This is a genomic window from Spirosoma gilvum, assembly GCF_054776815.1.
In genome coordinates this window covers 691,456-806,798 of sequence record NZ_BAAHBH010000002.1, presented here as the reverse complement: position 1 = coordinate 806,798, position 115,343 = coordinate 691,456, and the positions used below count along the sequence as shown (strand labels likewise).

Genomic DNA, 115,343 nt, shown 5'->3' with positions numbered 1-115,343 from the left:
ATCAGTTGGATCGGATAAGCGGTTGCCTGACCGAGTGCCGTATAGCCCAACACCAGTTTATCGAGCGGTATCTTGTTCTCGCTCATCGGCACAACTCGCTTCACGGTCGGCTGTAGAAACATGTGATCGGCCATCATCTGCTGATTAATCACATACAGCACACCACCATAGCCCAGTACTAAAACCAGCGCGATGTATCGTTGCCATACTTTACGGGGGCGAATAAGCAATTGATAAGCCGGATAAGCCAGTAGTAACAAGCCAAGCACTCGTAACCAGCCTATGTGCTGATGCAGCCAGTACCCCATCTCTACACGGCCCAGCGATGTTTCGCCCTCGGCCAAACCTAACTGACTACCCGGAAACGGCATGATGAAATAAACGCTGGCCGCTTCGAGTAGAATTAATAGTAGCAAGCTGGCTATGAACCAGATAAAATATTTCATGATTAAATTACGCTAGAGTCGAAAACCGATCGAAAGCATGGCATTCCGTCCATCCGACGACCATACGCCCGGCCCCGGATAAAACGTTGGTCGTTTGGTAAAATATTGTCGATTAGTCACGTTGTTTAAACTGCCCCGCAGGGTTAACTGATGACCAATACGCCAGGTAGCGTTCAGATCGAGTAACCCATACGCTGGCACGGGACCTTTGGCACCGTTGGCCGATGGTATTGGGGTATTGAGCGCATCCGAATAGGTCATGCCCACATAACTGTATTGAGCGGTAAAGCTGGCCGTACGATACCGAAGCGTCAGGCCATTGCGTGTCGTTATCCTCGGAGCTGATTCGACCCGGTTGCCATTGACACTCACATTGTCGGCACCCGTCGAAACACGGGCATTGATATAACGGGCATCCAGAAGCGCTGTTGACGTAAACCCACTGACAGTTAACCGATTAAATCGAGCCAATTGCCCTTCCAGCAATACTTCGGCTCCCTGGCTCCGGCTATCGCCAATAGTGGTTCGAAACGTATAAGCTGTTCCATTGTTGTCGGTCAATGCCAGCATACCGAGTCGATTCCGGTAGAGCAGATCGAAGAGCGTCAGATTCAAATGGGCGTTGCTCCAGCTAACTTCTATACCAATTTCAGCATTATAACCGGTAGCGTCTTTCAGATTTTTATCGACCCGTTCATACACCGAAGCCGGGATTATATCTTTGAAAACAACAGGGCGGTATGCCTGCGACCAACCGCCATAAAGCCTTGTATGATTATTCAGCCAATATTCACCACTGATTCCCAGCAAGGCAAACCGATGCGCAATGGTATTTGGCACATCGCCCGGATTGTAATAGCTAATGGTACCACTTATGTCGGTCTGTCCATCCTCTATCCGAATCCCCGGCGACAGAGTCAGACGTGAATTGAGCCGAAACTGACCTTCCACAAAATAGGCCATATTACGGGTCCGATGCCATAAATCACGACCAAAAGGAGCCGTCAGGGTCAGATCAAAATCCGATGCTGTTGTGCCTTTTCCCAGTTGACGCCGGTGCAAGTCGTTATGCATCAGTTGAACACCACCAACCGCCGTAGCCTGAATTCCTCCTACCTGAAACTGATGCAGTAACCGGGCTTCGCTGGTGTAGCTATTGAAGTTGTCAATATCAACCTGGCGTTGCCGGTACTGGCCAGTCGCCGGATCGGGCAGATCCGTAACGGTGGCAAATGCATCGATCTGTACACTATTTCGATCACCCAACACAGCCGACGTTACCCATTGCAGACGGGTCTGGCGGCTAATCTGCCAGTCGGCCCGAACCGAAGGCACCCAAATATCAGGATTGAAATAATTTCGGGTTCGCGTTGCCTGTCGGGGATCAGCCCGAAACATGGAATCGGTCAACGGGCCTGGAATATTGTAGAGATAGCGGGAGTGCCCCAGTTCAGCGGTTAATCGAAGGCGCGAACTGGCCTGAAACTGCAACCGGGCAAATTGTGCCTGTGCATTCGACTGGCTGCTTTGACGGTATCCATCCGAATGTCGCCAGTAGGCATAGGCATAATATGTTAGCCGCCCCACACGGCCACCAATGGCATTATACGTACTACGCGTACCGAACGAACCAGCCGAATTGATCGACTCAAAGCCAAATCGCCGGGTTGTATCCCCCTGCTTGGTCACGTAGTTGAGCATACCACCAAACTGTGCGCCATATTGAAGCGAAGCGGTTCCCCGCACTAGCTCAATCCGTTCGATGCTCTCCGTCGGGGGCGAATAATGGCTGGCCGGATACCCATACATATCGGAGTTCGTCATGATGCCATTCTGCCGCAGGTTCATCTCCCACGATCGGTGCGGATCAAGGCCACGCGTAGCCACATTGGTTTGATTGCCGGTACCATCCATATCATAGACGAATAATCCCGGTACTTTAGCCATTAACTGACGCGGGTTCTTCTGCGCAATGTCGGCATCAATTTCCAAGAGTCGAATCACTTCGCTACGCCGGCCCGCCATCAGGTACGTTCCATGCACATCGGGCAGTGGTTGTACCGTTCCCGACCGATGGCCGAGTACCCGAACGGTATCGAGTGTATGACTCCGAAGGGAATCCACTCCTGATTGTCCTAAGGCAACTGAAGCGGAAACATAATTAAATAGGCTAGCTGTACCAAGAATGATAACTAGCCATTTATGCATATTGTCAAGTTGTTTCACGAATGAGCAGTTAAGAGGGTTCAGACAGGCTATACTCAATGGCATGGATACAATCTGTTAACCCTTAAGACGTTTTAGACTTTACTTATACGTAGTCTATATCTACAATATATCTTTCACCAACAAGTCGTATTGCGATTTCGCATGCATCTGATAGATGATCAGATCGGTACGCGGATTCCGAACGTAACTAACTACTATCCAGCCACATTAACTCGTTTGCTCCACTGCTGTTACCGAAGCCGATTCGCCAGGTGGCATATAGGCATCTTGTGAAGCATACCCATCCGCAGCAATCCGGGAAGCCCGGTAGCGATACAGATCAGGCTTGTTGGGCGCTTCAGTTGCCAGTCCATCCACATAGCGATTGAACATGCAGAAAGCCGCAGCAATTAGCACCGTATCATGAATATCCAGATCGGTAGCTCCTTCAGCGCGGGCTGCCGCAATAAGTTCGGGCGTTACAGCCTTTCCACTCTGCTGCACAGCACCTGCTACGGCCAGTAAGGCTTTCAGCTTAGGACTGATAGCCGCCTGATCAGGATTGCATTTAACCGATTGAACCAAACTCCAGTCGTCGTCGCCGAGGTGATAACTCGCTACCGCGCCGTGGATGGTCTGACAAAAAAAGCAATCGTTCAGCGACGAGACATAAGTGGCAATCAGCTCGCGTTCGCCCTCGCTAAGGCCAGAATCCGGGCGACTGGCATTATCGCGCAACAGGACATTGACCAATGCATTGAGTGGATCGGCCGTTTGGGGGCTAAACGCCATTGGGCCTCGAATGCCGGGTAACCCTTCGGGCAATTGAATATGTGGCATAATTTTACGGGTTTGTGATGCTAGTTTGGGTTTTACTTTTGCCAGTTTAACTGGTTTACTTTCCGGCCGATGGCATAGCCCATGCGCAAGCCTTCTTCACAATCCATACGGTAATGAACGCCCAGCAAAACCCGTGAATAGGCATTTTCCTGAGCCATCTCGTAGAAGTTGTTAAAGCTTCGGGGCGCACCAAGGAATTCCGTTCGTCCTTCGTGGCAGTGATCGGTCATTGCGTAGGATGCCCCGTAAATATTCGTTAATACCTCAGCCGCTACCGCCCCAAAGCACGAATGGCCGGATGGATAAGCTGGAAAGGGGGGCGTAATCCCTTCCATAATCGTAATAGGATTGTTTAAACGAGGACGCCAGGTAGGGTCGATTGTACGCCGGATATAGGTGATTGGGCGCTCAATGTTATATATGTATTTTGAGTTCCAGCAGGCAATACCCACATCACTTAGTCCCATTCCTACTTTGGCGTATGTATAAACAGCCTTATCCAGCGGTGCTTTTTCCTGACGGACCACCTGCTGAGCAATCGCCAGCCAACGACCGGCGGGTTCAAATGTCAGCTTGTAGATATCATCACTCCAGAATTCACCGATCCATTGCTCATCTTTTGTTAGCGGAGTGGTTGCCGTATAAATTTCCAGCCCCTGCGCGAACAGCGTCGATTTGATATTGGTACTATAGTCGAGCGGTGGTTTAGCAATTTTATCGGTTTCGCTGGCCACAAAGGTTCGTACCTTGCCCCAGTAGGGCAACAGCGCCCGGCTGAAGTCAGGAGCGGTGGGCTGCCATTTACCGACGCCCGTTGGTGGTATATAATCGGTAGGCTGATTGCGCAGGTAAGCCTCATCGCCTGCAACATCCGTTTTTGCATAGGCTAGAACGGCAGCTGCTACATTCTGTCCAAAGCGTTTAGACCGCTCCAGTTCATCTGTTGCCCCAGCGGTTACAGCCAGCTTTTTATATAAACTTTCGATTCTGGCTTTATCGGTAGCGTCAATCTGCGGAAAGAAGCCTTTCATCATGAGATAGTAGGTTTCGTTTACGGCCGCATCCCAGCTATACGATTTTCCAGCTTCAATCTTTGGAACCGTTAAGCCTTTTAGCTGAGGAGCTATCGACTGATACGTTGCGGAGCCCGGCACAACCGTTTCATAGGCGGCTAACCCTATATAGCCTAATGTCCTGGCTGCAACAGGAGGTCGATAGCCCGGTGCATAGCGATCAATCTCTAAAAACAAATCCATCCATTGCAATGCGACTGATGCGTCGGTCGATGATGCTGTTCCGACCGGATCAACGCTGTCTTTCCCAACCTGGCAGGCTGCTACAAACCATAAAAAACCAATGACCAGTGCATAGTGAATACTGCGCTTTACTTTGAAGGTGATGGTACGCTCTTTCTTTAAATTTTTGGTGAACTCCATAGCTGTATTGTCGTGTAGTGAAATCACTTATCCTTTATTACACTATGGGTTAGTTAGTATATGTCAATCAACTAGTTGCACTCAGTGGATTACAGGATTTTCGCTTTTAAGAATTCGCTTACGTGCAAACTCAGGCAGGTACGAAAACATGTTGCAATGCATCGATATGGCCTATTCATCGGTAGTTCTCAGTGTAAATAGTGCCCCAGCCGCAAAACAACCGGGGACTACGACCAACCTAAAATGAATGTTTCTGAGGCTGACGATGTCGTCAGCCTTTATGTTGTCTTGGGTACCTGATAACCAAGTGTTCCCATGCGCTCGCCCATCGCTTCGTAGGCTACTGGATCAGTTGGGGTCAATGTTGCAAGCCCATCGACATAGCGATTATACATGCAGAAGGAAGCAGCGATCAGTACGGTATCGTGAATGTCGCCATCGGTGGCACCCTCTGCACGAGCGCCTTCTACCAGCTCTTTCGACACCGTGCGGGCATCAGACCGAACATGATCGGCAATGGCCAACAGGGCCTTCAGTTTCGCCGAAATGGATGCCTGGGCTGGATCAGATAGCACGTCATCAACCAGGTCACGCTGATCACCATAGAGATAGCGGGACGCAGCGGCATGGCTGTTCATACAAAAGGCCGTCTGGTTTTGCTTCGATACAAACGCAGCGATCAACTCGCGTTCGGCACTGGTCAGGTCACTATCTGGTGAGCCGGATCGCAACAGCGCCTGCGCCAGCTCATAAAGAGGTTGCCCCGTCTCGGGCCGGTAAACAGCCAGACTTCGAATACCAGGAAGTCCGTCAGGAAGTGTAATATGTGGCATAGGTATAAAGAGTAAAAGAGTGAAAGAGCGAATGAGTGAATGAGTGCTTGCATCAGCTTTTAGCCACTCATTCACTCATTCGCTCTTTCACTCTTTAGATAAACTGCAAGTAAGGCAATCAGGAAAGCAGCCGAAAAAATGACCAATGCATTACCGATTCCTCCTAAAACTGTCGTCAGTGCTCCGACAAACAACACCGATGTAGCCGTAAACAAACGACCGATATTAAAACAGAAACCGGTAGCCGTAGCCCGGATCGACGCATCAAACAGGGTTGGCACATAACTCGATAAGGAACCCTGGCTAATTCCCAGAAACAGCGACAGTAGGGCTACTTCACTATAGATAATTGGCGAAAACGATCTGTTGGTAAGAAACAGAATCCCACAGGCCAGAATACAGCCTACAAACGTGAAGATCAGGGTGTAGCGAGGGCCAATCTGACGGACAAGAAATCCTGACGCAATACCGCCTAAAATCCCCCCTACGCCTAGGAGCATCATCAGGATACCTCGTTCGGTTTGGCCGCTCTTCCCCGCAGGCAGTAGCGATTGTACCCAGGTAGGCAACCAGGAGAAGATACCCCAGAGACCAATCAACACAGCGCCGAAAATGAGCGCACCGCTGATCACATTCGGTTTATTATCGGGGCTAAACAAATTAGGTTTTTGGCTTTTAGAGTTGTTTTTCCCCTGCTGCCAACTAGCTGATTCAGATAATGACAAGCCGATCAGGATAGCGACCAGAAGCGGAATCAGACCCACATTGAACGCCATTCGCCAGTTATCGAAACCACTCGCCAAACCACCCGTTGCGACAATACCTACCGGAAACGCAGTAGCCAACACACCCAGTACAACAGGGCGCGATGGCCCTGACCATACTTCGGACAGATAGACTGTCGATACCAGTAAAATACCGCCAACGCCAGCACCCGTCAACACCCGTAGGCCGATCAGTACATACACATCCGGTACAACAGCCGTGGCCAGCATCGCTCCACCGCATAAGCCGGTCGCCAGGACCAGAGCCCGCACCCGACCGATCCGATCGGCCAAAGGTCCAAACAGAAACCCACCGATCATCCAGCCATACAGAAACGCAGCACTGACCCAGGCACCCATATTGGCGATTTCAGCCGCCGACGCTTTTTCACCCAGCAATTTCGGAATAGCAATGGGCAAATACGTGGCCATCAGCGTACTGGCCGTTCCCCCAAACAGGTAGGCAACCATACAGAGTCCAAAACTCCCCCAGGGCAATGCCAAACGCGGCTCCTTGTCGATTGAAAGTGTGTTAGTTTCCATGAGCGTTGATTGATTAGTTAGGGTTACCGATAATTCTGGTCGAACGTAAGCGACACGTAGTACAAGCCCCCTACTGCCGGTGAACCATACGCCTGCACGATGTACTGGTTGGTCAGATTCGACGCACCAATTTTCAGCATGGTTTTATAGGTCGGCAGTTTCAACGTCACCTGCGCATCGATCAGGTTATAGGCCTGAATTCGACCCGGACGCAGTTCATTGAACGAACCCACCCAGTCGAAGGCTTCCTGCCAATGCCAGGCTACGTTAAAGCCTAGATTTTTGGCGATGTTCCGGTGACCGATGGTCACGTTTGTTTTGAATCGGGGGGTGTTAAAAGCCGGTATATTGTTCGGATCGGCGTTTTGCAGGTTGAAAGCCGACCAGGTACCATTGCCTGTTAAGTTATAGCCGCTAACAGTAGCATAGTTTACGCCCAGTGTAGCACCTTGCGCCGTAACCCGGTCGGGAGCATTGGTGTATAGCTGGAAAGCCTGATACGTCGAGTTCAGAATATCCTGCGCAGCCGCCGGGTTGATAGTTCCATCGCTTCCCAGTACCGGGCTATTGGGCCGAATTACCACCGTGTTCAGAATAAAATTGCGATAGGCGCCAAAATAGTAGTTAGCGTCGAAGGAGAGTCGGCTCGTAAGCAGCGCCCGATAGCCAACCTCAAAGCTTTGCACCCGTTCAGGAGCGATGTAGGGCACATTGGATTTGACCAGCTTGTCTTTATTATTCATCACTGCCTGCTGAGGCCCTACCTTGTTTACATCGGCCAAAAAGCCATTGACAAATCCACCAATGCTAGTCGAGTTGAATGAGTTTTCGTACACGTTCATACCCGCGCTATTGCTCGGTGCTCCGCCTAAAATGGTAATGGGTCCTACATTAAGCTTGATGAACTGATCGCTGGGGGTTGGGTTGCGATAACCTGATTGAAACGATGCCCGGAAATGATGCCGGTCGTTGGGCGAAAACACGGCCGAGGCCCGAGGAGTAAAATAACCAGCGAAGTTCTGATTCTTATCGTACCGACCCGATACCGTCAGCTTCAGTTTATTGGCCAACAACGATTTGCTTAACTGGGCAAAGGTGCCAAATTCGTTGTATTTGATCCGTCCGCCTTTATCGTCAAATAGCGTCCCGTTCGTAAATAAGCTGTATTCCCGAAAGTTACCGCCAACCAGCAACTCAGTTCCTGTAAGCCCTGCCGACGCCAGCGCCGATGTGAAATTGTACTGCGCATCGGCATGGTACATATTTGTCTGGCTCAAAATACCAGCTCCAGCCAATCCCTGTACGCCAATCAATCGCGATTTCTGCTGTTCATATTCGGCGGTGCCGGGCAGCAAACGTCCCTGATCGGCAAATTGCCGGGCGGTCGTATTGTCGTTGGCTGTTACACCCTGTATTTTCCCCTGATAGGCTGCTGTATACCGGTCGAACCAGGTTTGATCAGCTACGTTGGGAGCCACCACATTCCCATTTAGGTCGCGTACCCAGGTCCGGTCAATTTGTTGTCCCAGCGAACGGGTGTTATACGAATCATGTGAGTCTTCCTGATTGGTATAGCCGCGTACGAAAAAGTTAGCACCACGCAGTTCGATCCGATGCTGAAGCAACGAAAAGCCGTCCACAGCGAACCGGTTGCTACCTGTATAATTGCTGGTGCCTTTGGCGTAATTGTAGGAATAAATAGCCTCTAGCTTGGGGGTAATCCGGTAGTGTACAGCCCCGTTCAGTTTCAGGCTATAGACATTATAATCGGTCAGGTCTTTTTCCAGATAACCCGTCCGCGACACTTTACCGATGCCCGTAATGGTTCGGTTAATTTCGTCGCCATATACATTCAGCCCGTTGTAAGCTGGGTTGCTGGGACCACGCTTTTCAGGCGAAGTCGTTGCATCGACATCGGTATAGTCGGTAGCAAACCAGTCCAACCCTTTCATGTACGAAGCCACTAGTTTGACAGCCAGTTTATTGCCAAAAACCTTGGCATACCGTACGCCATAATCCTGATACAGAGCCGCTCCCGTGTTGGCGTCACCCAGGTGATTAACGCCCATCTTAACCTCGGCGCTCAATCCCTGATACCGAAATGGATCTTTACTGGTCATCAGCAAAGCACCGTTGAAAGCCGCTGGACCGTACAAAGCCGAAGCCGCACCGGGTACCAACTCGGCACTTTCGGCATCCAGGTCGCTCAGACCGAATAAGTTACCCATCGAGAAGCCAAAACCGGCGGGCTGATTGTCGATACCATCGATCAGTTGCAGGAATCGACTGTTTCCGGTGCTGGCAAACCCACGCGTATTGATCTGTCGATACGTCAATCCACTGGTTACCATGTCGACCCCTTTGAGGTTGTTCAATCCTTCATAAAACGTAGCCGATGGCGTTTCACGAATGGCCCGAGCATCCATTTTCTCGACCGTTACGGGCGCCCGCAACAGGCTTTCTTCCACCCGCGAGGCAGCCACGACCACATCCTGCAAGGCATTTATGGCTTGCCGAAGCGTAACCGCTACCGGCTGAGCGTCGTTGGATACGACCACCGACTGGGCCTCGTGCCCAACCATCGAAATGAGTAAGGTCAACGGCCCTCGCTGGTTTGTCGTTAACGAGAAGTTACCTTCACTAGTGACCACAGCGCCCGTCAGTTGGCCTTTTATAACCACGCTGGCCCCTGCTAATGCTTGGCCTGATTCGGCGTCCCGCACCGTACCCCGCACCTGACGCGACTGCGCCAGTGCGGATACCGATATGGCTAAGGCCATCACCAGAATTGGTATAAGTTTCTTTATCGTCATTTGAATGGAATCGAATAGGTACATAAAGAGCCTGTCCGGCCAAAAACGCGTGGTTTTCAGTCGGCGAAACGCACTTCATGAAATGAGAAAATTGATTTTCCAGGCTGTCAGGCCAATACAGCCTGACGGTAATCAACTAGTGTGTTTGAATAGGGTAACCACCTGGCGGACGCACATACCCCCTACCCGTAATTCGCTCACCCAGCGTTTGATAAAAAGCCGGGTCGGAGGGAGCAATGGTCGCCAAACCATCAACATACTTATTATACAGGCAGAACAGAGCCGCAATCAGGACAGTATCATGAATTTCGCGGTCGGTGGCACCTGCTTCACGGGCGCGAGAAACAGCCTCGGTCGTTACGGCACTTCCACTTTGCTGGGTAAGGGCTGCAATCTGAAGTAAGGCTTTCATTTTCTCGCTTATTGGAGCTGTTTCAACGTTCTGCTTCACAGCGCGGGCCGTTTCATCGTCACCCAATAGAATATCAGCCGCTTTTGTATGAGCCGCTTCGCAGAAGGCCGTACAATTGCGCGACGATACCAGGGCCGCAATCAGCTCACGCTCACCGGTCGATAAGGTAGACTCTCCCCGCAGCAGAATCTGCGTGAGTTCCCGAATCGGCATAGCGGTATCCAGACGATATTCAAGCAGGCCGGTAATACCGGGTAACTGCTCAGGAAGTGGGATGTGTGGCATATATCAATGAGTGATTGAGTGAAAGAGCGGACCGCCGAAGTGGAGCGAAGTTCTTGCGCCAGCTATTCGCTCTTTCGCTCATTCACTCTTTAATTATAGTCCCGATCCGTCTGCTTTCCCACGATTCACCGCGTACGTGCCGATATTCTTACCGCATTCGAGTCCTACTGTGCAATCGAACCGGTAGTGAATCAGTCCATAAATCCGGGAGTTTGACGCTTCCTGTGCCTGAGCCCAGAACTCATCGGCCCGATCTGGAAAGATGCTACCCAATACCGTAGCCGCAGCCGCCGAGAACGTCGAGTGGCCTGAGGTATACGACGGGAAGTTTGGCAGACCAACGGATGTTTTTACTCCGAACTGCTGCGGACGGGGGTAGTAGTAATAGAACTTCGTATCCCAGCAGCAGATACCGGCATCCATCAGCGATGTACCGACCAAAGCCAATGTACGTGCCATACGCACCTCACTATACTTTGCTTCGCTGGCCGCATTGGCGGCAGTACGTAGCCAGTGGCCCGGAGGAGTGTAGGTCCCGGCTCCATCGGCCCAGTAGTTGGCAATACGGGCCTGTTCGCGCGTCTGACTTTTATTTATAGCTTTTAGTTCATCAAGTGCTTTGGTAAACTCCGCACTATTCAGCGCTGGCGGTGGTCCCGGACGAAGCTTCACTTTGGTAGCCGCATCGAAATTCCAGGTTGATACTGCACCATAGTTTGGCAGCATAGGCGGACGAATCGGGCTTTCCTGACTTAGCCACACTTCACTCAGTCCCTGCGCTTTAGCTACTTCGATCATACCAGCGGTGAGTGCCTGGTTGTTGGATGCACTCATCCCATCGGTTTTGGCACGAGCCATCACTTTGGCAGCCACCTGATTACCCAGATCAGCACCCGCCGTCAGATCGCTCTGCACGTTCATACCCGCCCACAATCGGCTGTTCTGATGTTCGGCCAGTTTAGCATCCAGAAAAGGAACTTCACCGGGGAACATTGCTTTCAGCACCACGTACGATGCTGCCGCAACAACCGCATCTTCCGACGGATAGGTAGGAATGGTCGATGTTGGCAACGCCACCCGAACGGTAGCATCCACTTTCGAAGGTGCCGACCGCTTAAACTGGTATTTGTAGTTCCAGGCAGCTACCAGCGCATCATACTGGGCCACACTCAGGTACGCCAGTGCCCGAGCGGCATAGGGTGGATTGGCAAACGGGAACTTCGGATCAGCCAGGGGGTTGGCAGCATCGGGTACAGGATATTTTCCATCCGCCGTTGACGCCGGTGGAACATTATACCGGGCGGCCAGTTCGCGGGCAATTTCGTTCCAGCGGTACACGGCTCCGGTTCCCCAATACACGACTGCTTCCTGCTGCTCCTGAGTCAGGCTGGCCGATTTCGATTTCAAATCGGTAAGCTCGGCTTGGTACTCCGCCGACGAGGTAGCTTTAGGAGCCGCTACCGTAACATCGGTAGGAGCCGTCAGCACATAGGTTTTCCAACTACCCGCTTTTTCATCAACGTTGGCTGGGGTATAGCCTACGCGTTGAGGTTCGGATATGCTTTTGTCGCAGGAAACAATCGAAACAGACAGTCCCGCAACCAGGCTACCGAAAAAGAGAAGTTTATATGCGTTTTTCATTATGTGTTACGGCTTGACTTATTTGTTGAAATTGATTTGGTACAACAGACCGACCATGTAGCTGGTGCTCTGACCTACATTCATTCCATCGACTACATAGCCGACGCGGGCATTCACACCGATGTTGCGCGGCTGCACTTTGCCGTACCAGCCCACCGTGGTAGCCTGCATGTTGTTGGTTGGGAACGGCATATCATTTCGGCGGATGTTGTCGCCACTCAGGCAGGAACTGCGTTCGGCCCACACTTCTGTTTGCCAACCTTTCCGCTGAACGCCCAACCGAACGGCCACATCGTAGGTGTTGGGCACCAGTACCTGATCGGTATTGTAGACCCGGTCGTCGGCCTGATAGGAGTTCTGGTCGATGGTGATGTTGCTCCGCCAGCCGTAGCTTCCATGCCCCGTCAGATAGATGCCTGTTCTGGGTTCTCTGTAACTAGCCAGCAACCGGCCGGTAAACGTACGGCACTGCAACCCAATTGACATCGGCAAGAAACTAGGCACGTAATTTCCAACAGGAATCGATCCACCGACAATCGCATTGAGCGAAAAACCTCCGGCTTTCACCACCTTCATTTTCAACCACGCCGACAAATCCTGAATACCATGCTGGCCCATCAGATTACCGGCGCTGGTGCTCGTCCAGACATACGGCAGGCTCAGGATCACATTGACCCGGTTGCTGATGCCGTAGGCTGGCATAACCATCACACTTTGCGTGGTATGTGTACCGATGTTAAAGTTTTCCCGTTTGAGGGTATTCTCCCAATATTGACTCCAGGAGCTATAGCCATACATGCCCGCTACGCAGAGTTGTTTTTTACCCATATAAATGGCATCGTTCGGCATCTGTGCTTTTGCCGCAGACGAGACCAGCAGCCCCGCCAAAGCAAGACTTTTTAGCATTGTATTCATGTTGTACAATTACGTTCTGTAATAAGTAGAAATAGTTAGTGAGGGACAGAAGCGGATCGCCGACCTCTTCAAAAGCGCTTAGCAGAAAGCTTAAAACCAGCGAGATACGTTTATCGATACCAGGTAATCGGCAAAAGCGGCATCACCCTGGCGTACACCCAGTGGATCTAACCGATCGGAGTAGCTCTTGATCCGGTTCCGATAAACAGCCCAGGGCATCGTAGCGGCTACAGTCGTTTTGTTCCGCATGTAGGAAAGACCGGGTTCAACTGATACGATATAACCCGGACGACGGAAACCTGAACTGCCGCCAAAAGCATCGATAGCCGGTACACCTTCGACACGGCCACCCAGCATAACTGCCAGACCCGGAATCGCCTTAATCGACTGACTTAACCCAATACGAGCCGCAAACTGGTCAGCTACGGAGAACTTGCCTGTTACTAAATCGATTGTGGTTGCGGTTGGGTTCCGAACTGTGCTGTTCGTTTCGCGGGGATTGAACAGATAGAATCCGTTAGCATAGGCCGTCAATGTGCTGTTCAGCGATGCATATCCCTGTAATTCAACGCTCACACCTACCCCACCATCACCCAGTTGGATCGACTGATCGACCGGCTGATTGATTGTGTAGTCAATTCCTTCCTTCGTAAGCTTGTGAAAATTATCGGTTACTCCATAGTCGCCCGTTGGTAGTTTCACGCCCAGCCCAGCAGCAATATTTGCCTTCGGTAGTTTTGCCGGATTGACGAGCCAGTAGCTACCCGAGATCCGCAGATCGCCAATGCCCTGCGAGCCGGTATGAAACCGTTTCTGCTCAGGGTTTTGAGCAATCGAATTGCCATAATGTTCGTACAGGGAGGAGCGGTCATTGTATTGAATTGGCAGATTAACCGAGAACGATAGTCGCTGATTGACCATATAGGTGATACCCAAGTCTATGGCGTGCGATACGTTGATGACGTTAGTACCCTGCTCAACGCGTTGCGTCTGTTCAGCGTCGCCTACAAAATGTTTGTATGAACGGAAATAGCGATAGCCTGCCGACACCTGCCAGTGGCCGTTGCGCTGTTTGAAATAATCGGCCGAACCCGCCGGAGCTGCGCAACTCATGTGCCGAACGGCTACACAGCCCTGCGCTTTTGTTGTACTGTTCGAAAATAGTATATAGGCTACCGCCAGAACGATAGTAGAAATAGGTTTCATGCCTGAAAAATTGTCTGAATGGAAATTGATTTAATCAATTAGGAATGCATACGATAGCGCGAAACGCTGGCACGGGCTGGCCTAAAAACCAACCTAAGCCACGAACGAGCCTACTGTATAGTCCGTAAAGAAGCCATCGTGTAGTGACAGAATCAGCTATAAACCAACCGGTCCGTTGCCAATGCGCAGCGCATCAAACAGCGTGTGTATCCTTTGTGAGGGCCACAAACGAGCCAGCAAGACCGAAATGCAGGAATAGAAGGACGTTACAAGCCCGACGATCTCAAGGACATCATACTGATTGTTCTACAACAGCAGAAACATGAAACCTTAGACTTGAAACAGCCTAACAACCCTGTGTACACGATTGGCAATTTCCCTCAGATTTCGGGCGGGGGCGAATGAACAGGTAGGGCGCGGGCAGCAAAAACGAACAGATGTTCGGGGATGCGAATCGATTCGCGCCATTGAGGAGCAAGAAAATTAAAAACAGCTCGCGGACTTGGCGAGTATTCTTTCAGCAGAAATTTCAGCAGTTGGTTGGCCTTCCGATTCGATTCGGTAGTGCCGGTTACGTGTTCATTCAGAAAGGAGAGTAAATCACTTTTCCAAAACGACCGACTTTCGGTTTCCAGGGCGGCAATATGTAGTTGATCACCCTGTATTTCGAGACTAACCACCGAATAGTAGTGGCCCCGGTAACTAAACCCGTCAGACGTGGTTCGCGTAAGAGCACTGGCATCAAGCTTGTCTTTCAGCGGAATTTCAAACTCAACGATGCTATCGACCGAACGATAGACCGACAGCCGCTCCGACAAATCATGCTCTGCCTGCCACCAGCTCCCCACGAACACGAGCACGTAGGCTAGTGTGTGGTACACCAGAAGGGCAAAGAGACCGATGGAGACAACTTTCTTCAATTACGTTCAGTAAATTTTTCCCAAAAATAATACTAAATCTCGAACAAAACTTATGCCATTACACAGTAAATATTTTTTAATCTACTTTTTTTAGGGGGTATATAGCCATACGCCCAGTTCTGACAGGTCGAAACTAGCTGCCCAGGTAGCCTGTATCAGGTGCAAATAACGATGATCCTGCTGCGGGTTTCGAATCAGATTCTGAAACATATAACCCAGTTCGATCTTACCAAATTTTCGGGTATTATAGCCTAATCCACCGTACATCCAGTTTTCGCCAAAGAACGCGTTTTTCGAGCTGATCGGACTATTTACCGCTCCAGTCAGGCAAAGGAAAGCCTCGTTTGACGCGGATGCATAAAACCCAGTCTTCTTAACCTTCGGGTCATACAGGGGTAAATTGGCGCCTATCTGATACCGAAATAAAGTTGCGTACGACCACTGGTTGTTCCTCATATTCAGCGGGTAACGCTCTTCATAGCGCAATCGGTGCGACAATTTTAGCCGCCCTAATGCCGGTACATCGTGCGTAGCCACTGCCTGCGCCCACAAGCGGTTTTCATTGACATGCAGGCCAAACAGGTTATGTTTCACATAGGCATAGCCTACGCCAAGCTGTACATTGGGCAGGAGTTTATAATTGATACTCGGCTGTATATAATACTGTAAAGCCGTGGCTGGATACTCTTTTTCGGCAATTGTCTGATGAAAGGCATCGATCGTTGCCGACACATACATGTTGTATTGAAATTTCTTACCAACATTGCCCGACTGTGAGATAGCCGGAAAGAAACCATAGAAGGTCCAATCCTGTGCCAAACAAAGGCAACTGTTTAGGAGTAAATAAAGAAGTACACCTATTCGCATCAAGTTACGGGGTTGAGCATCCGGTAACCTGCTGTACCAAAATGTATGCCAATTTGTTAATGGTATTCAGAACAAAGTTTATGGGGAGCAAATTTGGTGACCTGATATAGTCTTTTGTCACAATCAACCCTAACCTGTAAATCGCGAACAGAATACTGTATATCAATTACCGTTTTAACCTTAAAAACTATTACCGACCTTTATTGTCGGTACTACCAATTCGTCTGATTAAGCCATTATGAAATTTTTCAGTCTCGCGTTTTTAATCAGCCTGTTCGGCGCAGGTGTCTGGTATGTTCGTAATCGGATACCCGAACCAGTAGTGGGTGTTCAATTGGTTGGGAATCTACCTCAGCAAACAGCTTTGTCGCCTACCCCCCGTTCCCGATTCACCCCCAGCACGCGCAAGGGTTTTTATAGTCTGGATGTCGTCAGCGACTTTACGATCCCATCGACCAAGTCTATTACCTTTTGTGGAGCCGGGCGAAATCTGCATGTCAAACAAGACCCGACGAAAATCTTCCGACGAGGTTTTACGGCCGTTGAACGGAGCCGCATGATTCCCAATGTTGAAATATGGGGGGGCGATTCATACCCAACCGCCGGCTGGAAAAGTACGTTACAGATCAGTCAGCGTGCTAATATCCTCTATAGGGGCTATTTCAGGGACTCCTTCGGACTGGGCTGGTCAGACGACAATGGAAAAGCCGACCAGACCCTTTACCGAGTGGCTGCTCCGCGTGCGAATGGGCCCGTCAATCGCCAAACGATTTTTCAATCGGCCATGGAACTAAGCGGCAACTGCGTTGGCTTCGGCGACTGCCCACCAACGGGCTGGAAAAGTACGTATGGGCTGATTTTCCTGGATATTGAGAACAACTACGGGATCAAAAACTTACAGGAGCAGGTAAACTTATATACGTATCTGACAAAGACGATTAAAGAAAACGCTAGTTCGCAGACCCTGGTCGGTTCTATTGATCCGGTGGCCCACAATAGTTACGGGTACTCCCGTACGGCCGATTACCAGGCAGGTGTCGATGAGTTTCTGACGATGCCCGTACGCCATACGGCTTCCAGTCGTCAGCGTGGCCTACCCGACAATCTGATTGGCAAAACCTATTCGGACTATGCCGATTTTCTGATGCCCGGAACCTACTATTTGTATCCTGAGCTGGACTATTCGGCCCAACACAATAGCGATGGCGACCGACATTGGCTGGCAGCCTTGCTGGGTGAACAGGAGGTAAATATGAAGTTATCGCCCAAAAAACGGATTGCCTGGCACTGGCTGTTCAACACCCAGAACGCCGAATTTCCGGGTAGCGCCAAAGCCGAACACCCGACCCCTCCTGCCGTTTCTGAAGGTATGGGTATTTTTTATTGGTTTACAGGCGCTTATGGCGTTTTATTATGGGATGATCATACCGACCTGATTCCCGATCAGCCCTCCCCGACCGATCCGGCGCTCACGGGTCTGGGTAACGACCGCAACTACGCCTGCTACGAGCATTATGTACATGGTCTCTGGCGATTATTCAAACATCATGGCGACCTGTTCAACGGACGCGAAACCTATCTGAACGAAGCCACCGAATGCTCGTACGATGGTGGTCGAACCTGGTATAAATACAACGCCAATCAACTCAAAACCCGTAGTTTACCTTTTGTGCGGGCAATCACCAATGGAAACCAGATCCTCATAGCAGCCACAAAAGCTTACGCCCGACCCGATCAGACCAGTCAGGTGATGGTACGCTACGTTGATAACGGCTATCGATTCTACACTACACTTACGCTGAAAGGGGATGAAATTTATCTGGGCCGGGCCACCATGCCACGTGGATAATGAGCTTTCGGATATGCAATCAAAATCTGTAATTTTGTGTTAGTCCCGTACGCATGATCTACGACAATCACAATCGCCCCATTACGTACCTTCGACTGGCCGTAACCGACCGCTGTAACCTGCGGTGCTTTTACTGTATGCCCGAAGAAGGAATTAAGTATTTGCCCAAACATCAGGTACTTACCTATGAAGAAATGGAACGAGTGGTGCGTATACTGGCCCGGTTAGGCGTTCAGAAGGTACGGATTACGGGTGGCGAACCGTTTGTCCGGGCGGGTCTGATGCCGTTTCTGCATCAACTGGCCGCTATCGACGGATTAACCGATTTGTCACTTACGACCAATGGTGTGCTGACCGCTCCGCACGTTGCCGATCTGGCAGCGCTTGGCATCCGATCGGTAAATTTAAGCCTGGATACTCTTGACCGGGAGCGCTTCCGAAAAATTACCCGACGCGATGAACTCCCTGCTGTTCTGAAAACGCTTGACGCTCTCCTTGAAGCGGGCATCCAGACGAAGATCAATGCGGTAGTTATGGAAGGGCAGAATATAGAGGACCTGGTTCCACTGACCGAGCTTACCCGGCAACTACCCGTCGATGTTCGGTTTATTGAAGAGATGCCGTTCAATGGGGAGGGAAGTCATTATCCGGTTCTGCACTGGACCCACCAACGGATCGTCAGCGAAATCCGGTCGCACTTCCCCGACATCCAAAAACTACCCGACCCGCCGTTTTCTACGTCGGCTAATTACCAGATTCCGGGTCATCAGGGGACTATTGGGGTCATTGCTGCCTTTAGTCGAACCTTTTGTGGCACCTGCAACCGAATCCGCCTGACGGCACAGGGTACGCTGAAAACCTGCCTTTACGACAACGGTGTTCTGGATATTCGGGCGTTGCTCCGAAATGGTGCCTCCGACGAAGAACTGACAGCGGCTTTTTTACAAGCCTTCGCTCACCGGCCCCGCAACGGCTTTGAAGCCGAAAACCAACGAGCTACCGTCACCGAGTCGATGGCGACCATTGGCGGGTAATTATCCCAGAAAGGTATAATTCTCAAAAAAGAAATCGTTAATAGGCTGATTGAAAGGTGTGTAAAAGCAATCTTTAGTCATTCCAAGCCAATCTACGATTCTCCCATGCCAAACCTGACTTCAAGGATAAGCTGGCTTTTGCTGAGTCTGTTTTTCAGTAGTCTATCGATCTCAAACGCTCAGCTTACCAGTCGAATTGATTGTTATTTTCCAGCAGCCTGGGAAGGCAAAGAGACGAAACTGATTAGTCGGTCAATCGATCAACCTATTCAAGTTGATACAGCTTTTATCATTAACCGACGTGTAACATTTACGGTCAATAGCACCGACCTGTGTTCAGCCTATATCTGGATAGAAGGCAATCCAAAAGATATTCATTTTCTGATCGACTCTCCACAGATCAATATCGCATTCGACCCGCAATCTAGTATTCCTATTCTCATTTCGGGTTCGCCTAGTAGCGAATTATGGCGCCAGCAACGTGACTTGCTACATCAGCAAAGCGAATCAAATACCGAGCTAATGCCCTCTTTTCCAATTTCAGCTACTTCGGAGGATTCATTAATGCGGTACATTGAACTTGCCGATTCGTTACACCAGGCTTATAGCAAAAGTATAGCCGCTATGATACAGGACAACCCAGTTTTGCCCTCTAGCTGGTATTTATTCGCCACCCATTACACAGGTTTTCCTTTTGCAACCACAAAGCGCCTATTTAACCAGTTGGCTATCTTCAGCGCCTACCCTTCTTATCAGAAAATTGCGGTTAACCTATTGACCAAAGAACCCGGAAAACTTGCTACTGATTTTACATTACCAACCTTGTCAGGTGAGTCAATCACATTGTCCACTATAAATTCCAAGCTTACCCTGATTGATTTTTCGGACGCTCTTATGCTCTCTCGCAAACCTAGACATAAAGCCCTGCGAAAAATCTATCAAACCTTTCATCCGCTTGGTCTGGAAATACTAACAGTGGCACGTGCTTTTGATCAAAAATCAGCAAAAGAGGCTTTCCAAACAGAAAAGATACCCTGGCCGGTTGCGCTGTCTGTCATTGGCCAATCTAAGGTAACAGATTACTATAACGTTGATCGGACGCCTGACAACGTATTACTCGATCAGCAGAAACGGATCATAGCCCGTGATCTCTCCGTTGATGAGCTGGCCTTTATCCTGAACGGGCAATTGAAGAAGTAGCGATCTCGCTTATTTTCGTTCTTTAAAACCGAATTGCAGCCGGGATTCCTTCCAGAAATTTATTGGTGAACAGGCTATCGACATCCATTCGTTGAATAATATCACCTTTAGCATCGGTGAGCATGCGGTTGCGGATCATCCAGTTGACGAACGAAAGCCAGATGGTTCGGTGCATAAAACCCCAATGGCCTTCGCCGTCCAGATAATACCCTGACACCATCTGCTGGCTTTGCTCCACAAAATTTCGGTTGTTCAAGGTGGGGTGATTGGCCGTTTTCATCAGAATACGGGCGGCTTCGTCGGGATTTTTCACGGCATACCGGAAACCAGCGGCCGTAGCTTCCAGGAAACGATGAAGCGCATCTGAATTCTGCTCGGCCCAGTCCTGATGGGCAGTCAGTACAGGATTGTAGCCATATGGAATTTCATACTCATCGAACAGAAACTGGTTCAAGTCGATGCCATCGATATCCGCTTTTACCCCTTCCCAGGTCAGCCAGCACCAGGCTGCATCGACCTCACGGGTTACCAGCCCACGCCATATATTTGCCCAGGGCGATTTGTGCGCCACAAACTGACCACGACCATCGTCGTTCTGAATCAGTTGCCGGATAATATCTTCTTCATACCTGGCCCCATACGATGCATACACTTTGCCATCCAGTTCGCGAGGGTGTTCAATACCGCTTTCTTTCAAGGTTACAATGGCACTTACGTCCCGCGCCAGCAGGGTAGCTACGGCAATAAGAGGCACACCATTCGTCTGATAACTGATTACACTTTCGGAAGGTGTAATGGCCAAATCCGCGTCGTTTTGGGCAACTCGTCGGGCCGGGGCCGTCTGGTAATTTTCCTGATCGGGTGAGATAAAGATTACATCAAGACCGGCTTGTTGGTAAGCTCCTTTGGCACAGGCTATGTAAAAGCCTGTATGGTTAGTATTTGGCGTCCGATCGAGGGCTAACCGAATTTTCGTATTCATACGGCGCGGTAATGTTACGGCTATCTTAACTAGGCAACTGATGTAAGGTTTTCAGAAAACACAGGATTACGCAGTTGCGAGGGTCAAAAGTACGACATTAGACTGAATTGAAGAGATTTTAGTAAAGCTGGAATTGTATTCTGGACTATGACGTAAACAACGATTCGTTTTCCAATGCTTTTTCGTAGTTCGCTTTGTCGAACCGATACAGATAAGGGGCTTTATGCGCTCCGCCCGTTTTGCGCTCATCCAGCCGCTCCAGAATACCATAACCGAGCATGCGCTTCTGAAAGTTTCGCCGATCCATAGCCTGTCCCAGAATGGTTTCGTACAACTGCTGCAAATCGGGCATGGTAAACTTATCGGGCAGTAAATTATAGCCGATGGGCTGGTAGCTTAGTTGCCGACGGAGTGTTTTCAGGGCCAATGCAATCATGTCGTTGTGGTCGAACAGAAGCGCCGGAACCTGATGAATATGCCACCATCGACATTCGTCAGTAAAGAAATCGGGGGTAGGAATTACATTGGCAAATTCGACCAACGCATAATAGCCTACCGAAATATCACGGATAACTACTTCTTTAGCAACCTCTTCGGGCAGGCCCAGTTTGGTCAGTGTTTCGCTCTGGTTGAAGTGCTTGTAGCGCTGTATATCGCCAAACGTGTGAAACTGTTGCAAAAATATCTCGCTTAGTCCGGTTCGTTCGCGCAAACTTCGGTGGGCGGCCGTATCCATGTTTTCGTCCTTACGGATACGGCCGCCGGGCAAGCACCATTCATTGGTGTTCTTCCAGCGTAGCAACAGCACTTTGAGCTGTCCGTCATGAAAGCCAAAGATGACACAGTCGATAGAAACCGATGGCAGATGGTTAGTCTTGATGTCAGCAATAAGCCGCTGTAGTTCCTTTTTGTATTCCATGAAGAAAATCTACCAATAAATATAGTGTGTACTAGATACACATTGAGCAAAAATACGTATCATTGTCTTAAAAATAGAACTTTCGCGATGATACGTTATTTCGGCTTTTGCTATCGTATTGAACGGTCGTTCTTTTCCGCATTTGCGCTTCTGTTTTCATTGATTTGATTTTACCTGTATCGATCATGTCTCAAACTCGTCGTCAATTCCTGAATCAACTTGGCCTGGCAGCCGCCGGAGTGGGTCTGTCGTCGGTTTTACCAACCCGAACCTTTGCCGATATGGCCCCTACAAAATTCAATTTCGAGCTTTCGCTGGCCGAGTTCTCGTTCTTCCCCGAAATCATGTCGGGCAAAATGACTAACCTCGATTTTCCGGCCCGAACTAAAAAAGACTATGGGATCAATGTGCTGGAATATGTGTCGATGTTTTTCAACAACAAACATACGGATCAGGCGTATTTGAAAGATCTCAAGCAGCGCTGCGATGATCTGGGCATGAAAAATAACCTGATTATGGTGGACGGAGCGAACATTGCCGATCTGGATGCGGCCAAACGTCAGAAAGCTGTCGAAGATCACTATGCCTGGGTCGATGCCGCTAAGTTTTTGGGGTGTACGGCCATTCGGGTAAATCTGGGCGATTCATCCAAAGCCATCACGGGTACGGCCGACGACCCCGCCGATGAAGCAGCCAAATCGGCGGCTGACGGCTACCACAAATTGCTCGAATATGCCGCCAAACAGAACATGAATGTCATCGTAGAAAACCACTTCGGCAACTCCACCGATATTGACTGGCTGGTGGGTGTTCTGAAAGCAGTCAATATGCCCAACGCCGGTCTACTGCCCGATTTTGGTAACTTCTGTCGGCAACGCAGCAAGCCCGAAACCAACGACATTAAGGGCATTATGGCTACTAAATGCCTACAGGAATACGACCGCTACGAAGGGGTGAAGAAGATGATGCCCTACGCCAAAGGAATCAGTGCCAAAACGCATAAGTTCGACGCCAACGGCAACGAAACCGAAACTGACTTCCGGCGTATGTTCAAGATCATTAAAGATGCCGGGTTCAAAGGTTACGTAGGCATTGAATACGAAGGGGGCCTGATGAACATGTACAACCCAACGGCGGGTTATCTGCCCACTACCGACGGCATCAAAGCCACCAAATTGTTACTCGAACGCGTTCGAACAGAACTGGCGTAGGCAACAATAAGTAATGAACAATGGGTAATGAATAATGAATAATGGCTTTCCAAGCAGAGTCCTATTCATTGTTCATTACCCATTGTTCATTAAGTAAGCCAAGCCTTTTATGAAAACCCTTCTCGTATCGCTCCTGGCCTTTCTGCCTGCCATTCCGCCCGCAAGTCCTCCTCCCAAAACCAGTAAGTCAGCCGCCGTAACCCTGACAAAAACGGCACTCCAGAACAAAATAAAAGGAGGCTGGGCCGGGCAAGTCATTGGCTGCACGTTTGGCGGTCCTACTGAATTCCGGTTTACAGGGACGATGATCAACGACTATCAGCCCATCCCCTGGTACGACGGCTACATTAAGAAAACCATGACCGAAAATCCGGGCCTGTACGATGACCTGTATATGGACCTGACGTTTGTAGATGTGTTCGAGAAGAAGGGGATCGATGCTCCCGTTGCCGAACATGCCAATGCCTACGCCCATGCCGATTACATGCTCTGGCACGCCAATCAGGCTGGACGGTACAACATTCTCAATGGTATGAAAGCTCCAGAATCAGGCCATTGGCTAAACAATCCGCATGCCGACGACATTGATTTCCAGATCGAAGCCGACTTTTCAGGGCTAATGGCACCGGGTATGCCGAACACCGCTGTGAAGATTGGGGATCCGATTGGCCATATTATGAATTACGGCGATGGCTGGTACGGTGGCGCGTATGTAGGCGCAATGTATGCGCTGGCCTTCACCTCCAGCGATGTGAATTATGTGGTGAAGGAAGCGTTAAAAGTTATTCCCGCCCAAAGTACTTTTTACCAATGCATTGCCGACGTCATCAAATGGCATGAGCAATTTCCCAACGACTGGAAACGCAACTGGTTCGAAATTCAGCGAAAATGGTCGGATGAAGTAGGCTGCCCGGATGGCGTGTTTCGGTCGTTCGACATCGACGCCAAAATCAACTCCGCTTACATTGTGTTGGGGTTGCTGTATGGCAAAGGCGATTTCACCAAAACGATGGAAATCAGCACCCGCGCCGGTCAGGATTCGGACTGTAACCCCGCTTCGGCAGGTGGTATTCTGGGCACCATGCTTGGATATGATAACATTCCGGCCTACTGGAAACAGGGATTGAAAGAAGCCGAAGATATCGACTTTAAGTACACAACCATGTCGCTCAACGATGTGTATGCTATGAGTCTGAAGCATGCCCTGCAAGTTATCGAGCGAAATGGCGGTAAGGTAACTGGCGATCAGGTGACCATTGCCCCCCAAATTCCTAAAGCGGTACGGCTGGAGCAATCGTTTCCGGGCCACCATCCCGTACTGGCACGCGGCATCAACAAAGACATCACTAATGAATACAGCTTCGACTTTGAGGGAATTGGTTTCGCTCTTCGGGGAGAAGCTAAGCCAAAAGCCAAAAGTACCTGGGAATCAACCAGTCCGTTCGTATTCAATACTGAGTTGTACATCGACGATCAGAAAGTAGAAACGGCGAAGTTACCAACCGATTTCACCCATCGCCGACACGAATTATTCTGGAAATACCAGCTCCCGAAAGGTAAGCATACCGTACGGATCAAGGTGCTAAATCCCGATTCTGAGCATACGATTCGTATGGGCGAATTGCTCGTATATAGCGACAAATCGAATAAATAGTTATTTTGTTTCGGGTTGGCCGATCACGGTAGCTTTCGCGTCAGCCAACCTGAAACACAACTCTCTTTTATGCCTGCTTATCGGCTTTGTTTTCTTTTACTGATTACCCTACCGGTTTTTGCACAAAAGCCCGTTCCTCCCGGTTTACACCCCGATCCGGCCGGTGCTTTGCAGACCTATCAGGAGAATCTGGTACGGCTTCGGCAGGAACACACCAACCATCATAAACTGCCTGATCTGAAGTTCTTTCTGTTTGGCATGGGCGACCGGCTAAAGCTCATTTATCGCAAAGGCAGGCTGCTCAATGCACTAACGGGCAACATTGAAGAGCAATGGCGGGTGAAGGAGGAAATCATTGTACCATCCGACTATCTTGTTCAGCTAACGCTACAGGATGGACAGCTCATTCAGATTCGGGAAGACGAAACGGGGGTGTGGATACTTCAGTCGGGTAAACGTCCTCGATTAATTCCCGGCACACGGAACCCTGTAAATCTACCCCGGTTTGCTGCTCATCCGTACGGCCCCGTGTTGCGGGTACTGCATCATGAGGTGCTGATCAATGTGGTCAACGGGCGACCTGTGCCGAATTTTCTGGTTTATCTCAAGCCCTGGTATCGGGATGCAACGATGATGGCGATGGTATTACGGGCAACCGATAATCTACACTTGATCCGCGACTGGATTATGGCCATTCGCGACCCGTTTGACCGGAATAACCAACGTGAAGTGGATAATCTGGGTGAGGTTCTGTTTCTGGTGTCGCTGGTATCCGACAAAAATCACCCAGTGGTACCGGTCGTTCTGGACTCGGTCAGGCGGTTTCAGCGAGGGGGCGGCATTGCAGGCAAAACCGACAACGTCGAGCATCCGGTTTACCAGACCAAGTGGCTTAAATACGGTCTGAAGTCGCTTAGCCTTCCCGATCCATACGTTATTCCGAATCAGTACGACAGCTATTCATCTGTTTTCTGGCTTGACTACAAACAGGAGTATGTATCAGCCAAATCTGCTGATGTAAAGCAACCCGACGACAATTTCGCGACCAATCCGTTTTTTGGCTGGGCCGAAGACCATTTTTACGATCAGACGCCCAACTCAACAAAGCATGGTATGGTAGGCACGATCGATTATCCGCTCAGTTGGCAACAGCGCGACATCGATGCGCATTATCCGGGCGAAACCGTGCTTGACCGCGAATTGGTCAAGCAGAAGCTGGCCTTCCCGCATGCCTGGCACGCAGCCGAAATGTTTCTGCTGCTAACGCGGTAACGCGGTGATGCGGACAGGATGTCCGCATCACCGCGTTACATTATCGTCCACCAAACCGCAATCCAGCTTTGATACTGTAGTACGAATTGCTACCCGTTAAGGTAAGGCCGGTTGAGGTATTTCGTACACTAGTGTCTCCAATAAAATCATAGGCTGCTTCCAGATGGGCAATCCCAAATTTAACGCCCAATCGGGCTATGCCCCCCAAATTGATGGTGGTTGGCAGTGGATACGTAGCGATGGTCGAACCAATGGTATAAGTAGGGTCACTGGCCTGAACATAGTACAGGCCAACACCCGTACCGATATAGGGCTTTAACGAACTCGTTACATTGAATGTATAATTGGCGGTAGCCACCAGCGACAGAGTAAATTTGGCCAACGCCGATTTATAATAGGTTTTATCGATATACTCAGGACGCAGAATAAATGCCTGTTCGATCCGGGCTCCCAAATCCAGGTTTTTGGCGACCTCATACTGTGGCTCAAGGCTGTACACAAACCCGGCTTTACCAAGCGACTTATTCCCCGACAGATCAACAGGCGATGCATATCCTACCGAAGCAACTACTTTGAAAGGATTCGGGGCTTTGGATGGCAGCAGCGCTGTCGCAGTTTGAGCATGGGAAGTATAGGCAATCAGAAGCAAACCAAGTACGAAAAGCTTACGCATAATAAATTGATTTAATAAAAGTCGAACAGGCTAAAACGTTTGCAGGCCAGCCTTTCAGCTAGTCAATTCCTGCTGGGCTGGCATTCATTGCAAATCTATACAACCAAAATCGCCTTTGCGTTGCAACTCGACATTAAAAAACTCTAATCTGACTGCTACGGCTATTCATCCAGGAAAATAATACCCGTTCGGGTGATCCAGGCATGGGTTGTCGATTCATACTGATCGATCTGATCGCCACCGTTATTTAGACGTGGGTCCTTTTCAGCTTTCATCCAATTCTCCAGACGGCCCTGCAAGTCTTTTTTTACACTGGCCAGGTTGGCATCGGCCGCCCGGTTGTTGAGGTTATACGGATCGTCTTTCAGTACATACAATTCTTCGGCGGGCCGTTTGGCAAAGCCTAAGGCAAACAGCGATTTTACGGCGGCATCGTTCCGGTGATCCATCATGTACACTTTGGTAGGTCCACCATCTACGTCGCCAAAAATGGAGGGAGTATTCGGGATGGTTTCGTCACCAGCAGGCATTCGGTCGGGTCGAAAATTTCGAATATACAGGTAATCAGCGGTTCGGATGGCCCGCATCGGGTAGCCTGCTCCATAGTCCATTTCGGCGCGGCACAAGCAATGCCGTTCACGTTCCAGAAATACTTCCGATCGGTGCGTAGTGGTTTTTCCGGTCAAAACAGGCACGAGACTAAGGCCGTCAACTTCAGGACGTTCCTTTACGCCAACCCAATCCAGAAAGGTTGGCATCAGGTCGATCAGATTCACGAAGGAATCATTCTGTTTGGGCTGCTTTTCATTCTCCGAAAAACGGCTAATCATCAAGGGGACACGCGTTCCATAGTCGTACAGATTTGCTTTGGCGTGTGGAAAGGGCATACCGTTGTCCGATGCGACCACAATGATGGTATTGTTCAGCTTACCGGCCGTTTCCAGTTTGGTAAGCAAATCACCAATTTCCCGGTCGAGTCGCTCCACTTCCGACAGATAGTCGGCCACATCGCCCCTAATCTCCGGCACATCGGGCAGGAACTTCGGCAAATGGATTTTCTGAGGATCGATACCTGCTTTTTTACCACTTCCCAAATCGAACGAACGGTGTGGATCGTTGGTCCCAAACCAGAAAAAGAACGGCTGATCACTAGCTAACTGATCGAGAAATGGGCCAAAGCCTAACTTGGCCGAATCACCCGCCGGATTCTGCTTGTAGCCCATTTTTCGGAAGTCACCCGGCGCCCATCCTTTCCGGTCAAAGGCAACGGCATAGCCTTCTTTTTTCAGAAGTTGCACATAGGTTGGAACGCTATAGTCGAGCCGACCACATAGATTGACTCCTTCACCCAGATTATGCGGGTAGCGCCCGGTCAGCATGGCCGCCCGTGATGGCGTACAGGACGGTGAGGCACAGTAGGCATTGGTGAAGACGGTTCCGTGCTGAGCTAGTTTGTCGAGGTTTGGCGTTTTGATGGTATGATCACCATAAATACTGGCATACGGATAGCTCCAGTCGTCGGCCAGAATAAACAGAATATTCGGGCGAGTCTGTTTGTCTTCTTTACAGGCCGATAGACTCAAGGCCATGATGGCCAGACAACCGATCAGGTAATGGAACGTTTTCATAGAGAACGGGGAATTTCCCGAAAAATAACCGAAAACACGCTCCACTAAAAGTAAAATCTAATTTCCTCCTTCGTTAACTAATAGAACACGGATCTTTATGATGGTTATGATTTATTAAGATCTGTGTTAATCATAATCATCATAAAGATCCGTGTTCTATTACTTCTCAACTTCAAACGCCAGCAGCACATTTCCGGGCATTTCGCCGAACTGTCCATAGCCCGAATTAACAAACAGCATCCCATCGGCTACTACCGGTGCTGCACCATCCAGCGACCCTCCTTTGCCCTCAATACCATTGACAGTCTGGTAGCTTTTCGCGGTATCATAATCCCACAGAATTTTACCATCAGTGGTTGAATACGCCCGGATATGGCCGTCCAATGCCCCCGCAAACACAACGCCCGGAATTACCGTTGGGGCAGCTGAATTGGCTTCAAGGCAACCCTTTTTATCTCCACAGGATGGCGCGGCTGCTTTCCAGATAACAGTACCTTTTTCAACATCGAGCGCAAACAATCCGGGTGCGGGTTTTACTAATGAATCAACTTTAGGGTGAATGCCATATTTATTATCGGCATTGGCGGCATAGACCAGCTTACCATCGGTTGCCATACCCCAGTGGATACCACCCAGCGCCCCTCCCCGACCGATACGCGTTTGCCAAACAACTTTACCCGTTTCGGGCGATAGACCGTAAACGAAACCAGCTTTTTGCCCAACAACCAGTAAATCACTGCCCGACGGTTGTTTGACCAGAATGGGAGCCATCCCAAAATCAAAATCGGGGCCAATCTTTTCAGGGCAGTTTGGATTTCCCGGACAAGCCAGATTCCAGGTATCACCCTGTGTAGCCTGAAATGTCCAGATCAATTTCCCAGTTTTCAGGTTCAGCGCCTGAATGGCATCGCTGGTCGTTGTGGCTGGTGCCGTGTAATTTTCGCCCGTTCCGAAATACAGCAATCCTCGCTTGGCATCAACGGTCGGGCTACACCAGACAATAGCGCCCGAAGGGCCATAAAAAGGCGCTCCGTTTTTCTTCTTGCCAACCTCCTTCGCCTGTTCGGTAATGACCCGATGCCGCCAGGCGATCTTCCCCGAACGGGCATCCATTGCGACGATTTCGCCCGACGACGAGCAGCAGGGATAGGTAGGATCCAATACAGAAGCCACTTCAATGGATGTAATCGGTACATAAACCATGTTGTCGTACACCGCCACTGAGCCCGTATTGCCCGACTGAGGATGTTCTCCCGCTTTGCTTTCCCAAATTAGCTTGCCAGTCCGCACATCGAGCGCATATACGTTGGTGTTGTTATCGCAGAAAAAAGCCTGTATAGCCTTTCCACTTTGTACCACCGAAACGGCACCCCGAACGGCACTCTTTGCCAGAAAACGCCAGCCAATTTTACCAGTTTGTTTATTCAGGCAGTACACCTCACCGAACTGACTGCCCATCACCAACCAATCGCCTACAATGGCAGGCTTAGAACGTACCTGATTCGCTTCGGGGAAGGCAAAGGCCCATTTGAGCTTTAGATTACCAACACGTTCGGCCGTTAGTCCCGCCTGTTCGGCTGACCGGTAGCCAGTTCCTTCCAGATTTCCACCCCAGCCCGAATGATGGACCAGCCCTTTCGCGTTGGCAGGAATTGAAAATGAACTATAGGCTTCCTGCGGAATTGTGGTTTCCTTAATGGTCTTACCCGTCAGCCAATGCGCTACGGCTTTACGTTGCTCTTCGGTCAGGTCTTTGGCCTGTACACGCATTTTACCCGTTTCCAGTGCGGCCAGTATAGCTCGTGGAGGCATTTGCGCCAGCACCAGATACCCCGGTGCCCCTACGCCTGCATCGGCTTTATGACAGTTATTACAGGTAGCCATATACACCTTTTGCCCTTCAGCAAGTACAGCAGCAAGCGGTTTCTGGCTGTAAACTGGCGAAACACAAAAAAGAAGCGATACTTGGGCCACTAAATACAGTAGCCGCCCAGCCTGCCGGGAAGTTTTCATCGGTTAAGATCAGTTTAGTCAGGAAATCAGGCTGTATTATTTACAAATAAAAACAGACGACCAGCCTAATACGATCAAAATTAGGAAGTTGCTTTCAAGACCGATGAATTTTATGATGAACAGCCGCTCGGTAAGTGTGAAAGGGGGATTATATCGGATAAATACCATGTAACCGCAATGAGATTCACTATGATTACTTAGCCGAAATGATCAGGGCCAGCCCTAGCACATAGCATAACCCCATCAGCACCAGGTAACGGTTTGAAGTTGACGGAGCGCCCCGGAATTCATGCCAGATAAATACACCCCAGAGTACGGCAATAATGGTAGCCCCCTGCCCTAGCCCATAGCTAATGGCATATCCGGCCGCTCCTGAAGCTAGTAGGCTCGATGCCATACCCAGGCACCACACCATACCCCCCAGAATACCAATCTGATGGTTCCGTCGACTCACATCACTGTACAATATTTCCCCATCCGCGGGTTTACTGGCAAACCGGCGTAGCACAGGTAGAAAAATTGGTGTACTGACGACAACCCCAATGGCAAACAGGACCAAAGCCGTGTACGGTGTGAGTAAGCCCGGTGCCGGATTCGTAAAATCGGCCGTCATAGATTTTACGACAAAATAGAAGAAGAAACTCATCAGGAATCCACCAGCCAACGAGCTAATCAGCCCCTGGGTACTGACCGATGTATCTGTACCACCTTTCGATCGGTAGGCCATCGCGCTAAACACAACAGCCAGAAATATGGCAAATACTCCACTGGATAGTAGTCCGACATTCCCTACCGGCGACTGGATGTAGTTGACGACTACGCCCAGAATAAGCGCCAGGCCAATACCAACGGGCATAGCGACCGACAGTCCTGCCAGCTCAATACCAACCACAATCAGAATATTAGCAATGTTGAACACAAACCCACCGATGAGCGCATAGATCAGATTTTGGGTATCGCCCTGCTTTATGTCTGTCATGAACGACCGCCCGGCCTCTCCGAAACTGCCAAACGTAAAGGCCAGTAGCAAACTTAGCAGTAAAATGCCATAGGTGTAGTCGCGATAGAAGATGGTGGTGGGTACGGACTGTGTAGTTAGTTTTTGCGTATTGGCCCACGAACCCCAGCAAAGCATTGTTACAAAACAGACAATAACAGCTAATGGGTAATGAGTAATGATAAACATCGAGCGAAGGCTGTTTAGGTAAGGAATGGTGAAGCAAGCTACAAAAGATACCTTTCAGATCAAAACGTTCACTCCAAGGAAAATAATTGTAACTCGTAAGGTGGCGGTTCGTCATTCTCTACCTTTGCAGGTATGAATTATATCTATCTGGTTCTTGCTTTTATCGTTGGTCTGGCCATTACGGTTCAGGCAGGTGTTAATGCGAACTTACGGCAGGCAATGGCCAACCCAATTCTGGCGGCTGTCATTTCATTTGGCTCAGGACTTATTGCGCTGGTGCTGATGTTTGTGTCTACAGGGGGTACCGTCCCTCCGCTCGACACCATTCGGCAGGTTAGCTGGTGGAAATGGACGGGGGGCGTTATGGGAGCCATCTACATGATTACGGTCATCGTCAGCGTCCAAAAAATTGGCACTGCCAATATGGTTAGCTTAAGCGTGGCTGGTCAATTAACAGCCGCCCTCATTCTGGACCATTATGGACTCATGGGTTTCGCTCATCATCCAGCCAATGTCTGGCGATTATTTGGTATACTCCTGATTGTTGCCGGCGTATTGTTGGTCGTAAAAAACTAAGTGTGGCGTTTACAGTTCGTAGTTTGTTGTTCAAGATAACTAACAACCATAAAACTTCAGACTTCAAACTATGGTCAACTACCGATTCTACCCGTCGTTGCTAAATGTATTTTCCCGTTATGTACGGGGAGGTAATCTTTCAGCGCAGGAATTGATCGATGCCATCAATCGGGTACCTACACCCACCACAGCCGCTCAGGAACGGGGTATTTCGTTTGAAGAAGCTGTAGTAAAAGGAACGGACGAAGATCGATTTGACCCGGAGCTTCTCAAAAAAGTTCGTAAACTCCTCCCCCGCCCAATTGTCGACACACAGGTTTACTGCCAGTGGCAGGTCGATGATGTGCTATTTTATGGGTATGTCGACCTGATTGGGAAGTTCAAAGCGGTAGACCTGAAAACAACAGCCTCCTATCAGCCAGGCCGTTACGTGCACAACCATCAGAACTTATACCTCCACGCGCTCAAGGGCAAAGGCATTAAACTGATGGAATATGTGATTGCGGCTTTTGAACCCGATGGTCGGGCAGAGGTGCATGTAGAAAGCTATGCACTGACCCATCCGATTGATAAGCAGTTGGAAGAAATTCAATTGTTCAAAGCATTTCTGGAAGAACACCGCCCCTTAATTACCGATCCAAAGATTTTCGTAGCGCCCGGCGAAGACCCTGGCGCCCGAAGACGGCTTTCGTAATTCCTGTGTTTTTCATAAACGTTTCATGCCACTGCCTCAATAACAACTTCCCTCAGCCGCTGATTCGTCGTAACTTGCGGGCATGCTTCAGCGTACGCTTCATCTGTATCAACGTGCCTATCAGGGATTATCACCATCGGTCTGGCTGCTGGCCACCGTGATGCTGATTAACCGCTGTGGTACCATGGTGTTGCCTTTCATGACCCTTTACCTGACGCAGCACCTTCACTATACAGTCACTGAAGCGGGTATCATTATGGCCGTGTTCGGAGCGGGCGCTTTCATCGGCACCTTCCTCGGCGGGCGGCTGACCGATCGGTTTGGGTTTTATTACCTCCAACTGTTCAGCCTGATGTTTGGTGGTTTTGCGCTGATCGGTCTCCAGTTTGTCACTAATTTCTATCTGCTTTGCGGATGCATCTTTACATTCACTTTATTCGGCGATTCATTCCGGCCCGCCAATCAGGCTGCCATAGCGCATTACTCCGACCCAGACAATCGGACGCGTGCGTTTTCGCTGAATCGGTTGGCAATCAATCTTGGATGGGCCGTTGGGGGTGCTTTGGGGGGCTGGTTGGCCAGTATCAACTACAGCCTGTTGTTTTGGGTGGATGGCCTCACCTGTTTACTGGCCAGCATCGTACTTTGGATCTATTTACCTGTTCCCAGCAGCACTCAGGAGCATCGATCAACTAGTAGTTCCGGCACCTTACCAACAACAATTACGCCCCAAAGTCCTTACCGGGATAGACTCTTTATCGGATTTGTAGTCTTCGCAGCGGTGTACCTGATGGTGTTCATGCAATTGTTTACGATTGTACCTCTGTTTTTTAAAGAGCGTCTGGGGATAACTGTGCAATTGATTGGCAGATTGATGGCTTTAAACGGGGTTATCATTGTGCTGTTCGAAATGGCTTTAGTGTACAGTCTGGAGCAGCGAAAACACCCAAAAACCACACTGATTGTTACGGGCAGTATCCTAACCGCTCTGGCCTATCTTTCGCTGGCCTTGCCAACAGGTGCCTTTCTATCGGGCCTACACGTTGCCTTGATCTTCATCCTGTTTGCCACACTAGGCGAAATGCTGTCGATTCCGTTCTTACAATCGTTCACTGTAGAACGGTCTAATCCGGCAACTCGTGGACAATACCTGGCTTTATATGGCATGGGAGCCTCATTTGCCCAAACTACGGCCCCAATCTTTGGCTCCTTTATGGTGGCTCAGGCTGGGTTTTCGGTACACTGGCCAGTAGCCGCCAGTATAATACTGGTATCGACCTGCGGGTTTTTATGGCTGGGAAACGAGTTAAAGCACACAGAAAATCAGCAACTTTTGATCGAACAAAGCTCTGACTAACCTTTTCTGCCCTTGAATCTATTATTCGTTTGCAGTCGAAATCAATGGCGAAGTCCAACCGCTGAGCAGATTTACAAAAACTATCCCGATTACTCGGTTAGGTCAGCTGGAATAGCCGCTTCAGCAAGAACAAAGGTATCAGCAAAGCTGATCGATTGGGCTGATCTGGTTTTTGCGATGGAGAAACATCATAAGCAACGATTACAGGAGAAATTCCCCACTGAAACAGCGAACAAACCCATCATTGTACTCGATATTCCCGACGATTATCAGTTTATGGACCCCGAACTCGTTGCGATGCTCAAAAGTACTATCGCACCGTATCTGAACGACGTTGATAAATAAAGGCAATTGCCCTCCCAACTTTCTTTACGACCTTTGCAATTGAGTGATTGAGTAATTGAGTGATTGAGTGAAAATAGCATGCGTCAGCTATTCACTCAATCACTCAATTACTCAACCGCTCAATCACTTTTTCTCTTTCGCTCTTTAAGCTTTGAAACTCTGGCAAAAAGAAGGCGTTTCTACCGCCGAACAAATCGAACGCTTCACCGTCGGGCGTGACCGGGAAATGGACCTTTACCTGGCTCCTTTCGATGTATTGGGTAATCTCGCTCACGCGCAGATGCTCGAAACCATTAACCTGCTTACTAACGAGGAGCAAACCCAGCTACAGACTGAATTAAAGGCTATTTATGGTCAAATCGAAGCCGGTCAATTTGTGATTGAAGAGGGCATTGAGGATGTCCATTCGCAGGTGGAACTGATGCTGACTCGGGCTCTGGGCGATACAGGCAAAAAGATCCATTCGGGCCGCTCCCGCAACGATCAGGTGCTGGTCGACCTGAAACTCTTCACCCGTGATCGACTCTGGCAGGTAGCCGAAGCCGTCCAACGCGTATTCGACCGGCTCATCAGCCGCTCCGAACAACATAAAGCTGATCTGCTACCGGGTTATACGCACCTGCAAATAGCCATGCCGTCGTCGTTCGGTCTTTGGTTTGGTGCCTATGCCGAAGCCCTCGCCGACGATATGCTGACGCTGCAAACTGCCTATCGACTCGCCAACCGGAACCCGCTGGGTTCAGGGGCCGGTTATGGGTCATCGTTTCCGCTCAATCGGACGCTTACCACCGAGTTACTGGGCTTCGAAGGGATGCACGTCAATGTGGTGTATGCACAAATGAGCCGGGGCAAAACCGAACAAACAGCCCTTACAGCTCTGGCTACCATAGCGGCTACTATCTCGCGCATGGCGATGGATATTTGCCTGTATAACAGCCAGAATTTTGGGTTCCTGGTTCTACCCGACGCCCTTACGACGGGTTCGAGCATTATGCCGCACAAGAAAAACCCGGATGTGGCTGAATTGCTGCGCGCCAAAACGAACCGACTAAAGGCGCTACCCATGGAAATCACACTGGTAATGAGCAACTTACCCTCGGGCTATCATCGCGACATGCAGTTGCTGAAAGAGATTCTGATGCCCGCTTTCGATGAAATTCTGGATTGCCTCGACATCACCGATTTCATGCTCGAACACCTACAGGTGAAACCCAATTTGCTGGACGATCCGAAATACGATCTGCTGTTCAGCGTGGAGCGGGTGAATGAACTGGTGCTACAGGGTGTACCCTTCCGCGAAGCCTATCGAACCGTTGGAAAAGAAATTGCCGACCATACTTATGTGCCGCCCCGCACGCTCCAGCATACACACGAAGGCAGCATCGGCAACCTTGGCAATGATTTGATTGTTAACCAGATGAAGCAGGCCATGAATGGCTTTGGCGCCAACAAAGTACAGGAAGCCGTCACGCGGTTACTTTCCTAAAAAGCGTTATCTTGCTATAGATAAATAAAACGAAAGATGCTGGCAACTCAGGAATCCACACCCACTTCGGCCATTCCATCGTCTCTGGTGTACGAGGTATTGAATGGTAGGCCCTTGTACTACCGGGGTTATAAAGAGGTACTGGCAAAAAACCTTAACCCCGAGAGCGTTATGGGCAGCAGTGCCTTACAATCCATTTTAGTATCACTGATTCATTCGTATATCATGCTCAATCGTGACAAAAAGAAATACATTCCAGTCACGAACGAAGCAGGTGTACATTTGGCCCTCACCGATAATCTGTCCTGTGATGTAGCGATCTTTGAAAAAGGCACCTTTGAGATAACGACAAAGTATTTTGATGTTGCCCCTAAAATTGTGATTGAAGTTGATGTTAAAATCGATTTGACCGAATTCGATGGCATTGAATTCAATTATGTTGCCGAAAAAAACCAGCGTTTATTCGATTTTGGCGTCGAACGGGTCTTGTGGGTTTTGAGCAAACATCGCCGGGTTATGATCGCCCAGCCCAATCAGGACTGGATTTTTACAGACTGGGGAAATGATATAACCGTAATGGATGGCTGTATCCTGAATGTCAAAAAATTACTGGACGAGGAAGAGATTGTTTATTAGTTAATTGGTTGGCTAGTTGAATAGTATTCAATGACCAACTACTCAACCACCCAACCAATTAACTAATAAACCAACCACTACTCTACTCGATACGCCACGAGGCTGTTTTTGTAGAAGGTCGGCACAATCAGCAGTTTTTTCTTCGACACGTAGTCAATATCGGCCGAGTTGATCTTATTGCTGCGGGTATCCAGCAATTGCTCTTTGGTACCGTCGGCGTCTACGTGGAAGATCTGGCCGTTCCAGTCCGAGACAAAAAAGGCCCCTTTCCCTTCTGGTACAATCCCATCGGTAGCAGCCATTCCATCAGCTAGTTTCGTAATCGTCTTCGTTTCGACATCTACAGTCTGCAATGCACCAATTTTCGTGCTGCCGATCATCAGTTTATTCTTGCCGACGGCCAGTAAGCCATTAGGTTTATTCAGTTGTTCTCCCTCCATCCAAACCTCCAGTTTATCATCTTTCAGACGGTAAATCTTGTCATTTCGGTTGTCGGAAACGTACACAGTCCCGTCACGGGCTACGGTTACGTCGTTCAGGAAGGCTTCTTTTCCAGCCCCATCCCATGTTTTTTCGGCCTGCCCATTTTCGGTGTTGATACAAACCAGCCGATACATATCCGTCACATAGAGCCGCTTTTTATAGATTCCCATGCCTTTCGGCGCATTCAGTCCGGAGGTCCAATGCAGATTTTCAATCTTGCCATCGAGCGATACTTTTGAAATGAACCCACTGCCATCCAGGCCATCAGGTTTGCCATCAATATTGCTAACATAGATCGTACTCTTACCATCGTAGAGCACTGATTCTGGAATACGTAAGGTCGTATCCGTTTCCCATACTTTCACCAGTTTCATTGGTTTAGGAGCAGCCGATGGGGGCGACAACGCCAGCAAAAGTCCACTACCGATAAAGGCACCGAGCATCGTAAGAGTCTGTTTCATAGATCAATGGAGATTCAGGATTAAAAAAGGCTAAAAAAATTTTGTTGTAAGATATTGGGCTAACAATTACTCTACAAAGCATATGTACAATATATAATATGATTTTTCTAACGAGTTACTCACGCAGGCTCTATACGCATAAAACAATCTAAAAATCAAGCCTGTTTATCATCACGCACACTCAAAACACAGGTCAATGGAAAACAACCGACCCCTCGCTTCGCAGGTGCAGACACCAGTTGGGCAACTCAAGGACAGCATTCGTGACATGATCCGGCTGCAACGTGATTACCACCTCTCGGATGAACTCTTCTGGGAAATTTTCAACACGCGTGTACTGCTCAACGAGCAGATAGACGTCAATGCCTTTCTCCGCGATCTGAATACCCCGGTCGCTCAAAATTAACTTCATTCACGATTGAAATTTCCCGAAACGAGCTATTCGAGCCGTGTTAATTCGGCTTGTAGATCGTTTCGGGAAATTGTTTGGTCCCCGCTTAACTCAATCGAACGGAAAACAGCTCCTTCGATCGGGCATATACATAGGCAACCACAATCAGAGTTACAACACCTCCAAGAGCTACCGACGGTACAGTACCTAACAAGCGAGCCAGCAGTCCCGATTCGAAAGCACCTATTTCGTTCGATGAACTAACAAAGATGCCGTTTACCGCAGCAACTCGTCCGCGCATATGATCGGGTGGGAAAATCTGCAGAATTGTTTGCCGAATTACCACACTTACACTATCGAAAGCACCGGTCAAGGCCAACATAATCAGCGACAAGTAAAAATCTGTGGAAAAGGCAAACACAATGGTAGCCACACCGAAACCCAAAACGGCCAGCAGCATATTCCGCCAGGCATTTTGCGTAGGCGGAAAACGAGTCATAAACGCCATCGTGAGTAGGGCACCAACCGATGGCGCTGCCCGCAGAAAACCAAGCCCTTCGGCACCTACATGCAGAATATCTTCGGCAAAAACAGGCAAAATAGCCACTACTCCACCAAACAAAACTGAAAACAGGTCGAGCGAGATAGCGTACAGAACAATCTGGGTTTTAAAAACAAACCGAAAACCTTCTTTCAGACTCTCCCGAAGTCCCAGCATCGGTTCGTTGCTTACCGGAACCGGCTTCCGTTTGATTAGCGAAAGCAGCAGAAAACAGAAAACAAATAAGACAATAATAACAATCAGGGTATTATCGAAGCCGAACCAGTTGTAGAAAAAACCTGCCAGCCCAGGCCCCACAATGGCGCCAGCCTGCCAGAACGAACTATACCAGGTGGCTGAGTTCGCGTACAGCTCACGTGGAACCAGAAAAGGCTTTAGCGAGGAACTAGCTGGCGAATAAAAGCCTTTGGCAGTTCCGATCAGCATCAGGACGCCGTAGATAGTGGATAATCGCGCTGTTGTTGACAGTTTAGCAACAACGGATGGTTGGAAAACCAGATACAGAATAACTGAGCCAAGAATAATAACCAGCAGGCTCCACTGTAATATCCTTTTTTTATCGCGCCGATCGGCCAGGTGCCCGCCAAAAAGTGACAAAATAATAAACGGTATCGCTTCGGCCAATCCGACCAGCCCCAGCATGAGCGGGTCGTGGGTAATCTTATACAGTTCGTACCCTAAAATCACTTCCTGAATCAGCAGCGTTACCGTGATCAGAAAACTGTTCATCACGAAGTAGCGAAATTCGACAATTCGGAGCGAGGCAAATGTGTCGTTGGGAGGTTGTTGCACCATACTTTGGATGGCGAATCGTATGTTTGTCGCCTGATCTTTAGTCTGTCAACCTAAAATAGTAGAATCTGTGTTCCGAACACGCGTAAAAATTTGTTGCATCAGTAGTCTGGACGAAGCCCGGCTAGCCATCCGACTTGGTGCCGACGCTCTAGGCCTGGTCGGTAAAATGCCAAGCGGGCCGGGAGTAGTACTGGATGAACTGGCAGCCGAAATCGTCCGGGCCGTTCCTCCGCCGGTAGCCACGTTCATGCTGACGAGCGAAACGGCTGTCGATGACATTTTAGCTCATCAGCAACGGGTTGGGGCCAACACCATCCAACTTGTCGATGCCGTCTCGGCCGATACGTATTCTCAACTCCATACAGTGCTACCTTCAGTCAAGGTAGTACAGGTAATCCACGTAATCGACGAGCGAAATCTGAACGAAGCTTTAGAAGCGGTTGAAAACGGAGCCGACGCCCTGCTACTCGATTCAGGCAACCCCAATTTGGCGATTAAGGAATTAGGGGGAACAGGCCGGGTACATAACTGGGTGGTAAGTCGCCAGATTGTCGAGTAATCACGCGTACCTGTTTTTCTGGCCGGTGGGCTCCATGCTGACAATGTCCGGCAAGCGATCGAAAATGTTCAGCCGTTTGGCCTTGACATTTGTAGCGGTGTTCGAACGAACGGACGACTGGATGAACGTAAGCTTGAGAGCTTTTTGCATGGGGCATGGGGGTAAGAGCATCGGGTGTATTTCACTCATCGCCCAATGCCCTTACCCCCATGCAAAAAGGCCTACACCAATTGGCGTGGGCCTTTCCTTTTGAATTACAGTACAATCACTTATTTGTACAGCTTGCTACCGGCCTTCAGTTAGGCAATAGCAATCTCCTTTACCTGCTTCTCTTCCTTCACCTCAATTTTGGGCAATTCAACTGTCAGAATACCATCGGTATAAGCGGCCTTAATGGCATCGGCATTTACCGTTTTAGGCAGTCGGAAACTCCTTTCAAAGGAGGTAAACCCAAACTCCTGACGAGTGAACTTACCTGTATTTTCTTCGCTCTTCACTTCCGACTGATAGCCAATCGTCAGTTTGTTCGCTTCTACATTTATTTTCAAATCCTCTTTTTTCAGACCGGGAGCGGCCAGCTCAAGGACAAATTCGGTTTCAGTTTCTTTCACATTAACAGCCGGTACATTAGGGGTTGTGTTATGGAACCGGTTAATGACAGGGCGGCTGTAGAAAGGGTTAACGAACGCAGGGAAATTGTTATATCGAACTAAGGTTGCCATTTGCTTATTTGGTTTAATTGGGTTGTTCATGATCAAACACATACACCCTATGTCAAACGTCGTACCAAAGCGTTTCAAACAATTTTTCACAGACATTTTGTCCGAAAATCATTAAGCCGAGGCAATATTACTGACAAAATGGCGGAAATAAAGTTGGATATCCTACTTTATTTCCGCCATTTTGTATATATCTACCACGACTATAAAGCTAAGTAGCTGTCTGCATGGACCATTGCCTTACTTTTAATCCGGCTCAAACTTGGCTAAGCCATAGCAAACGACTAATTTTATAGTCCTGTTAGAGAACCGACTCACCTAAAACTTCTTATCTTTTGTTTATGAAGCGACATTTACTGCCGCTGGTCACCTTCTCCTTTTTCGCCAGCCTAACCTTTTCCGCCACAGCCCAACAAACCGCTGTTGACTATTTCGAGAGTGGTATTACCAAAAGCAAAGCCAACGATTTTACTGGGGCTCTACAGGCATTTAGTATGGCCATCACCATGAATCCCGAAAACGCGGCCAGTTATTACAATCGGGGTGTGGCCAAAGCCAATTTAAAAGATCACCGTGGGGCTATTCTGGACTACGACCGAGCCATCGAACTCAACGGGAAAGATGCTATGGCCTACCTTAGCCGGGGAGTGAGCAAAAGCAGGCAGGATGACCACCGGGGTGCATTGCTGGATTTTAGCCGTTCTATTGAATTAAACCCCGACGATCCACAGGCTTATTACAACCGAGGATTGAGCCGCAGCCGAATCGAACAATACCGGGGTGCCCTGACTGATTTTAGCAAAACCATTGAACTTGATCCCGGTAACGCACAGGCCTATTATATACGAGGCATTACGAAGCAGAAACTGGAAGATTTTGCCGGTAGCCTTCCCGATTTCACGAAAGTAATTGACCTAACGCCCAAACGAGCACAAGCGTATGCAGGCAGGGGAATCTCAAAAACGGAGTTGAATGACTTCACCGGCGCCGTAACCGACCTGAACAAAGCCATCGAACTAAGCCCGGAAGATGGTGAATCCTATTTCTATCGGGGTTACGCGAAAGGAAAACTCGAAGATTATAAAAGTGCGTTGCCCGATTACGATAAGGCCATTGCGCTCAAAGCTGATAACTACCGCGCCTACTACGGACGTGGTTTCTGCAAAAGCAAACTGGGTGACCAGAAAGGGGCCGTTCTGGACTTCAACCAGGCTATTGAAATGAATAACGCCAACGCTACGGATGCTAAACTGGTCTATAGTGGCCGTATCAACCGCGCTACGCTGGATAAACTCCGTGACGTTGTTCAGGAACGGAATAAAATCAATGAGCTGGGAACCGAACGGGCTGAGGCCTATTTCAGCCGGGGGATCAGCAAGAACAAACAGGGTGATCAGAAATCAGCGATCATCGACCTAAATAAAGCTATTGAACTTAGCCCAACCTATGCCGAAGCCTATTTCAGCCGGGGCCTGATTAAGTCGGCGCAGGGCGACCAGCGGGCCGCGATTATGGACTGCAACAGCGCTATTAAGCTCAATCCTCGATACGCGGAAGTGTATTACATCCGGGGTATTATCAAACACAGCCTGGGTGATGAAAACGGCGGTTGTCTGGACCTTTCTAAAGCGGGTGAATTAGGCTATAACCCATCTTATAAAGTTATCAGCGACTATTGTAATTAGAAAAAAGGAAGGAGGGGAGAAAGGGATTGCGATTGCATTCCTTTTCTCCCCTCCTTCCTATCTATTTAAGCCGGTCCTGGATTAACGTTACAAGTTGATCAAATCGCTGGTTCATTTCCTGTCGCAAACTACCAATTTCATGATTCATATCCTGCCGTAGGCTACCAATTTCATAGTCGATTTTCAGGTTAACCTGATCAAATTTCTGGTTGACCTGATCAAACTTTTGGTCAACTGCCATAAATCCCTCCCGCATTTCCTGCCGAAGCTCATCGATTTGCTGTTGTTGCTTATCAAATTGCTGCCCCATTTGAACAGTCAAATTGGCAAGTCCCTTTGCTGTTGTATCCGCCTTTTGATCGGCGCGGGTGGCAATTTCCAGAATCTGCCCTTGCCCTTCAATCAGTCGGTCAATTTTTTGAAGCGATTCGGCCATTAATGGCTCAAGTTGGTCAAGTCGTTGGTTAGGTGTCATGGCGTAAATATAGAAATTTACCTAATCATCTTAATAGATGTAGTAAATAAATAATCACAAAAGGTACACAAGCCAAGTGCAGATTTAGATCTGCATTTACCTATTTATTCAAACCGCAAATGCTTCACTGAGTCGCCAGATGATTCGAGTTCGAGCAGCGCGTCGATTCCAATTTCCAGGTGGACATTCACAAATTGACTTGTTACGCGTTTGTCACTCTCTTCGGTTTTGACCCCTTCGGGAACCAGCGGATTGTCGGAAACCAGCAATAAAGCTCCATGTGGTATGGAATTGACAAAGCCAACGGTAAAGATGGTTGCTGTTTCCATATCAATAGCCATCGTCCGGATTTCGCGCAGGTAGTCTTTGAATTGCTCGTCGTGCTCCCATATGCGTCGATTTGTGGTATAAACAGTACCTGTCCAGTAGTCCAGCTCGTATTTCTTGATGGTCGACGAAACAGCACGTTGCAACCGGAACGAAGGCAGGGCTGGAATCTCAGGTCGCATATAGTCGTTGCTGGTACCATCACCACGAATAGCCGCTATGGGTAAAATCAGGTCACCGATCTGCGTTTTTTTCAACCCGCCACATTTTCCCAGAAACAGCACGGCTTTGGGATCGACTGCCGAAAGCAAATCCATGACCGTGGCCGCCATTGCACTGCCCATGCCAAAATTGATGATGGTAATGTTGTTGGCAGTAGCGGTCTGCATGGCCCGACCAATACCGAAAATTTCTACGTCAAACTTTTTGGCAAACAGCTCAACATAATTAATAAAATTAGTCAGCAAAATATATTCACCGAACTGTTCAATGGGTGTACCCGTGTAGCGTGGTAGCCAGTTCTGAACGATTTCTTCTTTTGTTTTCATTGATAAAGGGCGAATGAGTGAGTGAGTGAGTGAGCGAAAGGACGAGAAAAGATTCACTCTTTCACTCATTCACTCTTCCGCTCTTTCGTAACTTCGTGGTATGGTCCCATTGAACCTGCCAACCTTTGATTGCAAAACTAAGCAAGTCGAAGGAAAACCCTATATTTTTGACTTGATCCGCCGGAAGTATGTGCGGCTGTCGCCCGAAGAGTGGGTTCGTCAGCATGTTATTAACCTGCTACTGACCCACTATGCTTACCCGAAAGCCCTTATTCGTACGGAAGGGGGGCTGACCCTCAATCAAACGCTGAAGCGAACCGATATTGTTGTGTTTGACCGGGAAGGAAGCCCCTTTTTACTAGTTGAGTGCAAAGCCCCTCATATTGCACTAACACAAATCGTTTTCGACCAGATTGCCCGATATAATCATGTGCATAAGGCACCGTATCTGGTTATTTCAAATGGATTGACCCACTATTGCTGCTCCGTAAATCACACAACTGCCGAGATTGCCTTCATGGACGATTTTCCGGCGTTTCTGTAGATTTTTGGCACTCCTAACTAGAAAAAATCCCCGTTACCAGATCGGTAACGGGGATTTTTCATAATCCACTATCACTACAATTACTGTTGTTTCACCAGTTCGCCGGTAGCCCGGATAGCGATTTCATCGCTAACCACAGCCGTAGGGGCCGCGCCTAGTGAGAAATCAGCCCGTTTTACTTCGCCAGTTACTTTAAAACCAGCCTTGGTTTGCTTGTTTTGTGGGTTCGTAACCGGTCCGTTGATAACAGCATCGAGCGTTACAGGCTTGGTTACGCCGTGCATGGTCAGATCACCAACCAGTTTGTATTTGTTAGCCGATACTTTGCTAATCGACTTACTTTTGAACGACAGCGTTGGATATTTAGCCGCATCGAAGAAATCAGGGCTTTTCAGGTGTGTATCCCGACGATCCTGGTTTGTGTTGACGCTGTTCACATCGGCCGTCAGGTCGATTTGAGCGTCCGAAAAATCATCTTTCGATGAAGCCATTTTAACATCGAAGTTTGTGAACTTACCGTCTACTTCGGCCAACATCATGTGCGTTACGGTGAAACCCAGATTCGAGTGAGCTTTGTCAAGACCCCAGTTTTGAGCAAATGCGCTCGCTGAAGACAATAAAAGAGCAGCAAAAAAAGTTGCCTTTTTCATTGGTTGTAAATTGTTAATTGGAAATTGATAAAAAGTAAAGTAAACAAGGAAATTAGTTAGCCCCGAAGTTTGTCCAGCAATTGGCTTAGCTGAACAGCCTCATCTTCAGTCAGTTTACACCGCTGTTTCTGATCCCAATCAGCCTGACTAATGTCCAGTTGATTAAGTAGTTCAAGCCCTTTATCGGTAATGACGACATCAACCGCCCGTCGGTCACTTGGGCATTCAGTACGTAAGACAAGTTTCTTAGCGACTAGTTTATCAACCAGCCGGGAAGCGTTCGACATTTTATCCAGCATGCGCTCGGTAATGTCGCTCACTTTTACTGGAGAAGGATACTGACCACGTAAGATCCGCAACACATTGTATTGCTGCAAGGTCAGGCCAGACGGCTTCAGCAATTTTGTCTGCGTCGCTGAAATCCAGTTGCTTGTGTATATAAGATTCACCATCACCCGATGATAGGGGGTTTTGAATGGTGTTGTTTGCTTGATGTCGGTTTCGATAGACATGTCACAAAGATAAAGTATTTGTATTTAATGTAACAACATTAAATACAAATAAATTCATTATTGATAAGGGATGATTTGAGGAGCCGACAAGTCAAAGTCCCGGAATCGCAGGGTTGGTACTCCTTCAAATACCTGGCGGAAGGGAATGGTATTGTTTGGAATGTTTGGATAATAGGCCAGCCGGACCTGAAAACTATTGAATGTAAGGTTTTCATTTCGGAGTCGAAAACCAATGCCATAGCCTTGATAAAGCGGTCCGCTCAGCAATGGACGATCTGGAAAACTGACTAACCCAAGGTTGACAAACGCGATGAATGCCACGCGGAATCCAATTAGGTTGAGCTTGGAAAACAGAATATTTTCGTAGTTGATAAACCACCGTTTTGTACCAATAAGCGCATCACTATTGACACCAATACCGTCCGTATTAATCCCGCTGCCTGTACTACTTAGTGAAATGTATTCATTATCGAATCGACCAATACCGGTCGTGTACCGTGTATTGAAGAAATGGCGCATATTTCCCCAGCGACTTTTTACCAGCGGGCTGAAATAGTTGGATTCGAGCGAAAAAACACCCTGTTCAATGGTGCGTGATCGAACAAAACCACCCAGACTGACTAACCCATACACATAGCCCATCGACCGCACATAGTTGCCCTGCGAAAAGTTGAGTCCCATGTACGTTCGATGCCCAAGTTCGGCATTATCGATTCCGGTAATCAACGCGATCGACTCTCCAGTGGGGACGTCTTCTGTACGACCAAATCCATAGATCAACACATCCCGAACATACTTACGACGGGAGTAACCAACACTAAATAAGGTAGTCCGGCTGTCCTGATAAATCTGGTTGGTATCGGCCGTTACGGTAGGCCGTCGGCTGTACGAATAATCGGTATTCCGTAAAGCAACAATCAGCCGAGAACGGCCTTTTTTCTCAATATCCCTGTCATTTTCCCGATAAAATAACCGGAACGACCGCCCAATCCAGATATCGGTATAGTTGTAGGAAAGGGGTACGTAAAGTATGCTGTCTTCCCGCGTGATAAGCCGATTATTGATCTCTGTATGATTCAGTTCGATGGAACCGGCATACTTAGTGTCAGGAGTTAGAAACGGGCGATAAATTTTAGTGGATACCTGTTTCAGGTCGCGCAGGTACAACATATCTGCCTGCGCTGTCAGGAATGTTTTACCGATAAAAGGCACCTTGTAATGCGCCTGATATTCGAGTGTCTGGCGCGGATCGTCGCCGTTATAAGCTACCTGCGTCCAAAGCTGATGCCCTAATCCCCGAAAGTTTAGCTGATTAAACCCAACACTAAAGTTTCGAAAGCCACCAAACCCACCAATGGGCAGCAACGACCATACGTCTTGTGTAATCACATATACATCCACAAACTGACGACTTCCAGAGCGCGGGACAACCAGAATACGCGCATCATGAAAAATAGACGTGGTTCGAAGCAAACGTTCGTTATCCCGCAACACGGTAGGATTGACAATATCACCCTGCTGAAAAAGTAGGTACGAACGTTGGATAACATGCTCGCGGGTATTGGTATGCAATCGCCCTCCCAGTCGTTCAATCCAGTTTCCGGGTTGGCGCAATGTATCATAAACGGTCTGGCCAAATACGCTCAGTCTACGAATGTAAATAGTCCCGATAATTCGCCCTTCAAACGGTTTAAACGGATTGGTTTCGAGCTGATTCACTTCTCCCGTTTTCAGACGGCTATTGTATACGTCCTGAAAAATAGCGTCATACAATTGGCGCGTTAGCCGGTGCTTATACATTCGCTCTTTCAGACGGCTATAAAAAATACTGTCGCGCAGGAGGCTACTATCCGTAACGGCCGTGAGCTTAATGGCCATCAACGAGTCGGTAGGCCCGTAGTTGATCGGCTTATTTCGTAATGTATCGATATGTACCCGATCAGGGTTCAGCCTGAAACGTGAACTGTCGGCCTGGGAATGGCCAGGATTCTGCTGTGCCTTCGCTATTGATACGCATCCGGCAAAAAGAATCAGCCACACTGCCAAACAGTGTAATACTGACAAATACTTGTTCGGATACAACTGACTCATGAGCTGATAAACTACTACTTAGAGTGTGGCGAGGTGAAATCGTTTAATATAATGTACTTCTGATTAGGAACGATTTACGCCAAACTTTCTAATTATAATCCAATTAAATCAATTAAGCCCAATTAGATCTGTTCATTTCCAAAGCTTAAAACATCTCTTTTCCAACCTTCATACCAACCATTTAGGTAGTTAACTGTTTTTGAAGCCAATAATCCCGCTGCCGCTCAGAACCAAATTGAAAGTAATGGAAGCCCAGCCGTTCAAAGCCCATTTTCTGGTAGAACGCTATAGCCCGTACGTTACGCTCCCACACCCCTAACCACACGGACGTATACCCCTGAGTACGCGCCCAGTCGAGACAATGCTGCATGAGTATACGTCCCTGCCCCTGCCCAAGTTGCGTTTGCAGCAGATAAATGCGTTGAATCTCAACGGCATTTCGATCCTTCATTCGTCGTGGAGGACGACCACGGCGAAGCTTGGCGTACCCTGCCGGATGGCCGTTGGGTGTTTCCATCAAAAAGAAAAGCGATTTAGGATCAGCCAGTTCGGACTCTATAATAGCCAATGAGAATGCCGACTGAATGTATTCCTCAACCAGCTCGGCAGGGTTATAGGGTGGGCCAAACGTATCGCGCATGGTTACCGCGGATATATCAGTAAGTAAAGCTGCATCGGCCGGAGTAGCGGGACGAATTGTCAAAGGAATTACGATTTATAGTATACGATTTACGATTATAGCCGAAATTCGCTTTATAATTCATAATACATTGTTCATCCATCCTAAATGCAGTTAGTCTTTCCGCTTGTGCTGGCATCCGGTTCACCCCGACGTAAGCAACTTATGACCGACGCCGGTTTCTCATTTACCATCGAAACCCGACCAACTGACGAGCTTTTTCCAGCAACTATGCCTGCCGATGAAGTAGCTGAATACCTGGCACGGGAGAAAGCAATTCAGTTCCGGCCTGATTTAGGCAGTCGGATTATCCTCTGCGCCGATACGGTGGTCATTCTGGACAATCAAATCCTGAATAAACCGCAGGATGAAGCCGATGCGCAACGCATGCTGCGAATGCTATCAGGCCGTACCCACCGCGTTCGGACGGGTGTTGCGATCCTATCGCCCGACGGGCTGGAGTCATTTACCGATGAAACGGTCGTTCAATTTGCCAAACTATCCGACGCCGAAATCACGTATTACATTCATACTTGCCAACCATTCGATAAAGCGGGCTCTTACGGTGCTCAGGATTTTATTGGTTTAGTAGGTATCGAACGGCTGGAAGGTTCCTTCTATACCGTCATGGGATTACCTACCCATCGAGTTTATCAAGCGTTGAAACGATTTTTACAGAGCGAAAGAGTGAAAGAGTGAATTGCTGACGCAGACTCGCTCTTTCACTCTTTCGCTCCTTCACTCTTTATGATTCTCCCCATCGGCCATACTGGCGTTCATTACGAAATTTTTGTTCGGTCGTTTGCCGATTCGAATGGCGATGGCATCGGCGATCTCAATGGTGTCACAGCAAACCTCGACTATTTGAAAGACCTGGGTGTATCGGCCATCTGGTTGATGCCTATTAGTCCATCGCCCAGTTACCACAAATACGACGTAACCGACTATTACGGCATCGACCCGGAATATGGTACACTCGACGATTGTAGGCGGCTTATCCAGGAAGCTCACCAACGGGGCATAGCCATCATTATCGATCTGGTCTTACACCATACCAGCATTCAGCATCACTGGTTTCAAGAGGCCGCAAAAGGACCTCAGAATCCGTACTGGAATTTCTACAAATGGCTTACGCCTAAGGAGATTAAAGCTCGAAATCTGGCTACCCGCGACATCACGGCCGACTCCGATGAACGAAGTCCCTGGCATTCGGTACCTGGCGCCAAATACCCTGAGAAATACTACGGCATGTTCTGGCAGGGTATGCCCGATCTGAATTTCGACCATCGACCTGTTCGCGACGAAGTGTTTAAGATCGTGCGTTACTGGCTCAATGAGGTTGGTGTTGATGGGTTTCGGCTCGATGCAGCCCGACATCTTTATCGCGATTATGAGGAGACAAAAAATCACGATTTCTGGGAAGAGTTTGGCCGGGAGGTCGCAGCCGCTAAGCCAGGAGCTTATACTATTGGCGAAGTCTGGACGCGGCCCGAACGCATTGCTCCTTATTTTCGCGGCCTGAAAGCCAATTTCAACTTCGATCTGCGGTTGATTATTGAAGAAATTGTTCGGCAGGAAGACGATACCGAAGACATGATTCAGTTTCTGACGTATGTACATGCCGCTTTCTGTAATGTGAATCCGCAGTTTATCGATGCACTGATTCTATCCAATCATGACCAGAACCGGATTGGTAGTTTGCTGAAAGGCAATGCGAATCACCTAAAAGTGGCGGCCAATCTGTTATTAACCTTACCCGGCCTGCCTTACCTGTATTACGGCGAAGAAATTGGGATGCGGGGCGTAAAACCCGATGAAAACATTCGTGAACCCTTCCTCTGGGATTTCCGCGACCGGGATAAACAACGTACATTCTGGCGACGGGGGCGGTATAGTACTAGCCGAACTATCCGCCCATTGGCCCACCAGCAAACCGACCCGGACTCTTTATTTACACATTACAAACGACTGATTCACTATCGCAATAACCACCCGGTCCTGAACGACAACCTAAGTCGGTTAGCACAAACGGGAATTCGTCAGAAAGGTACCGTATCGTTTATCCGACAATCGGAAAATGGCGGACGTATTCTGGTCATTCATAATCTGACTAAAGAGCCAATAGAGATTGTACTGTCGCCTGACGAATACTGGTGCCACCAGATCGTATTCGAAACCGGGCAGGGTAGTCAGTTTAGTGGAGATCTGGTTCATATTCCTGCTTACAGTTGTGTGGTGATGGAATAAGTCGGGATATTCAGTCCACACTAAACTTGTTGCGCCAATACCGTTTACAGCCCTATCTTGCCAGACTGATTCAATACGATCACAGCAGTTTTCATGAAATATTGCCTCTTTATCACGTTATTTTTAGTAGTAAAACCTTTGTTTGGGCAGGAGCCGTCAGCAAAACGAATCAGTAAGCACATTCACTTTCTGGCTTCCGACAAAATGCAGGGGCGCGGTACAGGCAGCCCGGAAAACGCAGAAGCGGCCCGTTACGTTGCAACACAATTCAAAAAATACGACCTGAAACCACTGGGTACAGACGGGTATTATCAGCCGTTCACCGCCAAAATCCGACGGGTTATCGTGCCAGATAGTCTGCGGGAAGCCCGGAATGTAATCGGTTTTCTGGACAACGACGCGCCGTATACAATTGTGATTGGAGCCCATTATGATCACCTGGGTTTGGGTAGACAGGGCAGCTCGCTGGATTCATTACCTCAGGGGAAAATCCATAATGGAGCCGATGATAACGCATCGGGCGTAGCCGGGTTGCTGGAAATGGCCCGCTATTTCAGTCAAAACAAGATAAAGGAACCGTATAATTTTCTGTTTATGGCCTTTGGTGCTGAGGAGCTGGGCTTGCAGGGGTCGCGTTATTTCCTGAATAACCCAACGCTTCCGCTCGAAAAGCTGAATTTCATGATTTGTATGGACATGATTGGCCGCTACAATTCAAAACGGGGTGTGGGTATTGGTGGCTATGGCACCAGCGATTCCTGGCCTACCGTTTTTAACGGAGTTGAAAGCCGCATCAAATTCTTTACGGATCGAGCCGGGAACGGCGGCTCCGACAATGCAGCTTTCTACGCCAAACAAATCCCGGTCTTGTTTTTTCATACGGGTGGTCACCCCGATTACCATAAACCAACCGACGATACAGATAAAATCGACATAAACGCCGAAGAAGCAATTCTTCAGTTGGAAATCAAGCTCCTGGAAAACGCCATGCAGTTACCCAAAATGACGTTTACAGCAGTCAAGTAACGCGGGTGGAAATTCGCGCTCAGCTTAGCGTATTTATTAATAGAGTCGCGGGTTTCCACCCGCGTTACAGTTATGACAAAGCCCCTTCTTTATTTCTTTCTTCTCTTATCTTTTTGTGCCAATGCACAAAACCGTCCGGCAAATCGTCCGAATATCATCTTTATTCTGGCCGATGACCTTGGCTATGGTGATGTAGGCATAAACGGACAGAAATTAATAAAAACCCCGAACATCGACCGGCTGGCTCGGGAAGGCATGCAGTTTACTCAATTTTATGCGGGTACGTCTGTCTGCGCTCCCTCCCGATCGTCGCTCTTAACCGGAAAACATACCGGCCATACCTACATCCGGGGCAACAAAGGTGTAGACCCTGAAGGACAGGAGCCCATTGCTGACTCAGTGACCACAGTGGCCGAACTTCTTCAAAAGGCGGGTTATGTTACAGGTGCTTTTGGTAAGTGGGGCTTAGGGCCGGTCGGCTCCCAGGGCGATCCTAACAAGCAGGGTTTTAATCAATTTTATGGTTACAATTGCCAGTCGTTGGCCCACCGATATTACCCTGATCACCTGTGGAACAACAGTCAGAAAGTAGTGCTGGCCGCGAATGAAGATCTGCGGAAAGCGAAAGAATACGCTCCTGATCTGATTCAGAAGCAAGCACTGAACTTCCTGAACGAGCGCGATGGCAAACAGCCCTTTTTTCTGTTTTTGCCTTATATCCTGCCTCATGCTGAGCTACTAGTGCCCAACGATAGCCTGTTGGCGTATTACAAAGGCAAATTTCCAGAAAAGCCGTTTAAAGGAGCCGATTACGGTCCAAATGCCAAAACGGGTGGATATACGTCACAGGAGTATCCTCGTGCCACGTTTGCCGCTATGGTAGCCCGTCTGGACGTATACGTTGGACAGGTGATGGCCAAATTGAAAGAAAAAGGACTTGATCAAAACACACTGGTCATTTTCACGAGTGACAACGGCCCGCATATCGAAGGTGGAGCTGATCCGGCGTTTTTCAATAGCAGTGGTAATTTGCGGGGTGTTAAGCGGGATTTGTACGAAGGTGGTATCCGGGAACCTTTTTTTGCTCGCTGGCCGGGAACAATTAAATCGGGTTCGAAAAGCGACTATATCGGCGCGTTCTGGGACCTGCTCCCTACCTTCACCCAACTGGCGGGCGCTAAAACGCCTACAGGTATAGATGGCCTTTCATTTGTTCCGTCACTGACGGGCCAAGGCGTTCAGAAAAAGCACGATTTCCTGTATTGGGAATTCCATGAAAACGGTGGTCGGCAGGCCGTTCGGCAAGGGAATTGGAAAGCGGTTCGATTACAGGTTGCCAGCAACCCCAACGCGCCAGTCGAGTTATATGACCTTAGCAAAGACTCCGCCGAAGCGCATAATCTGGCTACTCAATATCCTGACAAGGCTAAGGAATTGGGCCGACTAATGACCCAGTCGCATATTGAATCACCTTTGTTTCCACTTATCAAACAGTAAGACAGGGCCTAGCCACTGATTCATCCCATTTTCAGGCTTGTTCGTCCCATTTCCCTCACGCGCTTGTCGGTTCCATCTAGTTTTGATCCAAACTTAAATCTATGTGGAACCTTACTTCTCTTCGCCGTTTTGAGCCGTTATTCCTCATCGGCATAGCCATCGTTTACATTCTTCGTCGGCTTATTCAGGAGATTCACCGACTCGACGGCATGATCGAGCAAGTGCAGGGGCTTCATTTGCCAGCTTCGACGCTCAGCCATGACCTGAGCGGCTATAATTATATCCTGAATAATAATAGTCCGCTGATAGCGGGCGTATGTTTCTTTCTGGCTGCCTGGTATGTGTTCCATCAACTGGCCTATCCTCAACTGAATCAGTCCATCCAGGAATCTAAAGGCTGGATCTATCTAACACAAGTCTTTTTATTGCTCGTCGCCAGCGCCTTCAGTTACCACTACCTCAAGCAATACGTGCGCTTTCGGCATGATACGATGCATCAGATTATCGGGCTGAAAGTTTACTCGTTATACCGAAAACGCACGGTGCTGGCCGATACCATTGGCCTCGCTATCGTTCTGCTGGCCTATGAATTAGTTTTTCAATTTTACTCATTCCTGAACCAGAAAATCGCCCAGGAAACGGAGCGTTATTTCCGGCCACTCAGCTACGTATTCCTGGGAGGAGTCGGTCTGTTTCTCCTCAGTTTCGCATTAGATGGTCATCTTCCAACCACTTTGTGGCAGCTCCCCTTACGGGAGATACTTGCTCTGATGGCCCTAACGATCCAGGTCTACTTTCTCCAGTCCTACTGTTTTACGTATATCCTCCCCCATCTCCGCGATCAATCGCCAGAACTAATCAATCGTATCATAGTCTATTTGTTCATTGGCCTGAGCGGAACGCTACTGGTATGGGGCGCGGGCGATTCGTTCTACTTTTACCGAATCTGGAATGTAGCTATGTTTCTGTCGACCAGCTACGTACTTTCCTTTTCCATCGCTTATCTACGGCAAACATTCTCTACTGAAAAAACCGTACTACAAACCCAGGTCTCCTCAAAATCCGCTGAGCTGGCAAGCCTTCGGGCGCAGATCAACCCCCATTTTCTATTCAATGCGCTCAACAGCCTATACGCTACAGCCTTGAAAGAAAACAGCGAAAAAACCGCCGATGGCATTCAGAAACTGGGTGATATGATGCGATTTATGTTGCAGGAGAACAATCGTGAACGAATTCCGCTGAGTAAGGAGATTACGTATCTGCAAAATTACATTCAGCTCCAGCGGATGCGCCTGGATGAATCGCACAACATCGAGATTCGGGTCACGCTTCAGGAGCCGGATCGGGAGATTTACCTGGCACCCATGATGTTGATTCCGTTCGTGGAAAATGCCTTTAAACATGGCATAAGTCTTCGAAATCCGTCGTGGATTTACGTCACGCTTACCCTCGACGCCACGCATCTGTACTTCAAAGTTCATAACTCCCTGCATAGTAAACAGGCCAATGATCCTGAAGAAGAACAATCGGGGGTTGGGCTCGATAATGTTCAGAAACGGTTGGCGCTAATCTATCCGGGACGGCATCAGCTCACGATTCAGCAGTCGGAGCAGGACTATTTCGTAGCACTTACCCTGGTGTTCTGGTAGGTTCTAATCGGGTGTTTCCGGAACTGTGGCACGGTTGATACAAGACTCTGATTTTCAGACACACCACGTAACCATGCCACGGTTCGGTTCCGAAAGCGCTCTCCCTTCTTTTTAGTCACTACCCCAATCATTTATCGTATTACTATTAACTCTCTACTAATCATGAGACAGTTTGCTGTTGCCATAGTATTGATGCTACTCGTAGCCAAAGTAGTAATCGGACAAACACACTCATCCGCTAGTGAACCCAAAGCCGGTCGGATGAAAACCCACTTACGGCCACCCCTTCTGCCAACAGACGCTTCTACGCATGGCAGCCCTGTAGGGTATAAATGTTATTTCTACAGTTATACCAAAACGGGTCAGGGTGCTGTCATCATGACCAATGGCGATCAGGGAATGGGATTAGGCATGGAATTAATGCGGAGCATCGCCCATCTATACAATTGGCCTGATTTTAAACCGATTATCAAGAATATGATTCGACTATCGTCGGAAAAACTGGCGGCTATGGTCGGAAACTATACCCTTCATAATCGCCCGGGCCGTGTTCTTCAGATCACCGCCAAAGAAAATAGTTTATGGGTAAAACAGTTGTGGAACAACATGGAATATACGTTATGCCCTGAATCGAATCTTAACTTTTTCGTAAAAGAATACGGCGACCGGTTTACCTTTGAATCTGCATCCGACGACAGTATTACGGGTGTAATCCACGGCGAATCAAAATGGATAAAAATGAAGTAAATCGGGCTGTATGACGCTGACCGCAATCGCAATCGACGACGAACCCCAAGCCCTGGAAGTGATCCGGCTCCATGCCGCCAGGGTAAGTTTTTTAGACCTGAAAGCCTCTTTTACCGACGCTTTCGAGGCTATTGCCTGGCTACAGACCAACAAAGTGGATCTGCTTTTTCTGGACATTAAAATGCCCGACATCTCTGGTATCGACGTAATTAAATCTCTATCCAGAGTACCGATGGTTGTCTTTACAACCGCTTATTCCAGCTATGCCGTTGAAGGTTTTGACCTGGATGCGATCGATTATCTATTAAAACCGTTCCCGTTGACGCGGTTTATGAAAGCCTGTAGTAAGGCACTGGAACATAAAACATCCCGCAGCACTACAGAACCCGCCTTTCTGTTCATCAAAACCGGTTATGACGAAGAGAAGGTGATGCTGGACGATATTTTGTATATCGAAGCGGATGGAAATTACCTTACCTATGTGCTCAAAACCCGCAAACTCCTGAGTCGCCAGACCCTCACGGAACTCCAGCAGCTCTTATCGACCGATCAGTTTGTCCGCATCCATCGGTCCTATCTTATTGCTGTCAATAAAATTGATAAAATCAGTCGTCAGGAACTTACTATTGCTGGCAAACAAATTCCGATCGGAGCTTCCTACGAAGAGGCAGCGGCTGGTATACGCGCCAGAATCACCCAGAATTGAAATTGGCGTATAGCCAAAGACGATCTAAGGATCAATCAATTACTGAATTTATTCGGGTGAAGTTTGGCTCAATGTGGTCAACAGGGTTCGGTTTACCGTCGAGACCCTTATCTTTGCCCGATTTTTACCCGCATCAATCGCATGGCCCAATCGCTCAGCGTCCGCCATTTGGTGGGCATCAAAGACCTGACCGAGTCTGATATTCAGCTCATTCTGGAAACGGCCAGTCAGTTTAAAGAAGTCATCAACCGACCGATCAAAAAAGTCCCATCCCTGCGCGATGTGACAATTGCCAACGTTTTTTTCGAAAATTCGACGCGTACCCGCCTATCCTTCGAACTAGCCGAAAAAAGACTTTCGGCCGATGTGGTCAATTTTTCCGCATCAGGAAGTTCCGTTAAGAAAGGTGAAACCCTGCTGGATACGGTCAACAACATTCTGGCGATGAAGGTCGATATGGTGGTGATGCGGCACAGCAGCCCCGGCGCTCCTCATTACCTGACCAAACACATCAAGGCCAATGTCGTTAACGCGGGCGACGGCACGCACGAGCACCCCACACAAGCCCTGCTCGACTCGTTTTCGATCCGGGAAAAACTGGGCGATGTAGCCGGAAAACGTATAGCGATCATCGGCGACATTACCCACTCACGGGTGGCCTTGTCGAATATTTTCTGCCTACAGAAACAGGGCGCCGAAGTTATGGTCTGCGGCCCGAAAACGCTCATTCCCAAATACATCGAATCGCTGGGGGTGAAAGTTGGCCATGATGTTCGGGCGGCACTAGCCTGGTGCGATGTCGCCAACGTCCTGCGGATTCAATTGGAACGGCAGCAGATCAAATATTTCCCGTCGTTACGTGAGTATTCGCTCTTTTTCGGTATATCCAAACAGATGCTCGACGACCTCGACCGGCCCATCGTACTAATGCACCCCGGCCCTATTAACCGGGGAGTCGAACTTACTTCCGATGCCGCCGACTCGCCCCACAGTATCATTCTCGATCAGGTCGAGAACGGCGTAGCCGTTCGAATGGCCGTGTTGTACCTGCTGGCGCAGTTATAAATTCATAGCGTATAAATATTCCGTAACTTTATCAAGGAATCGCTATGGCGATAAAAGTTAAAGAAATAATAAAGTTGTTGGAAGACGACGGCTGGTATTTCAAACGCCAAAGTGGTAGCCATTGTGTGTACCGACATCCGACAAAGTCAGGTATTGTGGTTGTTCCTAACCATGGTATGAATAAGGAACTAAAACCCGGTACAGAGCAAGCAATTTTAAAACAGGCAGGCTTGAAATAAACGACCTTAAGCAATGCAATATGTAGTGATTATTGAAGAAACAGAAGATAGCGGCTACTCGGCTTATGTGCCAGACTTACCAGTATGCTTCACTGTTGGCGAGACAATTGATGAGGTGAAAGAAAATATTAAATCGGCTATTGAACTTTATTTGGAAGAAGCCCGCGAAACAGGGCTTGTGGTGCCGATGCCCAAAACTATATCTACTGTTATTGAAGTTAAAGCCGCTTAGTAGTTCTCAAATCAATATATTCAATCATTGTATATATAGCAAGACAACTGATAACTACTTTTGACAAACTGGTTTAATCAGTTTACCGCATTCACCATTAAATTTTGATTTAATTCACGGATCGAAAAAACGGAATAAGCATTCTGAGGTTTAAGGGGTTAGCTAATAAACCGATCAACAATAAACCTCAGAAACGCCATGAAAACGATTTGTGCCTCGCTCCTGTTTGCGAGCTTAACTGCCGCTATAACGCCCGTCTGTTTAGCAGGGCCTGGGATAAACCAGCCTCTAAACAATCCAATATACTCCAGCCGAAATTACAAACAACCTTATTCTACAAAATGGGAAGACAGGTCAAGCCAAAGCATCAACAACTGGGCTTATTACAACACCAAACTAGCCGATTATAAACATCCTGTACGCGAAACTGATCTGCCAATTGGCAGTATAGCCTCTGATGCCGAGAACAGCGTCCTGGTAAATCGAAACTATAAAATGCAGCATGATACGACCTGGCAACCTGCCTATTCAGAACAGGATCATCCTCTCAGAAAATACCGTAAACACCACCCCCATACGGTCGGGAATTGATTCCAGTACGTTTCGTACTCGATAAGCAGCGTGGCTTCAAAAGCTACGCTGCTTTGTTTTATGGCCATAAATGCGCTACTTCAACCAATTACTTCCTTTCTTAACTAACGGCTTAATGAAACAGTATTCCTCATCAATAAAACTACTACTGGTCTTCTTAATTGGCTCCGTTGGCCAGTCACAGGCGCAGGTACCTCAGGAAGACCTCTTCAAAAAACTACAGGAAATAGCCATCATTGAGCAGAAGGTCATGATGCCCATGCGCGATGGCGTCCGACTGGCGACCGACATCTACCGACCAAAAACCGACCAGAAAGTCCCTATTATTTTCTCCAAAACCCCGTACAACTTCAACGCATGGGGCGATGGCGAACAACACCAAAACTCCTATCAGGCCGCATTAGACGCCGTAAAACGAGGGTACGCGTACGTGGTTCAGAACGAACGGGGTAAGTTTTTCTCTGAAGGTGAATGGGATATTCTCGGTCCACCGACAACTGATGGTTACGATGCGTTTAGCTGGATGGCGAAGCAACCCTGGTCGAACGGAAAGATTGGTACATACGGCTGTTCGTCAACGGCCGAATGGCAGATGGCAGTTGCAGCGCTGGATCATCCGGCTCATGCAGCTATGGTTCCGATGAGCTTTGGCGCAGGCGTTGGTCGGGTTGGGCAGTTTTACGAGCAAGGCAACTGGTACCGGGGTGGTGCTCAGCAAATGCTGTTTACGACCTGGCTCTATGGCACGCAAACCGACACGTTTGCCCGTCCACTCTTTCCCAAAACCGCCACCAGCGAAGATTTAACGCGTGTTTCCCGATTTTACGACTTAGCCCCCGAAATGCCCCGCGTTGATTGGGCACAGGGATTGAAGCATCTGCCTGTACAGGACATCATTAAAAATGTGAACGGACAAAAGGGTGTATACGAAAAGATGATCGTTCGCAAACCCAACGATCCCGATTGGTACAAAGGCGGTTTGTATCACGACAACATGCCGTTTGGCGTACCGAGCTTCTGGTTTGCGTCCTGGTACGATGTGTCGACGGGCCCAAATCTGGCTTTGTTCAATCACGTTCGTAAAAACGCTACTGATCCACAGGTACGCGACAATCAGTATTTAGTAATTTCTCCAACGCTGCATTGTGCCTACAAACGAGCTACCGAAAATACTGTCGTCGGTGAACGAAGCGTCGGTGACGCCCGACTGGATTACGACAGCATGATTTACGGTTGGTTCGACTACTGGCTGAAAGGTGAGGCCAACGATATGCTGAAAAAAACGCCACACGTTCGGTACTATACGATGGGGTCGAACAGGTGGCAAACGGCCGAAACCTGGCCACCAGCCAATTCAGAACTGACAACCTTTTATCTGTCAAGTGCCGGACGAGCCAATAGCCTGTATGGCGATGGCAAACTGACCAGCAAGCCATTAGGCAAAGACGAAAAAGCTGATGCTTTCACCTACGATCCGATGTATCCGGTTCCTTCATATGGCGGTAATGTATGCTGCTCGGGCAACGCTGTACAGGGTGGTTCATTCGATCAGCACCAGATGGAAACCCGGCAGGATATTCTGGTCTATACCACCGAACCCTTTGCCGACGGAGTGGAAGTAACGGGCTCGATCGAGTCGACGCTGTACGTTTCATCCGATGCGAAAGACACCGACTTTACGGTTAAACTGATTGATGTGTATCCCGATGGTAAAGCCTATAATCTGGACGAAACCATCCTGCGGGCCCGTTATCGTGAAGGGTTCGATAAAGAAGTCTGGATGGATAAAGGAAAAGTTTATAAGTTAACCTTAAGCCCCATGTCGACCAGTAATTATTTTGCACCGGGGCATCGCATTCGGGTGGAAATATCGAGCAGCAACTTTCCACGATTTGACCGAAACCTGAATACCGGTGGCAACAACTATGACGAAACCAAGGCGGTAGTGGCCCACAATCAGGTGTTTCATTCGGCACAATACCCATCCCAAATTCGTTTGCCAATTGTGAAGAAATAAGGCGAACAAATCCGCAAACCATACTGTTCTCCCAATAACGATTGTAGGCAAACTTTTCTATTCACTCATTCACAATTCACGCAATCACTCATTGGCAATATGAAAGGCTTTCAATTTTCCGACTATATACCTCCCGAGCAGAAAGGAGGCAGCAACTTCGACAAGCTGCTCAACATTTTTCAGCAATTGCTGCTGATGACTTCCGGCGATGTGGAACAGGCCATGTCGTGGATGAGTCAGCTCGACCGGCAGTATGGCCTAACCGACGATAAATATGGTATCGGTAATTTCTTCGACGACCTGAAAGAAAAAGGGTACATCACCGAAGAAAACCAGGAAGGTCGCATTGTGATGACGCCCAAAAGTGAGCAAACCATTCGGCGGAGTGCGCTGGAAGAAATTTTTGGGAAGCTCAAACGTTCCAAATCGGGCGGCAACCATAATACGCCCTATACCGGCACCGGCGACGAACTCAGTAGCGATCTCCGTAGCTATCAGTTTGGCGATACGCTGGAGCAGATTTCGATGACTGAATCGATCAAAAATGCGCAGATCAATAGTGGTGTGGAAGAGTTTCGGCTGATGGAGCGCGATCTGGAGGTTACGGAAAAAGAGCAGAAAACCCAGACCTCGACCGTGCTGATGATCGACATTAGCCACTCGATGATTCTGTACGGTGAAGATCGGATTACGCCCGCCAAAAAAGTAGCACTGGCGCTGGTCGAACTGGTGAAACAGAAATACCCAAAAGATACGCTCGATATTGTGGTGTTTGGCAACGATGCCTGGCAGATTCAGGCGAAGGACCTGCCGTATCTGGAAGTTGGTCCCTACCATACCAACACCGTTGCCGGGCTCGAACTGTCGATGGACCTGCTTCGTCGGCGGAAGAATAAGAACAAGCAGATTTTCATGATTACGGATGGTAAACCAACCTGTTTGAAAGAGGGAATCAAGTACTATAAAAACTCATTTGGACTGGACCGGAAGGTAGTGAGCAAAACCCTGACGCTGGCCGCCCAATGCCGTCGACTCGACATTCCAATTACCACGTTTATGATTGCCTCCGACTCCTACCTGAAACAGTTCGTGCAGGAGTTCACAAAGGTCAACAACGGCCGGGCGTACTACAGTGGCCTGCAAGGATTGGGCAATATGATGTTCGAAGATTTTCAGCGCAACCGCCGGAAGAATATCAAGTAACGCTAACCATCTTATCAGACATTTTTCTGTCATTCCGACGATAGGAGTAATCTTGAGCCTGACTTATGGAAGCTTTAAGATTCCTCCTATCGTCGGAATGACAGAAAAACAAAGTCGGGCCTCTAATCCCGACTTTATTTTTATTTCTCAAAAACCCTATGTCAACTTTTGCTGATAAAGCTATTCCCTACTACAATGCACTTGTCGCACCTGCGAATCTTCCAGTTGGGGTAGACGTTCTTAACCCCTACCAAAACCCGGATGTACGTCGGATTGTTGGGGAGTTCTACGGCAAATTTTTCAACGATAACCAGCCGCGCGTTTTCGTATTGGGTATAAATCCGGGTCGGTTTGGCGCAGGTGTAACGGGCATTTCGTTTACAACTCCTCAGAATCTGCGTCGCTACTGCCACATTGCCAATTCACTTGCTGACACGCCCGAACTGTCGAGCCGATTTATTTATCAGGTTGTGGATGCTTTCGGCGGAGCGGAAGCCTTTTACGGGCAATTTTTTCTATCGTCACTGTTCCCGCTCGCCCTGACGAAGAATGGGAAGAACTATAATTTCTACGACGACCGTGTTACCACTGAAGCGCTTTGGCCAGCTATTACCGAAACTGTCCGAACACAGATCGAATTCGGTTGTGATCGTAGAGTAGCCGTATGCCTGGGTCGAAAAAATGAAAGCTTTTTGAATCGATTAAACGCTCGGGAAGGCTTTTTTGAGCGAATCGTCACCCTTGATCACCCACGTTATATTCTGCAATACAAATCGAAAGACGCGGCTCTTTACCTCGAAAAATACATCGCAACGTTGCACGACTGTACCACCACAACATAAAACAGCCGATCGGCAATGGATTACCGATCGGCTGTTAAGCAAAAGTAATTTGAAAGGTTGCTCAGGAAAAGATCACTTACACTTTCGTCAACTCCATCGTGTACGTATAGGTCTCATCCTTACCGTCGCCATCCAGATCCTCCTTCTCCTGGCTCGACAATTTCAACGTACTGCCACTTACCGAAGAATCATAAGTTGTTACATCAGTGCCACTGGTGATCGTCAGCTTATTACCATCCAGTTTCCAGGTTGAATTGTCTTCAATCGGATTCATATCATCCGTCGTTGTGCTGCATTTCGGGCCAGCTTTACCCGTTATTTTACCTCCACTATTGAACGTAACGATCGTAGTCGTCAAACAGTCAACGACATCGCTGCCGCCAGGATATAATTTGTAAATACTGAGTAAGTCATTCGTTTTCTGACCATTTCCTAAGTCAATAGCTGGGTCAATTTTATACCCTGAAATCCGCCAGCTTCCTTCAATGGCCGACGTTGAGGGCGTTACGGCATCATCACTCCCTTTTTTACAGCTTCCAAACCACATGGGCAGAGCCACTACCAGCGCCCATGCCATCAACCGAGTTGCATTCGTATGTTTCATAGTTCATAAATAACGTTCGGGTCAAAAGTAGAACGGGCAGCTAAGTTCTTAAACATCACTTGAGCAAACGGTCGATATACGGATAAGCGCTTATTGAACGGTCAAAAACGATCAGGATCAGCTCATTGGCTGGCTTATTCATCCTGGGGCTCTGGCGGAAAGCCGTGTATTTGTAGATCAATTGATGAATAACTCATAGGGTTGGGTAAAAATGTAACCTGCAGCCGCTTTACATAGAACGATGATTTCAATGCTTATGCGTTCGTCCTTTTCCCTGCTTTTTATCTGCCTAATCTTTCCCCTTTCGCCCAGACAGGCTATCAATCAGCTCTCGAAAATCTGACGGATGTCCCCTCCAGCGATACCATCGACACAATTATTGAACTGGAAATAGGCAAATAGACAATCGATTACTATAAGCCGTCAACTGTATACTGAAGACCTTTTATAACTTTACAATCTGAAACATTCTTCCCTTCAACAATGCTAATCACAACTACGCCTAATATTGAACATAAACAAATCACAAAATACATCGGTCTGGTCAATGGGGAAGCCATTATTGGCGCTAACCTCGTAAAGGATTTCTTTACTACCATCAAAGATGTGGTGGGTGGCCACAGTGGAGCCTATGTACAGGCACTACGCGAAGCCAAAAGTATCGCCATCAAAGAAATGATTGATCAGGCTTCGCGGCTGGGAGCCAATGCCATTATTGGCGTCGATTTAGATTATCAGACCATTGGTAGCAACGGAGCCATGCTGATGGTAAGCGCCAACGGCACAGCTGTTGTCGTTGAATAATCCCATTAGTAATCTCAAGTAAATACAAACGCTAATCGGGCAAATATAGGGTTAAACTCCCTGTATTTGCCCGATTAGCGTTTTATAGATAGCCAACATTAAAGCGACTTTTTATATCTTTTTAATTATTATTAATTATATTTTAAGGAAACTATTGCAACGTATTACCGTCATATAAAGTAATGAGTTATAAACTCAGCTCACTACACGTATGAATTTACTTGCAATTGGTGGTTGCCATATTGGCAATTATGCCATCTCTCCACATCTTGGTTTTATCCAAAAATTGACAGAGCAGTTAGAAATCAATAGACAGGCTCCTGTCTATACTACTTGTCACAGCATGGTCAGCTTAAATCAAGTAGCTGATTTAATTACGCAGCACGAATCCGAACTGATGCAAGCGGATCTGATCATTCTTCAACTTGGTCATTATGAACTCTCCTGGCGAAAACGATTTCGTGAGCTTTTTCAGGAGTTGTCTTATCCGCTATCCACCAAAACGTACCAACCTAAACAGTTACCCAGTGCAGCCGATCTTAGCCCGATATCGTTTCGGGAACAGCTAAAAAATCAGATCAAAGCCGCTTGCCTAACGTTTTATAAGGCTTTATTTGGTAAGCTTCCTTATTTGAAGCAGGTTGACCAATCGCTAAAACATGCCTTTACCATGCTGGCTCCGTATCAGGATAAAGTAGTAGTTATGACCCCTTTCCCTAGCCTAAACGCTGTAGATCAATGGCTTCGCCGGGAAAGCCTTCCGGTTATTTATAGATCTATCCAGCAAAACGGATTTCTCTTGATTGATACATTCCGGGCAATCCCACGACAGAAACCTTATTTTTTAACTGATGGTGTTCATCTAAACGCTTCAGGCCATGCGGCTGTCGCACTTCTTCTCAATGAACTGCCCGTCCATTCGGCCCTTATGGAAGAAATAGACTATCTATAAGGAATAAACAAAGGGCGCTACAGAGTAAAAATCATCTGCTAGCGCCCTTGCCGGTAAGAACTGCGATCAATCAGCCAATCATTGGCTTAATACCGGTCGTCGTCCTCTTCATCTTCCTCTTCGCCAAAGTTACTGCCTGGGTTGAACATCGACCCCAGCAAATCTTTAAACGACTGTCCGGTATCCATCGCCTTTTTACCCACCAGCGAATGCTCAGCCAGCCCGTGCAGCGCAAACTCCATCATGAACAGTTTTTCGGGTTTGCTCAGCCGTGAATGAAACTGATCGATAACGTCGTCTAACCCATCGATGGTACGCAGACGAGCCTCGTAGTCGCGGTTGCTCAGGTCGTTCAGAATATCCATTGTATTGCCGTCGCCAAACCAGTCCGTTGTTTTCTTGTAGGGATTACCTCGTTTATCTTTTTTGGCTTTTTCCGGGTTCGGGAAATACTGCAAAAACTGATTCCGAATAGCTTTGCCGATCAGGTTTTGTGCTACAATCACCGGCCCCTCTACTTCGCCTTCGTACACCAGCTCGACCTTGCCACAAATAGCCGGTACAACGCCATAGAGATCGGCTATCCGCACATAGGTTTCCCGTTCGCCATTGAGCAACGCCCGGCGCTCAGCCGACGAAAGCAGATTTTCGTAGGCCGAAATGGTCATCCGGGCCGAAACCCCACTTTTCGAATCAACGTATTCGCTCTCACGGGCTTCCAACGCAATCTGCTCAATCAAATCGGCGATCAGGTCGTTGGTTTTCACCATGCCTTTCTGCTCCGTTTTGATGATGGCTTCCTGCATCGTAATCTTCTTCCCGATTTCGATGGACTTCGGATAGTGGGTAACAATCTGCGAATCGATTCGGTCTTTCAACGGCGTCACAATGCTCCCCCGGTTGGTATAATCTTCCGGGTTAGCCGTAAACACGAACTGAATGTCGAGTGGAAGCCGGAGCTTAAAACCACGTATCTGAATATCGCCCTCCTGCAGGATATTAAACAGCGACACCTGAATACGAGCTTGTAAATCAGGCAATTCGTTGATCACAAAAATGCAGCGGTGCGAGCGGGGTATCAATCCGAAGTGGATCGTCCGTTCGTCGGAGTAGGGCAATTTGAGCGTAGCGGCTTTGATTGGGTCCACATCGCCGATCAGGTCAGCCACCGACACATCGGGCGTTGCCAGCTTTTCGGTATAGCGATCATTCCGGTGCAGCCAGTCGATGGGTGTCTGATCACCTTTTTCGGCAATCAGGTCAACAGAATACCGCGAAATTGGATTCAGCGGATCATCGTTGAGTTCGGACCCAGCCACCACCGGAATATACTCGTCCAGCAAATTGACCATCAGCCGGGCAATTCGGGTTTTAGCTTGTCCGCGCAGCCCCAACAGGTTAATGTGGTGCATGGATAGAATGGCCCGTTCCACATCGGGAATCACCGTATCTTCATACCCCCATATACCCGGAAAAACGACTTCCTTCTCTTTGATTCGCTCAATTAAATTTTCCCGCAATTCCTGCTTGATCGAGCGGGATTCATACCCGGCCGCTTTTAGCTCACCGAGTGTAGTAATGGCCAATAGTTTTGATGCTTTCAGATTGCGGTAGATCATTCTGCTTATAATGGATAATGTATAATGGACAATGTATAATGAAGGATAGGCACCGGGTGGTCATTATTCATTTAACATTATTCATTGTTCATTAAGTCTAACAGGCTTTCGAAAGAAATGGTTTTTGGACACTTAAAATGACTAATTTTACCGATTATCTGCGTCGGGTAGATTGTCCCGTTGCTATCTATGAACTCGACACTATTACGTTTCTTTCTCTTTTTTGTACTTATTAGCTCAATAAGCTGTCGCGTACAACGCAATCCACCCGAATTGATCAGCGTAGCGCCTAAAGAGGCTTTCGTCAATGATAGTGTTCGATTAAAGGGGTATCAATTTGGTTCTGATCCGATTGTTACATTTACCACATCCAAATCGGTTGTAACGGCCCCTATTCAGAGTCACGATGACAATTCTATCCTTATTCGTGTGCCGATAGCAGCCCTGGACATCAATCAGGTCAGGGTCCAAACGGATCAGGGTATATCGGACCCGCTACCTTTTACCGTTAAACAGCCCTCTCCTATTTTGGCTTCGGTGACACCCACTAACGGGCTTCCGGGTACTACTGTCGTTATTACGGGCAATTTCCTTAATCAGGTTAATCGAGTTCGATTCGATAACATTGACGCTATTATAAAAGACAGTACGGCTCAGAAGTTAACGATTGTGGTTCCTTCCAATGTTCCTCGAGGTCCGTCGGCACTCGCCATCGACACGAAAGGCGGTAATTTGACTACCAGATTTATTGTCGCTGGAACACCACAGATCACCCGAATTAGTCCTACGCAGGCAAAACCAGGTGCGGCATTGGTCGTACAGGGCAAAAATTTAACTGATGGCATTTTGAGTATCAATGGACTGGTTACCGATAAAGGAGTGACCACTGTAACTGATACCGTTATACGAACGACAATTCCCACGACGGCCACATCGGGTCTGGTAACGGTCCGGGTTTTTGAAACGCTCGTTGCCAGCAGTACCGATTCACTGAAGATAATTCCACAGCCATTCATCACGAATCTGCTGGCTCGCGATGGCATTGCCGGCGATAAACTGACTATACAGGGACTAAACTTACTGAACATTACGAGTGTATTTTTCGGAAACGTTTCGGTACCTTTTCGTGTGCTGAGCAGCACCCAGATGGAAGCTACGGTACCTGCTCTGACAACATCCGGCAATGTCACGATTTCGGCCAGCAGTATTGGCGGGACGGCTACCGCTACCGATCCGTTCTTCTTTTATTTACCCCCATCGAATCTGTCGGTCAATCCGACCCGGCAACAAAATGGGCGTCCGCTTACTATTTCGGGTAAAAATCTCTACCGAATTACCGATGTAAAAGTCAATGGTATCAGTGTACCCGTAACGAGTCGGAATGAAGGAGTGGACCTTCTGATTGGCGTACCCGACAATGCAACCAGTGGCCCAGTGACCGTAACGAGTCGGGCCGGTACGGCTTCTACGCCGTTGGTCGTGGTGCAAAAACCCATTGTCTCCAGTCTACTTCCTGTCAAAGCGCGAGTCGGTGAACGGATCGTTCTGAGCGGTGATTTTTTGCAGGATGCACAGATTTATTTTACCGGCTCAACCAGCCCGGCAGCCGATGGCGGAAAAAACACGGATACCGAGCGCTGGGTACTGGTTCCTGCTGATGCGCAAATAGGTCCCCTACGCATTATGAATATCGCAGGGGAAGTAACGACTACCGTTTCGTTTACACCAATTCGGCTGGTCACTATCACCGATTTTACGCCCAAGAGCGCAGCCGTTGGCGCTGAGATCATTATTACAGGCCAAAACCTCTCGACCGTAACAGCCGTCCGATTCAACGGTGGAACATCGTCTCCTGCCACATTCCGTCTATCAGGCACTTCACTCATTGCAACCGTACCAACCGGAGCCGTCACCGGTCAGATCTGCCTCACCAACGATGCCGGAACGAATTGCACAACAAGTAATTTGACAGTAGTGAAGTAGTTGATTGGTTTATAGTTAGTTAACCAATTAACTACAGTGTAAACTAAGTTTTCTGTCATTCCGACGCAGGAGGAATCTTCGGGCGAGGAAGAAAATACGATACTCATCCGAAGATTCCTCCTCCGTCGGAATGACAGAATAGTGTACTAACTAATCAACCAACTGTCTCACTAGCACTTCATTGATACGTACGTAGCTTTCGTGTGTCCAGCCAGCAACGTGTGGCGTCAGTATCACTCGATTCGATTGACGTAGATAATCAAAAGTGGCCTGTTGGTCGGGAGTTAGTTTAGCCAATTTTTCGTTTTCCAGGACATCCAAAGTGGCTCCCCGAATTTTACCGCTTTCCAGTCCACGTACAACGGCTGCCAGCGACACGATTTCGCCCCGAGCAATATTGTTCAGGTAAAAGGGCTTGGCAACCTGACTGATGAACTCATCATTGATCCACATGCGTGTTTCATCGGTCAGTGGAATGTGTAGACTGATAATATCGGCGTCAGCTATGATCTGATCCATCGTTGCTTCTTCGGCAAACGCATCGCCGTAGTTGGTCAGAAACTTATCATACGCTAATACCCGACAACCAAACCCACTCAGTCGTTTGGCGGTGGCACGGCCATTGTTTCCATACCCAATCAGTCCGACGGTCATGCTTCCGAGTTCATATCCCCGATTTCCCTCACGATCCCAGATGCCTTGCCGTACCTCACGGTCGGCCTTAAGAATATTGGCTAATAAGGCCAGCAACATGCCTACCGTATGTTCGGCCACAGCATCCCGATTGCCTGCACCGGCATGAAACACAGCAATACCGCGTTCTTCAGCAGCCTCCAGATCAATTAAATCCAGACCTGCCCCTGCCCGCCCAATAAACTGTAGGTTGGGTGCATGACTCAACAATTCATGATCGACAGTAGTTTTGCTTCTGATAATCAGTCCTTCAAACGGTTCAAGGGCTGTCATTAACTCAGCACGACTGATTTTTGGTTGATAATCATACTGAAAGCCTGCTTCGGTGAGCATGGCAAAAAGCGACGGGTGCATTTCGTCGGCAATGAGAATAGATCGTTGACTCTGGAACATCCGGGGTTATTCGTAACTTGCGGCACTCATTAAGTAATTAACAATGAATAATGGACAATGAACAATGAATAGTTGTATGGATTCCCTAGTCAATTCATGCCAGGCTTGCAGTATCTATTATTCATTTTACATTATTCATTAATTCTTGGCGAAACTACAAAAAGTACATGGAACAACGCCAACCTAACGAATCGAATCAACCCCGCAATACCCCATCAAACGGGTCGAAACCTGACGTGCGTCCAGCCGAAGCCCAGTCGCAACCACAGAGCTATCAACGTACTGGCAATCAGCGTCATGGTGCCCCTTTTCGGGATAATCGCAATGGCAATAACACGCCTGAAAACGATCCGGCTAACCGACCAGAACGATCTCAAAAACCTGGTCAAAATCAGCGGGAAAACCGGCAGCAGAATGGTCGGCCAGAGGAGCAACGTCAAAAAAATCAACAGAATCAGCGGGAAAATCGGCCTGAAAATCGCCAACCCAACCCAAATCAGCGTCCGAACGAAGCCCGGCAACGCGACGACAATCGACCCAACCGGGAGCAAACGCCACCTTTACCTCGTGTGCAGGAATCCTTACTGGGCGAAGCAACCTTGCGCGATATAAGCGGCCATCCGAACCAGTCTGCCGAACATATTAATCGGGAAGATCGGCTGGTGATTGGCATCTCACTGGGCGATTATAATGGTATTGGCCCTGAAGTCATTCTGAAAGCGCTGCAATACAATCGGTTACAGCGAATATGCACCCCCGTCATCTACGGGTCGATGCGGATTTTGAACCGGTATCGGAACCTGCTCAATTTCAAAGACTGGAATCTGAATGGTGCTCAATCGATTGGGCAGATCAGCCATAAACTTACCAATGTGATTACGTGCTGGCCCGATCAAAACCAGGATATTCAGCCGGGTCGCGTAACCCCCGAAGCCGGACAGGCAGCATTTTCCTGCCTGCAACGGGCCGTCGATGATTTGAAAGCCGGTAAACTGGATGCACTGGTAACGGCACCGATCAACAAATACAATATTCAGTCGGAAGAGTTTAAATTTCCGGGCCATACCGAGTATCTGGCTCAGGAATTTGGTGTTCAGGACAACCTGATGTTTATGGTTAGCGGAGCTTTACGCGTTGGCGTTGTGACGGGACACATTCCATTAGGTCGCGTTCGTCAGAGCATCACGCGGGAACGCATCGCTCAAAAACTTGCCCTGATGATGACATCGCTGCGTCAGGATTTTGGGATTAAAAAACCTCGTATTGCGGTATTGGGCCTTAATCCACATGCCGGAGAAGAAGGCCTACTGGGCAACGAGGAACAGGAGATTATCAACCCGCTGCTTGCCGATTTATTGGACAAAGGTGAACTGGTATTTGGCCCCTACCCGGCCGACGGCTTCTTTGGAACAAGAGCTTACAAGCATTTCGACGCCGTTCTGGCCATGTACCACGATCAGGGGCTTATTCCGTTTAAGTCGATTGCCTTTGAGGAAGGTGTCAATTTTACCGCTGGTATGCCCGCCATCAGAACCTCTCCCGACCACGGAACCGCCTACGATATTGCCGGAAAAAACCTGGCTGACGAAACGTCTATGCTACAGGCAATCTATACGGCCATCGACGTAGCCCGGCATCGTAAAGAGTATCTGGAATTGGAAGCAGGAGCGCTTAAATGAGTTATAACGTTTACAGTTTTCGGTTTACAGTTGGCTGGCGCGTCAGCATTTTCTTATGCGTCAGCCAACTGTAAACCGAAAACTGTAAACTGTAAACCCCACAAAGAATGTTAAAATCAATGACTGGCTTCGGCAATGCAACAGTAGAGGCTGGAGGCCTGTCTGTAACGGCTGAGGTTAAAACGCTGAATTCAAAATTTCTGGATATTTATTGCCGTATCCCCCGCCAATTTTCGGACAAGGAAATTGAGTTACGTGCTCTGCTAACGCAGCAATTGGAACGTGGTAAAGTAGAACTTTCCATCAACCTTGCCCGTACGAGTATGGTACGACCAGGCGTCACGATCAATCGGCCATTGGTACAGGCATATGTCAATGACCTGAAGGAGACAGCCAATACCATGCTCATGAGCATACCCGACGGACAGATACTCCAACAGGCGCTACAACAGCCCAATGCTTTCCTGACTGAATCGGCCGACCCCGCTGCCGATGCATCGGACTGGGCAACGGTGCAGGCTGCCGTTCAGGAAGCCATTCGTCGCTGTGATGCATTCCGGAAACAGGACGGATCCATGCTTGAAGGTAAATTCCAGGAATACATCCAGATCATTACGAATCGGCTGGCGGATGTGGAAGAACAGGATGTCCGGCGGATTCCAGCGGTACGGGAACGGATGCGAAATTCCGTAAAAGAATTGCTCGACAGCGAAAGTTTCGATCAGAACCGGTTTGAACAGGAGCTAGTCTATTACGTCGAAAAGTTTGATATCTCGGAAGAAAAGGTCCGGCTCAAAAATCACCTGGCTTATTTCCTTGAAGTACTGACGGGTGAAGAAGCCAATGGCAAAAAACTAAATTTCATTTCGCAGGAAATTGGCCGTGAGATCAATACCATCGGCTCTAAAGCCAACGATGCTGCCATTCAGCGGCTAGTTGTTCAGATGAAAGACGAGCTGGAAAAAATCAAAGAACAGACGATGAATGTGATCTAGTCAACTTGTGACCACTCCTGACAACGTTTGACAAAACCTGGCTATTCTTGACAACGCTTGACAAAACCTTCTATCAATCGCATGATACCCTGACATTAGCTCAGCTACTGCTCGGTTGCGAGCTCGTGCATGAATCAGAAGAGGGGACAACGGCGGGTATTATTGTCGAAACAGAAGGGTATTTGACTGATGATCCGGCCTGTCATGCGTACCGGCGGCAAACAGCCCGTAATGCAGCCATGTTTGGCCCCGCCGGTACACTCTACGTTTACCAGATTTACAATCACTACAACTGCATCAATGTCGTAACCGGCCCCGAAGGCGTTGGCGAAGCCGTACTCATCCGTGCCCTGGAACCCACCGAAGGTATTGACCTGATGGCGCTTCGCCGAAACGATGCGTTCAAAACAGGGTTTGCCCGCTACCGTAACAATACTATCGACCAAAATACCGCGCAGGGGCAGCGTAATCTGGCTAATGGACCCAGTAAACTAACCATTGCGATGGGCATTGACCGAGCGCGGGATAATGGCACATCGCTGACAAACGGACGCATTTATATACGAGGCCCCGTTCTTCACGATTTCGATATGGTTACGACCACCCGCATTGGTATAACCCACGGGGCCGACCTACCCTATCGGTACTACATCAAAGGCAACTCGTTTGTCAGTAAAAAGTAGTCTGCCCCTACATATTGACCAATGCATTGCCACGCAGTACGGGCACAACATCGTAGAGATCGTGTTGCAGGCAGTAGGTAATATCTTTTTGAATACCCAGGCGCTGGAGTCGGCGGATGTGCGATGCATTGGCCATATAGCCAACCAGATTATCTTTACCCTGCACATACAGTCGCCACGCCATGATAGCGCTATCTTCGGCCATTGCGTAGCTATCCTTCAACCGGTCGACTAGGGCCCCTGCAAACAGGGTATCTTCCAGATTGACCCGGCCTTTCCAGCCTGCACAGAGGACCATCACATCATACCCTTCCGTTTTCAGGTACCGTACGATCGCATCCAGATTTAAAAACGAACCAACCAGCACCTTCACCGCCGACCGCGATTTTGTAATCGCAAAGGTACCGTTGGTGGTCGTCATGGCGATATTAGCGCCCCGAATCCGCTCGTCCATGTAGGTAAACGGCGAATTATCCAGCTCAAAGCCTTCTACCTTACGGGCATTGCGTTCGGCAGCGGCCAGGTAGCCACGCTCCTGTAATTCCTTACATTCGTCAACCGTAGCGACGGGAATAATGCTGTTGACACCATAGGCAAAGGCTGTCACCATGCACGAAGTAGCCCGGAACACATCTGCCACGACAACAATGGTGTTTTCAACCGTGTGTAGATGTAGTAAATCGGGGGTAAAGCAAACGTCAATTTGTTTCATATTGTCTGAACCGGGATTTAATGGATTGGTGGATTAAACAGATTTTGCTTTCGCTTCTCCGAAGCGGTATGGTTTAACAAAATCTGTTTAATCCATCAATCCGTTAAATTCCGCCGGGCCGCCGGAGCGGTCATTTTTTAACGAAGGGAAGTTTAACGATTTGGGCTTTCAGGAGTCGGTCGCGGACTTTAACGAAGATTTCGGTGCCGGGTTTACTAAAGGCCGTATTGATATAGCCTAAGCCAATGCCTTTACCCAGCGTAGGCGATTGCGTCCCCGATGTTACTTCACCGATCTGATTACCGTCGGCATCAACCAGCTCATAGTGGCTGCGGGGTACCCCCCGGTCGATCAGTTCAAAACCGACTAGTTTGTGAGAAACACCCTGCTCTTTTTGCGCTTTTAAGCTGTCGGCATCGATGAAGGAATGGGTGAACTTGGTAACCCAGCCCAGACCCGCTTCAATGGGCGACGTTTCGTCGGTGATATCGTTGCCATAGAGACAATAGCCCATTTCGAGTCGGAGTGTATCGCGGGCACCCAAACCGATTGGCTTGATACCGAATGGTTCACCGGCTTGCATAATGGCTTTCCAAACCGATTCGGCCTGATGATTGGACACATAAATTTCAAAACCACCGGCACCCGTATAGCCCGTTGCGGAGATGATCACGTTGGCGCATCCGGCAAAATCGGTTTTCTCGAAGGTATAATACTCCATCGATGCCAGATCAACATTCGTCAGCGACTGTAATGCTTCAGCCGCTTTTGGCCCCTGCACGGCAAACAGGCACGTACCGTCGGAGATGTTGGTCATGGTAACGGCATAATCCGACGCATACTGACTGATCCAGTTCCAGTCTTTCTCGATGTTGGACGCATTCACGACAAGCATGTATTCCTGATCGCTGATCCGATAAATCACCAGATCGTCGACAATCCCGCCCTGTCCGTTGGGCAGGTAGCTGTACTGCACCTTGCCATCGTACAGAATGCTGGCATCATTGGCTGACACGCGCTGAATCAGGTCCAATGCGCCTTCGCCTTTGAGCACGAACTCGCCCATATGCGAGACATCGAAGATACCAACGCTATTGCGAACGGTGTTATGTTCTTCCAGATCGGAGGAGTAACGAACGGGCATTTCGTAACCCGCAAACGGTACGATTTTCGCACCTAACTGCTGATGAATGTGATGGAGAGGGACTTGCTTGAGCGACATATGCGCGGAGGTTATCCGGCAAATTTACAAACAGATCACGGGTTTTAGCTGCGACTCGTCAGATTAACCTTCAGTACAATGAAAAATTGACAGGCATGAAGTATTTAACCCGGACTTTTTTGCCTCTTTGTATTCCGGGAATCCAGTGTCCACTCATCTTCTTAACAACGCGCAGGGCTTCCCGGTCCAGATCAGATCGAACTTTTTGGGTCACTTCATAATCACATAGTGTACCATCTGTACAAACCACAAAACTAACAACGACCTGCCCCTCTACTCGATCATGCTGTGCGCTACTTGGATACCCCAAATTCTGTTTTAGAAATTGCTTTAATCCCTCTATGCCTCCTAAAAATACAGGCTTTCTATCTTCCAGTTCATACATAGTGGTATCCTGCCCCGCTCTCCAGGATTTGCCAGCTATTAAAATGCCTTTATCATAGTTCTCTTCATAGAAATAGGAGCTATCTCTGTAATAACCCATCCAGGTACCGTGTTTCAGATAATCCCTATAATCTCCCTGTTCAACAAGTGACGTTTCGCTAGTTTTATCCTTATACGATTTTACAGTCCGATGATACTGCGCCCATCCATTCCCATTTCTGACTAACTGCCGACCCGTACTATCCCAAAATGCTGTTACCTTATCTATCTCCGAAGGCTCCAAAGTACCGCCTGCAAACAGTTCCTGAATTTGCCGAATCTGCCCATTAGCATACCAGGACAAAATAACCTGTTTGTCACCATTGTATTCATGCTTTACGGCAACGGCGCCATTTGAATGATAGGTAATCTGTGGACCAGACAGCTTTCCGACTCTATAATTGTTTTCTGTCAGTAGCTTTCCGGTAGCATCTACGGTGCAGATATAACCATTCAATTTTAGTAAGGCCTGCTGATGTCCAAGGGTATAGGTAGGCTTACCTGATAAATCTGACGGTTCATTTTTTTTATAGACAAGCGAATCGCGAGCATACTCCTCCCATTTCTTGTTCACTAATTTATACATCACCAGATCGCCGGAAGGCAGTCCATTAGTATCCAACGGGCTAACCTCCTTAAACTTTACTCGCTCATTACTATCCGGGAGCATAGTAAGGTCAGCATCCTCATACGTAATTTGCGCACCACGTACATAGTTTACGGGCGTATTGGATTTAAATATAATCGGCATACTTACCTGCTGCCGAACAGCGAATTTTTGCTTTTTCGCAGGTTTCCAGGCATTATAAAGCGAGAATACTCTCCTGGCTTCCCGATCAAAATCCGATCGGAGACTTTTTGTGATCCGCACATCCGATATACGTCCATTTGTTTCCACAACGCCTGTAATTACCACAACTCCACCAGCCCCTATTGCCTGTGCGGTTATCGGTTTTCGCAGATTCGCCAACAGAAACGTATTGAATGCCCCTAAACCACCACGCGGTTCGGCTACGCTATCCACCTCAAATGACTGATAGATCGTCTGCTGGGCAGACAGTAACGAAGGAATTAAAACTAAGAAGAATAGAGATATATAGCGCATATTAGAAAGCGGATTGAATAAACGCATCTATTTCTGGGAGAGCAGAATTATCTATTTACAAACAGATTACGGGCTTTAACGAAACTTCTTACCAGAAGTCAATACAGACTGAAATTAACCGGCAGATTATATTTAACCCGAACCTTTTCCCCACGATGGTAACCGGGTTTCCATTTACCACTCATTTCTTTAACCACACGCAACGCTTCTTCGTCCAAATCCTTCTGAACGCCTTTTATAACCTCATAATCACAGAGCGTTCCGTCAGTGCAGACAACAAAACTGATGAAGACCCTACCTTCTGCATTTGCCCGTTGCGCCTTACTTGGATAGTGTAGATTTGCCGACAAAAACTTCCCTAAACCGGGCATACCGCCGGCAAATTCGGGTTGCTGCATCACCTCATTATAACGCACTGTATCTTTCCCTTCGCTTTTTGCCTTGCCTACCCGACAAATCCCTTTATCATACTGCTCTTCATAATAATAAGAACCGTCTGCATAACGCCCTATCCAGATTCCCTGTTTAAATCCTTTTTCGTAATTTCCCTCCTCAGTCAACGTAGTAAATTTAGAGGTATCACTGTACGATTCTTCACGGTTTTTGTAAGTTACCCATCCTCTACCATCTTTAACCATTTGCCTCCCCGCCGAATCCCATAAAGCCGTAATTTGTTCTGGTTCGGATAAAGGGCTGGTTTTATTAAACGTTTTTATATGCTTAATCTGCCCATTCGCATACCAGCCCATTTCTGTTGATTTTTCATCCAGCTTATCATCTTTTTCAGCGACCATTCCATTTGGATAGTACGTTAATGATGAACCCAAGGGCATACTTTTTTCATAATAAGCTTCGCTAATACGCTTATTATCGTCATCAATTACCAATAAGGTGCCTTCCCAGTCCTTTTTATAGTTTTGAGTACCAAGTGTATAAAGTAATTTCGCCGAAGAACCCGTCTGAGTGTGTTTTTTACGGATAAGAGATAACCGAAAGTACTCTTTCCAGAGGCTATTTTTTCTTTCGTAAACGACGACATCGCCTGTTGGAATCTGGTTTGTATCAAGAGGAGTAATTCGCTTATAAAGCGCCTGACTACTGTCTGCTAAAAGGGGCTTACCATCTGTCCCAAAAAAATCAATTCGCATACCGTTTTGATAAACGAATGGCGTATTTTGTTTAAACGAAACCGGAATTGTGGTCAGCTGCCGAACGGCCTTACCACCTTTACTAGCTGGCTTCCAGGCATTAAATAAGCTTACTATTCGTATCGCTTCCCGATCACAGTCGGAACGCAGACTATTAATTGTCTTTACGTTTGAAATACTTCCATCCGTCTCTACAATACCTGTAAGCGTAACCCGACCAACAATTCCTTTGGCTTCGGCCTGTATGGGCTTGCGCAAATTGACTTGCAGGAAGGTACTCAGATAAGCTTGTCCCCCACGCGGTTCGGCTACACTATCGACTTCAAAAAGTTGATAGACCGTTTGCTGAGCAAGCAAAAGGGAAGGAGTTAAAATTAGGAAGAGTAGAGAAAGATAACGCATAAAGGGAAGGGTTTTAGTTGGTAAGCTTTTGCAGGGTCATTCAAGTAAATAGCCTTTTACGGCCATATAGGCAAACAGCAAAAGGCTACTACTGAGCAGGGCCAGAATCAGGATCAGGACAGGGCGAATCCGACGTTCGTTATGGGTTGGCATTCGATTATCATTTTTTGGTTCTCAGTAGCTAATGTACTTTCAATTCCAATTACTCAACGTTCTCAGCAACAAGACATTTTGCGGCTACTGCGAGATGAAAACTCGGGGGGTTACCGTGCAGATAGGGCAAGTACAAAAGCAATAGCAAGGCCTGCTCCAATACCAAAATTGCTCCACACTTTGCGCGACTTAATCCGTTTGGCCTCTTGCGTATATCCACTATAATACGACGTATTCTGGGCAAGCTGAGCGTTAGGAAAGCCAAGTCGGTCCTGTGGGAAGGTAAACTGCACAACATCAGGAGTAACTTCTTAAACAATGCAGGCAACTTTCTCGCTATTGGTGTAGATCGTATCCAGTTGGGCGAAACAGCGACTATAAATCAACAGGATACAGGTAAGTAAAAGGTAGCGCATAAGGAATAAATAGTTGTGGAAAATTAAATTATAAAAAGGCAGTAAGAAACAAGGATCGATAACGCATACAGGAAAGCGGATTAAGTATGCGCAAAGTATAAAATTGCCAACTTAAACCAAAAACTTTCCAACATCTTTTTATAAAACCAATCGGCCTATCGACAGACGATCTACACCAGTTGCAATCAGCTCCTCTAGCTGGCTTTCCGAAGCACCGTCGCCCACGAGCTTAACCCCGACGGATTGTGGAACATCCCGGCGAAATTGCAAGGCTGATTCAAGTGAGAAGTTAGTAGGGAGAGCACCCGTTGCGTTTTTGATAAAATCGGTACCCGCATCGGCAGCCAGTTTGATCATGCTCCGACGCTGTTCTTCATCCAGCAGGGTCGATTCGAGGATAACGGTGAAGAATTTCTCCTGGGCGTGAGTCATGGACACGAGCTTGGCCAGTTCGATTTTGAGCCAGACCGACGAGGGCGAAAACAGGGCAGAGGTATTTAGAACCACTTCAATTTCGCTGGCGCCATCTTTCAACGCCCATTCGATTTCGGTTTGCTTAGCTTCGGTACGCTGGTAACCAAACGGATAGCCGATTACCGTCGACAGGATGGCCGGATGGTTTTCACCCAGTTCCCGGCGGAATTTTTTCACCCAAAATGGCGCAACGGTCATGCCCGCCATGCCGAGTTGAATCACCTCATCGAGCACCTCATACTGCTCATTGATCGTCACCGCAGGGTGCAGCAACGTCCGCTCGATATACGGGAAAAGGTGATTCATAGGTTTATAATGATTGAATGATCGAATTGTTGAATGATTGAATATGGCTGACGCTTCCATTCAATCATTCAACAATTCGATCATTCAATCATTAGTTAAAGTATTTCAGCTTCACAACCTCTTTGGGTTCCAGGAAACGCCATTTGCCACGAGGGAGTTCTTTCTTAGTGAGCCCAGCATAGGTAGTCCGGTCGAGTTTGGTGACTTCGTAACCAAAATTTTCAAAAATCCGGCGGACAATCCGGTTCCGGCCCGAGTGAATTTCGATACCGATAACCTGTGCATCGGGCGTAACAATACTCAAGGCATCCGGTTTGATGGGACCATCTTCGAGTTCAAGGCCGTTTCGGATAGCCTCAAAGTGCTCTTCCGTTATTGGCTTATCAATCTCAACCTGATAGATTTTACGGATATTGTTGGATGGATGCGTCAGTTTATCCGCGAGCTCGCCATCATTGGTCAGGAGTAGCAAACCCGTTGTGTTACGGTCCAGTCGACCGACGGGGTAGATGCGGAAATTACCGGCATCAGCTACCAGTTCCATCACCGTTTTCCGATCTTCAGGGTCTTCAGTGGTGGTGATATAGTCTTTGGGTTTGTTGAGCAGCACGTACACGAACCGTTCAGGATTTAGCACCTTCGTGCCATATTTCACCGTGTCGCCCTCTTTCACTTTGTAGCCCATTTCGGTCACGACTTTGCCATTTACCGAAATATCGCCCCGTGCAATGAGTTCATCGGCTTCCCGACGTGAGCAAACACCCGAGTTGGCAATGTACCGATTAAGCCGGGTCAACCCAGGCCCGTCCTGGTGTTCTTCTGAACCCGTACGTTTTGGTCTTTCATCGGTCCCTTTCGACTTTCCGCGACGGTCGTCCGACGATTTCCGGCGAAAAGAAGACTCTTCGCGGTTTATATCCCGATTATAGTTTGGTGCTTTATCGTATTTCCCAGTGCGTCGATCACCTGATTCTTTGCGTTGCTGGCCCGTAAAACGGGGGGCTTCGTTCTCACGGTTCCAAGCGTCGCTGTTACCGGAGCCCTGGCCTTTGCCCCGTGGCTCGCCAGCGTCGAATCGAGGTTTGGGCCGATCGGTGTTATCCCGGTTAAAGCTGTCTGTTCGCTTAAATCGGGGTTTATCGTCCCGATCGAAACGAGCAGGTCGCTCAGGCCGATCGGTATCCTTTGAGAATCGGTTGAATCGTGGCCGCTCGTCATTGCCGAAGCGGTCATTGTGGGTGTTTGGACGTTCGTCGTTCCGTTCTCCGCGTGGATTCCGGCTAAAACGAGGGCGGTCTCCGTCCGAATCGTTACGGAAACGCGGGCGTTCGTCAGCCCCATCGCGAAAACGCCGTTCGTTACCAGAGCGGTCATTATTGCGGTCAAAACGGGCTGGTCCTGGGCCACGTCGATCCGTGTCACGCTCATCGAACCGACGATTTCCTGTATCTCCTGGCCGTTTCGGGCTAAAGCGTTTGTCATCGCGAGGGCCTCTGGTAGGCCGGTCGGGTGCGTCGCGATCAAAACGAGGGCGACGTTCATCAAAATCATCCCGACGTCCCCGATCAAAGCGAGGTTTTTCATCGCGGTCAAACCGGGCAGGCCGGTCGTCCCGACGTCGGTCATTAAAGCGATTATCGTTACGATTCCCACGATCGTCATCGCGAGCGGTTGGTTTTTGAGTACGCTCCCGACTGAAACGAGGTTTATCATCTCTGTCGTCACGCCGATCATTCGTTCGGCTAAAGCGTGGCCGGTCACCATCCTGGTTCCGGCTAAAACGTGGGGCATCGTCCCGACGGCCCAACGAACGACCACCGTCACGGTTTGGTCGGCTATTCCGGTCGTTCTTTTCTGAATCCTGATTCATGGAAAAATACAGTAAATCGTCTGTTTTTATCGTAAAGCAACACTGATTGTCAGTGTACTGTTCAAGGCAAGTAAAAAATGGGTTACAAATTTAGCTTTTTTCAGGACAACCCGATACTACTTCTTTTCCCGAAACGCATTTTATCGAAAAAACAATCCAGAGGAGGGATCAATCGTTAGTCAGTAGTCGTCAGTCGATCCTGTTAAGCAGACTATCGATGGCTAACAACGAACAACTGACGACTATCGACTAACGACTCCCTACCACTAATGCCCTCACCTACCGAAAAACCCCTCTATACGCCCGATCGACGTATCATTGAGCAAACGATGATGAAACGCTACATGGACTGGCTTTTCATCAAAAAAGGTCTGTATTTCCGTGATTACGACGACCTGTGGGACTGGTCGGTAACGGATCTGGAAGCATTCTGGGAAAGTATCTGGCAGTTTTTTGACGTACAGAGTCACACGCCTTATAAGCAGGTTCTTTACAGGCCGAGTGATGCCGATATGGTTGGCGTTGACTGGTTTAGTGGCGCTACACTTAACTATGCCGAACATATTTTTCGGCATAAAGCTACCCATCAGTCGGCCAATCGTCCTGCGCTCCTATTTGCTTCTGAGCAACAGTCGCTAACCTCAATGTCCTGGGATACGATGGAACGTCAGGTAGCAGCCGTAGCCGCGTATTTGCGACAATTGGGTGTAGGTGTGGGCGATCGGGTTGTGGCCGTCTTACCCAACATTCCGGCTGCCGTCGTAGCTTTTCTGGCAACGAACTCGATTGGCGCCATCTGGTCAAGCTGCTCTCCCGACTTTGGTACCGACAGTGTGGTTGACCGGTTTCAGCAAATTAAACCCAAGGTGCTGATTGCTACTGACGGGTATCAATACAATGGAAAAATCATTGATAAAACCGATGCCATCTATGAACTGACCAACCGACTACCTTCGCTCAGGCAGGTCATTTGGGTTCCCTGTCTTCACGATCAATCAAGTGAGGAGTTTGACAGTTTTATGGATCGATCGGTAGGTCAAACGGCGGATTTTACGCACTGGCAAGCGGTGTTGTCGACCCCCGCTCCCGACGGATTGACGTTTGAGCCAGTACCATTCAAGCATCCTATCTGGGTATTATATTCGTCGGGTACTACGGGAAAACCCAAAGCTATTACGCATAGTGTTGGCGGGTGTCTGCTTGAGCATATGAAAGCGCTGGCTCTGCATCAGGACGTTCGTATGGGCGAACGGTATTTCTGGTATTCGACTACGGGCTGGATGATGTGGAACTATGCCATTGGATCAATGCTAGTGGGGTCTACGCTGGTTCTGTACGACGGGGCTGCGGGCTATCCTAATCTGAGTGTGTTATGGAAACTGGCGGAAACGGCTCAGATAAATCATTTTGGTGGTGGAGCGGCTTATTATATGGCCTGCCTACGCGCCGACATTCATCCGAGTCAACTTGTAAAATTGTCGGCTCTTCGAACCATTGGCTCAACGGGTTCCCCATTACCTCCCGAGGGTTTCCGCTGGATTTACGCGTCCGTTAAGCCGAACGTCTGGCTGATTTCGCTCAGTGGTGGTACCGATGTATGCAGTGCGTTCGTAGGTGGCAATCCGCTCCTGCCGGTATATGAGGGCGAAATACAATGCCGAATGCTGGGCGCCAACATTGAAGCGTTCGATGAACATGCAAAGCCCGTTCGAGGGTCACTGGGTGAAATGGTCATTTTGGAGCCTATGCCTTCTATGCCCATTTATTTCTGGAACGATCCGAATAACGACCGATACCGCAAGAGCTATTTTGCCGATTATCCGGGTATCTGGCGACATGGCGATTTCATTCAGATCACCAGCCACAACGGAGTGGTTATTCATGGCCGGTCGGACGCTACGCTCAATCGGGATGGGGTCCGTATTGGCACAAGCGAGATTTACAGCGCCGTAGAAAGCTTACCCGAAATTGCCGACAGTTTAGTGGTTGGTCTGGAGCAGCCGGGAGGTCGCTATTTTATGCCCTTGTTTGTTGTGCTGCGCGAAGGCTATTCACTGAATGAAGGACTCATCAACCGAATCAAACAAACACTCCGAACGCAGTTTAGCCCTCGCCATGTACCCGATCGGGTTTATGCAATCCGGGAAGTACCGTATACCATTAGCGGTAAAAAGCTGGAGACCCCCATTAAAAAGATTTTATCGGGTATGGACGTTTCGCTGGCTACCAGCAAAGACACGCTTCGAAACCCCGAAGCCCTCGAACAATTTACCGAATTTGTGCAGTAAACGCTCGCTCTTGACGGCAAGGTGAAACTATCTTCTAGCCAAGCTCAGCAGCGTACAAAACAGAACGCGGATATTGAGACGAAAGACCGTTTTTAGACCATCTATCATCAATATCCGCGTTACGCAACTTGTTATTTCCCGTTAATTCCGCAGGGCCTTGCCACCTGTCAGCAGACTCTGGATTCGCTCCAGCGTTTTCTTTTCACCCGTCAGCGATAGGAACGCTTCCCGCTCCAGATCAAGCAGGTATTGCTCCGAAACGGTCTGCGGTGTGCTCAAATCGCCCCCGCATATGACGTAGGCCAGTTTGTCGGCAATTTTCCGGTCGTGATCCGAAATGTAGCGCCCCATATGCATGGCCGTAATCCCTGCTTTGAACAGAGCAATACCCGTTTTTCCCTGTACTTTAATATCTGTCCGGGGTTTAGGCTGTGTGTATCCATTCTCAGCCAGTTCGATAGCTGCCTGTTTGGCTTCGGCTAGCAATCGACTACGGTTCAGCACAATCTGATCCGTTGAGCGGAGGTAATTCATTTCGCGGGCTTCCTGCGCCGATGTCGAAACCTTTGCGGTGGCAATATTCATGAACACGTTTTGCAGAATGTTCAATTCTGGATCACCCGTTTGGTACAGGTCCGATGCCCGGGCAGCCATTTCTTTGGTACCACCACCAGCCGGAATCAGGCCGACACCTACTTCAACCAATCCGATATAGCTTTCGGCATGAGCCACCACGCGATCGGCGTGGAGTACCGCTTCGCAACCACCACCCAAGGTTAATGTGTGCGGAGCAACAATAACGGGGATGGATGAATAGCGAAGCCGGGTGATGAGTTTCTGGAACTGCGCAATCATCAGATTGACCTCGTCAAACTCCTGCTCAACAGCAAACATGAACAGCGTAGCCAGATTAGCACCCGCCGAAAACGCTTCGGTTGAATCGTTACCTACAACCAGCCCCCGGAAATCTTTCTCCGCCAGCAAAACCCCTTTGTTGAGCGCTTCGGACACCTCCTGCCCGAAGGTGTTCATCTTACTGCGGAATTCGACGTTCAGAATGCCATCGCCCAGGTCAATGATGTTCGCTCCCGCGTTTTTCCAGACAATGTTGTTACTGAGGTTTTCGAGGATCGTAAAGGCTTCGGTACCTGGAATGGTCTTATAGTTTTTCGTCGGAATGTCGTAATACTTGCGCTTGCCATTCTCAACTTTATAAAAGGAGGTAAATCCAGCGTCGAGCATGTCGTACACCCATTGAGCCGGTTTCTGGCCGAACGATTCGATCAGTTCGACGCCTTTCTTTACACCAATAGCGTCCCAGGTTTCAAACAAGCCCATTTGCCAGCCAAATCCAGCCGTAATGGCCGCGTCGATGCGATAGAGTTCGTCCGAAATTTCGGGAATACGATACGTGGCATAGCGGAAGCCATCGGCAAACGTACGCCGGTAAAATTCGCCCGCCTTATCCTTACCCGCAATCAGGACCGGAAACCGATTCTTCAGGTTATCAATCGCTTTGGTGCTGTCGAGCGTACTGAATTTTACTTTCTCCGACGGTTTATACTCGTAGGTATTCAGATCGAGCGCCAGAATCAGGGTTTGACCTTTCTCATCTTTCGTTTTCTTGTAATAACCCTGCCCGGTTTTGTCGCCAAGCCACTTATTTTCCATCAGTTTTTTCACCGATGCAGGCAGTTCAAATGAAGCGCTCGACTCGTCGTGCTCCATCTTCACGAGGTTGCTGGCTACGTTGACAGTCGTATCCAACCCGACCACATCCGACAGCCGGAACGTGCCTGATTTTGGACGACCCACTACGGGACCGGTCAGTTTATCAACGGCTTCAACAGATAACCCAAGTTCTTCGGCCACCCGAATGGTTTGGATCAGCGATTGAATACCGAGCCGATTCGCAATAAAACCGGGAGTATCTTTACACAGAACGGTCGTTTTTCCCAGATACAAATCGCCGTAGTTCATCAGAAAGGCCACTACAGCGGGGTCCGTATCGGGGCCGGGGATAATTTCCAGCAACCGCAGATACCGGGGTGGGTTGAAGAAGTGTGTACCGCAGAAGTTCCGCCGGAAGTCGTCGCTGCGCCCTTCGGCCAGTAGGTGCATTGGAATCCCCGATGTGTTGGACGTAATGAGCGTACCCGGTTTGCGGAACTGTTCAACGCGCTCATACACTGACCGTTTAATGTCCAGTCGCTCCACTACGACCTCGATCACCCAATCGTACGCACCAATTTCTTTCAGGTTATCATCGAAATTCCCCAGCTTGATCCGGTCGGCAAATTTAGGGCTATACAGCGAGGCCGGACTGGCTTTTAGCATCGCCTGAAACGAGTCGTTCACGATCCGGTTCCGAACTACCGGACTCGCCGTGGTTAATCCTTTGGCCTGTTCAGCTTCGCTGGGTTCTCTCGGCACGATGTCCAGCAAGAGTACATCAACGCCAATGTTGGCAAAATGAGCAGCAATGCGTGAACCCATAATACCTGACCCCAGCACAGCCACACGCCGGATGGTTCGATTTTTTGTCTGAGGGGTACGTCCCTCCGATTTTGTTTTTTCTAAGGTAGCTTCCATGGTTTAGCTTAACGCAAATAGAACAGGCCGAACATGCATAAATGAGCACGTACGGCTTTAATTGACAGTATGTTATTCCAGAGAGAGTTCTTCTGATTCAGTTGTTTTGATGCGGGTGTTTTCTTCTTCTACCATCTGGATAATGTCTTTCATCACCTCAAAAAAGATGACCAGTTTATCCAGTGGAATTTTTTCGCGAATCATGTTATTGAACAGAATAACCCCATCGCGGGCGAGTTCACGTTTGGCTTTTCCTTCTTCGGTCAGAAAGATTCGAACAAAGCGTTTATCGGTTTCGTCTACTTCCCGACGGATCAGACCACGCTCCTCCAGATTTTTGAGCATTCGGACCAGCGAACGGGGTTCCATACCTAGTGTAGGGCCAATTTTGGTAGCGGGCGTACCTTCTTCCAGATCGATGTTGAGCAGCACATAACCAATCGCCATAGTAATGTCGAAGCGGGCTGCGTAGGCGTTATACATGCGTGAAATGGCATGCCAACCCCATTTTATATGAAAATCAACGGTTTTCTCCTTCTTCATGGTCGATGTCGTCCTATCCCTTCTGGACGTAAATCTACCATTTTTTACCAAAAATAGTATGCATGCATACGAATTTTATAAAATAGCTGATTGGTTGAGCTGTTAACTAAATAGTGCAGTGTCCCAATCAACTACGCTGCCAATCCTGTGATGTCAGATGCTCACATCTGACACCGTGAGGTTTCTCAAAACCGAACAGCACATTAGGTTTTAAGAAACCTCACGGTGTCGGTTTCTAAAACCGACAACACCCTGAACCAGTCCGTCTATTAACCAACAAACCAATCAACTACTCCGACAGGAGCTTATCTATGAGTCGATTAAACTCTTCAACATACTGATCATAGTATTTGCCGGTGCCTGGGCCTGAGAAGCCTGTATGAATGTGGCGCACCTGACCTTTTTTATCGATGAAGATGGTCGTGGGGAAAGCCACAACGGCATTCAGGTCGGGAAGTGCTTTTGATGCTTGTACTTTATCGTTGGTACCGGCCAGCACAATGGGATAATCGATAGCAAACCGTTGTTTCATCCGCTCGATTTTTGGACCCGATACGGCCATATCTGCCGAGCGCTCAAACGACAAGCCGATAACTTCGACCCCACGCGCTTTATTCTTTTTGTACCAGGGACTCATAAAATTCGTTTCGTCCATACAGTTGGGGCACCACGAGCCCATAATCTGTACAATGGTCACTTTTCCTTTAAAACGTGGATCAGTCAGTGAAACGATGTTTCCATTCGGTTCAGGAAACGAAGCCCTGAGAGTATTTGAGCCGGGTTTTAAGTAGGTTAGTTTGGCTGGGTCGGGTAAGTCAGCTTTGGGATCGACGCGGGCGGCCCAGGGTTCATAACTCGAAATTCCAGCCCATAAGCCTCCTTTCATCGTTTTGGTTGCCGGATCGTGCTTAGCCTTAAACAAATACACGTGCGAACCATCGAAACAGGACAGAAATAGACTATCGCCAACCATATTCCCTTCCAGATACCGATAATCGCCCGTGGGCGTCAGGAATGTACCGGACAGCCGATTGCCTTTCTGATCGAAAATACCAACGGCGTTGACCGTATCGACTTTACCGGTTTCGCTGCCAAAATCCGTAGCCCATTTACCCGTCACATTGCTGGATGCTGAACGACCTCCCGAACCTACTTCATCATCGGCTACAAACCGATAGGTCTTTCCATACTCAGCTTCAAACGGCAACGTCTGGAGTGGTTGCCCAACCCGTTTTCGACGATATGTTCCCCGGAGCATATTCCCGTCTATCTTTGCAACCAGTTCCGACTCAAACAAGGCATTCGGTATCCGAATGGAATCACCCTGAACGGTAGCCACATCCAATGGCAGTCGTTCGGTCCCGTTTAAAGCGAACACGGTGTATGTATTGGCCGCTGAGCCGGGTTGAATGGATAAACCAAACGGCAGATCGCCACCTTTGGTTTTAAGAACGGCCCGATATTGACCAGGTTTGATAGGCGCTGCGCTCTCGGGCTGGCTGGTTGCAGATGAGCTATCTGAACCAAATACAGTCTTTGAAAGTAACCCAATAGCAAGAATAGGAAGGAGGTTCTTCATTGTTTAGGCTAAAACTCAATGCAGGTTGTAAGAACACGATTTCCAATTTAACGATGACTCAAGACGGTTAGTTTCTGAATGACGAATTACCACGAACCTGTTTTATTACAAGCCTGTATCGACGGGCTGAATTTACAACCCGGCGGCACGTATGTCGACATTACCTTTGGTGGTGGTGGGCACAGCCGTGCCATTTTACAGCAACTCGAAGGAGGACGATTGTTTGGGTTTGATCAGGATGCGGATGCCCGCGCCAACGCCCAGGCTCTCGCTGACCCACGACTAACGTTTGTTGCCGCCAATTTCCGGAATATCAAACGCTATCTCCGGTTGTACAAAGCCGAGCAGGTAGACGGTATTCTAGCTGATCTGGGTATCTCTTCCCACCAGATCGATACGCCCGAACGAGGTTTCTCGACCCGTTTTGATGCTGAACTCGACATGCGGATGAACCAGAACGCCGAACGATCGGCCCGCGAGGTGGTCAACGAGTATTCAGAAGCAGACCTGCATCGTATTCTAGGCATGTATGGCGAAATTACCAACGCCCGAACAGCTGCCAGCGCCCTTGTATCGGCCCGATCGAATCGCCCTTTGAAAACAGTAAACGATCTGAAAGCGGCCTTGCAACGGCTTGCTCCACGCGGTAAAGAGAACAAGTATTTCGCGCAGGTATTTCAGGCGTTGCGGATCGAAGTGAACGAAGAACTACAGGTGCTAGAAGAATTTCTGGAGCAGGTTCCTGAGATTCTGAAACCGGGCGGGCGGCTGGTGGTCATGTCGTATCATTCCCTGGAAGATCGGCTGGTAAAGAACTTCATCAATAAGGGTAAATTTCAGGGCGAGGTGGAGAAGGATTTGTTTGGAAATGAGATCAAACCACTGCGATCAATAACGCGCAAACCCATCGAAGCTACGCCCGATGAGATTGCCCGCAACCCGCGCGCCCGTAGCGCCAAATTGCGCATCGCTGAGAAGATTTGACGTGTATTCTGCTTTATTGTAATGCGGGTGGTAACCCGCGATACTGGCTAAAAATCGCGGGTTACCACCCGCATTACTTATGAAATTATTCTATTACAGCCTTTTCACCTTACTGTTCCACTCGGCTTTTGCCCAAACATCACCACCCCGACTCATCGTCCGTGGCGACGACATGGGCTATTCGCACGCGGGTAATGAAGCCCTTATCAAGTGCTTTACCGAAGGGATTGAAACGTCGATTGAGGTTATTGTCCCATCACCCTGGTTTCCGGAAGCGGTTAAGATGTTAGCCGAAAACCCTAAGATCGATGTGGGTATTCACCTGGCGATTACGAGCGAATGGGATAACATCAAATGGCGGCCGGTATCGGATTGCCCCAGCCTGCGCGATGCTGATGGCTATTTCTATCCCATGGTTCGGCCCAACAAGAACTATCCGAAACGTTCGATTGTGGAAAATGACTGGCAACTGGCCGACATCGAAAAAGAGTTTCGCGCTCAGATCGAATTAGCACTGAAGAAAATTCCCCGGATCAGCCATTTTTCGAGCCATATGGGCTGCTCGGACATGAGCGCTGAAGTAAGTGCATTAACTCAGAAGCTGGCAAAAGAGTATAAGATCAACATTGTGCCCAAAGATTTCGGTGTCCAGAATGTAGGCTATATTGGCCCTCACGCCACTTCGCAGGAGAAAATCGACAGTTTCAGTAAAATGCTCGAAAGTCTGGAAGCGGGTAAAACCTATCTGTTTGTCGACCATCCTGGCCTGGATACGCCCGAAGTACGTGCCATCCACCACATCGGCTACGAGCAGGTAGCCATCGACCGGCAAGGCGTAACCGACACCTGGACCGACCCACGCATAAAAGCCCTCATCAAAACGAAGGGTATTCAATTGATCAGCTATAAGGACCTGAAAAATTAATTTTGAATGAGTGAATGATAGAATGATTGAATAGGTTTTGTGTCAGCTATTCAATCATTCTATCATTCACTCATTCAAAATTAATTTACGCCCACACTTTGGTGCCTTCGGTGCAGTTGCGGCACATGTCGATTTCGGAGCGGGAACGGAGTAAGGTTTGACGGAAATCCTGATACGCTGGCCCCTGCCAGAGATCGGCAAAGGATTGGGTTTGTAGATCGCCGAGTCGGTGGTGAGCGTCTTTATCGAAGCAGCAGGGAACCACAAGACCATCCCAGGTAATGACGCAGGAATGCCACATTTTCCAACAATGATCACCAAAGCCGTTTTTGATCCGATACGTACCATCCGTCTGTTGGGCGTATCGACTGTATTGGTCCAGCGTTGGAATTAGCTCGGAGCCCTGTTCGTAGTTATAAATTTGGGCCGTTTTCAGACCTACTTCATCGACACCCAGTTCACGGGCAAGCTTTTTAACCTCGGCGATCTGATGCTCGTTGGGCTTTACGACCAGAAACTGAAACACAACGTGTGGTGTACGTGACTTTAGTTCTTTTTTCCAACGCAGGATATTCTTCGTGCCTTCCAGTACTTTTTCCAGCTTACCCCCCACCCGATACTGCTGATACACTTCCTGCGTCGTACCGTCAATGGAGATAATCAATCGATCCAGTCCTGACTCGACGGTCTTGCGAGCATTGGCATCGGTCAGATAATGGGCATTGGTACTGGTCGCCGTATAAATGTTTCGCTCGGTGGCATAGCGAACTAAATCCAGAAATTGCGGATGCAGATACGGTTCGCCCTGAAAATAGAAGATCAGATAAAGCAGCGTTTCGTGCAGTTCGTCGATAGTGCGTTTGTAAAGTTCTTCGCCCAGCATACCTGTCGGGCGAGTAAACGAACGGAGCCCGCTGGGACATTCGGGACAACGCAGATTACAGGAGGTAGTCGGCTCAAACGATACCGACATGGGTAAGCCACGTTGCAATGGCTTTCCGGTTTGCTTTGCGATATGATAACTCGACAGCACTTTTAATGCATTCGCGACTCGCTTAGGCGTAAGCTTGGAAGCAAAATTAAGACTATCGATCAGATTGCGATTCATAGGGTTATATTCCTTCAGGCAACGGCATATCCGGTAAATGGCCGTTTGTAGGGGGCCTGAAAAGCCAAAACTATATCGCTTTTCGCGACACCACGCCGTTCAAGTTCTCCTACCAAATCAAAGTCGGTAGCATCTTCCTGCACCCAAATTTTACCATCCCGAATATCAATATGAAAAACAGGATAATACACTCGACGCCCATTTTCCCAGCCAATTGTCAAGATTTGGTAATGATCGCGTTGTGTATCCAAAATGAGTTGCTCTTCGATTTCGTTGTGAGCTGGTCCAGCCGATGGTGTTCTGGCATATGACTCCAGCAAGTCGACTATAATATTTCGATAGGCATTTACCGGGTTATCCATTGCACAATGCGTTTCGTTTGTATATCATAAACGAGTAATGAAATCAATTCTTCTTCTAATAGTTCAGCAATCAACGATTTTTGAAAGAATGATTCAACTACATCGACATCGACAGCCAGATACAGTTTACGTTGAATCCCTTCTTTCCGTAAACCTCGCCGATAAACGTCATATTGCCCTTTTGCTTCGTAAAAGTCATTCAATTTTGATTTTCCGATAAAGCTTTTCACCTCTATGACAATCTGCTCAGCTCCTCGTTCGGCGGCAAATATCTGTTCAGCAGCTAAATCGACTTCCAATCGTAAACCACCTGATTTTAAAATAAATGGATCATGTGTAATCGTCCAACCATCTGCTTCAAGAGCCTCCCGAACAAGTTCATGAAATAAGTCACGCGCCATTTTCAAAAATTATATGCAGACAGGAAGTACAAGTAAAGCCGTCGGTCAGGCACTACTCATATAGTAAAGGTACAATGTATCCGACTACAATTACGCAGCGGCTGCCATCATGGCCATGTACAGATTGGCTCCATAACCGCAGGCTAACAGGAGTATGATAAGATCAGGGTTTGTGACAGGGTTATAGGTCTCGGCAAAATCAACCCCATAATTATAGCTCAGTTTATTCCAGCGAAATTTTGGAATCAGTTGGAGCAATTCCATATGCTGCTCATCTTCCAGCACAAATCGAAAGTCCCAAAATCCTTTACTTTTTAACCGATAGTTTTTTGATAGCCCCGATTGCTCTACCAAACGAATGAGAATATGCCCCTGCCAGTTGAAGGTAATGTCTCCTTTGTCGATGCCGTTGACGAATACGTCGAAAGCAGAATGCCAGAAGTTTCGGGATTTAATGGTAACCTGGTCATGCTGGAGACTAGCGTTGCCCTCACTCGAAAACCAGTTTTCGTACTGAAAATGCGTAACAAATACCTCCTGACCGTCGATGAGGTCGAAGCTGCCATTACTGGCGGTCGATGATAGCTGGAAATTCACAGTCAAATAAAGAAGTTATTACCGAAACACTTTTTTCAGGTCAATGGCAATTCCGTTGGTTGGGTCGGTGAGCAGATCATTGTGAAAAACGAGCTCGTCGGTATTGGGCTGGAGAATAACTACCGTGCGAAATAGCGGTTGAACGAGCCAGTACGACTTAGTTCCCGCAGCAAAGTACTCCTGCGCTTTTGCTGTCAATTCCGTATCAGATTGCGATGGCGAAACGATTTCAATAACGGTCAGTGGCACTTCACTCTCCTTGATCTCATCCTGCTGCCAGTTTGAGGTTTCGGCCGGGAAAATACTTAAATCAGGCACTAAGGGCGGATTAGGCAGACCAAGCGACTGTTCACTACGAACATCAAATTGATCTTCGTACGACACCAAGAGCTCCTTCGATAAACGGGCTTGTAAACGTGAATGGTTTTTACTAGGCATGGGCTTTCCGCGCTCGATTTCATAGGCTGAGCGGGCGACTTCCTCAACTACCTGTTCTGCTACAACATCCGCTTCCATAGTTTGTGACTTATTTTACGGGAAAGATACTATAAAATTAAACTATTCAATAATACTCTTTATGAGAATATATTTACTTAGCCATTAAATACCACTAACCTACTACAATTGCCAGCACCGTTTTGTGCAAGATACAAACAGCGATGGTTTCAATCAAGAGCCAGTCACCCGCCATATACGACACCCTTTCTCTTCAAAAACTACTTCGCCTTTAGGCAATTTTGGTAATTCTTCTGGCAAATGATCGGTCAGGCTGGCAGCGAAAATGTATCCGGTGGGTTCGGTATGCTTCCAGGCAATGTAACTGGCTTTACCAGGAGCTACCAGCCATTCTGTCTCTTTTCCAGCAATCTCGGACCAGATGCTTTCTGCAAATTCGCGTATCCGTTGAATCGCTTCAAACTGTTCAGCATGTTGTCCCCAAACGAAGGGCGCGTGGGTCACTTTATCCGTTTGCCGATCATCGCCGATCTGGAAAACGTACAATTTGCTGTACTCTTCGTTATCCCCACGCTGTTCGTGCAAATTCCGCACCTCAAAACCCATGCCGACATAACTCGGCATATCGGTCAAAAACAGGGCTGTAAAGTACCGAAACAGGTTACCGGTTTGGTAAAATTCGTCAAAACGCGGGTCGTCTTTATCGGCCGTAATGACGGTAAAATTGGGCGCGAACTGGCGGGTTTTCAGGTAGGTATAGTACTCCGAAAACTTCTGTTTAAACGCCGTTGATCCCACAACCATCGATTGTAAATCGCCCAGGGTTGAGTCGGCTTCAATGGCTTCGAGGTGGTCAAGTTCGTTGCCATAGCCCATTGTATCGGGGGGAGCCAGGAACGTTTCGGCAAAAAATCCGTAATAAGGAACGCCCTGAGCCTGTACGTACTTTTTGATTGCCTTTAATGGGTCATAGTAGGTATCTATCTCTGCCGGAACGCCCAATGGCCGCATTTGTACGTGGGCCATATCGCCCCGCATGAAATCGAAATTATAGGTCCGCTGGCAATCGTACACTTTCCGACAAATGTAGTCCCAAGCTGGTTTGTTTGGGCGATCGAAATCAAGTTCCCACTGCTGGTTGTTGTCCTTCGATTCATAAAACCGATACCGGGCCAGTGGGCCAAACACGCGCGACATGGCTTCAGGCTTGTCGAATGCGTATTGATACCAGATTTGCCCGAAGTCATCAGTAACGTAATCCTTGGGTTCGATATGAATACCCCGATAGGGCGGGGCCATGGTCATGGGTAGGGTTTCATAGCCACGTTCGACCAGATACTTGATTAAGGCCAGTCGTCGCCGAAGTCGTCCACCATAATCATGTGGATAGCCAAACAACATCCGTAACCGTTGGTCATCCATCAGAATTGACAGATCGGTTGAAAAAAAGGCGTCTTTTGCAAACGCCAGCGGAGACCCATCGGCGGCCCCATGAAATTTCAGGAATTGCCAGATCGACTCTTCCACGCACCGATGCAGAAATCCCGAATGATCGGCAAGTGTATCCGGATGCCCTCCCTTTACGTCGCGCTGTACCCATTCGAACAAACTCGGGCAAGCCAGCACCATTTCCGAAAATCGGTCGGTATGCGGAATTACATCCATGCCCACCGTACGACCCATCGCATGCAGCAGGTTAATAACGACTTTGAGCTGTTTTTCAACCGAATCGAGCGCCGGAACCAACCGAGCCAGTTCAACATCGAAAAATTCGGGGTTAATCTGCCAGCTTACCATGCCATACAAACTACCCACTACGCCAGGCTCCCAGATCGGCAATAAATGAATGCTGTCGTGACTGGCAGGTAGGGTCAGCGTATAATTGATCAGCTTCCAGAACGAGCCAATGGTTCGCACATTGACCCCAACCATATTGCTCCGTTTGAGCCACGAGCCATCAGGGTAAATTCGGGCAGGGCTGTCAATGGTTTCGTTTGGGTTTAACGCCCGCCGTAGGGTTTCGTTCCCCAATCGTTTATGCAGTATATCGAGGATTTGATACACTGAAAATTGCACGGCCATCTGGGGCAGTAAATTCGGAATGAACGACATACGCCCAGATTCGTAGGCGTCTGTATACAGCCTGTATTGCTGTGTCCAGCGAGCTTGAATAGTGGCGATCGAGTTCGGCATGGGGCAAATGTAAACGCAGTTTTTTGAAAACCAAATGCCAACCGTTTGTGTAAAAATGACACGTAGGAGTACTTTTTGTACTTACTCAGTTACGAATATCACTACTTCCTGCTCTGCGCTAACTAATACGTTCGTAACACTTTTAATCGGTGATTTTTATTGACACGGATATGTGGATTACTAATCAGGTGAAAGAGTACACCACTCACAATCAGCGAACCAACAACAGGCAGCGTATTGCTGTAAAATCCCCGATTATTCACTATATCGGCCAACAAATAAACCCCTCCGGCAATGGGAAAAAGCGTTCCGGCAGCAGTTATGAACGGAATCCGACGATGCAGTAAAATGGACTTCACCTCGTCGAGTCGAAACGTTACGGGCTCATCGCGATTCATCACCTCATTGGCCATCAAAATGCTGAATGTACTATCGGTAACGTCATATAGCTCTTCCCGATATTTTTCACCTCTGGCTTTAAAATGCAGTTCATCACCAATAAAATAGCGGTAGCGCCGAAAGCCACCTATTGTATGATTGACATCAAACGCCAGGTACCGCGAAGGCCGAATCAGGGCCGAATACGACGTTCCTCTTCGCTGTAGCAGTTGTTGGGTCGTAAGCGTATCCTGTGGTTGAGCATGAGCCGTACAGGCCAGAAAACCAAATGTCAGAATCAGGTAAAAACGCAATAGCATAGCGGTATTAAAACAAATCAGGTGGTTAGGAAATAAAGCGAAAACGACCTGATTTGTTTCTTAAAAACGTGTTAAGATAGATCGATAAACGCGCTACTTTCCGAAAGTTTCAGGCTTTGCGAAAGTTACGGCATCTACTGCGTCAATACCCGACCTTTGGGGTACTTAATTTCATAGCGGAACGACAGGTCACGACTTTCGCCCGGTTTAAGGGTTAATCGAAAGGTCAGCTTGCCGGTTTCAGACGTCAGTTCAGCCCCACCCGCATCGGTCAGCAACACCTCAATCCGGCTATCGGTCGCTACCGGAATTTGGTCATAAAGGGTCAACATCACGGGCTCCTGCCGCGTGTTGCGCACACTAATCCGGTAGGCCCGACCTTCGCGCTGATTACTGCTGATCGTTTTACGGCTGTTTAGGTCCTCGATCTGTTCGCGTTTGGCAATGATTCGTTTATCGCGACCCAATGATAGATTCAAGGTATCCTTTGCTTCCGACAGGTTCACGCGCGACTCCCCGACAAACGTACCTTCAAAATAAATGCGGGCGGGGCCATTCAGCAGATTGAGCTTATCCCAGCCGGTGATCTGAGCCGTCAGGAACGCGTCATTGTCCAGTTTGGGCGTTAGTTCATACCGGTAGGTAGCGGGTAGCTCAGTCGTTTGAACATCGACCAATTGCGGGCGGCTATTCGTCAGGATCGTGTACGGGAGCGCAATTACGAAATTAACGTTGGTAGGCTGGTCAACAGCCTGCGTCATTGTGGCCGTATTGTCCAGTTGGGGAGCTAGCGCAGCACCACCCGCCACGTCACTTTTGGCCCGTTTAGCTGTTCCATAGCCTGTCACAACGACTTCATTCAGCGCCCGTTCGTCATGCGATAGTTTAGCAGGTTTAGGCTCGTAAAAACCTACGTAATCGGTCGTTAACTGCGGCTGCGAACCGGGCAAGGCGGGATTTGCCGTCGATAAGATCAGTCGAATGGCCTGCCAGTCGAAACCGGTATTCTGATACACAAGGGCTTTATACGCCAGCGACGCCGGGCCTTTTGCATCCCGTACGCGTACATCATACACCGGCGACCAGCCTGCGTTACTCACTACATAACTCAAGTCCAGTTCGACTGCTGTACGGCTTCGGGCGGTCATTGTCACCTCAATTTCACCGACGGGCCGCTCTCGTTTGGCATTCTGTTCAGCAACCTGTGCGTCCAGTCGATCCACCCGCTTCTTTTGTTCAGTCATCCGTCGGGTCATAACCAATAACTCCTGCCCAATTTTAGTGAGTCGTTCGCGGTAGAAAGCGGCCATATCGGCCACATCTTTCACCGTTGCGCCATGATCCTTGCCACCCACCTGCTGATTGGCCAGAATCAACTTCTGTTCCTGCTGGAGTACATCGACCTGAACGGCCATCGTCTCATACAACTCACGATTAATACGAAGCGAATCTTCCAGCCGCTGTAAGGATGCTGGTTTGGTGGCTTTGTTCAGAAAATTGGTTCGAAACTGAACGCCCTGGATAATCGCATCGCCCTTGCCCGACACCTGAATGCTCTGCGGATCGGTTTGAGCGGGTGCATTGTCAATAATCAGTCGGGTGGTACCAACCTCCAACGTTGCGGTAGCGTGTGCTGATAATTGAGCGCGGGTCAGAAAAACGGTGGCCTGACGAAGGGTGGAATGGATGCGCTGTTCGTCAGCAGCCTCGGGCGAAGTTACCTGAGCAAAGCTGATCTGCATGCACAGACACAGGGTAGTGATGATGAAGATTTTCATGTGTATGAAAAGTTAAGGTAGATGCACTATCGGGTTGCAAAGAATAAAAAGGCTTTCGGAAAATGATCTGATCCCTTTACTAAACGGATAACCCTACTGATGCTTTGGCGGTATAGACTCCATAATGAGGGTAAACGTTTAAAGAGTGGTCAAGTATCGTCAAGTGTGGTCAGGAGTAGTCAAGGAGATTAAGTGTAGTCGTGAATAAACCATTTTTATTGATAGTGAACCAACCATCCTTGACTACACTTGGCCACTCCTGACCATAATTGACTACTCCTGACTATTCCTGACTATGCTTGACTACTCCTGACTTTTCCTCAACTTTGCGGCCATGATTACTGCCAGTCAACTCCGAACATTTACCGAACAAATCTTTAGTGCCATTGGCTGTTCTGAAACCGATGCCCGACTAGCCGCTGATGTACTCGTCAGCGCCGACTTACGGGGCGTCGACTCACACGGTGTGGCACGTCTGCCGGGTTACATCCGCCTGTACGATAACGGGCGTATCAACCCCAAACCACGCATCCATATTGTTCACGAAACACCCTCTACCGCTGTTGTTGATGGCGACCGGGGTCTGGGATTAGTAGTAGGCCCCTGGGCCATGCAGGTAGCCATCGAAAAAGCTCGCGTTGCTGGAACGGGTTGGGTAGCTGTCCGTAATTCCAACCACTTCGGCATAGCGGGTTACCATGCCCTACTGGCTACCGAACACGATATGATCGGCCAGGCCATGACCCATGCAGCACCACTGGTGGCTCCTACTTTTTCGCTGGATAAGCTGCTGGGAACCAACCCAATCGCTGTGGCTATCCCGGCAGCTACCGAACCGACGTTCCTGGCCGATTTTGCCTCTACGGCCGTTGCCTACGGGAAGCTCGAAATATTGCAGCGAAAAGGCAAAGATATTCCCCTTGGCTGGGCGCAAAACGCCGAAGGGCAACCGACAACCGATGCGAATGCCATCCGAAACGGAGGGGCTCTGCTCCCACTCGGTACCGATCGCGAACATGGTTCTCACAAAGGGTATGGTCTGGGTGCTGTTGTCGATATTTTTTCGGGGGTCCTGTCCGGGGCTAACTATGGTCCCTGGGTCCCACCTTTCGCTACAGCCGGTTTTATGCAGGCGAATGAGGGCGTGGGGATGGGGACCGGCCATTTCTTCGGTGCCATGCGGATCGATGCATTCCGGCCCGCCGACGAATTTAAATCGCATATGGATACCTGGATTCAGCGATTCCGGCAAGCCAAAGCCGTTGAAGGGCAACAGGTGCTGATCCCTGGCGACCCCGAACGATTGATGGAGGCCGAACGATTATCGTCAGGCATTCCGGTGCTGGACCCAGTCATCAAAAGTCTGGAAGAAATTGGTGACCGTTTTGGGGTTAAATTGTAACGCGGTGATGCGCGGTTCCCCGCCGGGACATACCGACATCCTGTCCGCACAGAAAGCGTTTTAACTAAGCGGACTAGAAGTCCGCGTTACTATGAACTATCGAAAATTAGGAAAAACCGATTATAGCATTTCGGAAATTAGTCTGGGTACCTGGCAGGTAGGTGGCAAGTGGGGCGATCCATTTAGCCACGACAATGCCGACCAGATTCTGAACGCAGCCGTCGACGCAGGTATCAATTTTATCGATACGGCCGATGTGTATGGCGATGGAGAAAGTGAGAAAGCCGTAGGCCGACTCGTACGCTCACGATCCGAACGGATTTATGTAGCCACCAAGTGCGGCCGACGGCTCCAACCGCATACTAATGAAGCCTATCAACCCGCTGCACTTCGCAAATTTGTGGAAGACAGTTTGCAGAATATGGGGCTTGATACGCTCGACCTGATTCAGTTGCATTGCCCGCCAACCGAGGTGTATTACCGTCCTGAAATCTTTGAGTTGTTTGATCGGCTCAAAGACGAAGGTAAGATTCAGCACCTGGGGGTAAGTGTCGAGAAGGTGGAAGAAGGATTGAAAGCAATAGAATTTCCCAACGTCACCACAGTCCAGATCATTTTCAACATGTTTCGTCAACGGCCAGCCGAACTGTTTTTTCAGGAAGCCAGCCGACGAAACATAGGCATCATCGTTCGGGTGCCGCTTGCCAGTGGACTGTTGACGGGTACGTATAGTGCTAATACATCATTTTCACCTACCGATCACCGTACGTTCAATCGGGAAGGGGCTGCATTTGATAAAGGCGAAACGTTCTCCGGCGTCAACTACGAAACGGGTCTGGCGGCCGTCGATGAGCTCAAAACGGTATTTCCGGGCGAAGCTAATCTGGCTCCCGATGCCCTACGTTGGATTCTGGCCTTCGATGCAGTGAGTTGCATTATTCCCGGAGCGTCAAAGTCAGCCCATCTGACGTCAAACTTAAAGGCGTTGGAACGCCCCGCTCCTATCCCCGAACAAATGGCCGCCGTGAAACGGATCTACGAAGAACGGATCAAAAATCCGGTTCATTACCTGTGGTAAGCAGTTTAATGTTTCAGGTTGGCTGGCGCCAGCAATTCATGCGCCAGCCAACCTGAAACATTAATTATTTGCCGAAATAAACCTGAAAGCCCAGACTGATATTCAATGCCTTTGGTACATTAGGTGTCAATGCGTTGGGTGTTCCTACCAGTAGTGTGTTTAACGCTGCCCCTTCGCCCCCGGTATAGGTTAAACCCAGATCGAAACTAACTGACCGATTGATAAAGAAGGCAACTCCACCCGTAAAGCTATAGAGCGCATCCGTGCTCGAATTAGAGCTCCCTCCGCTCGGCGATACAGACGAATTAATCACTCCCACCGATGCACCTAAAAAGGGTTTGACCTGGGATTGCCCAATGTAATAACGTAGAAACGGAGCTATCCCAATCTGAGTTGCCCGTGTACCATTCGAACTGATGTTCAAAAACGGGATGCCAGCCCCTACTGCCAGTCCATTTCCGACAAACCAGCCATACGTTGGTTGAAGACTGATAATCGTCCCTGATCCTCCCGTTGTTGGAATGGTAATGTTTCCTACATTAACCCCCATCAACCGACTGCCGCGTTCAGTCTGGGCCATCGCACTCGAAAAACCAACAATAAGTAAAGCAAGCGTGAAAAAAAAAGCTTTCATGGTATATACGTTTAAATTGTACTACCAAGACTAAGAAGCCGCCCATTTGGTTGTAAACTTTACCCGAGAAAATAAAAAGGCCCGGTTTATCGCCGGGTCTATCACACTGTCAATTAACAAATTAACACTACCGTTTTTCGGAAATAATTTCCCTAAACGTGCCATCAGAGTTGGGCAGCGGCAACCGATCAGCTAGTTGTTTCCTGTTCGCCTGCTTTTTATACTGATCGACCTCAACGGGGCTACCGAATAGAAAAAACCATTTTTGCCGGAACCCACTGGCCGTTTTTACATCGCGAATGATATCTACCACCTCATGAAAATTGATGTGCAATGGGTTAGCCTTCTGGCCAATATTGGTCGTAATACCATAAATTGGCGGTTCTTCTTCGGGCTGATAAGTATCAAACAGACGATCCCAGAAAATAAACGTAGCGCCAAAGTTTTTATCAACATATTTCTCCTGAGACCCATGATGCACGCGGTGATTGGACGGAGTAGCAAAAATAAACTCGACCCAGGCCGGTAATCGGCGGATGTATTCCGTATGCACCCAAAACTGAAACAAAACGGCCAACTGATTCGTCAGAAAGAAAATAATCGGATGGAACCCAATCAGCGCGACGGGAATAAAAAAGATAATTTTCAGGTACTGAATCCAGCTCAGTCGAAACGATACGCTCAGATTATAGCGCTCCCCTGAGTGGTGAACCACATGAGTAGCCCACCAGAAACGCTGCCCGTGCGAGATCCGATGCGCCCAATAACTAAAGAAGTCATAGATGATGTAACAGGGAATTAACGTCCACCATTGCAACGTCATCCGCCATGGCAGTTGATTATAAAGCCATACTATGCCATAAAGAAGCATAAGCTTAATCACGACACCGATAGCTACCGAACCTAATCCGACCAGGACTGACCCAATCGTTTCCCATTTTTCATAATACGGCTTCTCCTGAATATACGAAATGATCATTTCGGCGGCTGTCAGCACAACCATAATCGGAACGGCCCACAGAATCAGATTGGGCGCTCCTTCATCCAGCCGCCAGAGTTGATCTAAAGGAATAGGGGGTGCACCAAATAATGCATCAACCATAATTGCGTATTCGTTTCAAGGCGTTGAGTAATGTCGACACAACGGTAGCCGACCAATCATAAATTTCGACCTATCAGAATAAGGCCACTAACCCTGAACCACCTGATTACCCATCAGGTTTCAGAGTCGCTGATAATTCCGGTAAAATGATGCGGCTTGACATAACCAAGTGTATCGTCGGTTAAACGAACCTGTTGCCACTCAGGACCACTCCCAAACAGGTCGCTATTAAACCAGACAATTTCTCCTTTTCGAATCAGTCCACCGGCCTGCTTCGTTGGATCGGCAGGTTTCCGTACCCACTCGGTATCCTGCACAGCCTGTCGGGGCTGATCAAACAGCTCGGTAGTCAGAACGCCCTTACAGACTATTTTTGTTGTGTTGTCCATGGCAGAAACAGGGATTAAAGTAGAAAAGTGAGTTAAAAGCCTATTTATGCGCCACTAGAGGCTACCGATTTTTAGTAGCGTCATCCAGACGATCTTCGGCTTTATCAAAGGACTTACCTATTTTGCGGCCGGCCTGCTTAAATCCCGACTTAATTTCCTGCCAGGCATCTTCTGTCGCATTCTGCGCTTTGTTGATGTCTCTATTCAGGTCCTCCCGTTCGGTTTTCAATTTATCCAGTTGCTGCTTCATCGTCTTTTTAGCCTTGTCGCCTTTAGTATCCAGTTTGTTTTGTAACTCATCAATTTCCTGATCCAGTTTATCCCGTTGCTCTTTCAGTGTCGTGACAGCTTCATCGCGTTCCTGGCGAAATGTAGCCGCAGCCTGGTCGGCCCCTTCCTGCACATCGGCCTCAACCGAATCGCCGGTCTGTTCAACCGCTTCTTCGGTCCGGGATTGATTGGAGTCAGTATGGCACCCTTGACTAAAGCCAACCGAAAAGATAAGTAATGCTGTCGCCAACAGCCGTTTAACAGATTGTGGAGTCTTTTTCATAACGTTTATGTATGTCGATTCCCGGCAAAATAAGCCACTGCCCCTTAGAAGGGCCTTAAGCAGGTCTTAGAAAGTTCTTATAGAACGATTATGACACCGTGCTGGTAGCTCGGCTAAAACTCTAGCCTGGAGTGCATTTTAAACGGTGGCACGGCTGATTGCATAGTTGACAATCAGACGCTTGCATCAGCCGTGCCACCGTTCGGCGAGTAGTCTCCTCTATCCTGTCGGCATAGGGTGGATATAACAAGACCGCCCTTCCAGCTTGGGCCCATGGGGTAGCCTCAAACCAGAAGGGCGGTCTTGTTAAGTCATCCTTGATCATTCAGGACAACTTATGTATTCGTGTTTTCCCTCAAGCAACTTATCGCTTTCCTGTTATGGCTCTCTTAAAAGTACCATCTGAGCCGAACAGCAGTAACACCCGTTTTTTATCAGATGTCAGAATAGCCACCAGATAATCACTGTTTTTATCCTGAGCAGCTTTTTCAATGGTTGCCCCAGCGTAGTTCGTATTGATGTAAGTCGTAATGGCACCAGGTAAACTCGACACATCTACCGTTGTCGATCCAGGTCCACCTGGACGTGGATGATGTGCAGAATCGCCCGGTGTGGGTTTAGGGTGATGCAGTGAATCACCTTTAGGATGGTGAGCCGAGTCGCCAGGCGCATGATGGGTTGAGTCGCGATGACCGCGTTTGAGTCCGTCTGCTTCTTTTACAAATGCCCCATCGGCTGTAAATACCAGCAGTTTAAGCGTACTATTCTGCACAATCGCTACGGCATAATTTCCCTTCGAGTCTTTGAGCGCTTCTTTGATAGTGGCGCCAGCATAATTGGTCGTAATGTAGGTAGTGATGGCGGCAGGCAGACTAGCCACATCGACTGCAGTAACGCTATGCGGTCCCGTAGCCGACGAACTGGTCACACCTGCCGTCCGGGCAGAGGCATCCGCATCAGCAGGGTCAACCGACGACTTGTTACAGCTACTAATCCCCACCACCAAAGCAGCCACACAACTGAACACAAGCAATGTTTTCATCTTAGAAGTCATTAGGTTTTGTTAAAAAAATGAAACTGAAAAATAAGGGGTAGCCCGATTCGTTTCCGGTACTATTCTGCCGTACGTGCAACGTATAGCCACCGTTGCAGAGCCTGAAAAAAAATCGCAAACCTTATTGATATAAATCGTGGCCAGAGGTAGTTCGTCGGCACAAATCAAAAACTAATAGCCTGTCTAACAATGACTTGCCCCCATTATCATTTGTGAGTAAATGAATTTGGAAAACCCCTTAGGGCGATTATAAGGTGATGAACGTCGAATCAGAAGAAACTACCTTACCGATGAACTTTATCAATAGTGCCTGTTAAGTATAAATTTTTACGTTTAAAGCGTTTTATTTGCAGAATGCTTTGGTCGTCAATATTCTATTTGGCCGCTGACCCGATTATAAATAGATTGTTCTATGAAAAAACAAAATACCCGCCAATCGCAGTCACAGACACTCAATGGTATGACGCAGTCGCAGGGGCAGACCAGCGTTAATTTCTCGTTTTCAGACTATCAGACCGAGAACTTTTTTGATGAGATGTTCACCAGCGAAACGCAGGTACGAGCCGGGTATGCTCCATTTCAGCAACGCGTCGAGGAATTGACCCGTGAAGATATTATAAGACGCCAGCATGCAGCCGAACGTGCCCTGATGAGTATGGGTATCACCTTCAACGTCTACTCGGAGGGAGAAGGTACAGAACGAATTATGCCCATCGACATTATTCCCCGTGTGATTGAATCAGCGGAATGGAATCGCCTTGAGGCTGGCCTGATTCAGCGCATCAAGGCCATCAATATGTTTCTGGACGATGTGTATAACGAACAGCGAATCCTGAACGATGGCGTTGTACCACGCGACCTGATCGAGTCCAGCAAATCGTTTCTGCCGGGTTGTCTGGGTGTACGCCCACCCAAAGGAATCTGGTGCCACATCACGGGTACCGACCTGATTCGGGGGGATGATGGCCAGTTTATGGTGCTGGAAGATAACCTCCGATGCCCGTCTGGGGTGTCGTATATGCTTGAAAACCGGGAGCTTATCAAGCAAACATTTCCGGAAGTACTGACCCAGACCGGTGTTCGGCCCGTATCGGATTATCCTACCCGACTGCTGCAGATGTTGCAGTTTATTGCCGACCGACCTAATCCGACCGTGGTAGTCCTGACGCCGGGCATTTACAACTCGGCTTATTTTGAACACTCATATCTGGCTCAGCAAATGGGGGTTGAGTTGGTCGAAGCTCGTGATCTGGTCGTATCGGGAGGTTACGTAAAAATGCGTACGACCAAAGGCTTCCAGATTGTCGATGTCATTTACCGACGTATTGATGATACGTTTCTGGACCCGCTGGCCTTCAATCCAGATTCGATGATTGGCGTGCCGGGTATTTTTGAGGTGTACAAACGCGGCCGGGTCGCGCTGGCCAATGCACCAGGGACAGGCGTGGCCGACGATAAGGTAATTTATGCCTACGTTCCCCGAATAATTCAGTACTATCTGGGCGAAGAAGCGATCATTCCGAACGTACGAACCTACATCTGTCGCGAGGAAGAAGACTGCCAGTATGTGCTGGACAACATCGAACAACTGGTCGTTAAAGAAGCCAACGAAGCGGGTGGCTATGGTATGCTAATTGGTCCCAAAGCCTCCCCCGAAGACCACGAACTGTTCCGGCAGAAAATCAAAGCCAATCCCCGAAACTATATTGCCCAGCCCACGATTTCGCTCTCGCGCGTACCTTGCCTGGTGGGCGATCATGCCGAAGGCCGTCACGTCGACCTGCGCCCATATATCCTCTACGGCGACAATGTTAACGTGATACCGGGCGGCCTGACTCGGGTTGCCCTGCGGAAAGGCTCGCTGGTGGTCAACTCCTCGCAAGGTGGAGGAGGTAAAGATACGTGGGTATTGTATTAAGTTTCAGACCCGACCGTTTCAGGTTTCAAGTTCCGCCGGTTAGGTTTGCTAATCTGGAACATGAAACCTGAAACTGTTTAACTTTACACCCCAACTATCGACTAAACTGCTTTGCCCGACTTAAGCATTATCATTGTCAATTACAAAACTCCCCAGCTCATCCTCAATTGCTTAGCTTCTGTTTATGAGTTCACAACCGGGGTTCGTTTTGAACTAATTATTGTCGACAATCAATCGAACGACAACAGTCAGGTGACCATTCAGGCAGTTTATCCTGACGTTCGCTGGTTTCAAACGGGCTACAATGCGGGTTTTTCACGGGCCAATAATCTGGGCATACGCGAAGCAAAAGGTCGCTACATTCTCCTGCTCAACTCCGATACACTTCTGATCGACAATTTGCTGGGTCATTGCGTCCAGCTACTCGATACTCGTCCTGATGTAGCGGCTGTGAGCGCCATGCAACTCATGGCCAATCGACAGCTTCGCCCGAATCTGTACACAACCTTCGGCCAGATGCGCCGGGCTTTTTACATCCTGCCGGGCGGAGTAGCCTCCGAAAAATTCCTCTATCGACTCATGCCCGATCCGCAGTTCGATGACCCTAATCAGGTCGAATGGCTATCGGGCGCTTTCCTGATGACGCGTAAGTCGGTCATTGATAAGGCCGGTGGCCTGGACGAAAGCTTTTTCATGTATGGCGAAGATGTGGAGTGGGGGTATCGACTCGGCAAGCAGGGCAAGTTGCTTTTATTGCGTAACGAGGGCTTTATTCATCTCGAATACGGCAGTAGCGAAGATAATCAGCAGCACGTGGTTACACACATCAACCGGTTTAAACCCCAGGTACAGGTGTCGCAGTTGCTCTGGGTACGAAAGCAGTACGGCGTTGGTGCCTACCTTGTCCTGATCCTGCATTATATCCTGATGATTCCGGTTGTATTTATCTGGAAAATGGCCGTCAATGTTCGTGATCGTCGTGCTCCCTGGGCTGAGATGAGCAGCCAATGGGCATACACAAAAAATGTGGGTATTTTCCTCCGCTTTTTCTGGAAAACGCTTTTCAATCGTCCAGGTTTTTACAAGGTGTAGCAACCTGTTCATCCTGCGTTTCCAGAACCTGGACTTGCCGGAAGTAGGGAGACTATCCAGCGCACATACCATTCAAAATCAATCGGATCAGAAGAATACGCTTTTCGTAGATTGCAACGTTGTAGGTGAAAAATGGAAACATCTACATCTATGCGATTCGTTTACAGTCTTGGGCTTTGGAGCATACTGCTCGGGGCAATACTATGCCCCACGATCAGTCAGGCTACCCACGTGCGGGCGGGAGAAATTACCACCAAGCGTATTTCGCAAACTTCGCTTACTTATCTGATCACCTTTACCGCTTACTTTGACGAAGCGAATGGGAAACCCGCTTCCGATCTGGCCGACAGCTATACCATGTGTTTTGGCGATGGTACTTCATCAGAAGTAAAGCGATGGCAACGGAAATTGATCAATGGCCAAACGTCCTCAATCGACTCCTATACCATCATTCATACCTATCAGGGGCCCGGCACCTATACGATTGGGATAACGGTGGCCAACCGAAATAATAATACGAAGAACCTACCGGCTCCGTCACAAGAACTTCGTTTCTATGTCTCAACGACGATTCTGATCAATGCGGCTCTGCTGACCAACTCCACCCCCGTCATGCTCAACCCACCCCTGGACTCAGGACGGGTGGGTCAGAAGTTCTGCCACAACCCGGCCGCCTTCGATGCCGATGGCGATAGCCTCGCCTACCGACTCAGTGTACCACAAACGGCTCTAACCGACAATGGGTGCACAGGCAGGACTATAACGGGTTATCAGGACCCAACACGATTCAGTACATCGAGTGAAAATGGGGGAACGCCTACGTTTAGCATTAATCCGATCACCGGGGAATTATGCTGGGATGCTCCTGGCCAAGCGGGTCAGTTCAACTTCGCCTTCATCATCGAAGAATGGCGTAACGGTGTGCTGATCGGCGAGATCACCCGCGATATGCAGATCATCGTCGTCGACTCCCCCAACAAACGACCCCTGCTGGCCCCCATCCCCGACCTGTGCGTCGAGGCCGGTACCCTCATCCAGCAACCCGTCACGGCCACCGACCCCGATGGACAACGCGTCATCATCGCTGGTTTCGGGGGCGTCTTCAACGTGGGCCAGGATGGAGCCGCCCTGGCTCCGGGTGAGCTCATCCCGCCCGCCTACGCCCAGCTGATCAACGGCGGCATCGCTCAGGCCCAGCCTGCCACGGCCAGCTTCCGCTGGCAGACCAACTGCAACCAGCTCCGGGATGCCCCCTACGATGTCACCTTCAAGGTCACCGATGTGCCCCCCAAAGGCACCCCCACCCTGACCTCCTTCCAGACCTTCCGCATCCAGCTCGTCGGACCTTCGGTCAAGAACCTATCTGCCAAGGCCGTCACCATTCCCAGCGGCAGAGCCGTCCAGCTCAGCTGGGATGCCTATACCTGCTCGCCCAGCCAGGCCAGCAACCCCACCAAACTGGCCCTCTACCGCAGCGAAGGATGTACTCCGCCCCCCAGCAGCTCCTGCGCCACGGGCGTACCGGCAGGCTACGTCAAGATCGCTGAGCTGCCCGTCTCAGCCACCACCTACACCGACACCTCCACCCTCAAACGGGGCGTCTCCTACGGCTACCTGATGGTGGCCATCTACCCCGACATCAATGGCGGATTCAACGGGGGCGTCAGCAAAGCCTCCAACCTGGCCTGCATGGAGCTGCCCCTGCTGGCCCCGGTCATCACCCAGGTGACGGTCGACTCCACCCACACCACCCGGGGACAGATCACCGTCCGCTGGACCCGACCCCTGGGACTTTCCCCCGGCGATCTGCCCGGCCCCTACCAGTACCGGCTCCAGCGGGCCACCGACCTGGCCGGGACGAATTTTGTGCCCATCGCCAGCATCAACACCAGCCTGCTGGCCTCGGCCCCTGACACGCTCTTCATCGATAAGGGCACATCGGCCTCCGCGCTCAACACCGAGGCCAATGCCTACCGCTACCGGGTGGCCTTCTACTACACCCTCAACGGTCAGCTCACCCAACTCGATGTGACCGAAGCAGCCTCCTCGGTGCGGCTGGCCACCAACCCCGTCAACCGCCAGATCCGTCTGGCCTGGCAGGCCAATGTGCCCTGGAGCAATGACAACAAGACCCATGATGTGTACCGAAGCCGAAGTGGACCCAACGGCGTCTTCAACAAGATCGCTGAGGTTGCGGTCACTACTCCGGGCTCCTACACCTTCACCGATGATGGCACCGACCGCTTTGTGGCCGATGGCAACACGAGCCGCAGCCTGTCAGCCGACAGCAGCTACTGCTACCGGGTGATGACCCGGGGCCAGTACACCGACCCTCAACTGGCCCGCCTGGGGGTGCTGCCCAACTACAGCCAGATCAGCTGTGCCTCCCCTTCGGACACCACCAAGCCCTGCCCCCCGGTGCTCAGGGTGGAGGCTCTGGACTGTGCGGCCCTGAGTTCGGAGGCTCTCTGTGATCAGAGCAGCTTCACCAACAAGCTCAGCTGGCAGCCCACCGCCAGTCCCACCTGTGATGCCAACCTGGTCGCCTACAAGATCTACTACAGCCGCTATGCCACCGACTCGTTGACCCAGCTCAGCTCGGTGACGGTGCCCACCACCAGTTTTGATCACAGCAGTCTGACCACCGTAGCAGGTTGTTACTACGTGACGGCGGTGAGCCGCCGGGGGCTGGAGAGTGCTCCTTCCAACAAGGTGTGTGTGGATGCGTGCCCCAGTTTTGTGCTGCCCAATGTGTTCACTCCTAACGGGGATGGCAAGAATGATGTGTTCCAGCCGCTGAAGTGTCCCCGGTTTGTGGATCGGGTGGAGTTTGTGGTCTACAACCGGTGGGGGGCCAAGGTGTACGAAAGTGTGGGCAGTAGTTTGAGCTGGGATGGCCGCAGCAGTGATGGGGCGGAGCTGCCCACGGGCTTGTACTACTACCAGGCCAGTGTGAGTTATGCGATGCTGGACAAAAACGCTCCCCCCCAGACGTTGAAGGGCTGGGTGCAGATCCTGCGGGAAGGTGTATCGATGAAGTAAAAGGGAGAAGGCAGAAGGGGAGTATGCTGTTTCCCAATTCTCCCTTTCCTCCCCCTCCTCCCTTCTTCTTTTTTTCCTTCTTTATTTAAAAAATCAACCAAGTAGTTAATAGTACCAATTTTCTAATACACTTTTGGTAATTCAAATCGTTGTAGAGGAAAATAGGATACGTTTATGCGGTTCGTTTACAGTCTTGGACTTTGGAGCATACTGCTCGGGGCAATACTATGCCCCACGATCAGTCAGGCTACCCACGTGCGGGCGGGGGAAATTACCACCAAACGCGTTTCAGCAACTTCACTTACTTACATCATTACGTTTACTGCCTATTATGACGAAATTAAGGGTCGACAGGCTGCCGACCAGGCAGAGCCTTATACTTTTTGTTTCGGAGACGGTACAACTTTGGATGTCAAACGAGCGAGTCGGAAGTATATAAATGGCCGTACGTCATCGGTCAACTCGTATACAGCGATCCATACCTACCCTGGTCCCGGCGTTTATACCATTGGCATTACGGTACCTAACCGGAATGCCGATACCAAAAACTTACCGCCACCTGCTTCCTCTGATCAGATTCGGTTCTATGTCTCAACAACGATTCTGATCAATGCGGCTCTGCTGACCAACTCTACCCCCGTCATGCTCAACCCACCCCTAGACTCAGGCCGAGTGGGCCAGAAGTTCTGCCACAACCCGGCCGCCTTCGATGCCGATGGCGATAGCCTTGCCTACCGATTGAGTGTACCGCAAACGTCATTAACGGATAATGGGTGTGTAGGTAGGAATATTCCGGCTTATCAGGACCCAACGCGATTTAGTGGATTAGGGAGTGAAAGTGGGGGAACGCCTACCTTTTCGATCAATGCCATCACGGGTGAGTTGTGCTGGGATGCACCCGGTGAAGCGGGTCAGTTCAACTTCGCCTTCATCATCGAAGAATGGCGCAACGGCGTCTTGATCGGCGAGATCACCCGCGACATGCAGATCATCGTCGTCGACTCCCCCAACAAACGACCCCTGCTGGCCCCCATCCCCGACCTGTGCGTCGAAGCCGGTACCCTCATCCAGCAACCCGTCACGGCCACCGACCCCGATGGACAACGCGTCATCATCGCTGGCTTCGGGGGCGTCTTCAACGTGGGCCAGGATGGAGCCGCTCTGGCTCCGGGTGAGCTCATCCCGCCTGCCTATGCCCAGCTGATCAATGGCGGCATCGCCCAGGCCCAGCCTGCCACGGCCAGCTTCCGCTGGCAGACCAACTGCAACCAGCTCCGGGATGCCCCCTACGATGTCACCTTCAAGGTCACCGATGTGCCCCCCAAAGGCACCCCCACCCTGACCTCCTTCCAGACCTTCCGCATCCAGCTCGTCGGACCTTCGGTCAAGAACCTGTCGGCCAAGGCCGTCACCATCCCCAGCGGCAGAGCCGTCCAGCTCAGCTGGGATGCCTATACCTGCTCGCCCAGCCAGGCCAGCAACCTCACCAAACTAGCCGTCTACCGCATCGAAGGCTGCACCCCGCCCCCCAGCAGCTCCTGCGCCACGGGCGTACCGGCAGGCTACGTCAAGATCGCTGAGCTACCCGTTTCAGCCACCACCTACACCGACACCTCCACCCTCAAACGGGGCGTCTCCTACGGCTACCTGATGGTGGCCATCTACCCCGACATCAATGGCGGATTCAACGGGGGCGTCAGCAAAGCCTCCAACCTGGCCTGCATGGAGCTGCCCCTGCTGGCCCCGGTCATCACCCAGGTGACGGTCGACTCCACCCACACCACCCGGGGACAGATCACCGTCCGCTGGACCCGACCCCTGGGACTTTCCCCCGGCGATCTGCCCGGCCCCTACCAGTACCGGCTCCAGCGGGCCACCGACCTGGCCGGGACGAATTTTGTGCCCATCGCCAGCATCAACACCAGCCTGCTGGCCTCGGCCCCTGACACGCTCTTCATCGATAAGGGCACATCGGCCTCCGCGCTCAACACCGAGGCCAATGCCTACCGCTACCGGGTGGCCTTCTACTACACCCTCAACGGTCAGCTCACCCAACTCGATGTGACCGAAGCAGCCTCCTCGGTGCGGCTGGCCACCAACCCCGTCAACCGCCAGATCCGTCTGGCCTGGCAGGCCAATGTGCCCTGGAGCAATGACAACAAGACCCATGATGTGTACCGAAGCCGAAGTGGACCCAACGGCGTCTTCAACAAGATCGCTGAGGTTGCGGTCACTACTCCGGGCTCCTACACCTTCACCGATGATGGCACCGACCGCTTTGTGGCCGATGGCAACACGAGCCGCAGCCTGTCAGCCGACAGCAGCTACTGCTACCGGGTGATGACCCGGGGCCAGTACACCGACCCTCAACTGGCCCGCCTGGGGGTGCTGCCCAACTACAGCCAGATCAGCTGTGCCTCCCCTTCGGACACCACCAAGCCCTGCCCCCCGGTGCTCAGGGTGGAGGCTCTGGACTGTGCGGCCCTGAGTTCGGAGGCTCTCTGTGATCAGAGCAGCTTCACCAACAAGCTCAGCTGGCAGCCCACCGCCAGTCCCACCTGTGATGCCAACCTGGTCGCCTACAAGATCTACTACAGCCGCTATGCCACCGACTCGTTGACCCAGCTCAGCTCGGTGACGGTGCCCACCACCAGTTTTGATCACAGCAGTCTGACCACCGTAGCAGGTTGTTACTACGTGACGGCGGTGAGCCGCCGGGGGCTGGAGAGTGCTCCTTCCAACAAGGTGTGTGTGGATGCGTGCCCCAGTTTTGTGCTGCCCAATGTGTTCACTCCTAACGGGGATGGCAAGAATGATGTGTTCCAGCCGCTGAAGTGTCCCCGGTTTGTGGATCGGGTGGAGTTTGTGGTCTACAACCGGTGGGGGGCCAAGGTGTACGAAAGTGTGGGCAGTAGTTTGAGCTGGGATGGCCGCAGCAGTGATGGGGCGGAGCTGCCCACGGGCTTGTACTACTACCAGGCCAGTGTGAGTTATGCGATGCTGGACAAAAACGCTCCCCCCCAGACGTTGAAGGGCTGGGTGCAGATCCTGCGGGAAGGTGTATCGATGAAATAAAAGGGAGAAATAAAGAAGGAAAAAAGGCAGAAGGGAGGAAAGGAGTCAACTAACGATTCCCTTCCTCCCTTCTGCCTTCTCCCTTTTCCTTTTACTTCATATTATGATAAACCATCTGTACATCATCGTCCTCTTCGATGCGCTCGATGAGTTTTTCAACGTCAGCGACTTCGTCGTCGGTTAGCTCTTTGTAGTCGTTCGGAATCCGCTCGAATTCAGCCTGTTTGATTTCGTAACCTTTTTCTTCAAGATATTTTTGAAGGCTACCGAATGCCGTGAATTGACCGTATATAACGATCTGATCGGTGTCTTCATCGTACTCAATTTCGTCGCCACCGTAATCAATCAATTCCAGTTCCAGTTCGTCCCGGTCGACTCCCTCGGCCGGAATGCGGAAAACCGACTTTCGCTCAAACATAAAGTCGAGCATGCCCTGCGTACCCAGGCTACCACCCAGTTTGTTCAGGTAGCTCCGAACGTTGGCTACTGTACGGTTATGGTTATCCGTTGCCGTTTCGATAACGAGCGCAATGCCATGCGGAGCGTAGGCTTCATAGACAATCTCCTTATAGTCTTCCTGCTCTTTCGATGAGGCTTTTTTGATGGCCCGTTCAACGTTTTCCTTCGGCATGTTAGCCGCTTTGGCATTTTGGATAATCGCCCGAAGTCGGCCGTTGGTATCTGGGTCAGGACCGCCACTTTTGACGGCCATAACGATATCTTTGCCAATGCGGGTAAAGGTCTTGGCCATTTGACCCCACCGCTTCATTTTGCGAGCTTTCCGGTATTCAAACGCTCTTCCCATTGTTTTTTGTGGTCATTAAGGGTCATTCAAACGTCATTGGATGGTCATTAAATAGTCATTTAGTTGTCATTTCTTGTCATTGACGCCTGCTTAGACATAACAACTCCTGACCGCTTAATGACAATAAAATGACTACCAAATGACCATCTAATGACTATATACAGATGATTCAAATTCAATAATTTCCTGGCCTCGCATTAAGTCCTCGAAGGTTTCACGCTGGCGAATGAGATAGGGTTTACCTTCGTAGACCAGCACCTCGGCCGGACGAAAACGGGCATTGTAATTCGAAGACATACTAAAGCCATAAGCCCCTGCATTCTCGAACGATAATACATCACCCGGACGTACTTCGGGCAGCGTCCGGTCGGTGGCGAAGGTATCTGTTTCGCAAATGTATCCGACAACGTTGTAAGTCTTCGGTTCGCCGGTTGGGTTCGAGATGTTTTTGATATCGTGGTAAGCGTCGTACATCATCGGGCGAATCAGGTGATTCAGTCCTGAATCGACCGCGACAAATGTCCGGGTTGGGTTTTCCTTGACGATGTTGGTGCGAACCAGCAGATGACCGCTTTCGCTAACCAGAAACTTACCCGGCTCGAACCAAAGCTCCAGTTCACGACCATATTCCTGACAAAACTTCTGAAAGGCCACCGACACCTTATTCCCCAGATCAGCCACGTCGGTTATGTGGTCGCCCTCTTTGTAGGCCACCTTAAACCCACTACCGAAATCAATAAATGTCAGATCAGGGTAGTCGGTAGCCAGATCAAACAGCACATCAGCACCTTTCAGGAAAGCATTCGCATTTTTGAAATCTGAACCGGTGTGAATGTGCAGCCCCGTTACCGAAATCTGGTATTGCTCTACAATCGCCCGCATTTCGGCCCGTTGCAGGATCGAAATACCGAATTTGGAATCAGCATGGCCGGTCGAAATTTTGATATTGCCGCCTTCGCTGATATGTGGGTTTATACGGATACTCACCGGCACCTGACTACCGTAGTTTTGCCCAACCCACTTAAGCAGAGGCAGACTGTCGACGTTCAGTTGCAAACCCAGTTCAATGGCTTCGCGGATTTCGCCAAACGATACACCGCTGGGTGTAAACATAATCTGGCCAGGCTCAAAACTGGCCAGCATCCCCATCCGGGCTTCGTTGACCGACACCGAATCCATTTCAACCCCCTGCTGGCGCATGAGCTTCAGGATCGACACATTTGTCAATGCCTTGGCTGCGTATTTTATCTTGAGATTAACTCCGGCAAAAGCGGACCGGAGTAAGCCAATTTTTTCGATAATTTTGTCGGCGTCGTACACGTACAAAGGCAGGCCGAATTCATCGGCTATGGCCAGTACATCGACACCCTGAATCTGATAAATCTGGTTATTTAGTTGCATACCTTCAGAAAACGAACCGCAAAATTACGCCAACTTTCCCCCATGTACAAAATTCAAGGGTATCTGTTCCTACTTATCCTTCTCGGCACTTATCCGGCTTTTGCTCAGCAGCCTACAGTTGCCAAAGGAAAGAGCCGCCCGATCAGCGCGAATTCACAGACCAGAGCAGTATCGCAACTTCAGTCGGGCCCCATGGTTGGCTATTCTGATATGCGGGAAGTAATGCTCTGGGCACAGACAAAAGGACCTGCCAAGGTCCAAATCCGGTATCA

Annotated in this window: 101 protein-coding genes and 1 pseudogene (2 of these 102 only partly in view); 46 read left to right on the top strand and 56 right to left on the bottom strand. The window is 49.1% G+C overall.

Annotated elements, in window-relative coordinates; all coding sequences use genetic code 11:
- The 13 genes from ACYVFD_RS08110 to ACYVFD_RS08050 form a co-directional block, all read right to left on the bottom strand.
- Positions 1-446, bottom strand: partial view of a DUF3179 domain-containing (seleno)protein gene (locus tag ACYVFD_RS08110; RefSeq protein WP_461089364.1) — the 5' end (the start) only. It extends 766 nt beyond the left edge of the window; only the first 446 of its 1,212 coding nucleotides appear in the window; the start codon lies at positions 444-446; its stop codon lies beyond the left edge, outside the window.
- A gap of 12 nt (positions 447-458) precedes the next feature.
- The gene (locus ACYVFD_RS08105) at positions 459-2,672 is read right to left on the bottom strand and encodes a TonB-dependent receptor family protein (RefSeq protein WP_461089363.1); all 2,214 of its coding nucleotides are present in this window, start codon (positions 2,670-2,672) and stop codon (positions 459-461) included.
- Positions 2,673-2,882: 210 nt separating this feature from the next.
- Positions 2,883-3,494, bottom strand: coding sequence for a carboxymuconolactone decarboxylase family protein (locus ACYVFD_RS08100; RefSeq protein WP_461089362.1), 612 nt, complete (start codon positions 3,492-3,494; stop codon positions 2,883-2,885).
- Positions 3,495-3,526: 32 nt separating this feature from the next.
- Positions 3,527-4,930: a vanadium-dependent haloperoxidase gene (locus ACYVFD_RS08095; protein WP_461089360.1), complete on the bottom strand. Its 1,404-nt coding sequence runs from the start codon at positions 4,928-4,930 to the stop codon at positions 3,527-3,529.
- Positions 4,931-5,208: 278 nt separating this feature from the next.
- Complete coding sequence (locus ACYVFD_RS08090) at positions 5,209-5,763, bottom strand: carboxymuconolactone decarboxylase family protein (protein ID WP_461089359.1); 555 nt, start codon at positions 5,761-5,763, stop codon at positions 5,209-5,211.
- A 71-nt stretch (positions 5,764-5,834) separates the two neighbouring features.
- Complete coding sequence (locus ACYVFD_RS08085) at positions 5,835-7,070, bottom strand: MFS transporter (RefSeq protein WP_461089358.1); 1,236 nt, start codon at positions 7,068-7,070, stop codon at positions 5,835-5,837.
- Positions 7,071-7,093: 23 nt separating this feature from the next.
- Positions 7,094-9,883 carry a TonB-dependent receptor gene (locus ACYVFD_RS08080; RefSeq protein ID WP_461089357.1) on the bottom strand — a complete coding sequence of 930 codons (2,790 nt, stop codon included), beginning with the start codon at positions 9,881-9,883 and terminating at the stop codon, positions 7,094-7,096.
- Positions 9,884-10,019: 136 nt separating this feature from the next.
- The gene (locus tag ACYVFD_RS08075) at positions 10,020-10,580 is read right to left on the bottom strand and encodes a carboxymuconolactone decarboxylase family protein (protein WP_461089356.1); all 561 of its coding nucleotides are present in this window, start codon (positions 10,578-10,580) and stop codon (positions 10,020-10,022) included.
- 93 nt (positions 10,581-10,673) lie between these two features.
- The gene (locus tag ACYVFD_RS08070; RefSeq protein ID WP_461089355.1) at positions 10,674-12,221 is read right to left on the bottom strand and encodes a vanadium-dependent haloperoxidase; all 1,548 of its coding nucleotides are present in this window, start codon (positions 12,219-12,221) and stop codon (positions 10,674-10,676) included.
- An 18-nt stretch (positions 12,222-12,239) separates the two neighbouring features.
- Complete coding sequence (locus tag ACYVFD_RS08065) at positions 12,240-13,136, bottom strand: hypothetical protein (RefSeq protein WP_461089354.1); 897 nt, start codon at positions 13,134-13,136, stop codon at positions 12,240-12,242.
- 90 nt (positions 13,137-13,226) lie between these two features.
- Positions 13,227-14,342 (bottom strand): hypothetical protein, encoded by a 1,116-nt coding sequence (locus ACYVFD_RS08060; RefSeq protein WP_461089353.1) that lies wholly within the window; start codon positions 14,340-14,342, stop codon positions 13,227-13,229.
- 380 nt (positions 14,343-14,722) lie between these two features.
- Positions 14,723-15,262, bottom strand: coding sequence for a hypothetical protein (locus tag ACYVFD_RS08055; protein WP_461089352.1), 540 nt, complete (start codon positions 15,260-15,262; stop codon positions 14,723-14,725).
- Between the two features lie 90 nt (positions 15,263-15,352).
- A complete protein-coding gene (locus ACYVFD_RS08050) occupies positions 15,353-16,081 on the bottom strand; it encodes a DUF2490 domain-containing protein (protein ID WP_461089351.1) in 729 nt (242 codons plus the stop codon).
- A gap of 286 nt (positions 16,082-16,367) precedes the next feature.
- On the opposite strand from ACYVFD_RS08050, the gene ACYVFD_RS08045 reads away from it, so the two are divergent.
- The 3 genes from ACYVFD_RS08045 (at position 16,368) to ACYVFD_RS08035 (ending at position 20,212) form a co-directional block, all read left to right on the top strand.
- Positions 16,368-17,978 (top strand): hypothetical protein, encoded by a 1,611-nt coding sequence (locus ACYVFD_RS08045; protein ID WP_461089350.1) that lies wholly within the window; start codon positions 16,368-16,370, stop codon positions 17,976-17,978.
- Positions 17,979-18,031: 53 nt separating this feature from the next.
- Complete coding sequence (moaA, locus tag ACYVFD_RS08040; RefSeq protein ID WP_461089349.1) at positions 18,032-19,012, top strand: GTP 3',8-cyclase MoaA; 981 nt, start codon at positions 18,032-18,034, stop codon at positions 19,010-19,012.
- Positions 19,013-19,117: 105 nt separating this feature from the next.
- Positions 19,118-20,212 (top strand): DUF4369 domain-containing protein, encoded by a 1,095-nt coding sequence (locus ACYVFD_RS08035; protein ID WP_461089348.1) that lies wholly within the window; start codon positions 19,118-19,120, stop codon positions 20,210-20,212.
- Between the two features lie 22 nt (positions 20,213-20,234).
- On the opposite strand, the gene ACYVFD_RS08030 is transcribed toward ACYVFD_RS08035, so the two are convergent.
- Together ACYVFD_RS08030 and ACYVFD_RS08025 are read right to left on the bottom strand one after the other, a co-directional pair.
- Positions 20,235-21,194 (bottom strand): ABC transporter substrate-binding protein, encoded by a 960-nt coding sequence (locus tag ACYVFD_RS08030; RefSeq protein ID WP_461089347.1) that lies wholly within the window; start codon positions 21,192-21,194, stop codon positions 20,235-20,237.
- A 145-nt stretch (positions 21,195-21,339) separates the two neighbouring features.
- The gene (locus ACYVFD_RS08025) at positions 21,340-22,113 is read right to left on the bottom strand and encodes an NUDIX hydrolase (protein ID WP_461089346.1); all 774 of its coding nucleotides are present in this window, start codon (positions 22,111-22,113) and stop codon (positions 21,340-21,342) included.
- A gap of 185 nt (positions 22,114-22,298) precedes the next feature.
- Here ACYVFD_RS08025 and ACYVFD_RS08020 point away from each other — a divergent pair, with 185 nt between their 5' ends.
- From ACYVFD_RS08020 to ACYVFD_RS08010, 3 genes are all read left to right on the top strand, one after another.
- The gene (locus tag ACYVFD_RS08020; protein WP_461089345.1) at positions 22,299-23,324 is read left to right on the top strand and encodes a sugar phosphate isomerase/epimerase family protein; all 1,026 of its coding nucleotides are present in this window, start codon (positions 22,299-22,301) and stop codon (positions 23,322-23,324) included.
- Between the two features lie 109 nt (positions 23,325-23,433).
- Entirely contained in the window at positions 23,434-24,978 is a 1,545-nt protein-coding gene (locus tag ACYVFD_RS08015) for an ADP-ribosylglycohydrolase family protein (RefSeq protein WP_461089344.1), read from the top strand.
- Positions 24,979-25,047: 69 nt separating this feature from the next.
- The gene (locus ACYVFD_RS08010; protein WP_461089342.1) at positions 25,048-26,250 is read left to right on the top strand and encodes a hypothetical protein; all 1,203 of its coding nucleotides are present in this window, start codon (positions 25,048-25,050) and stop codon (positions 26,248-26,250) included.
- Between the two features lie 40 nt (positions 26,251-26,290).
- Here the strand turns inward: ACYVFD_RS08010 and ACYVFD_RS08005 are convergent, their stop codons facing one another.
- The 4 genes from ACYVFD_RS08005 to ACYVFD_RS07990 form a co-directional block, all read right to left on the bottom strand.
- Entirely contained in the window at positions 26,291-26,923 is a 633-nt protein-coding gene (locus ACYVFD_RS08005) for an outer membrane beta-barrel protein (RefSeq protein WP_461089340.1), read from the bottom strand.
- 161 nt (positions 26,924-27,084) lie between these two features.
- Positions 27,085-28,551 carry a sulfatase family protein gene (locus ACYVFD_RS08000; protein WP_461089339.1) on the bottom strand — a complete coding sequence of 489 codons (1,467 nt, stop codon included), beginning with the start codon at positions 28,549-28,551 and terminating at the stop codon, positions 27,085-27,087.
- 159 nt (positions 28,552-28,710) lie between these two features.
- Positions 28,711-30,564, bottom strand: coding sequence for an outer membrane protein assembly factor BamB family protein (locus ACYVFD_RS07995; protein WP_461089337.1), 1,854 nt, complete (start codon positions 30,562-30,564; stop codon positions 28,711-28,713).
- Between the two features lie 193 nt (positions 30,565-30,757).
- Positions 30,758-31,750: a GRP family sugar transporter gene (locus tag ACYVFD_RS07990; protein ID WP_461089336.1), complete on the bottom strand. Its 993-nt coding sequence runs from the start codon at positions 31,748-31,750 to the stop codon at positions 30,758-30,760.
- 132 nt (positions 31,751-31,882) lie between these two features.
- On the opposite strand from ACYVFD_RS07990, the gene ACYVFD_RS07985 reads away from it, so the two are divergent.
- From ACYVFD_RS07985 to ACYVFD_RS07960, 6 genes are all read left to right on the top strand, one after another.
- Positions 31,883-32,326, top strand: coding sequence for a DMT family transporter (locus tag ACYVFD_RS07985; protein WP_461089334.1), 444 nt, complete (start codon positions 31,883-31,885; stop codon positions 32,324-32,326).
- 70 nt (positions 32,327-32,396) lie between these two features.
- On the top strand, positions 32,397-33,020 hold the full coding sequence (locus ACYVFD_RS07980; RefSeq protein ID WP_461089333.1) for a hypothetical protein: 624 nt from the start codon (positions 32,397-32,399) through the stop codon (positions 33,018-33,020).
- Positions 33,021-33,102: 82 nt separating this feature from the next.
- Positions 33,103-34,377: an MDR family MFS transporter gene (locus tag ACYVFD_RS07975; protein ID WP_461089332.1), complete on the top strand. Its 1,275-nt coding sequence runs from the start codon at positions 33,103-33,105 to the stop codon at positions 34,375-34,377.
- Positions 34,378-34,389: 12 nt separating this feature from the next.
- Positions 34,390-34,722, top strand: coding sequence for a low molecular weight protein tyrosine phosphatase family protein (locus ACYVFD_RS07970; RefSeq protein WP_461089331.1), 333 nt, complete (start codon positions 34,390-34,392; stop codon positions 34,720-34,722).
- A 151-nt stretch (positions 34,723-34,873) separates the two neighbouring features.
- Complete coding sequence (argH, locus tag ACYVFD_RS07965; RefSeq protein WP_461089330.1) at positions 34,874-36,208, top strand: argininosuccinate lyase; 1,335 nt, start codon at positions 34,874-34,876, stop codon at positions 36,206-36,208.
- 36 nt (positions 36,209-36,244) lie between these two features.
- Entirely contained in the window at positions 36,245-36,844 is a 600-nt protein-coding gene (locus tag ACYVFD_RS07960) for a Uma2 family endonuclease (RefSeq protein WP_461089328.1), read from the top strand.
- 77 nt (positions 36,845-36,921) lie between these two features.
- Here the strand turns inward: ACYVFD_RS07960 and ACYVFD_RS07955 are convergent, their stop codons facing one another.
- Positions 36,922-37,788, bottom strand: a complete 867-nt coding sequence (locus ACYVFD_RS07955) for an SMP-30/gluconolactonase/LRE family protein (protein ID WP_461089327.1) — start codon at positions 37,786-37,788, stop codon at positions 36,922-36,924.
- Positions 37,789-37,984: 196 nt separating this feature from the next.
- Between ACYVFD_RS07955 and ACYVFD_RS07950 the strand changes: the two genes are divergently transcribed.
- On the top strand, positions 37,985-38,194 hold the full coding sequence (locus ACYVFD_RS07950; protein ID WP_461089326.1) for a hypothetical protein: 210 nt from the start codon (positions 37,985-37,987) through the stop codon (positions 38,192-38,194).
- Positions 38,195-38,285: 91 nt separating this feature from the next.
- Here the strand turns inward: ACYVFD_RS07950 and ACYVFD_RS07945 are convergent, their stop codons facing one another.
- On the bottom strand, positions 38,286-39,536 hold the full coding sequence (locus tag ACYVFD_RS07945) for an MFS transporter (protein ID WP_461089324.1): 1,251 nt from the start codon (positions 39,534-39,536) through the stop codon (positions 38,286-38,288).
- A 67-nt stretch (positions 39,537-39,603) separates the two neighbouring features.
- Here ACYVFD_RS07945 and ACYVFD_RS07940 point away from each other — a divergent pair.
- Positions 39,604-40,260 (top strand): annotated as a pseudogene (locus ACYVFD_RS07940) (phosphoribosylanthranilate isomerase).
- Positions 40,261-40,394: 134 nt separating this feature from the next.
- On the opposite strand, the gene ACYVFD_RS07935 reads toward ACYVFD_RS07940, so the two are convergent.
- Positions 40,395-40,817: an Hsp20/alpha crystallin family protein gene (locus ACYVFD_RS07935; RefSeq protein WP_461089322.1), complete on the bottom strand. Its 423-nt coding sequence runs from the start codon at positions 40,815-40,817 to the stop codon at positions 40,395-40,397.
- A gap of 338 nt (positions 40,818-41,155) precedes the next feature.
- Between ACYVFD_RS07935 and ACYVFD_RS07930 the strand changes: the two genes are divergently transcribed.
- Positions 41,156-42,499, top strand: coding sequence for a tetratricopeptide repeat protein (locus ACYVFD_RS07930; RefSeq protein WP_461089320.1), 1,344 nt, complete (start codon positions 41,156-41,158; stop codon positions 42,497-42,499).
- 61 nt (positions 42,500-42,560) lie between these two features.
- Here the strand turns inward: ACYVFD_RS07930 and ACYVFD_RS07925 are convergent, their stop codons facing one another.
- Positions 42,561-42,974 (bottom strand): hypothetical protein, encoded by a 414-nt coding sequence (locus ACYVFD_RS07925; protein WP_461089319.1) that lies wholly within the window; start codon positions 42,972-42,974, stop codon positions 42,561-42,563.
- Between the two features lie 104 nt (positions 42,975-43,078).
- On the bottom strand, positions 43,079-43,849 hold the full coding sequence (locus ACYVFD_RS07920) for an AMP nucleosidase (RefSeq protein ID WP_461089317.1): 771 nt from the start codon (positions 43,847-43,849) through the stop codon (positions 43,079-43,081).
- 100 nt (positions 43,850-43,949) lie between these two features.
- Here ACYVFD_RS07920 and ACYVFD_RS07915 point away from each other — a divergent pair, with 100 nt between their 5' ends.
- Entirely contained in the window at positions 43,950-44,393 is a 444-nt protein-coding gene (locus tag ACYVFD_RS07915) for a type I restriction enzyme HsdR N-terminal domain-containing protein (protein WP_461089315.1), read from the top strand.
- An 80-nt stretch (positions 44,394-44,473) separates the two neighbouring features.
- Here ACYVFD_RS07915 and ACYVFD_RS07910 read toward each other — a convergent pair whose 3' ends face one another.
- The 4 genes from ACYVFD_RS07910 to ACYVFD_RS07895 all read right to left on the bottom strand — a co-directional run bounded on the left by ACYVFD_RS07910 (position 44,474) and on the right by ACYVFD_RS07895 (position 48,349).
- Positions 44,474-45,043, bottom strand: a complete 570-nt coding sequence (locus ACYVFD_RS07910) for a YceI family protein (protein ID WP_461089313.1) — start codon at positions 45,041-45,043, stop codon at positions 44,474-44,476.
- A 56-nt stretch (positions 45,044-45,099) separates the two neighbouring features.
- Entirely contained in the window at positions 45,100-45,555 is a 456-nt protein-coding gene (locus ACYVFD_RS07905; protein ID WP_461089311.1) for a MarR family winged helix-turn-helix transcriptional regulator, read from the bottom strand.
- 57 nt (positions 45,556-45,612) lie between these two features.
- Positions 45,613-47,646, bottom strand: a complete 2,034-nt coding sequence (locus ACYVFD_RS07900) for a BamA/TamA family outer membrane protein (RefSeq protein ID WP_461089309.1) — start codon at positions 47,644-47,646, stop codon at positions 45,613-45,615.
- A gap of 181 nt (positions 47,647-47,827) precedes the next feature.
- Positions 47,828-48,349, bottom strand: a complete 522-nt coding sequence (locus ACYVFD_RS07895) for a GNAT family N-acetyltransferase (RefSeq protein WP_461089307.1) — start codon at positions 48,347-48,349, stop codon at positions 47,828-47,830.
- An 84-nt stretch (positions 48,350-48,433) separates the two neighbouring features.
- Between ACYVFD_RS07895 and ACYVFD_RS07890 the strand changes: the two genes are divergently transcribed.
- From ACYVFD_RS07890 to ACYVFD_RS07825, 14 genes are all read left to right on the top strand, one after another.
- Positions 48,434-49,024 carry a Maf family protein gene (locus tag ACYVFD_RS07890; RefSeq protein WP_461089305.1) on the top strand — a complete coding sequence of 197 codons (591 nt, stop codon included), beginning with the start codon at positions 48,434-48,436 and terminating at the stop codon, positions 49,022-49,024.
- 48 nt (positions 49,025-49,072) lie between these two features.
- Entirely contained in the window at positions 49,073-50,572 is a 1,500-nt protein-coding gene (locus tag ACYVFD_RS07885; protein WP_461089303.1) for an alpha-amylase family glycosyl hydrolase, read from the top strand.
- Positions 50,573-50,665: 93 nt separating this feature from the next.
- Positions 50,666-51,598, top strand: a complete 933-nt coding sequence (locus tag ACYVFD_RS07880) for a M20/M25/M40 family metallo-hydrolase (protein WP_461089301.1) — start codon at positions 50,666-50,668, stop codon at positions 51,596-51,598.
- 72 nt (positions 51,599-51,670) lie between these two features.
- Positions 51,671-53,095, top strand: coding sequence for an arylsulfatase (locus tag ACYVFD_RS07875; protein ID WP_461089299.1), 1,425 nt, complete (start codon positions 51,671-51,673; stop codon positions 53,093-53,095).
- 101 nt (positions 53,096-53,196) lie between these two features.
- Positions 53,197-54,744: a sensor histidine kinase gene (locus ACYVFD_RS07870; protein WP_461089297.1), complete on the top strand. Its 1,548-nt coding sequence runs from the start codon at positions 53,197-53,199 to the stop codon at positions 54,742-54,744.
- A gap of 162 nt (positions 54,745-54,906) precedes the next feature.
- On the top strand, positions 54,907-55,491 hold the full coding sequence (locus ACYVFD_RS07865) for a hypothetical protein (RefSeq protein WP_461089295.1): 585 nt from the start codon (positions 54,907-54,909) through the stop codon (positions 55,489-55,491).
- Between the two features lie 10 nt (positions 55,492-55,501).
- Positions 55,502-56,197, top strand: coding sequence for a LytR/AlgR family response regulator transcription factor (locus tag ACYVFD_RS07860; RefSeq protein ID WP_461089293.1), 696 nt, complete (start codon positions 55,502-55,504; stop codon positions 56,195-56,197).
- Between the two features lie 141 nt (positions 56,198-56,338).
- Positions 56,339-57,262, top strand: coding sequence for an aspartate carbamoyltransferase catalytic subunit (locus ACYVFD_RS07855; RefSeq protein WP_461089291.1), 924 nt, complete (start codon positions 56,339-56,341; stop codon positions 57,260-57,262).
- Between the two features lie 44 nt (positions 57,263-57,306).
- Positions 57,307-57,501 carry a type II toxin-antitoxin system HicA family toxin gene (locus tag ACYVFD_RS07850; RefSeq protein WP_461089289.1) on the top strand — a complete coding sequence of 65 codons (195 nt, stop codon included), beginning with the start codon at positions 57,307-57,309 and terminating at the stop codon, positions 57,499-57,501.
- Between the two features lie 13 nt (positions 57,502-57,514).
- Positions 57,515-57,733: a type II toxin-antitoxin system HicB family antitoxin gene (locus tag ACYVFD_RS07845; RefSeq protein ID WP_461089287.1), complete on the top strand. Its 219-nt coding sequence runs from the start codon at positions 57,515-57,517 to the stop codon at positions 57,731-57,733.
- A 198-nt stretch (positions 57,734-57,931) separates the two neighbouring features.
- The gene (locus ACYVFD_RS07840; protein ID WP_461089285.1) at positions 57,932-58,324 is read left to right on the top strand and encodes a hypothetical protein; all 393 of its coding nucleotides are present in this window, start codon (positions 57,932-57,934) and stop codon (positions 58,322-58,324) included.
- A 115-nt stretch (positions 58,325-58,439) separates the two neighbouring features.
- Positions 58,440-60,341 (top strand): CocE/NonD family hydrolase, encoded by a 1,902-nt coding sequence (locus tag ACYVFD_RS07835; RefSeq protein WP_461089283.1) that lies wholly within the window; start codon positions 58,440-58,442, stop codon positions 60,339-60,341.
- A 99-nt stretch (positions 60,342-60,440) separates the two neighbouring features.
- Entirely contained in the window at positions 60,441-61,544 is a 1,104-nt protein-coding gene (locus ACYVFD_RS07830) for a vWA domain-containing protein (protein WP_461089281.1), read from the top strand.
- A gap of 158 nt (positions 61,545-61,702) precedes the next feature.
- The gene (locus ACYVFD_RS07825) at positions 61,703-62,386 is read left to right on the top strand and encodes a uracil-DNA glycosylase family protein (RefSeq protein WP_461089279.1); all 684 of its coding nucleotides are present in this window, start codon (positions 61,703-61,705) and stop codon (positions 62,384-62,386) included.
- Positions 62,387-62,462: 76 nt separating this feature from the next.
- Here the strand turns inward: ACYVFD_RS07825 and ACYVFD_RS07820 are convergent, their stop codons facing one another.
- On the bottom strand, positions 62,463-62,990 hold the full coding sequence (locus tag ACYVFD_RS07820; protein ID WP_461089277.1) for a lipocalin family protein: 528 nt from the start codon (positions 62,988-62,990) through the stop codon (positions 62,463-62,465).
- A gap of 483 nt (positions 62,991-63,473) precedes the next feature.
- Between ACYVFD_RS07820 and ACYVFD_RS07815 the strand changes: the two genes are divergently transcribed.
- Together ACYVFD_RS07815 and ACYVFD_RS07810 are read left to right on the top strand one after the other, a co-directional pair.
- A complete protein-coding gene (locus tag ACYVFD_RS07815) occupies positions 63,474-63,794 on the top strand; it encodes a heavy metal-binding domain-containing protein (protein ID WP_461089275.1) in 321 nt (106 codons plus the stop codon).
- Between the two features lie 211 nt (positions 63,795-64,005).
- A complete protein-coding gene (locus ACYVFD_RS07810; RefSeq protein WP_461089273.1) occupies positions 64,006-64,746 on the top strand; it encodes an SGNH/GDSL hydrolase family protein in 741 nt (246 codons plus the stop codon).
- 86 nt (positions 64,747-64,832) lie between these two features.
- On the opposite strand, the gene ACYVFD_RS07805 is transcribed toward ACYVFD_RS07810, so the two are convergent.
- On the bottom strand, positions 64,833-66,365 hold the full coding sequence (locus ACYVFD_RS07805; RefSeq protein ID WP_461089271.1) for a P-loop NTPase family protein: 1,533 nt from the start codon (positions 66,363-66,365) through the stop codon (positions 64,833-64,835).
- 189 nt (positions 66,366-66,554) lie between these two features.
- On the opposite strand from ACYVFD_RS07805, the gene ACYVFD_RS07800 reads away from it, so the two are divergent.
- Positions 66,555-68,348, top strand: coding sequence for an IPT/TIG domain-containing protein (locus ACYVFD_RS07800; protein WP_461089269.1), 1,794 nt, complete (start codon positions 66,555-66,557; stop codon positions 68,346-68,348).
- A 150-nt stretch (positions 68,349-68,498) separates the two neighbouring features.
- Here the strand turns inward: ACYVFD_RS07800 and ACYVFD_RS07795 are convergent, their stop codons facing one another.
- Complete coding sequence (locus ACYVFD_RS07795) at positions 68,499-69,434, bottom strand: 2-hydroxyacid dehydrogenase (protein ID WP_461089267.1); 936 nt, start codon at positions 69,432-69,434, stop codon at positions 68,499-68,501.
- Between the two features lie 167 nt (positions 69,435-69,601).
- On the opposite strand from ACYVFD_RS07795, the gene pdxA reads away from it, so the two are divergent.
- The 3 genes from pdxA (at position 69,602) to ACYVFD_RS07780 (ending at position 72,791) form a co-directional block, all read left to right on the top strand.
- Positions 69,602-71,113, top strand: coding sequence for a 4-hydroxythreonine-4-phosphate dehydrogenase PdxA (gene pdxA / locus ACYVFD_RS07790; protein ID WP_461089265.1), 1,512 nt, complete (start codon positions 69,602-69,604; stop codon positions 71,111-71,113).
- A gap of 107 nt (positions 71,114-71,220) precedes the next feature.
- Positions 71,221-72,108: a YicC/YloC family endoribonuclease gene (locus ACYVFD_RS07785; RefSeq protein ID WP_461089263.1), complete on the top strand. Its 888-nt coding sequence runs from the start codon at positions 71,221-71,223 to the stop codon at positions 72,106-72,108.
- Between the two features lie 47 nt (positions 72,109-72,155).
- Entirely contained in the window at positions 72,156-72,791 is a 636-nt protein-coding gene (locus ACYVFD_RS07780) for a DNA-3-methyladenine glycosylase (protein ID WP_461089261.1), read from the top strand.
- A 7-nt stretch (positions 72,792-72,798) separates the two neighbouring features.
- Here ACYVFD_RS07780 and ACYVFD_RS07775 read toward each other — a convergent pair whose 3' ends face one another.
- The 7 genes from ACYVFD_RS07775 to ACYVFD_RS07745 form a co-directional block, all read right to left on the bottom strand.
- A complete protein-coding gene (locus tag ACYVFD_RS07775) occupies positions 72,799-73,503 on the bottom strand; it encodes a 2-phosphosulfolactate phosphatase (RefSeq protein ID WP_461089259.1) in 705 nt (234 codons plus the stop codon).
- A 130-nt stretch (positions 73,504-73,633) separates the two neighbouring features.
- The gene (gene gcvT, locus ACYVFD_RS07770) at positions 73,634-74,725 is read right to left on the bottom strand and encodes a glycine cleavage system aminomethyltransferase GcvT (RefSeq protein WP_461089257.1); all 1,092 of its coding nucleotides are present in this window, start codon (positions 74,723-74,725) and stop codon (positions 73,634-73,636) included.
- Between the two features lie 70 nt (positions 74,726-74,795).
- The gene (locus tag ACYVFD_RS07765; RefSeq protein ID WP_461089255.1) at positions 74,796-76,253 is read right to left on the bottom strand and encodes a TonB family protein; all 1,458 of its coding nucleotides are present in this window, start codon (positions 76,251-76,253) and stop codon (positions 74,796-74,798) included.
- A 98-nt stretch (positions 76,254-76,351) separates the two neighbouring features.
- Complete coding sequence (locus ACYVFD_RS07760) at positions 76,352-77,803, bottom strand: TonB family protein (RefSeq protein WP_461089253.1); 1,452 nt, start codon at positions 77,801-77,803, stop codon at positions 76,352-76,354.
- A 263-nt stretch (positions 77,804-78,066) separates the two neighbouring features.
- Positions 78,067-78,249 carry a hypothetical protein gene (locus ACYVFD_RS07755; RefSeq protein WP_461089251.1) on the bottom strand — a complete coding sequence of 61 codons (183 nt, stop codon included), beginning with the start codon at positions 78,247-78,249 and terminating at the stop codon, positions 78,067-78,069.
- Positions 78,250-78,510: 261 nt separating this feature from the next.
- On the bottom strand, positions 78,511-79,152 hold the full coding sequence (locus ACYVFD_RS07750) for a deoxyribose-phosphate aldolase (RefSeq protein WP_461089249.1): 642 nt from the start codon (positions 79,150-79,152) through the stop codon (positions 78,511-78,513).
- 91 nt (positions 79,153-79,243) lie between these two features.
- Complete coding sequence (locus ACYVFD_RS07745) at positions 79,244-81,022, bottom strand: pseudouridine synthase (protein WP_461089247.1); 1,779 nt, start codon at positions 81,020-81,022, stop codon at positions 79,244-79,246.
- Between the two features lie 269 nt (positions 81,023-81,291).
- On the opposite strand from ACYVFD_RS07745, the gene ACYVFD_RS07740 reads away from it, so the two are divergent.
- Positions 81,292-83,310, top strand: a complete 2,019-nt coding sequence (locus ACYVFD_RS07740) for an acetoacetate--CoA ligase (protein ID WP_461089245.1) — start codon at positions 81,292-81,294, stop codon at positions 83,308-83,310.
- Between the two features lie 141 nt (positions 83,311-83,451).
- Here ACYVFD_RS07740 and ACYVFD_RS07735 read toward each other — a convergent pair whose 3' ends face one another.
- The 3 genes from ACYVFD_RS07735 to ACYVFD_RS07725 all read right to left on the bottom strand — a co-directional run bounded on the left by ACYVFD_RS07735 (position 83,452) and on the right by ACYVFD_RS07725 (position 88,024).
- The gene (locus ACYVFD_RS07735) at positions 83,452-85,902 is read right to left on the bottom strand and encodes a 3-hydroxyacyl-CoA dehydrogenase/enoyl-CoA hydratase family protein (RefSeq protein ID WP_461089243.1); all 2,451 of its coding nucleotides are present in this window, start codon (positions 85,900-85,902) and stop codon (positions 83,452-83,454) included.
- A 72-nt stretch (positions 85,903-85,974) separates the two neighbouring features.
- A complete protein-coding gene (locus ACYVFD_RS07730; RefSeq protein WP_461089241.1) occupies positions 85,975-86,445 on the bottom strand; it encodes a MarR family winged helix-turn-helix transcriptional regulator in 471 nt (156 codons plus the stop codon).
- Positions 86,446-86,734: 289 nt separating this feature from the next.
- The gene (locus ACYVFD_RS07725) at positions 86,735-88,024 is read right to left on the bottom strand and encodes a peroxiredoxin family protein (RefSeq protein ID WP_461089239.1); all 1,290 of its coding nucleotides are present in this window, start codon (positions 88,022-88,024) and stop codon (positions 86,735-86,737) included.
- Between the two features lie 78 nt (positions 88,025-88,102).
- Between ACYVFD_RS07725 and rsmH the strand changes: the two genes are divergently transcribed.
- Complete coding sequence (rsmH, locus tag ACYVFD_RS07720) at positions 88,103-89,008, top strand: 16S rRNA (cytosine(1402)-N(4))-methyltransferase RsmH (protein WP_461089237.1); 906 nt, start codon at positions 88,103-88,105, stop codon at positions 89,006-89,008.
- 79 nt (positions 89,009-89,087) lie between these two features.
- Positions 89,088-89,933, top strand: coding sequence for a polysaccharide deacetylase family protein (locus tag ACYVFD_RS07715; protein ID WP_461089235.1), 846 nt, complete (start codon positions 89,088-89,090; stop codon positions 89,931-89,933).
- Between the two features lie 85 nt (positions 89,934-90,018).
- On the opposite strand, the gene ACYVFD_RS07710 is transcribed toward ACYVFD_RS07715, so the two are convergent.
- From ACYVFD_RS07710 to ACYVFD_RS07675, 8 genes are all read right to left on the bottom strand, one after another.
- The gene (locus tag ACYVFD_RS07710; RefSeq protein WP_461089233.1) at positions 90,019-91,041 is read right to left on the bottom strand and encodes an SPASM domain-containing protein; all 1,023 of its coding nucleotides are present in this window, start codon (positions 91,039-91,041) and stop codon (positions 90,019-90,021) included.
- A gap of 14 nt (positions 91,042-91,055) precedes the next feature.
- On the bottom strand, positions 91,056-91,403 hold the full coding sequence (locus tag ACYVFD_RS07705) for an element excision factor XisI family protein (protein WP_461089231.1): 348 nt from the start codon (positions 91,401-91,403) through the stop codon (positions 91,056-91,058).
- Positions 91,388-91,804, bottom strand: a complete 417-nt coding sequence (locus ACYVFD_RS07700) for an element excision factor XisH family protein (protein WP_461089229.1) — start codon at positions 91,802-91,804, stop codon at positions 91,388-91,390. The genes ACYVFD_RS07705 and ACYVFD_RS07700 overlap by 16 nt, the downstream gene beginning before the upstream one ends.
- Positions 91,805-91,894: 90 nt before the next feature.
- Entirely contained in the window at positions 91,895-92,401 is a 507-nt protein-coding gene (locus tag ACYVFD_RS07695; RefSeq protein ID WP_461089227.1) for a hypothetical protein, read from the bottom strand.
- Between the two features lie 18 nt (positions 92,402-92,419).
- Complete coding sequence (locus ACYVFD_RS07690) at positions 92,420-92,917, bottom strand: Uma2 family endonuclease (RefSeq protein WP_461089225.1); 498 nt, start codon at positions 92,915-92,917, stop codon at positions 92,420-92,422.
- A gap of 153 nt (positions 92,918-93,070) precedes the next feature.
- Positions 93,071-95,050, bottom strand: coding sequence for a hypothetical protein (locus ACYVFD_RS07685; protein ID WP_461089223.1), 1,980 nt, complete (start codon positions 95,048-95,050; stop codon positions 93,071-93,073).
- A 122-nt stretch (positions 95,051-95,172) separates the two neighbouring features.
- Positions 95,173-95,748, bottom strand: a complete 576-nt coding sequence (locus tag ACYVFD_RS07680) for a hypothetical protein (protein ID WP_461089221.1) — start codon at positions 95,746-95,748, stop codon at positions 95,173-95,175.
- A 134-nt stretch (positions 95,749-95,882) separates the two neighbouring features.
- On the bottom strand, positions 95,883-97,526 hold the full coding sequence (locus tag ACYVFD_RS07675) for a mucoidy inhibitor MuiA family protein (RefSeq protein WP_461089219.1): 1,644 nt from the start codon (positions 97,524-97,526) through the stop codon (positions 95,883-95,885).
- A 334-nt stretch (positions 97,527-97,860) separates the two neighbouring features.
- On the opposite strand from ACYVFD_RS07675, the gene ACYVFD_RS07670 reads away from it, so the two are divergent.
- Positions 97,861-98,928, top strand: coding sequence for an Ldh family oxidoreductase (locus tag ACYVFD_RS07670; RefSeq protein WP_461089218.1), 1,068 nt, complete (start codon positions 97,861-97,863; stop codon positions 98,926-98,928).
- 91 nt (positions 98,929-99,019) lie between these two features.
- Complete coding sequence (locus ACYVFD_RS07665) at positions 99,020-100,006, top strand: aldo/keto reductase (RefSeq protein WP_461089216.1); 987 nt, start codon at positions 99,020-99,022, stop codon at positions 100,004-100,006.
- A gap of 64 nt (positions 100,007-100,070) precedes the next feature.
- On the opposite strand, the gene ACYVFD_RS07660 is transcribed toward ACYVFD_RS07665, so the two are convergent.
- From ACYVFD_RS07660 to ACYVFD_RS07640, 5 genes are all read right to left on the bottom strand, one after another.
- Positions 100,071-100,640, bottom strand: a complete 570-nt coding sequence (locus ACYVFD_RS07660) for an outer membrane beta-barrel protein (RefSeq protein WP_461089214.1) — start codon at positions 100,638-100,640, stop codon at positions 100,071-100,073.
- Between the two features lie 127 nt (positions 100,641-100,767).
- Positions 100,768-101,742, bottom strand: a complete 975-nt coding sequence (locus ACYVFD_RS07655) for a sterol desaturase family protein (RefSeq protein ID WP_461089212.1) — start codon at positions 101,740-101,742, stop codon at positions 100,768-100,770.
- A 113-nt stretch (positions 101,743-101,855) separates the two neighbouring features.
- The gene (locus ACYVFD_RS07650; RefSeq protein WP_461089210.1) at positions 101,856-102,131 is read right to left on the bottom strand and encodes a hypothetical protein; all 276 of its coding nucleotides are present in this window, start codon (positions 102,129-102,131) and stop codon (positions 101,856-101,858) included.
- Positions 102,132-102,192: 61 nt separating this feature from the next.
- The gene (locus ACYVFD_RS07645; RefSeq protein ID WP_461089208.1) at positions 102,193-102,684 is read right to left on the bottom strand and encodes a sll1863 family stress response protein; all 492 of its coding nucleotides are present in this window, start codon (positions 102,682-102,684) and stop codon (positions 102,193-102,195) included.
- Positions 102,685-103,048: 364 nt separating this feature from the next.
- Complete coding sequence (locus ACYVFD_RS07640) at positions 103,049-103,726, bottom strand: PepSY-like domain-containing protein (RefSeq protein ID WP_461089206.1); 678 nt, start codon at positions 103,724-103,726, stop codon at positions 103,049-103,051.
- A gap of 424 nt (positions 103,727-104,150) precedes the next feature.
- On the opposite strand from ACYVFD_RS07640, the gene ACYVFD_RS07635 reads away from it, so the two are divergent.
- From ACYVFD_RS07635 to ACYVFD_RS07620, 4 genes are all read left to right on the top strand, one after another.
- Positions 104,151-105,656: a circularly permuted type 2 ATP-grasp protein gene (locus ACYVFD_RS07635; protein WP_461089204.1), complete on the top strand. Its 1,506-nt coding sequence runs from the start codon at positions 104,151-104,153 to the stop codon at positions 105,654-105,656.
- 111 nt (positions 105,657-105,767) lie between these two features.
- On the top strand, positions 105,768-106,748 hold the full coding sequence (locus tag ACYVFD_RS07630; RefSeq protein ID WP_461089202.1) for a glycosyltransferase family 2 protein: 981 nt from the start codon (positions 105,768-105,770) through the stop codon (positions 106,746-106,748).
- Between the two features lie 150 nt (positions 106,749-106,898).
- Positions 106,899-109,790, top strand: a complete 2,892-nt coding sequence (locus tag ACYVFD_RS07625) for a T9SS type B sorting domain-containing protein (protein WP_461089201.1) — start codon at positions 106,899-106,901, stop codon at positions 109,788-109,790.
- Positions 109,791-110,432: 642 nt separating this feature from the next.
- Complete coding sequence (locus tag ACYVFD_RS07620; protein ID WP_461089200.1) at positions 110,433-112,865, top strand: T9SS type B sorting domain-containing protein; 2,433 nt, start codon at positions 110,433-110,435, stop codon at positions 112,863-112,865.
- Positions 112,866-112,956: 91 nt separating this feature from the next.
- Here the strand turns inward: ACYVFD_RS07620 and ACYVFD_RS07615 are convergent, their stop codons facing one another.
- A complete protein-coding gene (locus tag ACYVFD_RS07615) occupies positions 112,957-113,670 on the bottom strand; it encodes a YebC/PmpR family DNA-binding transcriptional regulator (protein ID WP_461089199.1) in 714 nt (237 codons plus the stop codon).
- 147 nt (positions 113,671-113,817) lie between these two features.
- Positions 113,818-115,071, bottom strand: coding sequence for a diaminopimelate decarboxylase (gene lysA, locus ACYVFD_RS07610; protein ID WP_461089198.1), 1,254 nt, complete (start codon positions 115,069-115,071; stop codon positions 113,818-113,820).
- Positions 115,072-115,113: 42 nt separating this feature from the next.
- Between lysA and ACYVFD_RS07605 the strand changes: the two genes are divergently transcribed.
- Positions 115,114-115,343, top strand: the 5' end (the start) of a protein-coding gene (locus ACYVFD_RS07605) for an alkaline phosphatase D family protein (RefSeq protein ID WP_461089197.1). The gene runs 1,162 nt beyond the window's last position; the window shows 230 of its 1,392 coding nt (coding positions 1-230); it begins with the start codon at positions 115,114-115,116; its stop codon lies beyond the right edge, outside the window.

Excerpts from the sequence above, each read along its gene's own strand:
- pdxA (WP_461089265.1), top strand. The coding sequence starts at position 69,602 with ATGGAACAACGCCAACCTAACGAATCGAATCAACCCCGCAATACCCCA.
- ACYVFD_RS07900 (WP_461089309.1), bottom strand. The coding sequence starts at position 47,646 with ATGAGTCAGTTGTATCCGAACAAGTATTTGTCAGTATTACACTGTTTG.
- ACYVFD_RS07795 (WP_461089267.1), bottom strand. The coding sequence starts at position 69,434 with ATGTTCCAGAGTCAACGATCTATTCTCATTGCCGACGAAATGCACCCG.
- ACYVFD_RS08070 (WP_461089355.1), bottom strand. The coding sequence starts at position 12,221 with ATGAAAAACGCATATAAACTTCTCTTTTTCGGTAGCCTGGTTGCGGGA.
- ACYVFD_RS07835 (WP_461089283.1), top strand. The coding sequence starts at position 58,440 with ATGAAACAGTATTCCTCATCAATAAAACTACTACTGGTCTTCTTAATT.
- ACYVFD_RS08015 (WP_461089344.1), top strand. The coding sequence starts at position 23,434 with ATGAAAACCCTTCTCGTATCGCTCCTGGCCTTTCTGCCTGCCATTCCG.
- ACYVFD_RS07915 (WP_461089315.1), top strand. The coding sequence starts at position 43,950 with ATGGTCCCATTGAACCTGCCAACCTTTGATTGCAAAACTAAGCAAGTC.
- ACYVFD_RS07710 (WP_461089233.1), bottom strand. The coding sequence starts at position 91,041 with ATGAATCGCAATCTGATCGATAGTCTTAATTTTGCTTCCAAGCTTACG.
- rsmH (WP_461089237.1), top strand. The coding sequence starts at position 88,103 with ATGACGAATTACCACGAACCTGTTTTATTACAAGCCTGTATCGACGGG.
- ACYVFD_RS07620 (WP_461089200.1), top strand. The coding sequence starts at position 110,433 with ATGCTCAACCCACCCCTAGACTCAGGCCGAGTGGGCCAGAAGTTCTGC.
- ACYVFD_RS07820 (WP_461089277.1), bottom strand. The coding sequence starts at position 62,990 with ATGAAACATACGAATGCAACTCGGTTGATGGCATGGGCGCTGGTAGTG.
- ACYVFD_RS07870 (WP_461089297.1), top strand. The coding sequence starts at position 53,197 with ATGTGGAACCTTACTTCTCTTCGCCGTTTTGAGCCGTTATTCCTCATC.
- ACYVFD_RS07925 (WP_461089319.1), bottom strand. The coding sequence starts at position 42,974 with ATGACACCTAACCAACGACTTGACCAACTTGAGCCATTAATGGCCGAA.
- ACYVFD_RS08100 (WP_461089362.1), bottom strand. The coding sequence starts at position 3,494 with ATGCCACATATTCAATTGCCCGAAGGGTTACCCGGCATTCGAGGCCCA.
- ACYVFD_RS07640 (WP_461089206.1), bottom strand. The coding sequence starts at position 103,726 with ATGAAAACATTGCTTGTGTTCAGTTGTGTGGCTGCTTTGGTGGTGGGG.
- ACYVFD_RS08025 (WP_461089346.1), bottom strand. The coding sequence starts at position 22,113 with ATGGAATACAAAAAGGAACTACAGCGGCTTATTGCTGACATCAAGACT.
- ACYVFD_RS08045 (WP_461089350.1), top strand. The coding sequence starts at position 16,368 with ATGAAATTTTTCAGTCTCGCGTTTTTAATCAGCCTGTTCGGCGCAGGT.
- ACYVFD_RS08065 (WP_461089354.1), bottom strand. The coding sequence starts at position 13,136 with ATGAATACAATGCTAAAAAGTCTTGCTTTGGCGGGGCTGCTGGTCTCG.
- ACYVFD_RS07865 (WP_461089295.1), top strand. The coding sequence starts at position 54,907 with ATGAGACAGTTTGCTGTTGCCATAGTATTGATGCTACTCGTAGCCAAA.
- ACYVFD_RS08005 (WP_461089340.1), bottom strand. The coding sequence starts at position 26,923 with ATGCGTAAGCTTTTCGTACTTGGTTTGCTTCTGATTGCCTATACTTCC.
- ACYVFD_RS07670 (WP_461089218.1), top strand. The coding sequence starts at position 97,861 with ATGATTACTGCCAGTCAACTCCGAACATTTACCGAACAAATCTTTAGT.
- lysA (WP_461089198.1), bottom strand. The coding sequence starts at position 115,071 with ATGCAACTAAATAACCAGATTTATCAGATTCAGGGTGTCGATGTACTG.
- ACYVFD_RS07705 (WP_461089231.1), bottom strand. The coding sequence starts at position 91,403 with ATGGATAACCCGGTAAATGCCTATCGAAATATTATAGTCGACTTGCTG.
- ACYVFD_RS07730 (WP_461089241.1), bottom strand. The coding sequence starts at position 86,445 with ATGAAGAAGGAGAAAACCGTTGATTTTCATATAAAATGGGGTTGGCAT.
- ACYVFD_RS07690 (WP_461089225.1), bottom strand. The coding sequence starts at position 92,917 with ATGGAAGCGGATGTTGTAGCAGAACAGGTAGTTGAGGAAGTCGCCCGC.
- ACYVFD_RS07845 (WP_461089287.1), top strand. The coding sequence starts at position 57,515 with ATGCAATATGTAGTGATTATTGAAGAAACAGAAGATAGCGGCTACTCG.
- ACYVFD_RS07785 (WP_461089263.1), top strand. The coding sequence starts at position 71,221 with ATGTTAAAATCAATGACTGGCTTCGGCAATGCAACAGTAGAGGCTGGA.
- ACYVFD_RS07735 (WP_461089243.1), bottom strand. The coding sequence starts at position 85,902 with ATGGAAGCTACCTTAGAAAAAACAAAATCGGAGGGACGTACCCCTCAG.
- ACYVFD_RS07890 (WP_461089305.1), top strand. The coding sequence starts at position 48,434 with ATGCAGTTAGTCTTTCCGCTTGTGCTGGCATCCGGTTCACCCCGACGT.
- ACYVFD_RS07635 (WP_461089204.1), top strand. The coding sequence starts at position 104,151 with ATGAAAAAACAAAATACCCGCCAATCGCAGTCACAGACACTCAATGGT.
- ACYVFD_RS07960 (WP_461089328.1), top strand. The coding sequence starts at position 36,245 with ATGCTGGCAACTCAGGAATCCACACCCACTTCGGCCATTCCATCGTCT.
- ACYVFD_RS07725 (WP_461089239.1), bottom strand. The coding sequence starts at position 88,024 with ATGAAGAACCTCCTTCCTATTCTTGCTATTGGGTTACTTTCAAAGACT.
- ACYVFD_RS08095 (WP_461089360.1), bottom strand. The coding sequence starts at position 4,930 with ATGGAGTTCACCAAAAATTTAAAGAAAGAGCGTACCATCACCTTCAAA.
- ACYVFD_RS07905 (WP_461089311.1), bottom strand. The coding sequence starts at position 45,555 with ATGTCTATCGAAACCGACATCAAGCAAACAACACCATTCAAAACCCCC.
- ACYVFD_RS07855 (WP_461089291.1), top strand. The coding sequence starts at position 56,339 with ATGGCCCAATCGCTCAGCGTCCGCCATTTGGTGGGCATCAAAGACCTG.
- ACYVFD_RS07740 (WP_461089245.1), top strand. The coding sequence starts at position 81,292 with ATGCCCTCACCTACCGAAAAACCCCTCTATACGCCCGATCGACGTATC.
- ACYVFD_RS07680 (WP_461089221.1), bottom strand. The coding sequence starts at position 95,748 with ATGCTATTGCGTTTTTACCTGATTCTGACATTTGGTTTTCTGGCCTGT.
- ACYVFD_RS07990 (WP_461089336.1), bottom strand. The coding sequence starts at position 31,750 with ATGTTTATCATTACTCATTACCCATTAGCTGTTATTGTCTGTTTTGTA.
- ACYVFD_RS07995 (WP_461089337.1), bottom strand. The coding sequence starts at position 30,564 with ATGAAAACTTCCCGGCAGGCTGGGCGGCTACTGTATTTAGTGGCCCAA.
- ACYVFD_RS07850 (WP_461089289.1), top strand. The coding sequence starts at position 57,307 with ATGGCGATAAAAGTTAAAGAAATAATAAAGTTGTTGGAAGACGACGGC.
- ACYVFD_RS07805 (WP_461089271.1), bottom strand. The coding sequence starts at position 66,365 with ATGATCTACCGCAATCTGAAAGCATCAAAACTATTGGCCATTACTACA.
- ACYVFD_RS08010 (WP_461089342.1), top strand. The coding sequence starts at position 25,048 with ATGCCTGCTTATCGGCTTTGTTTTCTTTTACTGATTACCCTACCGGTT.
- ACYVFD_RS07955 (WP_461089327.1), bottom strand. The coding sequence starts at position 37,788 with ATGAAACAGACTCTTACGATGCTCGGTGCCTTTATCGGTAGTGGACTT.
- ACYVFD_RS07875 (WP_461089299.1), top strand. The coding sequence starts at position 51,671 with ATGACAAAGCCCCTTCTTTATTTCTTTCTTCTCTTATCTTTTTGTGCC.
- ACYVFD_RS08060 (WP_461089353.1), bottom strand. The coding sequence starts at position 14,342 with ATGAAACCTATTTCTACTATCGTTCTGGCGGTAGCCTATATACTATTT.
- ACYVFD_RS07655 (WP_461089212.1), bottom strand. The coding sequence starts at position 101,742 with ATGGTTGATGCATTATTTGGTGCACCCCCTATTCCTTTAGATCAACTC.
- ACYVFD_RS07800 (WP_461089269.1), top strand. The coding sequence starts at position 66,555 with ATGAACTCGACACTATTACGTTTCTTTCTCTTTTTTGTACTTATTAGC.
- ACYVFD_RS07975 (WP_461089332.1), top strand. The coding sequence starts at position 33,103 with ATGCTTCAGCGTACGCTTCATCTGTATCAACGTGCCTATCAGGGATTA.
- ACYVFD_RS07980 (WP_461089333.1), top strand. The coding sequence starts at position 32,397 with ATGGTCAACTACCGATTCTACCCGTCGTTGCTAAATGTATTTTCCCGT.
- ACYVFD_RS08020 (WP_461089345.1), top strand. The coding sequence starts at position 22,299 with ATGTCTCAAACTCGTCGTCAATTCCTGAATCAACTTGGCCTGGCAGCC.
- ACYVFD_RS07910 (WP_461089313.1), bottom strand. The coding sequence starts at position 45,043 with ATGAAAAAGGCAACTTTTTTTGCTGCTCTTTTATTGTCTTCAGCGAGC.
- ACYVFD_RS07675 (WP_461089219.1), bottom strand. The coding sequence starts at position 97,526 with ATGAAAATCTTCATCATCACTACCCTGTGTCTGTGCATGCAGATCAGC.
- ACYVFD_RS08080 (WP_461089357.1), bottom strand. The coding sequence starts at position 9,883 with ATGACGATAAAGAAACTTATACCAATTCTGGTGATGGCCTTAGCCATA.
- ACYVFD_RS07810 (WP_461089273.1), top strand. The coding sequence starts at position 64,006 with ATGAATTTACTTGCAATTGGTGGTTGCCATATTGGCAATTATGCCATC.
- ACYVFD_RS08085 (WP_461089358.1), bottom strand. The coding sequence starts at position 7,070 with ATGGAAACTAACACACTTTCAATCGACAAGGAGCCGCGTTTGGCATTG.
- ACYVFD_RS07950 (WP_461089326.1), top strand. The coding sequence starts at position 37,985 with ATGGAAAACAACCGACCCCTCGCTTCGCAGGTGCAGACACCAGTTGGG.
- ACYVFD_RS07660 (WP_461089214.1), bottom strand. The coding sequence starts at position 100,640 with ATGAAAGCTTTTTTTTTCACGCTTGCTTTACTTATTGTTGGTTTTTCG.
- ACYVFD_RS07775 (WP_461089259.1), bottom strand. The coding sequence starts at position 73,503 with ATGAAACAAATTGACGTTTGCTTTACCCCCGATTTACTACATCTACAC.
- ACYVFD_RS07760 (WP_461089253.1), bottom strand. The coding sequence starts at position 77,803 with ATGCGTTATCTTTCTCTACTCTTCCTAATTTTAACTCCTTCCCTTTTG.
- ACYVFD_RS08075 (WP_461089356.1), bottom strand. The coding sequence starts at position 10,580 with ATGCCACACATCCCACTTCCTGAGCAGTTACCCGGTATTACCGGCCTG.
- ACYVFD_RS07765 (WP_461089255.1), bottom strand. The coding sequence starts at position 76,253 with ATGCGCTATATATCTCTATTCTTCTTAGTTTTAATTCCTTCGTTACTG.
- ACYVFD_RS07615 (WP_461089199.1), bottom strand. The coding sequence starts at position 113,670 with ATGGGAAGAGCGTTTGAATACCGGAAAGCTCGCAAAATGAAGCGGTGG.
- ACYVFD_RS07625 (WP_461089201.1), top strand. The coding sequence starts at position 106,899 with ATGCGATTCGTTTACAGTCTTGGGCTTTGGAGCATACTGCTCGGGGCA.
- ACYVFD_RS08030 (WP_461089347.1), bottom strand. The coding sequence starts at position 21,194 with ATGAATACGAAAATTCGGTTAGCCCTCGATCGGACGCCAAATACTAAC.
- ACYVFD_RS08000 (WP_461089339.1), bottom strand. The coding sequence starts at position 28,551 with ATGAAAACGTTCCATTACCTGATCGGTTGTCTGGCCATCATGGCCTTG.
- ACYVFD_RS07985 (WP_461089334.1), top strand. The coding sequence starts at position 31,883 with ATGAATTATATCTATCTGGTTCTTGCTTTTATCGTTGGTCTGGCCATT.
- ACYVFD_RS07825 (WP_461089279.1), top strand. The coding sequence starts at position 61,703 with ATGTCAACTTTTGCTGATAAAGCTATTCCCTACTACAATGCACTTGTC.
- ACYVFD_RS07920 (WP_461089317.1), bottom strand. The coding sequence starts at position 43,849 with ATGAAAACAAAAGAAGAAATCGTTCAGAACTGGCTACCACGCTACACG.
- gcvT (WP_461089257.1), bottom strand. The coding sequence starts at position 74,725 with ATGTCGCTCAAGCAAGTCCCTCTCCATCACATTCATCAGCAGTTAGGT.
- ACYVFD_RS07745 (WP_461089247.1), bottom strand. The coding sequence starts at position 81,022 with ATGAATCAGGATTCAGAAAAGAACGACCGGAATAGCCGACCAAACCGT.
- ACYVFD_RS07830 (WP_461089281.1), top strand. The coding sequence starts at position 60,441 with ATGAAAGGCTTTCAATTTTCCGACTATATACCTCCCGAGCAGAAAGGA.
- ACYVFD_RS07860 (WP_461089293.1), top strand. The coding sequence starts at position 55,502 with ATGACGCTGACCGCAATCGCAATCGACGACGAACCCCAAGCCCTGGAA.
- ACYVFD_RS07700 (WP_461089229.1), bottom strand. The coding sequence starts at position 91,804 with ATGGCGCGTGACTTATTTCATGAACTTGTTCGGGAGGCTCTTGAAGCA.
- ACYVFD_RS07665 (WP_461089216.1), top strand. The coding sequence starts at position 99,020 with ATGAACTATCGAAAATTAGGAAAAACCGATTATAGCATTTCGGAAATT.
- ACYVFD_RS07840 (WP_461089285.1), top strand. The coding sequence starts at position 57,932 with ATGAAAACGATTTGTGCCTCGCTCCTGTTTGCGAGCTTAACTGCCGCT.
- ACYVFD_RS07930 (WP_461089320.1), top strand. The coding sequence starts at position 41,156 with ATGAAGCGACATTTACTGCCGCTGGTCACCTTCTCCTTTTTCGCCAGC.
- ACYVFD_RS07935 (WP_461089322.1), bottom strand. The coding sequence starts at position 40,817 with ATGGCAACCTTAGTTCGATATAACAATTTCCCTGCGTTCGTTAACCCT.
- ACYVFD_RS08090 (WP_461089359.1), bottom strand. The coding sequence starts at position 5,763 with ATGCCACATATTACACTTCCTGACGGACTTCCTGGTATTCGAAGTCTG.
- ACYVFD_RS07815 (WP_461089275.1), top strand. The coding sequence starts at position 63,474 with ATGCTAATCACAACTACGCCTAATATTGAACATAAACAAATCACAAAA.
- ACYVFD_RS07645 (WP_461089208.1), bottom strand. The coding sequence starts at position 102,684 with ATGAAAAAGACTCCACAATCTGTTAAACGGCTGTTGGCGACAGCATTA.
- ACYVFD_RS08035 (WP_461089348.1), top strand. The coding sequence starts at position 19,118 with ATGCCAAACCTGACTTCAAGGATAAGCTGGCTTTTGCTGAGTCTGTTT.
- ACYVFD_RS07715 (WP_461089235.1), top strand. The coding sequence starts at position 89,088 with ATGAAATTATTCTATTACAGCCTTTTCACCTTACTGTTCCACTCGGCT.
- ACYVFD_RS07885 (WP_461089303.1), top strand. The coding sequence starts at position 49,073 with ATGATTCTCCCCATCGGCCATACTGGCGTTCATTACGAAATTTTTGTT.
- moaA (WP_461089349.1), top strand. The coding sequence starts at position 18,032 with ATGATCTACGACAATCACAATCGCCCCATTACGTACCTTCGACTGGCC.
- ACYVFD_RS07945 (WP_461089324.1), bottom strand. The coding sequence starts at position 39,536 with ATGGTGCAACAACCTCCCAACGACACATTTGCCTCGCTCCGAATTGTC.
- ACYVFD_RS07750 (WP_461089249.1), bottom strand. The coding sequence starts at position 79,152 with ATGAATCACCTTTTCCCGTATATCGAGCGGACGTTGCTGCACCCTGCG.
- ACYVFD_RS07880 (WP_461089301.1), top strand. The coding sequence starts at position 50,666 with ATGAAATATTGCCTCTTTATCACGTTATTTTTAGTAGTAAAACCTTTG.
- ACYVFD_RS07650 (WP_461089210.1), bottom strand. The coding sequence starts at position 102,131 with ATGGACAACACAACAAAAATAGTCTGTAAGGGCGTTCTGACTACCGAG.
- ACYVFD_RS07685 (WP_461089223.1), bottom strand. The coding sequence starts at position 95,050 with ATGCCGAACTCGATCGCCACTATTCAAGCTCGCTGGACACAGCAATAC.